The organism is Stenotrophomonas sp. YJH_SMC_48-3 (assembly GCF_059369375.1).
Genome location: NZ_JCAFSQ010000001.1, coordinates 169,350 through 282,508, shown reverse-complemented (window position 1 = coordinate 282,508; position 113,159 = coordinate 169,350). Strand labels below are relative to the sequence as shown.

The following is a 113,159-nucleotide window of genomic DNA, read 5'->3' as shown; positions in this document are numbered from 1 at the left end:
CACGTTCGACAGCAAATCCATCGCGCTGCAGCGCACCGGCAAGCTCGGCACCTATGCCGCCTGCCTGGGCCATGAAGCCGCGCACGTGGGTATCGGCGCGGCGATGCAGAAGGACGACGTGTTCGCGCCTTCGTACCGCGAGTATGGCGCGATGTTCATGCGTGGCGTGCGCCCGCACGACGTGCTGATGTACTGGGGCGGCGACGAACGCGGCAACGATTACGGCGGCAACGCGGCCAGGGACTTCCCGTTCTGCGTGCCGATTTCCACCCAGTGCCTGCATGCGGCAGGTGCCGCGCTGAAGTTCAAGCTCAACAAGGAACCGCAGATCGCCGTGGCCGTGTGCGGCGACGGTGGCAGCTCCAAGACCGACTTCTACGCGGCACTGAACTCGGCCGGCGCCTACAAGCTGCCGCTGATCCTGTGCATCGTCAACAACGGCTGGGCCATCTCGGTGCCGCGTTCGGCCCAGACCGGTGCCGAAACGCTGGCGCAGAAGGGCCTGGCGGGCGGCCTGCACTGCCTGCAGGTGGACGGCAACGACCTGATCGCGGTGCTGGCGGCAATGGAACAGGCGCGCGAACGTGCGCTGGCCGGCGACGGTGGCACCGTGCTGGAACTGATGACCTACCGCCTGTCCGACCACACCACCGCTGATGACGCGCGCCGCTACCGCGACGATGCCGAAGTGAAGGATGCCTGGCAGCGCGAGCCGATGCTGCGCCTGCGCAAGTACCTGATCAACGCCGGGGTGTGGAGCGAGGAAGAAGAAGCCGCCTGGACCGCCGAGTGCGGCGCGCGCGTGGACGAGGAAGTGAACCTGTACCTCAACACGCCGGTGCAGCCGGTCGAGGCGATGTTCGACTTCCTGTATGCCGATCCGCCGCCGGACCTGCTGGCCCAGCGTGCCCAGGCGATCGCCCTGGAGAAGCGCCATGGATGAGATCAAGAACGGCGCGCCCGGCGCGCACACCAACGCCGCCGACAGCGCTGCAGTCGCGCGCGGAGATGACAGCATGACCACCACCCCGATCACCCTCATCGAAGCCATCACCCAGGCGCTGGCCTGGGAGCTGGAACACGATCCGTCGGTGCTGGTGCTGGGCGAGGACGTGGGCGTCAACGGCGGCGTGTTCCGTGCCACTGCCGGTCTGCAGCAGCGCTTCGGCTCGGACCGCATCCTCGACACCCCGCTGGATGAAACCACCATCGCCGGCCTGACGATTGGTCTTGCCGCGCAGGGCATGAAGCCGGTGGCAGAAGCCCAGTTCGATGGCTTCATGTACCCGATGGTCGACCATATCGTCTGCCACGCCGCACGCCTGCGTTACCGTACCCGTGGCCGCCTGCACTGCCCGATGGTGCTGCGCGTGCCGTGGGGCGGTGGCATCCGCGCGCCGGAACACCACAGCGAAGCCAACGAGGCGATCTTCACCAACGTGCCGGGCCTGCGCGTGGTGCTGCCGTCGTCGCCGCAGCGTGCGTACGGCCTCCTGCTGGCCGCGATCCGCGAGCCGGATCCGGTGATCTACATGGAGCCCAAGCGCATCTACCGCCAGTACAAGGAAGTGGTCGTCAACGACGGCGAAGCCTTGCCGCTGGACGTCTGCTTCGTGCTGCGCGACGGCACCGACGTGACCCTGGTGACCTGGGGTGCGCAGGTGAAGGAAGCGCTGGAAGCGGCCGACAAGCTGGCCGGCGAAGGCATCAGTGCCGAAGTCATCGACGTGGCCACGCTGCGTCCGCTGGACTTCGCCACCATCGCCGAATCGGTGGCCAAGACTGGCCGCTGCGTGATCGTGCAGGAGGCCCCGAAAACCGCGGGCTTCGGCGCCGAGATCGCCGCGCGCCTGGCCGAGGAATCGATCTACGACCTGCTGGCCCCGGTCGAGCGCGTTACTGGCTACGACACCCACATTCCGCTGTTCCGCCTGGAAATGAAGTACCTGCCGAGCGTTGAGCGGATCGTGGCTGCGGCCAAGCGCGCGGTGGCGGCCGGCTGACATGCGGGCCCGCCTTCTGGGGGCTTACCGCAGCCAGTATCCCAACCCGCTCCGGTTCCACACCGGCCAGATCGTCGAAGTAGGTGTGCGTGACGAGGAATGGCCGGCGTTTGCTTGGGTACGCACCAACGATGGGCGCGCTGGCTGGGCGCCCATCGCCTGGTTGCAGCTGCTGGACGAGGGTCGCGCCGAAGCGCTGTGCGACTACGACGCCCGCGAGCTGGATGTGGAAAGCGGCGAGATGGTGAAGCTTCATCACGAACACGGTGGGTGGTGGTGGTCCGAGCGCGCCAATGGCGCGACGGGCTGGCTGCCGGCCCGCGAACTGGAACTGCTGGAAGAGAACTGCAAATGAGCCAGACCAAGAACTTCAACCTGCCCGACCTGGGCGAAGGCCTGCCGGACGCGACCATCGTCGAGTGGTTCGTCAAGGAAGGCGATGTGATCAAGCTGGACGAGCCGCTGGTGTCGATGGAGACCGCCAAGGCCGTGGTGGAAGTGCCCTCGCCGTTCTCCGGCAAGGTGCTGAAGCTGTCCGGCGGCGCCGGCGACATCATCCCGACCGGCTCGGTGCTGGCCAGCTTCGAACTGGACCCGAACCTGCCGCAGCGCGCCGATGGCCAGGACACCGGCCACAGCCATGGCCACGCCGCACCGGCCGCGCCGGCGGCCGCACCGACCCCGCCGCCGCTGCCGGCTGCGCCGGTCGCCGCGGAACAAGCCAAGCCCGCCGCAGCCGAGCGCGATGACGCCGGTACCGTGGTCGGCGCCATGCAGAGCTCCAATGCTGTGCATGCCGAACAGGCGCTGGCCGTCGGTGGCGTCAAGGCCGTGCCGGCCGTGCGTGCGATGGCGCGCAAGCTGGGCGTGGACCTGAGCCGCGTGGCCGCTACCGGCACCGATGGCGCGGTCACCATGGCCGACGTCAAGCAGGCCGCCGCCAACGGCACCGCCAAGCTCGGCGCCGCTCCGGCACCGGTCGCTGCCGCCGCGTATGCCGCGCCGGCCCCGGCGCAGGTGTCTGCCCCGGTGCAGAGCGAAGCCCGCACCCCGCTGTCCGCCGCCGGCAAGCCGATGCGTACCCAGCCGCCGGGCGTGGTCGCCAAGGGCCAGCCGGAACCGCTGAAGGGCGTGCGCCGCAACATGGCCCGCGTCATGGCCGACGCGCACAGCAAGGTCGTGCCGACCACGCTGAACGACGACGCCGACATCCACGCCTGGCTGCCGGGCAACGACGTCACCGCCCGCCTGGTTCGCGCCATCGTCGTTGCCGCACAGAAGGTGCCGGCCATGAACGCCTGGTTCGACGGTGAAGCGCTGACCCGCACCCTGCACGCCCAGGTGGACATCGGCATCGCCGTGGACACCGACGACGGCCTGTTCGTGCCGGCCCTGCGCAATGCCGACATGCTCGATGCACGCGGCATCCGCGAAGGCGTCAACCGCCTGCGCGAGCAGGTGGAATCGCGTTCGATCGCGGCGTCGGAACTGAGTGGTTACACCATCTCGCTATCCAACTTCGGTATGTTCGCCGGTCGTTACGCAACCCCGGTCGTGGTGCCGCCGTGCGTGGCCATCGTCGGTGCCGGCCGTGCCCGCCACCAGATGACCCCGGTGATGGGCGGCGTGGAAGCGCACAAGGTGATCCCGCTGTCGGTCACCTTCGACCACCGCGCAGCCACCGGCGGTGAAGCCGCCCGCTTCCTGCGCGCGATGATGGACGACCTGGCACTGGCCAGCTGATCGGCCACCTGACCGGTGGGTGCCAACCGTTGGTTGGCACCTGACTTGGAAAGAACGCCGGGCATTGCCCGGCGTTTTTTGTGCCTGCTCCGTCGCGCTCCATCCACGCATGGCGTGGATCTACACAATGCGGGCGATCAATCGCGCGCGACCAAGCCCTCGGCACGGCTGTAGACCCGCAGGCGGTGGCCATCAGGATCTGCCCCGACAAAGGTATGGCCGAATTCCAGCGTCACCGGCGCCTGCAGGATCTGCACGCCGAGGGCGCGCCACGCATCGTGCATCTGCTGCACGGCGTCGGGGTTGGCGACCACCATCGCCAGTTCGGCGGCACCGGCCTGCGCGGACACCGGCGGTTGCACATCGTCGCGCTGCCACAGGCCCAGTGCAGCGCCATCGCCGAGCAGGAACAGGGCAAAGCCGGGCGACTGCTCGACCGGCGGCTTGCCGAGGATGCCGCTGTAGAAGGCGGCGCTGGCGGCGACGTCGCGCACGTACTGCAGCAGGGTGCTGGGCTTGAACATGGGGAAGCTCCGTTGTTGGGAGCGATCATGGTGGTACGGCCCTGCTGACAGATTCTGTCAGTAGAGTCGACTGCCGGTAGAGTCGACCGTCGGTAGAGTCGACTGTTAGTCGACTGCTCTTCCTTCAACGCGCTTGAAACCCCGCGCTGCGCGCGATAGTCGACTAACAGTCGACTCTACCCCGCCGCCCGCTCCCCGCTGTTGCTGTGGCTACGAACGGTCCAGCCAGTCCGGCGCGATGCCCTGCGCCTTCTGCCAGCGCCGCAGCAGGGTGGCGCGCGGCACGAGGTAGCGGTCCTCCAGCACACGCACCTGACGGATGCGATCCAGCCGGAAGTGGCGGAAATCCTCGCGGTGCTCGCACCACGCCGCCAGCATCGGCACCTCATCGAAGTAGCCCAGCGCGAACGGCCAGACGACGCGCACGCTGCGCTGGCCGTGCGCATCCTCGTAAGCGAACTTCAGGCGCTGCTGCGATCCCACGGCTTCGCGCACGGCCTGCAGGCGTGCAGCCGGCACCTTGGCCGCAGCACGCGACGGGCCAACGCGCAGGCCGCTGTCACGCAGGGCCTCGCGGCGCGCCACGGGCAATACGTGCGCGATGCGCGCCAGGGCGTCACGTGCAGCCTCGGCCAGCGCCGGCTCGGTGCGCGCGGCGACCCAGCGCAGGCCGAGCACCAGCGCATCGATCTCGGCCGGTGGCAGGGTCATCGGCGGCAGGGTATCGCTCGGCGCCAGCTGGTAGCCGACGCCGGCCTCGCCACGCAGGTCGGCGCCCTGCTCGCGCAGGGTCTCGATATCGCGGTACAGCGTGCGCAGACTGATGCCCAGCGCGTCGGCCAGCGTCTGCCCGGCCACGGGTCGCCGATGGCGGCGCAGCAGCTGCAGCAGCTGGGTCAGGCGCAGCGCACGCGACATCAGCCGACCAGCGCGCGCGATGCCACCACGTGCTCGCCCGGTTGCGGGGCCAGCGCGGCCTCGACCAGTGCCTTGGCGATCTCGCTGGCCGGGTTGATCCGCCACGCCCGCGGCAGTACCGGCCCCAACGCGCCGAGTACCGTCAGTGCGAAACGCTCGCCGCGACGCACCTCGTTGCGCTCGCCACCGATCAGCCCTGGGCGGACCAGGGTCAACGAGTTGAAGCCCAGCGCGCGCAGATCGCGCTCCAATGCACCCTTCACCCGGCTGTAGAAGATCGACGACTGTGGGTTGGCGCCGGCTGCGGAGTTCAGCACAAAGGTCCGCGCCCCCTCTGCCTGTGCCAGGCGGGCGAACGCCAGCGGATAGTCGTGGTCGATGCGATGGAAGGCCTCGCGGCTGCCGGCCTGGGCGATGGTGCTGCCCAGTGCGCAGATGACCGCGTCCACGCGCGCCCATTCTGGCGAAGTGGGCAGCGCGTCGAAGGCCAGCACCGGGTTCTCGAGCTTCCCGTGAGTTACACCCAACGGACGGCGAGTGGGCGCCACCACGGCGCTGCAGCGCGGGTCGTCCAGCAGCCTGGGCAGGGTCAGCCCACCGACCAGGCCGGTCGCCCCCAGCAACATCACGCGCATCAGCACCTCCACTGCGGCATCCTGTCGCCCATCCTAGCCGTTCAAGCCGTCGGCGGCCGCGCCGATATGCTGGAACCAGTCCCTGCCAGCCCCAGGATTCGCTCCATGACGGACCAGCCCGACCACCGCCCTGCCTCCGGTACCGCCCTTGGGCCGCCGGCACGCGTGCGCGCGGTGGTGGACGATGGGCTGGGTGACCGCGTGGTGCTGCAGGGCGGCGGTGGCGTGGCCCTGCAGCAGCTGTTCTCAGGCGCCGACGCGCCGGAACCGCTGCTGGCGGCGTTCGCCAACGGCATGGCCACCCTGCCGGGCGAGCTGGGCGACATGGGCGACCGCCTGCAGTCGGCACAGGCCAGCGCCGATTGGCCGCGCTATGGGCGCGCGATGCGGCAGCTGATCGACAAGTACATCCGCACCATCGAACAGCATTCCCCAGACGGGCAGCCGGAAAGCCTGCGCTTGTCCGAGCAGCTGCGGCTGCTGCTGGGCGGTGCGGTGGTGGCCCTGCTGCAGCACGACCCGGACCTGCGCGAACAGGCGCAGGCCCTGGCCACGCGCCTCCGCCAGTGGCAGCCGGGTACCGCACTGGAGCCGATCGAACAAGGAGTGCGCGAACTCGGCCACCAGGTCGGTGTGCGTGCCGAGAGCTGGCAGGAGCAGCAGGCGCTGCTGCTGGAGCTGTTCGCGCTGCTGCTGGAGAACGTCAGCGAGCTGCTGGATGACCGCAGCTGGCTGCAGGGCCAGATCGCGGCAGTACGCCAGCTGCTGGACGGGCCGTTGGAAGCGGAAGCGGTCGAGCGCACCCGCGCCGAGTTGCGCGAAGTGATCTACAAGCAGGGCCTGCTGCGCCAGGGCATCGACGATTCGAAGGCGGCGATGCGCGGGTTGATGGGCGAGTTCATCGAGCGCATGGATGGCATGGCCACCAGCACCGGCGAATACCACGACCGCATCGGCAGCTACGCACTGCAGCTGCGCGAGGCGCGTAGCATCGCCGACCTCAACCAGTTGCTACAAGACGTGATGCGCGACACCGGCAAGGTGCAGCAGCAGGCCGCGCAGGCCCGCGATCACCTGGCCAGCGCGCGGCAGGAAGTGGAACGCGCAGAGCAGCGCATTGCCGAGCTGGAGCAGGAACTGCGTGCTGCCGGTGACCTGGCGCGTATCGATCCGCTGACCCAGGCACTGAATCGCCGCGGCCTGGACGAACTGCTGGAGCGCGAGCTGGCCCGCGCCGCACGCAACAACTCACCCCTGGGCGTGGCCGTGGTCGACCTGGATGATTTCCACCAGACCAACGACGCGCATGGGCATGCCGGTGGCGATGCGTTGCTGCAGCACCTGGTGGCCGTGTGCAAGCTGCTGCTGCGCGCCACCGACGGCATCGCACGGTTGGGCGGCGACGAGTTCGTTCTGGTACTGCCGGAAACCCAGGGCGCCGACAGCATGGCCACCGTGCAGCGCCTGCAACGTTCACTGGCGCACCGCGTGCTGACCGTGCAGGACCGGCGCGTGCCGGTGCATTTCAGCGCCGGGCTGGCGCAATGGCAGCCCGGTGACGATACCGAGACCCTGCTGCGCCGCGCCGATGACGCGCTGTATGCGGCCAAGCGGCAAGGCAAGAACCGGGTGCAGGCGGGCTGATGATCCAGCGTGCAGACGCTGTAGCGCCCGAGCCCATGCTCGGGCGGCGGCGCGCAGCGCCGTAGAGCAGCCGAGCGTGGGCTCGGTTCTACAGATCATTTCCCGCGCAGCTTCTGGAACCCGGTCACCGCCGCCAGCACGATGGCGCCGGCGATGATGCCGACCACCATGTTGGCCGCAGCACTGATCAGCCAGCCCCACTGCCCTTCACCGCCCAGCGCCTGCACCGCGTGGTGCAGCGCCGGCACGTTGTGCACCAGGATGCCGCCGCCGACCAGGAACATGGCGATGGTGCCAGCCACCGACAGGAACTTCATCAGCCACGGCGCCGAGGCCACCAGGCCGCGACCGAAGGCGGCCAAAGCCCCACCCTTGCGCGACAGGTACAGGCCGACGTCATCAAGCTTCACGATGCCCGCCACCAGCCCATAGACGAAGACCGTCATTGCCAGTGCAACCACGGCCAGCGTGACCAGCTGGTTGGTGAACGGTGCGGTGGCGACCACCCCCAGCGTCAGCACGATGATCTCGGCCGAAAGGATGAAGTCGGTGCGGATCGCGCCCTTCACCTTGTCCTTCTCCCACGCCACCATGTCCACCTGCGTATCGGCCAGCGCCTTGCGCCGTTCGGCCTGATGCTCGGCGTCGTCCTCAGCTGAGTGCAGGAAGCGGTGCGCCAGCTTCTCCACGCCTTCAAAACAGAGGAAGGCACCACCGATCATCATCAGCGGCACGATCAGCGGCACGTTCCAGCCGCGGCTGCGCAGCCAGGCCTCCAGGGCGCTGATCGCCAGTGCTGCCGGTACCAGGATCACCTTGTTGACCAGCGAGCCCTTGGCCACCGCCCACACCACCGGCAGTTCACGGTTGGCGTTGACTCCGGTCACCTGCTGCGCGTTCAGCGCCAGGTCGTCGCCCAGCACGCCGGCGGTTTTCTTCGCCGCGACCTTGGTCAGGACCGAGACATCGTCGAGGAGGGTGGCGATATCGTCGAGCAGGGCGAACAGGCTGGCACCGGCCATGGGAAGTCCAGAGAGGGAATGAGCGGATTCTGACCGATCCGGTGTGGACTGCGGAAGACGTCGGATTCACCGCGTGCCCACCGCCCCCCGGCGACACTGCGGAATCCGGACATCGCCGGCCCGTGGCCGGCGCTACCTGTCTTCGTCGCATGGGAGTTCCGCTTGAGCAATCCGCCCACCGCCAATGGCAATCCTCCGCTGGTCAAAGGCATGAACCGGCGCAGCCAGATCCTGCGCCTGCTGATGCGCTATCGCCATTCAGGGGTGTTCTCGGGCATGAACCTGGATGCCGCGGGCAATCCGGCCGACGTACCGGCAGATGGCAACCCGGAACAGTTCGTCAGCGATCTGGAAGCGCTGGGCCCGACCTTCGTCAAGCTGGGCCAGATGCTGTCCACGCGCCCGGACATGGTGCCGGTAGAGTTCGCCACGGCGCTGGAGCGCATGCAGGAAAAGGTAGCGCCGATTCCCGTCGAGCGCATCCACGCCATCATCGAGCAGGAGCTGGGCGTAGGGGTGAACAAGCTGTTTGCCGCGTTCGACCCCGAGCCGCTGGGCTGCGCATCGATCGCGCAGGTGCATCGGGCCGTGCTGCACGACGGACGCCAGGTGGCGGTGAAGGTGCAGAAGCCTGAAGTGGCCGCACAACTTCGCTCGGACCTGGAGGCGCTGCGCAGCTTCGCGCTGGCCGCCGACCACCTGACCCAGGTGGGCCGCCGCGTGCGTCTGCGCGACTGGCTCAACGAATTCGCCAAGACCCTGATGCAGGAGCTGGACTACCACGCCGAGGCCGAGAACCTGGCCCGTTTCGGCCGACACCTGAAGCCGTTCCGCCGCCTGTGGGTACCGCAGCCGCTGTGGGACTACAGCAGCCAGCGCGTGCTGACCATGGAACTGGCCACCGGCGTGCGCGTGGATGCGATTCCCGATGTGCGCCGTACCGAACAATCGATGGACCCGCTGGCGGCGGCGCTGATCCGCGGCTACCTGGACCAGATCTTCGTGCACGGCGAGATCCACGCCGACCCGCACCCCGGCAACCTGCGGGTGATGCCCGATGGACGGCTGGCGATCTTCGACCTGGGCATGGTTGCGCACATGCCGCCGCGCCTGCGCGAGCGCTTGCTGAAGATCCTGTTCGCAGCGGTCGATGGCCGTGGCGAGGAAGTGGCTGACGACCTGATCAGCATCAGCACGCGGCTGGAGGCGTTCGACGAGGAACGTTATCTGCGCGAGACCGGCCAGTTGATCGCGCGTTACGCCGCCAGCGGCACGTTCTCCGAAGGCCGCGTGGTGCTGGACATGGTGCGCATCGCCACCGCCTGCGGACTGCGCACGCCGCCGGAACTGAGCCTGCTGGGCAAGGCACTGCTCAACCTGGAAACCGTATGCCGCTTGCTGGCACCCGAACTGGATACCCGCCGCATCGTCGAGCGCCAGCTGCAGCATGTGATGCGTGCGCGCCTGAAAAAATCACTGTCCGCAGCCAACATCGCCAGCGAGGCGATGGAGCTGCAGCAGCTGCTGCGTGATGGGCCGCGCAAGCTGTCGGACATCATGGCGCTGCTGGCCGAGAACCGCCTGCAGATGAAGGTCACCGGCCTGGAAGAATCGCGGCTGATGGAGAACCTGCAGAAGATCGCCAACCGCGTGGCGGCCGGCATCATCAGCGCGGCATTGATCATGGCCGCCGCGATGATGATGAAGATCGACACCGGCTGGCACCTGTTCGGCTATCCGCTCATCGCCCTGATTCTGTTGTTCATCGGCGTGGTGCTCGGCCTTGGCATCGTAACCAGTGCATTGCTGTTCGACCGTCGTGCGCGGGCACGCGAAGAACGCGGGCATCGCTAGCGAATCGGGGAAAAACACGTATTCATGCGGTTTTTAATGTAATCCAACGAAGCCTTTCACGCTTGTTTTACCTTCTGAGCGCGATTGCGCGCGCGTCATTTCAACAAACATTTCAGTCAGGTTCGTGCATGCACTATCGGGTCATCGGCCTGTCACATGCATGTGCTTGCGGCAGCGCCGGTCGGATGGACACGCGTCGGTACGACGTCCATCACCACCACCCCGTCACTGCCGAAGCTGCCTATGCTCTGGATACTGCTGCTGTCGTTGTTGCTGCTGTGCTGGTTGTTCCTCGCGTCCGAGAAATGGATGTGGTGGAAGGCCAGTGCGTTCTCGCTGCTGCTGCTCATGCTCAGCGCATGGTGGCTGATCGACAAGCTGTCCGGTGATGGGCTCAACGCTGCCACCCTTTACCACCTCGGCGCCGACATGGAAGGCGCCGGTGTCTCCGACTTCAAGGGCTACATCGCCGGCTTCATCGTGCTGGCGCTGGTCTCGCTGCTGCCGCTGTTCGCCACGCGGGTGAAGCGCTGGCGCCGGCCCGGCCACGGTGGCGCGCTGTTCGCGGGCTTCGCGGCCGTGTGGGTGGCCACGATCATGATCAGCCCGCTGGCCCGCGACGGCCAACGCCTGTACCAGCAGCTGCGCCCGGTCGACTTCTCCCGCATCGCCCCCGAGTATCAAGTGCCGACGCAGCCCTTGCAGCGCCCACGCAACATCGTCTGGATCTACGGCGAGAGCCTGGAGCGCACCTACCTGGACGAGAACGTGTTCCCGGGCCTGATGCCCAATCTCAACCGCCTGGCCACGAAGTCGCTGGACGTGCGCGGCCTTGCCTCGGCCGAAGGCAGCGGCTGGACCATCGCCGGTCTGGTGTCGTCGATGTGCGGCGTGCCGCTGACCACCTCGCAGGGCGATGAAAACAGCATGGACCGGATGGGTAGCTTCCTGCCCAAGGCAGTGTGCCTGGGCGACTACCTGAAGCAGCAGGGCTATACCAACCATTACCTGGGCGGAGCCAACGGCCAGTTCGCCGGCAAGGGCCAGTTCCTGGCCAGCCACGGTTTTGACGAAGTGCATGACCTCGCCTGGTTCAAGCAGCAGAAAAAGATCGGTCGCATCCACTACTCGGCCTGGGGCGTGCACGACGACGTGCTGCTGGATACCGCCTACCAGCGCTTCGAACAGCTCTCGCGCGCCGGCTCGCCGTTCATGCTCACCACGCTCACCATGGACACCCACCACCCGGCGGGCCACCTGCCGGTGTCGTGCAAGGGCGAGCGCTACCAGAGCCAGTACGGCAACATCAACATGCTCAACGCGCTCAAATGCAGTGACCGGCTGATCTCGCAGCTGGTCGAACGCATCCAGGCCAGCCCGTACGGCAAGGACACGCTGATCGTGATCGCCTCCGACCACCTGGCGATGCCCAACGATCTGACCCACATCCTGACCCGGCAGAAGCGCGAGAACCTGCTGCTGTTCCTGGGCGATGGCATTGCGCCGCAGCAGCTCAGCGCCGACGCCGGCACCACGCTGGATTCGGGTGCGACTCTGCTCAGCCTGCTGGACCCGAACCTGAAGGCGATGGGCTTCGGCCGTTCACTGATCGACCCGCAACGCGCGCCCAGCGCCAGTGTGGCCGCGCGACGCGACCAGGGTCGCGACTACCCGCAGTATCTGGCGTTCGCCCGTTCGCTGTGGCTGGGTGAACCTACGCGTGAACTGAAGATCGACGGCGACGACCAGGTGGTGGTCGGCCTGCAGCACGTGCAGCCACCGGTGCTGCTCGAGTACGACAAGGACTGGGGTTTGAAGTCGGTCTACCTGGAGAACACCTCGCGCCAGTTCGATGACGCGGATCCGGACAACACGCTGGCCTATGTTGATCGCTGCACCGCGTTCGAGGACGGCTCGGCCGACGGTGACTGGTGCGCGCTGCTGGTCAACCGCGACAACGGCATCAAGCTGTACCGCGACAACGACCTGCGTGCCGGCATCGCCGTGGATGCGCCGCTGGATGCGTTCCAGGGACCGCGACCGAGCGTGCGCCAGGCGCACATGATCACCCAGAAGGGCCGCCGTACCCGTGCCGGCCAGTACATGCTGCAGCTGGTGGCGAGCACGCGCCCGGATCGCGGTTTCTGGATCGAAGCAGTGTCGTCGCAGCGCAAGGTGGTGCTGGCCCAGCAGTGGGTGCAGCCCGATGCCGACGGCAAGATCAACGTGACGTTCGGGCTGGACCACGAAGTGGATGATCTGGAGATCCGCGCGTGGTTGAACCATGCCGAGAAGTTGGCGGTGGATACGTTCGCACTGGTGCCGTCGCGCAGCCGACCGCGAGGGTAGGGTTCTTTGCAGGGCTGCGCCCTGCACCCGCTACAAACCGGGGCAACGGCAACAGCAACAGCGTGCATTCCGTGGGATGGCGGGCGGTGTCGGAGTGCGGGGACGCCGTAAATCCGTCCCTGGAGGCTTGGCAGCCGCATCCATGCGGCTGACACCCCGCACTCCGACACCGCCCCACCTCTGACAGATTCCTGCGGCTGTCGGTAGGTGTCGACCTTGGTCGACACAATCTGTCAGATATCGAAAATCAAAATGGGGTCAGATCCGTTTTCCTACGGAAAACGGATCTGACCCCAATAGTATTTCCAACAGATCGCGGAAAACTGTCGAAGGCGGGGTGGGTCCGGTTGCGGGGGCGTGAGCCGCATGGATGCGGCGACCGAGCTTACATGGACGTACTTGCAGCGTCCCCCGCAACCGGACCCACCCCGCCATCCCTCAGGAAACCAGCCTTTGCTGTTGCTGTTGAAGTTGCCGGCCAGCGGCCGGCACTACCGCGGGTGCAGGGCGCAGCCCTGCAGAACACCCCCTACTCCTGCGGGTCGCGGGTGATGTGGATGTCGGTCGGGGTCGACAGCGGGATGTTCCGCTCCGCCAGGATCTGCAGCAGGCTGAAGTACAGATCGCTGCGGGTGGCATAGACCTGACGCGGGCTGGCCACGTACGCGAAACTGTTGATGGTGATCTGGCCACCGCCAATGCTGTCGATGTAGACCGTCGGTGCCGGCTGCTGCAACACGTTGACGTGCGCGGTATACGCATCCAGCAGCGCCTGGCGCAGGGAGCCGACGTCGGTACTGGGCGGCACCGCGAACTGGATCTGGATGCGGCCCTGGTTGTTGCCCATCGTCATGTTGCGCACGGTCTTGGTGACCAGCTCGGAGTTGGGCACGATCAACGTCGACTTGTCGCCCACCTGAATCTCGGTCGATCGCAGGCTGATGCGGCGGATGTCGCCCTCCTGGTCACCCAGCTTCACCCAGTCGCCGATCTTCACCGGCCGCTCGGCCAGCAGGATCAGGCCGGAGACGAAGTTCTGGGTGATCACCTGCAGGCCGAAACCGATACCCACCGACAGCGCGCTGACCAGCAATGCCAGCTTGCTCAGCTGCAGGCCCATCGCCGACAGCGCCCAGATCACCGCGATGATGATGCCCACATAGCGGGCTACCGTACTGACCGAATTGCGTGCGCCCAGGTCCAGTTCGGTCTTGGGCAGATAGGTGTCGGTCAGCCAGCGCTGTACCAGCTGGGTAACGGCCAGGCCAGCCAGCAGCACCAGCACCGCCAGCACGATGCGCACCGGCTCCAGCTTGGTTCCGCCAATGTCGAATCCAGAGGTGAACAGCGAGGAGAAGCGCTCCACCACCGCGCCGATGTTGCCGAACGGTGCCACCAGCGCCAGCAGCGCGATCAGTACGACGATGGTGCGCAACGCCGCCGACAGCAGCACGCCCGCCTGTTCCAGCCGCGATACGCTCAGGCCGGTGCTGAGCAGGATGGTCTGGCCGACCTTGCTGTCGGCGTTTAGCATCCAGGTGCTCAGGTCATCGACGAACTTGAACAGCAGGGTCGCCGCCAGCACCACGATGCTGCCGCCAATCAGCTGCTGGTTCACGAACTTGGCGAAATTCAGGTAGCCCATCAACGTCGCGGCGATGGCGGCCACCACCGCGACGTTGCCCGCTACGCGTGCCAGTACCAGCCAGCTGCTGCGGCGCACCGGCGTTGCCGCACCCACGCCATCGGCCTGTGCCTCCAGCTTGGCCTCGGCTTCGGCGGTCTGCCGCCGATGCAGGCGCGCCAGGGTCACCAGCATGGCCATGATCAGGCCGAGGTAGGTCAGGGCAATCAGGCCGTCCAACGCCACCGTGGTGACGTCGCTGGTGCGCGTAGCCTGGTCGAGGGCCACCAGCACCGTGCTCAGCCAGGCCAGCGCCGCCGCGCCCCAGGCGTATTTGCGCAGCTTCAGCGCGGCGGTGTCGTCCAGGTTCAACAGCCGCCATGACGGGCGCTTGGGCACCAGCAGGCAGGCGCTGAGCGCGGCAATGAAGGCGGCGCGGAACGTGGCCGTCTCCAGGCCGTCGGCCACCACCTGCAGGCGCGGCGCGATGGCATCGATGGCATCCAGCGCCGCCATCAGTACCACCACGGCATAACCGGGCAGCAGCGTGCCCACCAGCAGCAGCCACATCGCCAGTCCGGATCGACGCAGGCGACCGTCCGGCGCGCGCTCGGACGCGGCGAACTGCCGCCCCAGCCTACGCAGCCACAACCGCAGCGGGAACATCATCACCAGCGCGGCCAGCAGGCCCAGCAGCGGCGTACCCCAGCCATTGGTGCGGATGCCGGCGACCAGCGCGTCACGCCCCTGCTCGGCCAACGGCGCAACGCGCGCGATATCGATCGGCAGGCGCTCGGCCACCTTGCTCCACAACGCAGGCGACAGCGGCGAGGCGACCTTCTGGCCCAGTTCTTCCGTACGTTGTGCGGTGCGCTGCTGCTCGATGTCCGCCGCCAGCTGCTGTGCACGCACGGCACTGGCCTTGGCCTGCGCCACCGATGCGGCCAGCCCATCGCGCTGCTTGTTGAGGGTGCGCCGTTGCGCCGCCAGTTCGGGCGGCTCGGTGGCGCCCTCGGCAGGCGTGCCCAACTGCGCCAGCTGTTCGTCGAGGCGGTCCAGCTGCGGCTGCAGCGACTTCTCCAGCGCCTCGGCGTCACGCCGGGCCTTCGAAGCATCCTCGGACAGCATGGCCAATGTTTCGATGGCCGCGGCATCACCACGCTTGCGGTCGACTTCCTTCAGCTTCGCATCGATATCCGCCAGCTGCTGCTTCGGCGTGGGGTCCTCATCCTGTGCCAGCACCGGTGCGGACAGCAGGAAGGCAGTGCACAGCAGCAGGACCAGCCAGGGCCCCCGTGCACGGATCGATCGCAGGAAAGAAGACACGCCAGACATACCAGTTCGCGCGGACCACCGCGCCTGCGCGCGACTATACGGCACAGGCGGTCAACAGCGGATGGGCGGCCCCGTCAGCGTCGCGCGTCAGTACTTCAGGCGCAACTCTTCCACCGTCGGCTGTTGCAGGGCATACCAGTCCTGGAACTCTTCCTCGGTAATCTCATCGGGCGCATACACCGCCACCGGGTACCAGTCGTGGTCGGTCGGCAGCGGCTGGCGCGGGCCGGCACGCAGGCTGTAGCTGACGCCCTCGTAGTCGACCAGGTCATCGACCTGCGGCCACTGTTCGCGTGCGAACGCGGATTCACTCTTCAACAGGATCACCTGGTACATCGGCACCTCCACTTCGGTTGGATCAGGAAAACACGGCGCTGGCGGCAGCATACCGCCGCACCGGCGACAACGGGCACGCCGCAGCGGCGACGGAACGTTCTGGACACGGCCATCGCCCCGGCTTCACCCGCCCATGGCGAGCCCATCGGCATCGTGGAGACCCACCCCTGCCACCACTGCCGATGACCGACCACCCACCGCTGAAGACCGTCGCCGACCTCAAGCTGCCCCGTTACCTGGGCACCTGGTACGAGATCGCCCGTCTGCCGATGCGCCACGAGCCGGAAGGCTGCACCGACGTGTCGGCGCACTACACCCTGCTCGACAACGGCAACGTCGGTGTCACCAACCGCTGCCGCATGGACGGCGAGATCGAAGAGGCCACCGGCGAGGCCTGCGCGATCGACAACGACAGCGCGCGCCTGGAGGTCAGTTTCCTGCCCAAGGGCCTGCGCTGGCTGCCGTTCGCCAAGGGCGACTACTGGGTGATCCAGATCGCCCCGGACTACAGCGTTTCGCTGGTGGGCAGCCCGGATCGCAAGTACCTGTGGCTGCTGGCACGCGAGCCGCAGCTGGACGCCACCGTGCAGGAACATTATCTGGCCGCAGCGCGCCTGCAGGGCTTCGATCTGTCCGAACTGATCCAGACCCCGCATACCGGCCACCCGACCGCCTGAGCAGCACACTCCATGGACCTGAAAAGTGGCTACCCGTGGTGGGCCATACGCAACGGACTGATCCAGGCGTTCCCGCCGCTGGAAAAGGACCTGCGCTGCGACGTGCTGGTGGTCGGTGGCGGCATCACCGGTTCACTCATCGCCGACGAGCTGTCCCGGCATGGCCATGACGTGGCCTTGATCGAGCAGCGCGACATCGGCTGGGGCAGCACGGCCGCGAGCACCGCGCTGCTGCAGTACGAGATCGACACCCACCTGCTGGAGCTGGCCCAGCGCTATGGCAACGATGCGGCCGCCCTGGCCTACCGTGCCTGTGCCGATGCGATCCCGGCATTGGGCGAAGTGGCACGTGGGCTGAAGGACGTGGATTTCCGGCAGATGGACAGCCTGTATCTGGCCAGCCGGCGGCGCGACGTGCCGCGCTTGATGGCCGAAGGTGCTGCGCGCCGCGGCATTGGACTGGACGCCCGCTGGCTGGACCGCGAAGCCCTTCGCGAACGCTTCGACGTGGACGCCGGTGGCGCCCTGCTGACCCGCCAGGCGGCCCGGGTTGACCCCTACTGCCTTACCTACGGCCTGCTCAAACGGGTGCGCCGGCGCGGTGGCCATGTGCACGACCGCACGGTGCTGCACACGCTCAAGCCCGGCGCGCAGGGCGTAACCGCAATGACCGAGGCCGGCGCCACGGTCCGCGCCCGCCATGTGGTCCTGGCGATGGGCTACGCCAGCCAGCGCTGGCTCGAGCAGCGGGTCGCACGCAACCGCAGCAGCTATGCCTTCATCACTGATCCCATTGATGCGGGCGCGCTCGGCCGGCTGCGTAACACCATGGTGTGGGAGAGCGCACGCCCGTACCTGTACCTGCGCGCCACCGGCGACCGCCGCCTGCTGGTGGGCGGGCTGGATGACGCCATCGACATTCCGGCTCGCCGCGACCGGCGCGTGCAGCACAAGGCCGACAAGCTGATGGATCAGCTGCTGCACTGGTTCCCGCGTCTGGATCCGGTACCAGCGTTCTCCTGGGCCGGCACCTTCGCTGAAACCGCCGACGGCCTGCCGTTCTTTGGCCCGCACGACCAGTGGGGGGCGCGGGTGCATTTCGCCATGGCCTACGGCGGCAACGGCATCACCTATTCGATGATCGGCGCGCAGCTGCTGCGGGCCCGGATCGAGCGGCGCAGGCATGCGCTGGAGGGATTGTTCGGATTCGGGCGGTTGTGACCTGCGGCCAGGCACGGCCTGGCTCTACCCCAATCCGGTGCCGACAGGCATCATTCAAGCAACCCCTGCTAGCGTCGGCCTGTACCGCCGCGTGTTGCGTGGCCACCTGTCCGCTGGAGCGCCGTCATGATCCGCCCCCTGACCCTGCTGCTGTGCCTGGCCCTGCCGGGAACCGTGCTGGCCCAGTCCGCCGCTGGCGCCACTGCGCCGCAGGCCGCTGGCCTGGACCTGACGCTGCCGCAGGCGCCAATGCGCTACCTCAACGACCCGGCCCTGCAGCAGGACCCGCCCGGCACTTATTACGGTGACACGAGCGGCCCGCGCGTGCACGACGACGCGAAGATCGCCGACGTCACCGACGACAAGGTCAAGGTGTCCGGCAGCTTCACCACCGGTATCGGCTATTCGAAGAACGGTGGCAACAGCCACTACAACGCGGCCACGCTGAACCTGAGCAAGAACTACACCACCGATGAGGGCAAGACCCACGGGGTCAACGTCAACATCCACGTGAGCGAAGGCAAGGGCCCGGGATTCTTCGGTCCGTATGGCGGCTACTACGGCCGCGGCCCGGGCTATTGGGACTACCCGCCGCCGTACGGCTGGTAAGCCAGCTCCTGTAGAGCCGAGCCCATGCTCGGCTACGGTTGGCCGCAAAGCCGAGCATGGGCTCGGCTCTACATGGGCAAACGTCAATCCAGCCAGCCATCGCGCTCGCTGTGCAGGATGCGGCCGTCATAACCGCTCAGGCGCACATCCACCTTCTGGTTGCGTGCATTGCGGGCCTCCAGCGACCAGGTCGCACCATCGCGTTCCAGCGAATGGATCTCGCGCAGGCCATGCGCCTGTGCCCGTGCCAGCACCTGCTCGGTGGTCAGCAGCGCGCGGCCGCTGTGCTCGTCGAAGATCTCGCCGGTCTTCGGGTCCACATAGACCTCGCTGAAGCGGCCATCAGCGCGGCTCACGTCGGCCTCCCACAGGCCGTCATCGCGCTCGATCTCGTGGATCTGGGTGTAGCCGGCCTTGCGCAGGGTCTGTTCAACCTGGGCCATGCCCAGCGGCGCGGCCTGTACGGCCGGCGCGACGGTCAGCAGGGCAACAGTGGCGAGGGTGAGCGACTTCAACATGGGGGTTCTCCTGTTCGTGTTCGTGACCGGACCATCCCGGCAACGCCACAATGCACCCCGTGGTTAACAGCGCCTTAGCCGGCACTGTTAGCCAGCTGTTAGTCACCCCCGGCACACTCACGCCTGTTCCTACAGCCCTCCCTGCGCCCCGATGCTCTCCACCCTGCCCCTGCTGCTGGCCCTGGCCAACGCCCCGACCGCCGCCGCGCCCGTCCAGGACCCGGCGCAGCAGGTCGCGCGCCGTGCCGTGCAGCAGGGCCGCTACGTGCCATTGGAAAGCGTGGTGCGCGATGCACTCAAGCGCTACCCGGGCCAGCTGCTGGAAGTGGAGCTGGACGATGGTGTCTACGAAGTGGAGATCCTGCGCGGCGACGGCGTGGTGGTGGAGCTGGACTATGATGCGCGCAGCGGAAAGCTGCTGAAGACGGAGCTCGACGACTGATGCGCATCCTGTTGGCCGAAGACGATGCCGCACTGGCACAGCGCCTGGTGCCCCTGCTGGAACAGGCCGGCTATGTGGTGGAGTTGGTTGCCGATGGTCGCCAGGCCGAGGAGATCGGCCAGATCGAAGACCTGCAGGCCGCCATCGTCGACCTCGGCCTGCCCGGGCTGGACGGACTGAGCGTGATCGAGCGCTGGCGCGGCAATGGCCGCAGCTTTCCGGTGCTGGTACTGACAGCGCGCGGGCGCTGGCACGACAAACTGGCCGGCTTCGACGCCGGTGCCGACGACTACCTGACCAAACCGTTCCAGGCCGACGAACTGGTGCTGCGCATGCGCGCCCTGATCCGCCGCAGCCATGGCCATGCCAGCCCGCGCCTGCACTGCGGGCCGCTGCAGCTGGACGTCAACGCCGGCCGCTTCGAACTGGACGGACAGCCGCTGGCGCTGAGCCCGCAGGAGTTCCGCCTGCTCAGTTACTTCATCCACCACAGCGGCCAGGTGATCGGCCGTGATCGTCTGGGCGAGCAGGTGTTCGAAGGCGGCCACGACCCGGACTCCAACGCGCTGGACATGCTGCTGGGTCGGGTCCGCCGCAAGCTCGGCATCGAACTGATCCAGACCGTGCGCGGCCAGGGCTGGCGGCTGGCGGCGCCGTGAGCCGGCAATCCTCGCTGCGGCGGCGCCTGCTGCTGGCTGGCGGCGTCGGCCTGCTGCTGGTTTCGCTGCTGGCCAGCGCGCTGCTGGGCGAACTGTTCAAGCGCAGCGCGCGCGACCGCCTCGATCACGAACTGCAGCAGGACATGCTGACGCTGGTCGCGCAGATGGAAGTTGCTTCCGACGGCCAGCTGCAGCTGCGCCAGGAACCCAACGACGCGCGTTTCCAGCGCGTGTTCTCCGGTGCCTACTGGCAGATAGCCGGTGCCGATGGCCGCGTTCTGCTGCAGTCGCGCTCGCTGTGGGATGAAACCCTGCCAACCACGACCACAGGTGCGGCCACCCGCAATCTGGCCGGCCCCCTGCAGCAATCGCTGCGCGCACGCGTGCAGCAGGTGCGCCTGCCGCGCGCCAGCGAACCGTTCGTGGCGGTGGTTGCCGCCGATCGCAGTGCGCTGGATGCGGATGTTGCCGCGTTCCGCAAGCGCAGCGCCATCGCCCTGGGCGTACTGGTTGCGGCGTGGCTGGCGGTGCTGGCAAGCCAGGTGCACTTCGGCTTGCGCCCGCTGCATCGCCTCGGTGCACAGCTGGAACGGGTACGTCGCGGCGATGCGCAGCGCATCGACACGCAGGGGCTGGGCGCGGAAGTCGCACCACTGGGTGAAGAACTCAACGCGCTGCTGGACCACCAGCAACGCATGGTCGCGCGTGCGCGCACCAGTGCACAGGATCTGGCGCACGCGCTGAAGACTCCACTTAGCGTATTGGCCACCGAGGCCGACGGCGACGGTACGCGCTGGCGTGCCACCGTGCGCGAGCAGAGTGCGCGCATGCAGGCCAGTGTCGACCGTTACCTGGCTGCAGGGTTGGCCGCCGACCATCGCCAGCGCAGCGACGTTGCGACTGTCGCGCAGGCGCTATGCCGGTTGATGGCACGCGTGCATGGCGAACGCGGCATTGCGTTCACGGCCGCAGGTATCGATCCAGCGTTGCAGTTCGCCGGTGCCAGTGCGGATCTGGAGGAGATGCTGGGCAACCTGCTGGACAACGCCGGGCGGTGGGCACAACGGCAGGTCCAGGTCAGCGCGGAAGCCGACGACGGCCAGTTGCGCATTGAGGTCCGCGACGACGGCCCCGGCCTGGCGGCAGACGCGCTGGAACGGGTCACCCAGCGTGGCGTGCGGCTGGATGAGCGCGTGGGCAGCAGTGGATTGGGGCTGGCGATCGTGGGCGATATCGCCGCCAGTTATGGCGGGCGCGTGGTGCTGGAGAATGCGCAGCCCGGCCTGCGTGCGACGGTGTGGTTGCCGCTGGGGTGAAACGACCAACCTGACGGTGGGTAGTGCCGGCCGCTGGCCGGCAACCACGTGGTCACCAGGAACACCCTGCGGAAGCCGGCCAGCGGCCGGCTCTACCAAGCGCCAATCCGTCCGCCATCGTGCGCCCGGTAGGTGTCGACCTTGGTCGACACGCAGCAAACATCAACGGTGGTGCATCCACCAGCAATCAATTGCGTCCAGCACGATGTGGATGATCAGACCGATGCCGAACAACCGCGTTTTCTTCGGCACGCACAGCCCGGCATAGACCGCGATGGCCGGTGCGGTGTGCAGCGGGTGGAACCCGATGCTGCAGCGGTTTGGTGCATAGATCGGGTCGGCCAGCAGATGGTCCAGGTCGATGATCCAGCCCAGCAGCATCAGCAGCCACGCCGAGGCAAAGCGCTTGCGCCAGAACAGCCATGCCAGCAGGGCTGGCACGGCGGCATGCAGGAACAGGTGGAAGGTCGCGCGCGCGCTCATCGGCAACGGTGGCACCGGGCGGGCCCGGCGCCGTCCATCACACCAGCGGTTCGTCGGACAGGTAGGTATAACCGGTCAGGCCGGCTTCCAGCGCGTCCGACAGTTCCTGCGCGCGTTCCGGCGACAGCTGGGCCTCAGCCACGCGCTGCGCATAGGCCGCACGCAGTTCGTCCAGGCGGTAACCCACGTAGTCCAGCATCACGTCGGTGGTGTCGCCGCGGCGCTGCTGGGTAATGGCATAGCCATCGGCATCGGCCAGCACTTCCACCGCGTCGGTATCGCCGAACAGGTTGTGGATGTCGCCCAGGATTTCCTGGTACGCGCCGACCATGAAGAAGCCGATGCGGTAGCTCTCGCCCGGCTTCATCTTGTGCAGCGGCAGCGAGCTGTCCAGGCTCTCGTTCTCGACGTAGGTTTCCACCATGCCATCCGAGTCGCAGGTCATGTCGGCGATGATGCCGCGGCGGTCCGGGGTTTCGTCCAGGCGCTCGATCGGCACGATCGGGAACACCTGGTCGATCGCCCACACATCCGGGATCGATTCGAACACGCTGAAGTTGACGAAGTACTTGTCGACCAGGCGCTCGTTCAGTTCGTCCAGCACCGGGCGGTGGCTCTTCTCGTCGTAGCTCAGGCGCGCACGCACGCCGTGGGCGATGGCGTAGAACAGGTCGTCGATGCGCGCACGCTGCGGCAGGTCGATCTGGCCCAGCGCGTAGCTGGCCAGGCCTTCGGCATGGAAATGCTGGGCTTCCTGGAACAGTTCCACCGCCGGGCGCACGTCCAGTTCGTCGTGGATCTCGCGCAGGTGGCGGATCGCCGCCGGCTCGTCGTCGTGCTGGTCCGGCACGCGGCCTTCCTGCGCCTCTTCCACTTCCGAGACGTTGGCGATCAGCACCGCGTGGTGCGCGGTCATCGCGCGGCCGCACTCGGTAACGATGCGCGGCGGGGTCAGGCCGAACTCTTCGCAGGCATTGGCCAGCGGCTGCACGATGTTGCTGGCGTAGGAATGCAGGCCGTAGTTGATCGAGCAGAAGCTGCGCGAACGGGTGCCTTCATAATCCACGCCCAGGCCACCGCCCACATCGACGTGGGTGATCTTCGCGCCCAGGCGCGACAGCTCCACGAAGTAGCGGGTGGCTTCGCGCATGCCGTTGGCGATGTCGCGCACGTTGGAGATCTGCGAGCCCATGTGGAAGTGCAGCAGGTTCAGGCAGTCGGCGTACTCGGTGTCACGCAGCGACTTCCACAGGTCCAGCAACTGGCGTGGCGACAGGCCGAACTTGGCCTTGTCGCCACCGCTGTTCTGCCATTTGCCGGCGCCCAGCGAGGCCAGGCGCATGCGCACGCCCAGGCCCGGCTTCACGTCCAGCGCCTTGGACTCTTCCAGCACCAGCTTCAGCTCGGACGGCTTCTCGATGACGATGAAGGTCTGCAGGCCCAGCTTGCGGCCGATCAGGGCCAGGCGGATGTACTCGCGGTCCTTGTAGCCGTTGCAGACGATCAGGCCACCCGGGCGCGACAGCGCCAGCACGGCCATCAGTTCGGGCTTGCTGCCCGCTTCCAGGCCGAAGCCTTCGCCGTGGTGGCTGGCCAGGGTGCCGGCCACGCCGCGGGTCTGGTTGACCTTGATCGGGTACACGGCGGTGTAGCCGCCGCTGTACTCCCAGTCCTGCTGGGCCTGGGCGAAGGCCGCCTGCAGCTTGCCCAGGCGCTGGCCGAGGATGTCCGGGAAGCGCACCAGCAGCGGCAGCTTGGCACCGGCCGCGCGCGCCGCATCGACCACCTTGGGCAGCGACACCACCGGGCCGTCCGCCCCGGTCGGTCTCACCACCATGTGCCCGGCCTGATCCACGTCGAAGTAACCGTCCGCCCAATGCGGGATCGAGTAGGTCTTGCGGGCTTGGTCGAGGGACCAATCGGTCATTTCAGTCGGCCTTGTTGGCAATAAAAGGGGGGGCATGATAACGCCTATGTGCCCACAGGTTCGTTATCATGCGCGCCCGCGCCCGTGACAGGTTCCAACCTGAACGGGCCGATCCGTCCGGATGTGGCATCTGTGCCACGCGGCCCCGCCCGCCAGCCCGGCTCCACCCCTCCGAACAGGACTGTTTTCCAATGACTGACAGCAACAACTGGTACATCGAACACTTCGAGCGCACCGGCTCGGCCATCGGCTACCGCATCACCGGCAAGCTGGACGAGGTCCAGTCGCCGTTCCAGAAGATCGAGATCTTCCAGACCACCGACTGGGGCAACCTGATGACCATCGACGGGGCCATCATGCTGACCAGCAAGGACAACTTCTTCTACCACGAGATGATCAGCCACCCGGTGCTGTTCACCCACGCCGCGCCCAAGCGCGTGGTGATCATCGGTGGCGGCGACTGCGGCACCCTGCGCGAAGTGCTCAAGCACACCGGCGTGGAGAGCGTGACCCAGTGCGATATCGACGAGCAGGTCACGGTGATGGCGCGCAAGCACTTCCCGGAACTGTGCGACTCCAACGACGACCCGCGCGCCGAGCTGCTGTTCGACGACGGCGTGGCCTACATGGCCAACTGCCCGGCGGGCAGCGTGGACGTGGTGATCGTCGATTCGACCGACCCGGTCGGCCCGGGCGAAGGCCTGTTCAACAAAGCCTTCTACGAGAGCTGCTTCAAGGCCCTGAAGGACGACGGCATTCTGGTGCAGCAGTCCGAGTCGCCGCTGATGCAGCTGGAGCTGATCAACGAAATGCGCACCGAGATGGGCAAGGCCGGCTTCGGTTCGTTCAAGACCCTGCCGTTCCCGCAGCCGTGCTACCCCACCGGCTGGTGGAGCGTGACCATGGCGCGCAAGGGCGACAGCAGCTTCGACTTCCGCCAGGCCGACTCGGCCGCCAAGACCTTCAACACCCTGTACTACACCGCCGCGCTGCACACCGGCGTGCTGGTGACCCCGCCGTTCGTGCAGGCGGCATTGAAGGGTTGATCCAAACAAAAACCCGCGCTGGCGACAGCGCGGGTTTTTGCTTTCTGTAGAGCCGAGCCATGCTCGGCTGCTCTTCGGACAGGTTGCGATAAATCAAGCCGAGCATAGGCTCGGCTCTACAGTCACAGCGCCCAGATACCCGCGATCACCGCCACCACCAGGCCCCACTTGATCAGCTGGTAGGCCACCACGCTGCGCTCGCGCAGCGCCTTGGCCTTCAGGCGCACCTTGTAGACGCTGCCGAATGCCTTGTTGACGCCACCGGTCGGGTCACCCGGCAGGTTCGGCGAGGCGCCGCCGGCCAGCAGCGTGGCCGCCACCGCGCGGTTGAACAGCCCCGGCAGGCCGAAGCGCAGCGGGCGGGCGATGTCGCAGAACAGGATCACGCGGTCCTGCTGCGTCTCGTTGTGTGCATGGTGGATGTAGGTCTCGTCGAACATCATCCACTCGCCGTCGCGCCAGCTCTTCTTGATGCCGTCCACCTCGATGTAGCAGGCATCGTCGTTAGGCGTGCTCAGGCCCAGGTGCAGGCGCAGCGAGCCGGCGAACGGGTCGCGGTGCGGGCGCAGCTCGCTGCCCGGCGGCAGCTGCGCGAACATCGCCGCACGCACATCCGGGATCGACTCGATCAGCGCCGTGGTCTTCGGGCACAGCGTCTTCGCCGACGGGTGAGACGGGCCGTACCACTTCAGGTAGAAGCGCTTCCAGCCTCGGCGGAAGAACGAATTGAAGCCGGCATCGTTGAACGTGCTGGAGGCGGCGATCTTCTGCGCGTCGCGCAGCGCCAGCGCCTCGTCGCGGATCATCTGCCAGTTCTGGCGCAGCGGCTCCAGCTGCGGGAACTCCTTGCCCGGGTCCAGGAACGGCGTGGTCGGCACCTTCGAGAACATGTACATGACCACGTTGATCGGGGCCATGAAACTGGAGTGGTCCAGCAGCTGGCGCGACCAGCGCGCGCGGACCTTGCCACGGAAGTGGATGTACAGCACGCAGGCCACGAACAGCGCTGCAATGACGATTTTGATGATCAAAGCACTTTCCTCCAGCCGCGGCCGGAACGGGAAACGGGGCGATGCACGGCCAGGCGGCCAGCACCGGTGGGGAACGCGGCAGGGGACGGGGACGTGCCGGAGGGGGCGGCCGCCGATGTCGCGGATTAACAGCTTATGGTCGGCAGGGCGTGCGCCGGGGTCAAGTTGCCCGTGCGCCGTGTTCATCCGGTTGCGAAGAAGGCGCAGCGCTGGGCGCGCAAGCTGTTGATGCTAAAGGCCAACTGGAATAAATGAGACAGAATTGTCCGATTCTGCGCGACGAACTGTTCCAGCCACGACCCCGACATTTCTCCGACAAATCGTGGAATAGCGAACTGGCGAGTACTAAAATTAACGAAAACTTAGTAACTCCCTGTAACACCGGTTCGCTTGACGCATTGCGCCACCCACCGGGTCGTCCGAGACCCCGACATGCATTTTCCTGCCCTGCCATCCTCCTCCTGCGGCGATGACGCCGCCTCCCCGCTGCTGCTCAAGCGCGGCGAGCGTTTCCTGGCCCCGGATGTCTACCGCACCTGCCTGGACGGGCGCGAGGCGGTCATCAAGGACTATTCCCGCTACCGCGGCACCCCCGTTTCGCTGATCGCGCGGCTGATGGTGCGCCGTGAAGCACGCATGCTGCAGCGCCTCGGCGGCTGGAAGCATGCCCCCGCACTGCTCGGCACCCTGGGCGGCCTGGCGCTGGGCATGGAGTTCATCCCGGGCCAGACGCTCAGCACCGCGCAGGCGGTGGGCAATGAAGTGTTCGAGCAGCTGCAGCACGCGCTCAGCCGTTTGCACGCCGCCGGCATCACCCACAACGACCTGCATGGCACCAACGTGGTGGTCAGCGGCGGCGTGCCGGTGCTGCTGGACTTCACCTCGGCCTGGCGCGCCCCGCGCTGGCTGCGCCGCAACCCGCTGAGCCGGCAGATGCGCCGCAGCGACATGAAGAACCTGCTGAAGATCCGCCAGCGCGTGACCGGCCAGGCGCCGAGTGCCGCGCAGGCCGCGCTGGTCGCCGACCCGGGCTGGGTGGCTGCAGTGCGGCAGGGCTGGAAGCGGTTCTACAAGTGGGCGAAGCGGCGGTAAGCGCTGTTCGCCCTGCATTGCTTGCGCGACTGCGGTTTGCCCCTGCATTTGCCCCGGGCCACACGCCCGATGTGCTCTGCGATACTCGTCGGCACGCCACTCGCAAGGATGCTGGGGATGCCGACACCTGAACACACCCGCCTGCTGACTGCAGCCGCAAGATCCATACTGCGCCCCTTGGGCTGCGTGCAGAAAGGCCGTTCGCGCACCTGGCTTGACGACCAGGGCTGGTGGGTCGGGGTGGTCGAGTTCCAGCCTTCGGCATGGGACAGGGGCAGCTATCTCAATGTCGGCGCCTGCTGGCTCTGGGAAGAAAAGGACTACCTGTCCTTCGACGTGGGCGGCCGCGTTGCCGGATTCCAACCCTTCACCGAGACCGCCGAGTTTGCCTCGGCCGCACAGACACTGGCCGAGCAGGCCGCAGCCGAGGTAATGGCCCTGCGTGACCGCTTTCCCACCCCGGGGCACGTGCGTACATTGATGAGTCATCACCCCAAACCGGGCATCCGCGAACACATCCATGCGGGCATCACTGCCGGGCTGGCGGGCGCTTACGACGAGGGTCGCAGGCACTTGGCACTGGCCGCTACGGAGACCCACCCAGCGCCATGGGTCGATGTGCTGAAGCAACGCTGTGCCGAACTCACGCCGCTGCTGCAACCTGATGGCGGCTTCGAGGCAGAGATCGGCGCCATCGTGACGCGCACCCGCCGCGCGCTCGGTCTGCCGGAGTGGCGGTCGTCACCCCTCATTCCGCCCGGTTGATCACACCGGGAGGGCACTTCGTCGCACACGGGTATTCGCGCCTCCCGATCCCGGCTAGGGTCATCGCCTTCCACGCACAGGACTGCACCGAACCATGCGCCGCTGGCTCCTTCTCGCCTGGGCTACCCTGCCCTTCTCCGCCGACGCCATTGTCATCCGCAGCGATGTGGATGACAGCGCCTACCGCGTACCGGCATCCGCGTTCCCGGCCTTGGCCGACCTGCCCGGGGAGGGCCACGGCGTCCTGATCGCGCCGCGCTGGGTGGTGACCGCCGCACACGCCGCGCCCATGGAAGGCATGGACACCGAGGTGCAGATTAGCGGTCGCCCGTACCGTGTCGAGCGCGTGTTCGTGCATCCCGGTTACCGGCGCATGCCCGAAGCGCTTGGCCAGGCAGCGCTGGCGTCAGGGAACCCAGGCCCCATCCACGCCTTCCTCGCCGCCTCCGATGACATCGCCCTGATTCAGCTGGCCGCACCGGTCAGCGACGTTGCGCCGGTTCGCCTCTATCGCGGGCAGGCCGAAGCGGGAAAGATCGCTACTCTGGTCGGCAAGGGGGCCACGGGCACCGGCATGACCGGGCTGGCGCCGGGTGGATCGCACCGCGGCGTACTGCGCCGCGCCGAAAACGCAGTGACAGGTGGCAATGGCCGCTATCTCTGGTATCGATTCGACGGGCCCGACGGCGGCCTGCCACTGGAGGGCGTGCTCGGCAGCGGTGACAGCGGCGGCCCATTGATGATCCACGGCGCTCATGGTTGGGAGCTGATCGGCCTGGGCTCGTGGATTACCGCAGTGCCGGAGCATGCGCTTGAAGCCGGCTACTACGGGCAGGTGGTGCACAACGTGCGCATCTCGCGCTATGCCGACTGGATCGACACCATGATACGCACCGCGCCGTAGAGTCGAGCCTGCTCGACTCAAGCAACCCGCCGGCCAAGCGACAGAGCCGTATAGCCTGGTGGCATTGAATGCCTGACGGGGTACAGCCGACTGCTAGTCGACTGCTCTTCCCGTCCGTGACCGAAATGCCCGCGCTGTGCGCGATAGTCGACTAACAGTCGACTCTACCCAGAAGTGTTCCCGGGACCAGTCGCGTTCGCGCATCCTGCGTTGCACTTACAACGCGTCCGCGTCCAGTTCACCGGTACGGATACGCACCACGCTGCCCAGGTCGTACACGAACACCTTGCCGTCACCGATCTTGCCGGTGCCGGCGGCCTTCACGATGGCCTCAACCACCGCCTCCACCTGGTCATCGGTCACCGCCACTTCCAGCTTCACCTTCGGCAGGAAATCGACCACATACTCCGCGCCGCGGTACAGCTCGGTATGGCCCTTCTGGCGACCAAAGCCCTTCACTTCCGTCACCGTGATCCCGGTAACCCCACGCTCGGCCAGCGCTTCGCGCACGTCGTCGAGCTTGAACGGCTTGATCACCGCCATGACCATCTTCATCGTCTATCTCCTGTCTTCCGGCGTGGAGGATAGCGCCTGAACGTGGTCCGTGCGAAGCCGCTGCGGCCTGTCCGGGCAGTGGGTGCCAGCAGTATCCTTGTGCCCGAATGGCCTGCCCGCGCCGGATGCACGGGCCCACCCCCACGGAGCACCCCATGATCGACCTGAACCAAATCGATGACCTCGCCCGTCGCCTCAGCGACCTGGTGCCGCCGGGCCTGCGCGAATCGCGCGAGGAACTGCAGGCCACCTTCAAGAGCGCGCTGCAGGCCGGCCTGGCCAAGCTGGACCTGGTCACCCGCGAGGAGTTCGAAGTGCAGCGCGCCGTGCTGCTGAAGACCCGCCAGAAGCTGGATGCGCTGGAAACGGCCGTGCGCGAGCTGGAAGGGCGCTCGACATCAGATTGAGTTGACGCCACTTTCGCCAGACAGCGGGGCGAAAAGCAGACTACCGCTCATCGTCAAACGCGAAGTGCCTCACGTCCTCGAGATCGAACACGGCACGGTCCTGCGTCAGCCGAATCCGCCCGGACACCTGCACGCTGGCAGAGATATTGCACAGGCCAGGACTGTTACGCTCCAGGCATATACGCTTCTGTTCGGCGTAAAAACGTGCGACCGAACTGGCGGCCCCATGCTTGCCGATATCGAGGATTCGTGCGCCATCGCTGCAGCGGGAGTTGCGCAGAACCTCTTCGTGGCGATTATCCGTTACATATCGAGCTGACAACACGACCTCGTCCCGATCATATTCGCCGGGATTCTTAGCGATGGCACACAGCACTTCATCATGAGGATCGTCGTTCATGGTTGTCGCCCCCCCACTGGCACATGCAGATAGCAGCAGGCTCAGCATGGGCACTAATGACGCTGATTTCATAGTCATTTGTCCTTCTCGGTCTTGGGCTGACGCGCTTCCCAGTTTGCAACAGAACCCTCCACCCCCTTGGCCTGTTCACTCTTGCTGATGTTGATCCCAAGGCCTTTGGCAACAACCGCCTCCGTGCCGTAAGCACTCCGCTCTGTGGCACGAACCTCATCACTGGTGGCCGCGGGGCGTCCACGCTCCGCCGTATCAATATCGTGCTGATCTTCATGGGCTATCACCTGCGCGCCCGTCTTCGGGCTGTCGACCTTGCTGAGATCGACAGTGACTGTCCCCTTCTGATTGGTATTGGCGATTGTCTTGCCGTCCAGCTCACCGGACACATAATGCGGTCCAGCGGAACCTTCGGTTCCTATGCTGCGCAGTATCTTGTCGACGATGCGCTGCTCCCGGCGATCCGTGAGGTTAGCCCGTGACTCCCTGAGTTGTCCAACATAAGCCTTGATAGGCGCGCACATCGCGGCTTCACAGGTGTAACGGCCATCAGGATCAACGAATCGATAAGGATTACTGCTCGCATACCAGTATCGATTGAATGCATTCGTAGGACTGGCATGAGCCGTAACTGGATCGACAGAGAGGAAGCGTCCGACGACCGGATCATAGTAGCGCTGCTGCATGTACGAGATGCCATTCTGGCTGTCACTTACATGGCCTGAAAATCCGACTTCGTCTCTCAGCCCACGATTCAACAACTCGCCGTAGGGATCATAAAAACTCCGTTCAATCACACCTCCGGAGGCATCGGTGGCTGCAATGGGTGAACCCAGAACATCTGCGTGCGCATATTTCGGGTGAACTACCCCGTCAGCCCCAGCCTCCAGGGTTGCAACCAGCATCGACCCCATATAGACGTACTCCCGAACCTTCCCATCACGTTCACTCTGCTGCCTGCGGAGCTTTCCCTCACTGTCGTACATGGAAAGAATCGAGCCACTGCCCTGCAACCACGCCAGAACGCGACGCCCATGGCCGTCATAGCGATAATTCTCTGGTCCTGGCGCAGAGCGCAGCCGATTTCCGAAGTCGAATACGAATGGCTGGCCATTGCGCATCGAAAGGTTCCCTTGCACGTCGTACGCCAAACCCGTCGTCGTCGCGCCGTCGCTTGACATGATGTTGGTCAACCGATTACGTGCATCGTACGCATAGGTATGATCTTTGCGTCCAGACAACTTGGCGCTCAGCGTGTTGTCGAGAACGTCATACGCGTAGCGAATCACTCCATCCCCACCGAAGGCAGCCGACGTAGCTTGCGTCAGACGTCCGATGCCGTCGTAGATCATCTGCCGGTCACGGCCTGCATCCATTGAATCGAGGATGGCGCTGACATTTCCGCTGGCGTCGTATGCATAGGTCAGGTCAACCACGCTGGGTGACGCAGTGATCCGGGAAGGCAGGTTCCGTACATTCAACTCCTGCACGAACTGAACGCCGTTACCGTAAGCAAATCGCCGTGGGCTTCCGTTGGAATGGTACTCAGCGCCACTCACATAGCTACCGACGCGACTCGGCTGGCCCAGGGCATTCGGATCCAGAGCAATGAACATGCCGCTCGGGTACTGGATACCCGATCGCGAGGCGTTGGCGTCGTAGGAGTAGCCCAGCCCCCACGTGAACCAACCGGGCTGTGACGTGGATTCGCCCGTCATCAGCCTCCGCTTGTTGTAGCTGTAGGCATTGGTCGTCTGGCTCGCTCCACCATCGTTGAGCGTGACTATCTGTGTTGGAAGCCCATCTGCGGCGTAGAACCAAGTCTGGTTTCCGTTTCCATCGGGGAACGTCAGCGTCGAAATCCTGTTGCGCGCATCGTACGCCCGGTCAATACGTCGCCCGGATCCTTGGGCCGCCGCCAGATCACAGTTGGCGGCATCCGGAAGGTTCAAACCACTGGCAGTCCAGAGAGTGTTGCCAGCGCCATCCTGGGCGATGACAGTAGCCCCAGACTCTGGCTCTATGGTCTTGCACAATTCCCCGCCAGCGCCGTACACAAGCGTGCGTTGCAAGCGCACGCTGCCGTCTGCATTGCGACGTACGATCGCCGCCGGCCGCCCATAGCGATCCCGGGGAATATCGGTAAATCCCCCTTCGGGCGCGCTGATGGAAATTGCATCAGACTGCGCCGGTGTACCGAACGCAAGGTACTGCACCCGGGTGGTATAGCCTCGCGGATCCACCGTGGTGCGTCGATTGCCCGCCTCGTAGTTGATGACGCTGGTTGCCACTCCGGACTCGGTATCCTGGGAAACCGATGTGGGGCGTCCCAGTGCATCGTACTCGGTCCAGGTACCCTTCAGAGGCGGAAGCGTTACGCGGGTATTGGTATTGGCTGTGGCATCTCCAAATCGGCCCACACCTTCCTGATTCATCCGCCACTGCAACGGGTATTGCCCGGCTGCGGAAGGTGCGGTGATCGTGAATAGAAATTCAACGATGCCATTGGGGGGCACATCATGCGGCAGGGGAATGCGTGCGGCGCTCCACACGGTGTTGTCGGCAGGATTCTCGGTTGCCAGTGCGTAGCCCGCTCCGTTGCTCCACGTCGTCTCGCCTGTGTTGCGGAAGCGCAGCCGCATCTGCATCGAGCTACCCGTCTCCATACTGATCGGGAAGCCGCCGCCCTCCTCGGTTCGCGCGTTGTTCACAGGCGCGGTTACGTTGACCGCCACATTCGGCGTGGCGGGCCCGAACCAGCCCTTTCCATCAGCCCACATCTGCCGCTGAAAGTTGTAGACACCTGGACTTGTCGGTGCTTGCATCGGCACTGGAATATCAACTGTCTCCCCAGGCGCCACCGCACGAGGGAGCGCAATGCGCGCACTGCCCCAAAGTGTTGAATCGGTGGGATTCTGGGCGCCTAGCCAATGGCTGCCAGGTTGCCACGTGGTGTCTCCAGTGTTCTTCATCCTTACTACGGCGGATTGGCTTCCCGCTGTCTTCATTTCACTGGCTACGGACTGACTGTGGTACTCAGCGCCGTTGACCGGTTGCCATATGAAGAAGCCGATCTGGCCTGTAGCAAGCCCAAACCAGTTCCCATTCCTGTGCATCTGGAATGACACGCCATACCAGCCTCCATTGGCCGCGCCCGTGTTGGGAACCAGAGTGATGTTGAAGGTCGCGATTGCCCCCGGCGGCACCGGCCCTGGGACGGGTAGGCTGGATGATTGCCAGTACGCCGGATTGTTGTTAGGCATGCTGAGTGCATATCCGCCTTCCGGCGTCCATGTGGTTTCCCCGGTATTCCTCATCGTGACCGTCGCCACGAACGGCTGGCCGGCCACCACACGATTGGTTGACAGCGAGGCAGACACCAACTCGCCTGAATTGACGGGCTCTGGTGGTGCATTGACAGTGATGACCACTGGTCCGCTCTGCAGCGACCGGACGATCTCCTCTCCGTTGAGGTTGCGGATACCCTGCGCCGTCAGCATGTACTGATACGTTCCTGGAGGCAGACCATGCACCGTGTAAGCGCCATACGCGAAATTGGTAACCAGCGCGCCGTTCTGCGTCAGCCGGACATTGTCGATGTACTCCGACTTTGGGCCCCCATTGGTACTTCCGAACTCAACCGTCATGGTCACAGTTGCTGGAGCTGTGTAGACGGTCTGCGCAGGGCCAGTCAGTCTGACCCACGCCTGGGCGTGCACTGCTGGACTAAGCGCAAGCGCCATGATCATCAGCAGCAATGCGCTGAGCCAGCGCGACTGAACGCCACATTCCATCATTGTCGGAACTCGCATCAGGGCCCCTCCACGCGATAGCGACCGGGATAGGACTGGAAGATCGTCCTGCCGGCGTGGTCATAGGATGTGATGACCTGCCGCAACGTTGAACTGCGGGTGGCCGCGTCGTATTCCTCGGTGAGTACCGGGCGCATCAACGCGTCATGCCAAGTGATACGCCGGGCATTTCCGGTTGATTCCGTGCGACGCCAGTGTCCCGCTGCCAACCCTCGTTCAGACCCGGTCGTCCGCTGATAGCTGATGATCGAATCATTCCACGCCACGCTATCGCCGCCGGGATACTGGATGAGCGCCAAGCGGCCGGCCGCGTCGTAGCCGTAGCTAGTGGTCGCCGCGGTTTCGTCGGTTCTGCTCAACAGCCAGCCGTTGTCGTCCACCGTGGCGGAGATGCTGGTGCCATCGGCGTACAGGATGCGCCGAGGCGTGCCCCGCTTGTAATCCTGCAGTTGTGTTGTGTTGCCGTTGCCATCAACCACCTGCGTGAGGTTCCCCAGTGAGTCATAGGCCCGCGTTTGCTTCAGCTTGCCGAACACCCATATGGAATGCGGGAGGGACTGTGCATTGAACTCCGTGCGATTTCGCTCGACACCAGTGTCGGCATCTTCCACGCGTTCTTTCTGGCCTAAGGTCCAGCTGGCGAGATTGTCATGGAATACAACCCTGTCCTTGGCCACGGCCAGGTCGCTTCCACTGTAGGTCTGGACCGGCCTCGCAAAGAGGTCGAATCGGTCCACCCGCTCGGTATACGCCGTGGCCTCACGCGTGGTGACGACCTGCTTCTGCGGCTCGATGAGTCCTTCGGTTGGGGTCATGATGCTCAGCGATTGCCCCACAAGAGGAATGAACTGACCAGCAGCCTCTTCCTTGCTCAGATACTGGTATTTCACGCCTTGAAGCGTCACACCTGCAGCATTGGCGGTTCGGGTCTCCAGCACCTTGCCTTCATCGACACGCGGCCGCACGCCGAACAGATAGCTGGTGACGCTTCCGTCAGGCTCGGTCACCGTCGTCCATCGCCCCCCGGCTGAAAAGCCATCCTGGAAGCCGTAGGTGGTTGTCATTGATGGCAGGCCCGGCCCACTGATGGTCCGCTGCTGCAGGTTCCAGACACCGACATAGGGCGTCTGCTCAGGCGACGAGCACGGGCTGATGTCGGCAGCGCGGTAGAAGTAGCGATAGGCCAGTGAGTAGGTAGACACCGCACCCGCCGGATGACCCACCGCGTAGCTGTAGGGGCCGTAGACGGTTCCCATACGGGGATCGCACTCGGAGCCCTCCTGTGTAGGTCCAAAATTGGGTGGGCGCAGGGTGCCGCTCACGGTGTAGGTCCACCGCGTGCCGTCGGGAAGCACGACGGCAGCCAGTCCACCATCAATACGTGAACCCAGTACGCCGGGTTCGCGGTACTGGTAGGTCCATGTTCGGCCGTTGGCCGAGGCACGTGTAATGCGGTCGCCGGAGTACTCAAGGGTGATGGCACGTCCGTCACTGCTGGTGATGGACGTCAGCTTGTCGCCGTTGTATCCGTAATTGACCCAGTTGCCGAAACGATCCTCCACGCGCGTCGCCATGAAAAAGACATGGGTTCGCGGCAGCGACCGGGTGGGTGCCAGCGGATTATCCCTGTAGTTCATACGGGTCATTTCGCGCGTCACGACCCAGTTGAGGTAGTACTTCGTCCCATCCGGCGTGACCGCCAGGAACGCCTCACCAGGCACTCCGTTCTGGGTCTGCGGCAAGCACCGGACGCGCACGTTGCCGGTTGTCACCCAAGGGTAGCTCTGCCCATCGGCGGGCATAGGGACATTGGCCGATGCCACCAGCAGCTGCGAGCCCCCGTCGCCCGGCAGGTTCAGACCGTAGCCGTTCCAGAACACGGTTTCCGGGTAATAGGAAATGCCGCCATCGCCGATGTAGGGCCGCTTCTGTTGTGAGCAGCGCTGGAAGCGGTTCGCATCGTTGTCAGGCCCGACCACCCATCCGCGGGCACTGAAGACGCCCTCAAGATGGGGCACATCAATATCCCAATCGTAGAAGCCTGCAAGGTCGCCCGGCTTACTATCCTGATACAGGTAGCGCTCACTGATGCTGCGCTTTCGACTCAGCGCCACAGGCGGCCCCGCGTTGCCCGGGATGGCGATGTCTGTGACCGAAAAGCTCAACTGCCCGTTGAACAGAGAAATGCTCTCGCCGAAGGCACCTGCATCAAGCTTCCCAAGCTGCTGGGCCTTGCCAATGCGATTGGCGTACTCGGACTCGGCCTCCACGAATTCCTGCGCCGAAGCCGATGTTGCAGCGAAGCACAGCAACACTGGAGCGAGCCGCCACCCATTGCATCCCATGATGTCCCCCTGGCGAGAATGAACAACCTGTTCATACAGCGCTGCCGATTCTGCACGGTCCAACGGCCTCACACTCGTAGGAAAAACCCGCATTGACCTGTAGGCCTTTTCCTAACGAGCCCGGCCAGCCACCGCGTTTGTGCTCGAAAAGTGCGACGGAATGGTCTGAGGAGGCCATCACAAGGTTTCGCGCATGGTTTAACTCGGCGGGCTGAAGATCGAACCGGCTGTTACCCCACGGCTCCCTCCCCATGATCGACCTGGACCAGATCGATGACCTCGCCCGTCGCCTCAGCGACCTGGTGCCGCCAGGCCTGCGCGAATCGCGCGAGGAACTGCAGGCCACCTTCAAGAGCCAACTGCAGGCCGGCCTGGCCAAGCTCGACCTGGTCACCCGCGAGGAGTTCGAAGTGCAGCGCGCCGTGCTGCTGAAGACCCGCCAGAAGCTGGACGCGCTGGAAACCGCCGTGCGCGAGCTGGAAGGGCGCGGCGCCGCAGAATGAAAAAAGGAGGCGCACCGCGCCTCCCGTTTACAGATTATTTCCCGGATGGGGCCTTGCAGCAAGGCCCACCGGGCGCCCTAGACTCGCCGGCCTGTCGATCCGGCAGGACACGCAGGGGCAGTGCCGATGGCGCAGGACACCGAATGGACACCCGTTTCGCATGACACCTGCGACCAGGTGGCTGGGCCGTTCTATCACGGCACCCGCGCTGACCTGGCGGTGGGCGAGTTGCTGAGCGCGGGCTTCCGCTCCAACTATCGCGACAGCGTGGTGATGAACCACATCTACTTCACCACCATTGCCAAGGGCGCCGGGCTGGCTGCGGAGATGGCCCGAGGTGAGGGGCGGCCGCGCGTGTATGTGGTGGAGCCGACCGGGCCGTTCGAGGACGACCCGAACGTGACCAACAAGAAGTTTCCCGGGAACCCGACGCGGTCGTATCGGAGTGCGCAGCCGTTGCGGGTGGTGGGGGAGATTGTGGAGTGGGAGCTCTACGGCGCGGAGTTCGTTCGGCAGTTGAAGGCGTTTGTTGCTTCGGGGAGTGGGGAGATCATCAACTGACACTGATAAGGAGGAAGATCAGCGCTTCCCTGCGGCCGCTATTTGCAGGGTGTGCTACCCGGTAGCTCGCCCTTCAGCCGTCGCATCGTGGAGTCGAGCGCTCCAAGGAACGACGCATCGTCGTCTGTCACAAGCGCGCGCGCCCGCACCAGCATCACCTCAGCCCGGCGGCAATTCTCCCTCCCCCCCAACGAAATGAGATGGGAAGCGAGGCGCTGCATCGCCGCAGGATCTCCTCTCGAAACCCCCTCCTCCATCCATTGCCTATAGAGGGCTGCATTGCCTATCTCGCGGTAGTGATTCTCCACCAACGCCTGAGCGTGCCCATCGCCAGAGCGGGCCCTGGCTTCCATCTGTGCTGCGGATTCGGGGCCGTAGCTTTCGCTTCTGCTCCCTGCGATCACATCGCCTGTGGCTTTCTCGGAAGAGGCTCCTCCGGAATTGCCACATGCCGAAAAAAGCAACATCAGCCAAGCTGGCAACGAAGCCTTAAGGCTTGTCATTTTGGTTTTCCGATGGTCTGAGTAAGAGGAAGCCTACTTCCAGTCTGTGATCCAGCAAATGTTATGGTCGTCGAGCCGTTTGCATTGAATCGAATCGTCTTGATGGCTGGGCCTGAACTTCCAGTACCGCCTGGAGTCAATCGATTCCAGACACCTGGCGCGCCCTTGCCGTCCTGCTGCATGTTAACACGCAGGGTAACAGGGCCACCTGAGTAGTTTGTGGGATACATGACAAAACCACTCGGCGCATAGACGGTGGAATCGTTCAGATCGGCCCATAGCTGGCCAATTGACTTGTTCAATCCTGTTGGGGCCACGCCTAAATGACACGCAGCCATGAATACGGTTTGCCCACGTTTCAAGCCGACGTCACTTCGAGCGCGATCAAGGGACTCCGACGATTTGAAGTCCGTGTAGCGCGTTGAGTTGCGCTGGTCCTGTACCAGATCTGGATTTGCGTGAGCGGTGAGCGTAAACATTGAGCGTGAATCTACCGCGTCTCCAGCCCTCCTTAATCCCGCCGGATCGTGGTCGCCGAACAGATTCATGCTGGAACGGCCATCAGGATCAATATATCTGTACGGATTGTTGTCGGCGTACCAGTAACGATTGAACGATCCCGCTGGCGTTCTATGGGGTGACGTCCTTCGAAATCCGCTGCAAGGGCGTTCTGGTGCTGGACGTGGAGAACGCGCCCTCGCGCGTGCTGATCCGCATGCCTGCCGATGCACGGTGGCGGGCGCCGGACATCGAGCGTCTGCGCATCAGCTTCGAGCGGTGGCTGGATCTGCATCAGAGCCAGGGGCGGTTGCTGGTGGAGAGAGTGCGGGGCCTTCGTGGGTTGAGGCGCGGTTTGGGCGCTTCAATGGGGCGATGCCTGATGAGCAGCGGTGTCTACCTGGGGCGCCGCACCGCGATTGACGAGAATCCCCCCGACCGGCCATCCATAACACGAAGGCACCGAAAGCTCTCTCGACAGCAAAGGCGACTCCTGGTCCCGCGCCACAGGCGGTGCCCCTGCCATCCTGCCGCAGCCCCGAGGCTCTTCACTCGAACTTCGTTCGTCAGGCCAGCCGCGAGATGGGCATCGACACGTTCACGCCAATCCTTGGAATCAGCGGTTGTCGCTTCCAGAAGTTTGCGAAGCAGGAGCAACAGAAAGAAGGAGCGGTTCGGCGCATACGGTGCCTCATGTTCAGACCATCCCGCCGACCGAGGACGAACCGCCGAAACGCCGAGCTCCTTGTTCCAAAGCCTGCTGTGGTGTGCAACGACGTTTCGCGCCACGCTGGTTACATGCAGCCAGTTCGCGAAGACGGGGGCTGCCAGGCCCATCTCACCCGCAACAGCTTTCTGCTCACGGGTACGAAGCGCTTTGTAGAGGCGGGAGAGCGACCCCAGCGACATGACTTCCGTTGCCATCCAAACCGGTACTTTGGGAAACGCCGGTGAGGTGTACTTGTCCCGGTAGTGCCAAATGAACGTCTCCCTGGAGCGCACCACTTCACTTTCGACGCCATCCAGCCAATCTGCATGCTCCTGTCCAGCGAAGGTCAGATTACTCGCTTCCAGATGGCCGAAGGCGCCGCTCGCATGCGCAAAGTGGTACGTGAGCACGGTCCGCGTTGCAACCTCGATATGGCCGACGGCCTCCATCACTAGGTCTCTAAGCGCTCTATCGAACTCATAGAGGCTTATCGCTTCTTCGAATGTCGCTTGATCGCGGAAACTGTCGCTACCGGGCATACGCTGTGTGTAGAGATAGCCCATAAGACGATAGTAGCCGACACGCTGCAGGTATCGATTGGCATTGGCGGTATCGCCAATGGCAAGCCCGCGCTGCTGGAGCAGATCCAACTGTTCCTGAATCGACAGGGGTGGTTTGCGGTAGTGAGTCATCCTGACTCCAATCAGCAGGCAAAAAAAACCCGCCAATTTGAGCATGTCGCGAACTAGCGCGTCAGAGGCTTGGCGGGTGTGTTGGGTGAATTTTAGCGTCTCCCGGGCGCAGATCCAGTGAGGTGAAAGGCCGGCCCGGGCGAGCGGCAACGGCCTATTCCCCGGCGTTGTTCCATGTCATACCGGTTGAGTTCCGACACTCGATCGCGAACACCGGCCGCTGCGAAGCGCGCAGGCGCACTCCAACGGTCTGCAGGAATCCCCCTAGCCGCTTCACCGGCAATTCCCGATAGTCCCTGCAGAGCACCTGCCGCACCATCAAGCGTCTTTCTGCAGGAATCCACACATGAGCCTGGCGCTGGTCCACAGCCGTGCCCGCGCCGGGGTCGATGCCCCACTGGTGCGGGTGGAAGTGCACCTCTCTGGCGGCCTGCCTGCCACCCAGATTGTCGGCCTGGCCGAGACCAGCGTCCGCGAATCACGCGAGCGCGTGCGTGCCGCCCTGCTCTGCGCGCGCTTCGACTTTCCGCAGCGACGCATCACTCTGAATCTCGCGCCCGCCGACCTGCCCAAGGAAGGTGGACGTTACGACCTGGCGATTGCGCTGGGCATTCTTGCCGCGAGTGGTCAAGTCGATCCGCAGTCACTGCTGCAGTACGAATTCCTGGGCGAGCTTGGCCTGACCGGTGAGCTGCGGCCAGTGGCGGGTGCACTGCCCGCCGCAATTGCCGCCGCCGAGGCTGGGCGCATTCTGGTGGTGCCTCCGGGGAATGCCGCAGAGGCTGCGTTGGCCGAGCACGCCGATGTGCGTGTAGCGCGTACGTTGCTGGAATGCTGCGCCGGGCTGGGCAATCCGCGCCTGTTGCCACCCGTGGAGCGCGTGGACTCGACACCGTTGCCACTGCCCGATCTGGCCGACGTGCGCGGGCAGGCGCATGCACGGCGCGCGTTGGAAGTGGCCGCAGCAGGTGGTCACCATCTGTTGTTGATCGGTAGCCCTGGCTGCGGCAAGACGCTGTTGGCCTCGCGCCTGCCCAGCCTGTTGCCGGATACCGAAGAGACTGAGGCGCTGCAGCTTGCCGCGATTGCGTCGGTGAGTGGCGAAGGGCTGGACCCAAGACGTTGGCGGCAGCGGCCCTTTAGAGCGCCCCATCACAGCGCGAGCGCGGCGGCGCTGGTGGGTGGGGGCAACCCGCCCTGCCCCGGTGAAATATCACTGGCCCACCATGGAGTCCTCTTCCTTGATGAGCTCCCAGAATGGAACCGCAGCGCGCTGGAAACCCTGCGCGAGCCACTGGAATCCGGCCACATCCGCATCGCCCGCGCGGCACGCAGCGTGCAGTATCCGGCGCGCTTTCAACTGGTGGCGGCGATGAATCCCTGCCCCTGTGGCTGGGCCGGCGACCGCAGCAACCGCTGCCTGTGCAGCGACGAACGCATCAACCGCTACCGTGCGCGCGTGTCCGGTCCGTTGCTGGACCGCATCGATCTGCATATCAGCGTGGCGCGTATGGACGCGGTGGAGCTGCGGGAGAGCACGCCACTGGGTGAGCCCAGTGCTGCGGTACGTGCACGGGTGGAAGCCGCCCATGCCCGGCAGCAGGCACGTGGCGGGCTCAATGCACGTCTTCCGCCGGCGGCGCTGCGGGCGTGCACGAAGCTGAGCGAGGCCGATCAGGATCTACTTGAGCAGGCGATTGAACGTCTGCAGCTTTCCGCACGGGCGATGCACCGGATTCTGCGCGTGGCGCGCACGATTGCGGATCTGGCGGGTTGCGAGGGTATCCAGACCGCGCATCTGGCTGAGGCGATTGGCTATCGGCAGTTGGATCGGGGAAATGCATGAGCCTGATTGCCGGGAGCCCTCGTCCGCACGGGAGCAGCAACAATCAAAAAAATACCCCGGCCGCGTGCCCAGAAGGACAGAGACGGTACCGGGGTGTACCTGACCACCGTACCCCACACGGCGGCACACTGCAATCGGCATCAGTGGAGGCGTCCAGGCAGCGATGAGCCATGACAGATTCGAAGAAGCCCTTTCCCTGGAGCGCTTTGGCCGCTACCTGGATTGGGCGGGGGGCGACCGTAGCCGAGCCATCGCCCTGTATGGATGCAATACCCACTTGTCTGAAAGCCTCTACGCACCACTGCAGACGTTGGAAGTGGCACTGCGAAACCGCATCCACACCGTTCTGACCCAGGCCAAGGGCGAGGCGTGGTACGGCCGAGGCGCTGGCGCCCTGAAGGTTGCTCATCAACTCGAGCAGGTCGCCAAAGCCGTCAACGAATTGGTCAGAGCGGGAAAGACGGTAACAGCAGGCGGTGTGGTCGCCAGTCTCACCTTCAGTTTCTGGACAACAATGTTCAACAAGGACTACGAGGCCCTTTGGCAGCAGATCCTTCACCGGATTGCGGACCCCAGTGCGCCCAGGGGACTGAAGAGGAGGAGCTTTTCGGGACCGCTGACTCGCATACGCGTGCTACGCAACCGCATCGCCCATCACGAACCGATCCTCGGCTGGAACCTACGCGGGCACCACGATGAGATTCTGACGCTGATCGAATGGCTATCGCCGCCCGCCGCGACATGGTGTCGTGAGAATAACCGCTTTCCTCAGGCATACCCGGAAGACGGAATCACCTTGGTATGTTCGCCCGAGTCGAATAGACGCTGACTGCGCGTGTCCTCCTGCGGCCGGGTGCGAAGAGCGGTCGACTAACAGTCGACCCCACCAAGGGCAGGCATCAGGCTGCCGAATGCAACCATCCCCGCTTCGCCAGCGACGCCACCCGACGGCTGACCAGCGCGTGCAGCTCCGCCAGTTCCGACGCCCGGCCAGCCGTCATGTTGTCGCCGAACAGCACCCGTGACAACGCCGCCTCGTCGCTGTCGTCCGGGTGCTGCCACCGGTCCCGGTACACCTTCTGGCACACCAGCCAGGCCTGCCGCAGCCCCCCACCGGGCAACGGACGGACCACGCGCTCGTAGACGTGCCAGAACTGGTACTCGGCCTGCAGGTCGATCACAGGCGTCACGGACGGCGCCTGCCGGGGCCGTCCCGGGCCCCGGATGTCGAACAACGGTGATCGCGGGTTGTACTGAGCCATGCCGACAGCATGACCCAGCAACATTGTGGGAACCTTGCGTCGCCGCCAGAAAATCCCTGTTGATTGCCCAAGGGGGGCCAGGTGGGTTTGGGGGGCCGCCAAGTGCATCCACGCATGGCGTGGATCTACCTAGAAGGTCATCGAGGTACTGAACATCAGCTGCCGTGGCGCGCTGCGCTGCAGGGTCTGGTAATCCCCAGAGAACGACGAGCCGGCAATAGTGGCGGTGCCGATGTTGTGGCGGTTGAACAGGTTGCTCACGTCCAGCCGCAGCTCCAGCCCCGGCACGGCGCTGTCGGCACCGAAGCGGTAGGCGGCATAGGTGTTGACCTGCCAGAACGTCGGTACGCGGATGTCGTTCTCGTAGGTGAAGGGCTGGCGCAGGTAGGAGGTGCTGGTGGCGCCAAAGCGCCAGTCACCGAAGTGGGCGGACAGGTCGCTGACCAGCGAGATCTGCGGGTAGCCCGGCTGGGCATTGCCCTTGATCGGGTACACCGTGTCGCCCACCACGAAATCGCTGTCGTAGTACGAACGGGCCACGGCCACACCCTGGTAGAACTGCAGGTGGTCGGTCAGGTCGGCGGTGATGCCGAGGTCGGCACCGATCACATGCATCTTCGGCATCAGCCGAACCGTGTTGATCTGCGTGAACTGGGTACCGATGGCGGCCGACAGCAGGCGGTTGCGGATGTCGTTGTAGAACACGTCGCCGGTGATCGTCAGCCGATCGAAGCGATGCGACGCACCCACGGTGAGGTTCCAGTTCTTCTCCGGGCGCAGCGTGCCGGCCACGCGGTCGAACTCTTCCTGGTCGGTGATGGTCCACGCCGAGGCGGTGTAGCCGATGTTGCCGCGCTGGGCCACGCGGTAGCCGTTCATGGTGTTGGCCAGGTCGATGAAGGCATCGGTGGATTCGGTCGGGCTCCAGAACAGCGAGACGTGCGGCAGGAAGTTGCTCTTCGCGCGCAGCGTGCCATTCACCGGCCGGTCCTTGGCATCACCCAGGCCACCACCGCGGGTGCGGAAGTCCACGGCCTTGAAGCCGACACCCAGCTTCAGCGTGTCATTCAACACGATGTCGTCCTGCAGGTAGAACTGGCGCGAGCGGGTCACCCAGCTCGATGCGTTGTCGGTCTTGAACGCGGGACCGTACACATCGAACGGACCGGTGGCCTTCAGCGGCGGGCCCTCGCCCAGCAACGGCTGCTGGTACCACTCGGTCTTGGCCGCGGCCTTGCTCTTCTCCTGCCAGAAGCCGGCAGTGAAGGTATGCGCGCCGGTCTCGAACTGCAGGTTGAGCATGCCGCCCAGGCGGTTGAGGCGCGGGGTCTGTACCTGTTCGGAGAACGGTGCGCCGTTGGGCGACGGTACGGTCGGGTCGGTCAGCGTGGCCTGGGTGTGGCTGTTGGCGTTGTACAGCTGCACGTTGCCACTCAGCGCCGGGGTGATCTGGAAGCGATGGTTGATCGATGACACGCGGTCGCGGGTGGTCTGGCCGGTGTCGTACGGAATCAGTTCGGACAGCTCACCGCACGTGTAGGCGCCGCAGGATTTGTCCGCGTTTTCCGGCGAAGCCACGTACCAGGCCCAAGCGTAGTCCGGATAGAAGATGTCGGCCTTCCAGCCCAGCTTGCGGATCATGTCGAAGGAGATGTTGTTGTAGCCCCAGACCTTGGCCTTGCTGTCGGACAGGAACACGGTGACATCGCCCCAGGCGACGTCCTGCTGCAGCTTCAGGTCGCCGCGCAGGAAGTTCTGCGTGCCCTCGCCCTGGTACTTGTCGGCGGACACGCGCTGCAGGTCGACCAGCACTTTCGGGCCATGCTCACCGAGCTGGCCGCTCTGCCCGGACACGGTGGTGACCAGCGTGTTGTTGCTGCCCACGCCCTGCTTCACGCGCAGGCTGGGCGTGTCCTGCAGCTCGCGCAGGCGGTATTCCAGGCTGCCGCCGTTGATGCTGCTGGAGAACACGCTGACCGGTGCGCCGCCAGGGCTGACCGTGATCGCGCCGATACCATCGGGCACGCCCACGTTCACCACGCTGGTGCCGGTGAGCGAGAGGAAGCCGTTGTCGTTCAGCGGCACGCCCTCGAAGGTGATGCCCATTTCATTCATGCGGAAGCCGCGCACGAACAGGCTGGTGGCCGAGATATCCAGGCCCAGCCCATCGGTGGCGGTGTAGCTGGCACCGGGCACCTGCTTGAGCATGGCCAAGCCGTTGTTGCCGGTGACCATCGCGTCGAGGTCTTCGGCCTTGATGATGTAGCGGTTGGGGCCGATCACCTGGGTCGGTGCCACGGCCGCACCGCGCGGTGTGGCGATGACCTGCAGGGCGTTGAGTGTAGTGGGCGTGTCGAGCGCGGCGTCGTGCGTGTCTGCGGCGTACGCAGGTGCAGTGATGGCCGCGATGATGGCCAGGGCGAGGCGCGTCGTGGGTGGGGTGTTCATGGCAGCAGATCCAGGTGCAGGGAGAGAGCGGCGCAGGCGCACGCCCAGCGCGTTGCAGCACCGGTGTCGGCGCCCTGGCTGGCGGTGCGGTTGCGTTGAAGGCGTGACGGCGCGGTGCGTGCCGGTCAGTGGCAGACGAAGACGATCATCTGCCGTGAGATTCGGTGGGGTGATTTCGACGTGCGGAATTCTTGCATCGCACTGCCGCATCCGCCATTGCACCGTGGTACAGCGCCAATGGCGGTGGGGATGGGTGGGCTATACGTGGGTATAGCCCCGGCGTGGTGGGGGCCGACCTTGGTCGGCGCTCGTGTGCCAACCAAGGTTGGCACCCACCGAGGCGGATGAGGTGGGCACCTACCAGGGCATAGAGACGCGCGGTTACTGCAGGACGAAACGCTCAATGGCGCGCGCCACGCCTTCGTCGGCATTGCTGCTGGTCTCAAACCGCGCCACCGCCTTCACCGCGTCGATGGCATTGCCCATCGCCACGCTGGTACCGGCGTATTGCAGCATGGTCAGGTCGTTCTCCTGGTCACCGATGGCCATCACGTTGGCGCGGTCGATGCCCAGGTGCGCGGCCAGCTTCTGCAGGCTCGGGCCCTTGCCGGCGCGGTGGTCGAACACTTCCAGGAAGAACGGCGCGCTCTTCAGTACCGCGAAGCGCTCGGTCAGTTCGCTCGGCAGGCGCGCGATGGCGGCATCCAGGACGTCCGGCGCGTCGATCATCATCAGCTTGATGAAGGACATCGATGGATCCATGTCCTCCACGCGACGATACGACAGCGGCATCCGCGAGAGATGCGAGTCGGCCACGGTGTAGTAGCTGATGTCCTGGTTGGGCGTGTACATGCGCCGGCTGTCCAGCGCCTGGAAGTGCACGCCCAGGTCGCGGGCCACCTGCTCGCAGAACAGGAAGTCGTCGAAGCTGAGCGGATATTCGACCACGGTTTCGCGCGTGCCGATGCGCTGCACCAGGCCGCCATTGCAGGCGATGCAGTAGTCGTCGTTGCCGGTGATGCCCAGCTCGTGCAGGTACGGCGCCAGGCCCGGAACCGGGCGGCCACTGGTCAGCACGATGTGCACGCCCAGCGCCCGCGCCTGCGCGATGGCCTTCCTGGCGCGGGAGGTGAGCTGGTGCGACGGGTCCAGCAGCGTGCCATCCATGTCGATGGCGACCAGTTCGATGGTCGATTGCCGGCGGCCCATGTCCATTGCGTTCAACTCGTGCGGGGCACGCCAGTTTACCCCCTCATGCCCGGTTCACCTCTTTGCCCACGTTGGCCGGGATACTGGGGGAGCCTGTGCGTCCCCCACCGCAGGACGGCCCGTTGACCGCCCTTCCCTGGAGAACCTTGCGACGCATGACCTACCGTGCCCCCGAAACCAATGACAGCGCGCCCCTGGCCCAGCAGATCGAGCAGATGATCGACGAGCTGCCCGGCGACCAGGTGCGCGTCGGCACCCTGCTCAGCGCGCTGGGCGATGAGGGCCTGCTGCTGATCGTGATCCTGCTCTCGGCCATCTTCATCATCCCGGTGTCGATTCCAGGGCTGAGCACCGTCTTTGGCGCCTCGATCCTGCTCATCGGCCTGAGCCGTGTGCGCGACCGCCCGCTGTGGGTGCCGCAGAAGCTGGCGCGTCGCGAGATCGCCACCGACAAGCTGAAGGCCAACCTCGGCCGTGCGCTGAAGTGGGTGCACCGCATGGAGCGGCTGTCGCGGCCGATGCGGCTGGCGGTGATGGTGCGCTCGAAGAAGATGATGCGCCTGAACAACCTGATGCTGGTGTTCGCGACCCTGCTGCTGATGGCGCCGGCCGGGCCGATTCCTTTCAGCAACACGCTGCCGGCACTGGCGCTGATGTCGTTTGCGATTGGCTTCATCCAGCGCGATGGCGCGGCGGTGGCGGCCGGTTATGGTTTCGTGGTGGCAACGGTGGTGTATTTCGGCGTGCTGCTGGGCGGCGTGGGGTTTGCCGCCGAGTCGGTGTTCAGCGGGTTCCGCAGCAGTACCGCCGAACTGTAGAGCCGAGCCCACGCTCGGCTGCTGTTCGCTCGGTGCACGGAAACCCGCGCGCTGCGCGCGTAAGCCGAGCATGGGCTCGGCTCTACAAAGGCCGGATCCACAGCAGTCGAGCGTGGCTCGACGCTACACAGCTATTTGGCCGACACCCGCCACACCACGTCGCCCACGTCGTCGGCCACCAGCAGCGCGACTTCGGCGTCCATCGCCATGCCCACCGGTGCACCCATCAGCGTCTTCTCGTCCTTCGAGGTGAAGCCGCTGACCACGGTCTGCGGCCGCCCGGTCGGCTTGCCATCCTTGAATGGTACGTACACCACTTCGTAGCCGCTCAGCGGTGAACGGTCCCAGCTGCCGTGTTCGCCGATGAAGGCACCGCCGTGGTACTGCGCCGGCAGTGCCTGGCCGGTGTAGAACAGCAACCCCAGCGGCGCCACGTGCGAGCCGATCGCGTAGTCCGGTGTGATCGCCTTGGCCACCAGGTCCGGCCGCTGCGGCTGCACGCGTTCGTCCGCGTGCTGGCCGTAGTAGCTGTAGGGCCAGCCGTAGAAGCCATCCTCCTTCACCGAAGTAAGGTAATCCGGCACCAGGTCGGCACCGATCTCATCGCGTTCGTTCGCAACAGCCCACAGCTTCCCGGTGCTCGGCTCCCAGTCCAGCCCGGTCGGATTGCGGATGCCCGAGGCGTAGATGCGGCTGCCGCGGGTGGCCACATCCACTTCCAGCACCACCGCACGGCGGTATTCGACGGCCAGGCCGTTCTCGGTGATGTTGCTGTTGGAGCCCACGCCCACATACAGCTTGCGGCCATCACGGCTGGCCAGCAGTTCCTTGGTCCAGTGGTGGTTGATGGTGCTGGGCAGGTCGGTGAACTCGCGGCCCTTGTCCGACATGCGGGTTTCGCCGGGCACGTAGTGGTACTGCATGATGTTGCCGGTGTTGGCCACGTACAGCGTGTCGCCGATCAGCTGGATGCCGAACGGCGAATGCAGGCCCTCGATGTAGACATGCTGGGTCCACGTGTTCGTTCCCGGCGTGCGGCGCAGCAGGGTGACCCGGTTCCCGCCCTTGCCGGCCTTGCCCGAGCGCGCTTTGACCTTGCCGGCAATCCACTGCTTGGGCGTGGTGACCGGTTCTTCGCCGGGGCCGTTGCCTTCCACCACCAGTACATCGCCATTGGGCAGGGTCAGCAGGCGCCGCGGATGCTGCAGGTTGGCGGCGATGCGCTCGATCTTCAGGCCCTCGGCCACCGTGGGGGTCTGTCCATCAGCCCAGCCGACGCCCTTGGGCACCTGCATCGGCGGCATCAGGAAGTTGGCCGGCTTGGGCAGCGGCGGCTGCGGGCCCGACTGGTCGGCGGGATGGTATTCAGCCTTGCCGGCGCAGGCCGACAGCATCACGGCCAGCGCCAGGGCGCCCATGGTGGGCAGGATGTGCTTAGCCATGACGACCTCCCTGCAGCACCGGCGGCTGCAGTGACAGCAGGATCAGGCCCAGGGCAATCAGGGCCACGGTCAGCGCCGACAGGATCGTGCCCGGCACCGCAACGGCGTACGCATCGCGGCTGTGCACGAAGGCGTTCCAGATGGCCAGCACCACCGCGACCAGGTTGAGCAAGAAGTCGATGCGGTCGATGCGGGTGGCCGTGCCGTTGCAGCGCCAGACCGCGAACAGGTTGATCAGGCGCGGCACGATGGCGATCAGCAGGCCGAAGGTGATCAGCCAGGCGGCTGCCTTGCCCCACATCACCTCGGCGCTGTTGAGGTAGATCGCGTCGAAGATCAGTGCGCCGACGAAGAAACCGAAGGGTATCGGGTTCAACAGGCTGAACAGCGTGGTGCCGAGGCCGCGATGGGCCTGGGCGAGCGGATTGACCATCATCGTGCTCCGTGCGGAAGGGTGCACGGGCTGTAGTAGCACAGCGCGATGTGAGGGCGCGCGATGACACATGGTAGATCCACGCCATGCGTGGATATGCGGGCCAACCAAGGTTGGCGTCCACCAGATGCGGGGCTCGGCAGTCGTCATTACCCCGCGGCATAAGCGTTTGTGACGCAATCGGCACATCTGCAGATTGGGTGTGTGAAGAGGTAGGGGGTTCTTCGTTGTGTCGCGTTTGGCTCGTTGCGATGGGGCAGATCCGCCCCGCCGTCCTGCCATGCCGATTCACAACAGAAGGATTCGTGTATGAAGCGACACACGCAACGCTCCGCGCCACCGCGCTCCGCGCGCCTGGCCCTCGCCACTGCCCTGGTGCTGGGCAGCCTGGCCGTCACCGCCCAGGCCCAACAGGCCGATCCACTGGCGGGGATACAGTGGCACCTGCTCAACACCGGGCAGACGGTCCCGGCTGACACACTGCCGGTGGCCGGCAACGACCTGAACGTGGATGGCCTGTTCCGCAATGGCATCCGTGGCCAGGGCGTCACCATCGCCATCGTCGATGACGGCCTGCAGATCGCGCACCCGGACCTGGCCGCCAACGTGGCGGCGGTGGCCGGCAAGAACTTCACCAATGGCTCGAACAACCCCACCCCGACCAACCCGGATGTCGACAACCACGGCACCATGGTCGGCGGCATTGCGGGCGCGGTGGGCGCCAACAACCTGGGCGTGCGCGGTGTGGCGCCGGCGGCGACGCTGAAGGGCTTCAACCCGATTTCGCGCTCGGCCCTGGGCAACCAGCAGAGCAACATCGAGTACGCCTGGTGGGACGGCGCGGAGTCGGCCGACGTGCAGGTGTTCAACAACAGCTGGGGCGCCGGCCCGGGCAATCCGAACCTGCCGCTGGCGTACAGCGAAAACACGATTCGTTCGTATGAGCAGGCACTGTCGGGCACGCGCGGTGGCCGTGGCGGCATCTACGTGAAGTCGGCCGGCAACAACTTCAACAATGCCTCGATCAGCCAGACCCAGGATGTCTGCACCACCGACACCAAGAACCGCAACACCGGCTGCGTGCCGGCCGGACGCGATCCGCGCAACAACCTGTTCAACGTCATCACCGTAGGCGCGGTGCGTGCCGATGGCGTGCGCTCGTCCTACTCCTCCACCGGCTCGGCGCTGTGGGTCTCGGCCTTTGGCGGTGAGTACGGCCTGCAGGCGCAGTACGCGCCCGGCCTGGTGGCACGCGCCTACGACCCGGCCATCGTCACCACCGACGTGACCGGGTGCGCGCAGGGCAGCAACAAGAACACCAACCGCCAGAACACCCTGGACAGCAACCTGTCGGCCATCGACAGCACCTGCAACTACACCGCCAAGATGAACGGCACCTCGGCGTCGGCGCCGATGGTATCGGGCGTAGCGGCACTGGTGCTGGAGGCCAATCCGAACCTGTCCTATCGCGACGTGAAGTACATCCTGGCCACCACCGCCACCCGCAACCACCCGAATCAGCCGGCGGTGACGTTGGCCGACGGGCGCACGCTGGTGCCGGGCTGGACAGTGAATGCTGCCGGCCGTGCCTACAGCAACTGGTATGGCTTCGGCGTGGTCAACGCTGCACGCGCGGTGCAGGTGGCCGAGAACTTCCAGTCGCTCGGTGCGCTGGTCGACAGCGGCTGGCGCAACACCACGCGTACCGTGGCCATCGGCAACACCTCGGCCGCCGCCGCACGCCTGACCTTCCAGCTGGCCAACGGCGCGCGCAACATCGAGAGCGTGCAGCTGGGCTTCCGGGTCAACCACCGCAACACGCGCCAGCTGCAGTTCGTGCTGGTGTCGCCCAGCGGCACCCGCAGCGTGGTGCAGCCGGCGTTCACCGCGATCGGTTCGGGCACGGGTGGCGCGCAGAGCAACTTCACCAGCTGGGACCTGCTGTCCAGCAATGCCTTCCTGGATGAGAACGCCACAGGCACCTGGACGCTGGAAGTGACCGACATGGGGCAGGCCGCGACCGCTGCATCGCGTGGCAACCTCGAATTCTTCAAGATCCGCGTTCTGGGGCACTGATGATGAAGACGACCATTCTGTTGAGCACGCTCACCTTCGCGGTGATGACCTCCCCTGCCTGGGCACAGAGCTCGGGGCAGACCCCTCCGGCCAGGACCCTGTCGACCGTGGATGCGCAGGAACTGAAGGCATCCGCTACCGGCCGCACATTCGACGTGGGCGGCACGCGTTTCCAGCTGTCGCCCTCGGCAACGGTAAAGCAGGCCAGCGGCGGCCAGTTCACGATCACCCCGCAGGCGGCGGCGACCACCAGCGCGCGTACCAAGCGTTCGCTGGATGGCGCCACCGCCGCGTCTGCTGATGCCGGTGCCGGCAAGTTCGCGGCGGCGGTGTCCCGTGACGGCGCGCCGGTGGTGGCGACCTCGCGGGTCAAGGTGTTCTTCACCGATGCAGCCTCGGCCCAGCGCGCAGCCGCCGCCACTGGCGGTACCGTGGTGAAGGTGTCGAAGGCTTCAGGTCAGGCCATCGTGGAGTACCCGTCGGTGAACGCGGCGCTGGATGCGACCACCAGGCTGCTGTCCACCGCCGGTATCCGCGCCACCGAGCCGGACGTGGTGCAGTGGGAAGAGACCAAGTAGGGCGTTGAGCGGTGCCCCGGCCGGTTGGCTCTCCTGGCCGGCCGGGGATGGGTGTGTGGGGAAGTGCCGACCAACGGTCGGTACCCACCGCGGTGGAGGTGACGTCAGCGCGCGGCGAGTGTGTCGCTTTGCTTGAGACTGCAGCTGGCCAGTGCGTCGTTGCCGGCGGCGGGATGAGCGGGCTCCAGCAGCAGGCGCTGCACGTCGGAAAACAGCTTGTCCACCGGCATGCCATAGGGCGCGAACAGGCGCAGTCGACCCTGGCGGTCGAACACGTAGCCGCCGGCAATGTGGCTCATCGTGTAGGTATCCGGTACCTGACCGGGTTCCTTTTCGTAGAACGCCTTGAAGTCGCTGGCCATCGCCGCCAGCTGCGCTTCGTTGCCGACCAGCGCGATTGCCTTGGGGTCGAACGCTTCCACGTAGGTCCGCGCAACCTCCGGGGTGTCGCGGGCCGGGTCAACGCTGACGAACACCACCTGCAGCTGGTCGGCATCCTTGCCCATCAGGTGCTTGACCTGGCTGAGCTCGACCATGGTGGTCGGGCACACGTCCGGGCAGCTGGTGAAGCCGAAGAACAGATAGGTCACCTGCCCCTCCAGATCCTTGGGCCCGCGCAAGGCGCCGCGGCTGTCGGGCATCGACCAGTGCTGGCCGAGCTCTTCGCAGGCGATGTCCTTGGAGTAGAAGTCCATGCGCGACTGCGCACTGCAACCGGCCAGCAGGCCGAGCAGCAGGCCTGCGGCCAGCCGCAGGCCACGTTGGGGGAACGCGATGCCTTTCACGGTTCGCAGGCTCAGTTGATCATCATGTGGTAGTGCATGCTCCAGATGATCCACACCGACAGCGCGACGATGATGAACAGGATCACCAGGGTGAACACGAAGCTGGCCAGGTTCCAGCCACCTTCGGACTTGCGGTCCATGTGCAGGAAATAGACCAGCTGTACCAGGATCTGCGCCACCGCGAAGCCAACCAGCAGGAACAGCGTGAGCGGCCGCGACAGCACCGGGTTCATCACCAGTGCGAACGGCACCACGGTCAGCAGCGCGCACAGCACGAAGCCGATCAGGTAGGACTTGGTGGAGCCGTGCGCATTGCCTGCGCGCGAGGTTTCGACGTGGGCCATGTCAGAAGGCTCCGATCAGATAGACGAAGGTGAAGACGCAGATCCACACCAGGTCCAGGAAGTGCCAGAACAGGCTCAGGCACGACACACGGGTGATGTTGGTCGGGGTCAGGCCACGGCGGTAGACCTGGTGCATGACCACCGCCATCCAGATCAGGCCGCTGGCCACGTGCAGGCCGTGGGTGGCGACCAGCGCGAAGAACGCCGATAGGTAGGCACTGGTGCTGGGGCCCGCGCCTTCGTGGATCAGGTGCGAGAACTCGTAGATCTCCATGCCGATGAACGAGGCACCGAGCACGAAGGTCACGCCCAGCCAGCGCAGCACCGCCGAGGTGTCGTGGCGATGCATCGCCAGTACGGCCTGGCCGTAGGTGATGCTGGAGACCAGCAGCAGGAAGGTCTCGGCCATCACGAACGGCAGCGAGAACAGCTCCTTGCCGGTGGGGCCGCCGGCGTAGGCGGTGCTGAGCACCGCGTACGAGGCGAACAGCGAACCGAACAGCACCAGGTCGGACATGAGGTAGACCCACATGCCGAACACCTTCATGCCGCCCTGTTCGTGGCCGTGGTCGTGCTCGTGGTGGTCCTCGTGCGCCTGCGTGTCGCTGGCCAGCTCGGGGCGGGTCAACAGGTTCATGCGCGTACCTCCTTCAGCTTGGCAAGGTTGGCCGCTTCAGTGCGCGCCACCTCTTCGGAACTGACGTAGTAGTCCACGTCCTCGTCGTAGGACCGCACGATCAGGGTCACGATCATCGCGATGAAGCTGGCCGCGGCCATCCACCAGATGTGCCAGACCAGGGCGAAGCACAGCACCAGGATCCAGATGTTGAGGATCAGCGGCACGCCGGTGTTCTTCGGCATGTGGATCGGTGCGTACTTCTTCGGCGGCGGCGGCAGGCCGCGCTTCTTCGCTTCGTGGAAGGCGTCCAGCTCATCGGCCTTGGGCACCACGGCGAAGTTGTAGAACGGCGGCGGCGACGGCGTGGCCCATTCCAGCGTGCGTGCGTTCCACGGGTCGCCGGTCAGGTCCAGGTTGCGCTTGCGGTCGCGCACGCTCACGTAGATCTGCACCAGCATCAGGATGATGCCCGCGAACACGAACAGCGCACCGATGAAGGCGGCGATCAGGTACGGCGTCCACGCCGGGTTGTCGTACTGGTTCATGCGGCGGGTCATGCCCATGAAGCCCAGCATGTACAGCGGCATGAAGGCCAGGTAGAAGCCGATCACCCAGCACGCGAACGACCACTTGCCCAGGCGCTCGTTGAGGGTGAAGCCGAACACCTTCGGGAACCAGTAGGCGAAGCCGGCCAGGTAGCCGAACAGCGCGCCGCCGATGATGGTGTTGTGGAAGTGCGCGACCAGGAACAGGCTGTTGTGCAGCAGGAAGTCCGCGCCCGGAATGGCCAGCAGCACGCCGGTCATGCCACCGATGGTGAAGGTGACCAGGAAGGCGATGGTCCACAGCATCGGCACGCTGAACTCGACGCGGCCGCCGTACATGGTGAACAGCCAGGTGAAGATCTTCACGCCGGTGGGGATGGCGATGATCATCGTCATGATGCCGAAGAAGGCATTGACGCTGGCACCGGAGCCCATGGTGAAGAAGTGGTGCAGCCAGACGATGAACGACAGGATGCCGATCGCCAGCGTGGCGCCGACCATCGACTTGTAGCCGAACAGCTTCTTGCGCGCGAACGTGGCGGTCACTTCGGAGAAGATGCCGAACGCCGGCAGCACCAGGATGTACACCTCCGGATGGCCCCAGGCCCACACCAGGTTCACGTACATCATCGGGTTGCCACCCAATGTGTTGGTGTAGAAGTTGAAGTCCAGGTAGCGATCCAGGGTGAGCGCGCCCAGCGCCACGGTCAGGATCGGGAAGGCGGCGATGATGATCACGCTGGTGACCAGCACGGTCCAGGTGAACACCGGCATCTTCATCAGGGTCATGCCCGGCGCACGCATGCGCAGGATGGTGATGAACAGGTTGACGCCGGTCAGCAAGGTGCCGATACCGGATGCCTGCAACGCCCAGATGTAGTAATCAACACCCACGCCTGGGCTGAACTCGATGCCGGACAGCGGCGGATAGGCCACCCAGCCGGTCATGGCGAATTCGCCAACGCCCAGCGAGATCATCATCAGCGCTGCGCCGACCACGAAGATCCAGAAGCTGAAGGCGTTGAGGAACGGGAACGCCATGTCGCGCGCACCGATCTGCAGCGGCACGATGATATTCATCAGGCCGACCACGAACGGGGTGGCCACGAAGAAGATCATGATCACGCCGTGCGCGGTGAAGATCTGGTCGTAGTGCTCCGGTGGCAGGAAGCCGTCACTGCCTGGCCCGGCCGCGGCCAGCTGTGCGCGCATCATCAGCGCGTCGGCGAAGCCGCGCACCAGCATGACCAGCGCCACCACCACGTACATGATGCCGATCTTCTTGTGGTCCACGGTGGTGAACCAGTCGCGCCACAGCGGGCCCCACAGCTTGAAGTACGTCACTGCGCCAAGCAGCGCGAGGCCACCCAGCACCATGGCCGCCAATGTGACCACGACGATCGGCTCGTGCAGCGGCACGGCCTCCCACGTCAATTTACCCAACATGTTCGTTACTCCTGGGAAACCTGGGCACCACCGGCAGCGCCGGCCGGGGTAGCCGCAGCGGTGTTCTCACCGACGCCGATGAACTGGTCGATGACCTTCTTGAACAGCAGCGGTTCAACACTGGAGAAGTGCTGCACCGGTGCGTTCTTCGACGGCGCGGCCAGCGCCTTGAACTGCGTGAAGCTGAGCGCGTCGGGCGCGCTGCGCACTTCGGCCACCCAGCGCTCGAAGTCTTCGTTGCTGCTGGCAGTGGCGATGAACTTCATGTTCGAGAAGCCATGCCCGCTGTAGTTGCCGGACATGCCGCGGAACTGGCCGGGTTCGTTGGCGATCAGGTGCAGCTGCGTGCGCATGCCGGCCATCGCGTAGATCTGCCCACCCAGCTGCGGGATGAAGAAGGTATTCATCGTCGAGTTGGAGGTGATGTTGAATGCCAGCGGGCGGTTGGCCGGGAAGTTGAGCTGGTTGACCGTGGCGATGCCCAGGTCCGGGTACACGAACACCCACTTCCAGTCGGTGGCGATCACGTCCACGTGCAGCGGTTCGCCAGCCACGTCCAGCGGCTTGTAGGGGTCCAGCTCGTGGGTCGACTTCCACACGATCACCGCCAGCACCGCGATGATGATCAGCGGCACGCCCCAGACCACGATCTCCACCTTGGTGGAGTGCGACCAGTCCGGCGTGTATTTCGCTTTGGTGTTGCCGGCGCGGTAGCGCCACGCGAACACGAAGGTCAGCACGATGGCCGGTATCACCACGATCAGCATCAGGCCGATGCAGATCAGGATCAGGTCGCGCTGGGCGAGCCCGACCATGCCCTTCGAATCCAGCAGCACCCAGTCACAGCCCGACAGGCCGACGCAGGCCAGGGCGACCAGCGCCAGGCGGATGCGGTTCCAGCAGATATTCATTGGAGGTCAACCCTGTTGAAGAAGCGCGCTTGACCGGCTCGCCTGCGCGCAGCGCCCGGGCGTGGAGCGGCTACACTGTGGGTACGAGGTCGCCTACAAGCAGGCGAACCACTCCAATCAAGCCCATACAAGATACAACATTGTATGGACTTGTGCATCTGCACGTATGGAAAAATCTGACCGATGACGCCACCTGCCGCCGGCCGCCGCCTGAAACATCCCAATCGCACCTGGGTCCGCCCCTTCCGCGAGGGTGCCGGCCCGCTGTACCTGCAGATTGCCCAGCAGGTGCGCGAAGCGGTGGATGACGGCGTGCTGCGCCCGGGCGACCGCCTGCCGCCGCAGCGCGACCTGGCCCAGCAGGTGGGCGTGGACCTGACCACGGTCACCCGTGCCTTTGCCGAGCTGCGCCAGGCCGGCCTGCTCGATGCGCAGGGCGCCGGCGGCACCTTCATTGCGCTGTCGGCCGGCAACCGCAGCACCTCGGTCGACCTGAGCATGAACATCCCGCCGCTGCTGGGCAGCGCGCCGTTCGCACAGGGCATGGAGGCCGGCTTCCAGCACGTGGGCCAGCAGCTGGGCCAGGGCGAACTGATGAGCTACCACGTCGGCGCCGGCACCCGCGAGGACCGCGCCGCCGCTGTGCAGTGGCTGGCGCCGATGCTGGGGACAGTCGGTGCCAACCAGGTGGTGATCTGTCCCGGCGCGCAGACCGCGCTGTGCGCATTGATCCTGGCCCGCACCCAGCCGGGCGAGCTGATCGCCGCCGAACAGCTGACCTACCCGGGCCTGCTGGCCGCCGCGCGCGTGCTGCAGCGGGGCGTGGTGCCGGTGGCGATGGACGCTGAAGGCATGCTGCCCGAGGCGCTGGAAGAAGCCTGCCAGCTGCGCCGGCCGCGCCTGCTGTACTTGGTGCCGACCATCCAGAACCCCACCACGGCAACGATGTCGGCGCAGCGCCGGCAGGCCCTGCTGGCGGTGGCGAAGCGCCACGATCTGACCGTGATCGAAGACGATCCCTACTGGTTGCTGGCCGGTGATGCCGCGCCGCCGCTGGCCGCCCACCGCGACGCCGGCTGCCCGGTCTACTACATCTCCACCCTTTCCAAGTGCCTGGCACCGGGCCTGCGCACCGCCTACCTGGTGGTGCCGGCCGGCGAACCGATGGAACCGGTGCTGGACGCCCTGCGTGCGATCGCGCTGATGCCGACCCAGTCGATGGTGGCGGTGGCCTCACAGTGGATCCGCAGCGGCCAGGCCGAGGACATGGTACGGCGCTTCCAGCAGGAGCTGCGCGAGCGCCAGGCGATTGCGGCGCGGTACCTGCCGTCCCGCGCGCGGGCGCACCCGGCCGGCCTGCACGTATGGCTGCCGCTGCCGCCACGGCTGGACCAGTACCGGCTGATCCAGGCCGCGCAGGAACAGGGGCTGGGCATCGCCAGCTCGGACGCCTTCAGCGTGGAAGAGCCGCCGCCGGGCAACGCCATCCGCCTGTCGCTGGGCGGCGCGGTCGACCAGGGCGCTTTGGCCGGGGCGCTGGCCAAGCTGAACGAGATCCTGTCCGAAGTTCCCGAGGCCCGGCACAACGCCATTGTCTGAACCGAACGCATGGCGCCCAATCCATACAAAATGATACTTTGTATGCAATGTATGGATGAAGGGACGTGCATCGATGCGCGCCGAGAAACTGAAGTTCCACCTGGTGATGGCCGGGTGCGGTGGCTTTGTGGTGCTGATGCTGGCCGCGCTGGCCTGGGTCTGCCTGCAGCCGCAGACCGTGGACGTAAAGGCCGCCGAGCGCCACGCCATCGACCAGTGCGTGCAGCGCAGCGAGGATCCGTCGCGTAGCGAGATCCAGCGCCGCGCGCAGGCCGACTCCTGCCGCGAGATGCGCAAGCAGTACGTGCACAAGTTCGGCGGGGACGCGTCCTGATGGGCGCAGCCGCGCCGCGTCGCCGCTGGCTGCTGCCGACGATGATCGCCCTCGCCTGCCTGTTCATGGCCGGCGTGGCGGCTGCGCTGTGGCAGTACTTCGGCTACAGCGCGCAGTCCACCTTCACCGAACAGGCCATCGTCTTCGACGACTCGCAGCTGCGCCTGCCGGCCGATCTGGCCGGAGATACCGGCCGCATCCGCGTGGTGCATTTCTGGGACCCGGCCTGCGGCGTGTGCAACCGCGAGACCGGTGCGCACCTGAGCTACCTGATCAGCATGTACCGCCGTGCCGGCATCGACTTCTACGCGATCCGCCGCCCTGGCACGCAGGGCGCGCTGCCCGAGCCGCTGCGCAACAAGGTGATCAACCTGCCGACCATCGACGGTATCGAACACATCCCGGCCAGCCCTGCCGTGGCGATCTGGGACCGGCACGGCCATCTGGCGTATGCCGGCCCGTACAGCATCGGCATGGTCTGCAACTCGGCCAACAGCTTCGTCGAACCGCTGCTGGACAGACTGGTGCGCGGCGAAACCGTGCGCCCGAAAGGACTGCTTGCCGTGGGCTGCTACTGCCCCTGGCAGGCCAAGCGCTGAGGACGCGCAATGACATCACCGACGCGGGCCGGTTCGGCCGCCGCAAACAACAACGGCGGTCACCTGTCCGAACCGACCGATGGTTATGGACAGGCTCCCGCCGTCGGAAGCAACGATACGCCCCGACATGCTCCGTACATGCCGCGACCGGATGTCGCAGCCCGCGAATGGGTGCAGGACGTGCTCGCGCACAACGGGCCGATCTACCTGCGCATCGTCAATTCGCTGGAGCGCACGGTGCGCCGCGGCGGTCTTGCACCGGGGCAACGCCTGCCCTCGCAGCGCGCGTTGGCGCAGCAGCTCGGCGTCGACCTGACCACGGTAACGCGGGCATTCGATGAAGCACGCAAACGCGGCCTGATCGAAGCGCGCGGGCCACAGGGCAGTTTCATCGCACCGCCCAAGGCCGGCTTCGACCAGGTGGTGGACCTGAGCATGAACGTGCCGCCGGTGCCCGACGCCGACGCGCTGGCAGAGACGCTGCGCCGTGGTGCCGCCGCCGTGCTTGCACGCAGCAACGCGCCGAACCTGATGACGTATCACCTGGGTGGCGGCAACCCCACTGATCGCCATGCTGCGGCGCGTTGGCTGCAGCCGATGCTGGGCGCCGTGGATGACGACTGCCTGCTGCTGACCGAAGGCGCGCAGGTGGCGTTGGCCGCGATCCTGGTCAGCCAGGGCCGCGATGGCGATACGATCCTGTGCGATGCGCTGGTCTATCCGGGCCTGTTGCAGGCCGCAGCGGCGCTGGGGCGTCGGCTGATGCCGGTGGACAGCGACGAACACGGCATGTGCCCTGAAGCGCTGCTGCGGCAGGCACGCGAAAGCGGCGCGCGCCTGGTCTATCTCAACCCCACCTGCCAGAACCCGACCGCGCTGACCCTGCCGCTGCAGCGGCGCGAGGCGCTGGCGCGTGTACTGGAGAGCGAAGGCCTGCTGGCGATCGAGGATGATCCGTACTGGCACCTTGCCGAAGATGCACCGATACCCCTGGCAACGCTGGCACCGCGCCATGTGTTCTATGTGGCGACGCTGTCGAAGGTGATCAGCCCCGGCCTGCGCACCGCATTCGTGCAATGCCCGAGCGCTGTGCACGCCGAGGCGATGACGGCGGCGTTGCGGGCGACGCGACTGATGGGGCATCCGCTGGTGTCGGCGCTGGCCAGCCAGCTGCTGCTGGATGGCTCGGCGCAATCACTATTGGCCCAGGTACGCACCGAGGCACGCGAACGAATGCGCATGGCGCGTTACCTGCTGGCACCGTCGCTGCTGCAGCGCGCGGAAGGGCTGCATGCGTGGTGCCGGATACCGGCGCCGTGGACCGATGCCACGCTGGTGCGTACCGCCCAGTTGCAGGGGCTGGCGATTGCGCCGTCATCGGCGTTTTGTCCGCCGGGGGTCTCGCACCAGTATGGCGTGCGTCTGTCGCTGGGGCTGGCAGCGGACCGAGGGCAGCTGGAGAGTGCGTTGCATCGGATTGACCGGTTGTTGTCGTCCGATGCGTTGCCGGCGATCGAGCGGTAGGCGTGGAATGGGATGTGCCGACCAACGGTCGGCACCCACCCGATCGGTAGTGCCGGCCGCTGGCCGGCAGCTGCTCGTGGGCGACGATCATGAGGTTGCCGGCCAGCGGCCGGCACTACCGTTCATGATCAGGCCAGGGCGGAGAGCGCCTGCACCAGCGCATCCATCTGCTGCGGCCGGGTGAACACCGACGGCGTCACCCGCACGCAGGCGCCGGAGTCCAACCCGTCGCGATGGGTGGTGAACACGCGATGCTCGTCCAGCAGGCGCTTCTGCAGCGCCATGTTGTCTGCCACGCTGGTGCGCCCGCGCAGGCGGAAGCTGGCCAATGCGCTGGCCAACGCCGGGTCCGGTGAAGACAGCACTTCGATATGCGCCATCTGCCGCGCAGGCACCGTCCAGCGCTCGCGCAGGTAGCGCAGGCGCGCCTGCTTGTTGGCCGCGCCGATACGCTGGTGCAGCGCGATCGCTTCTGGCAGCGCCAGGTAAGCGGCGAAGTTGACCGTGCCGGTGTGCACACGGCTGCCCACGCGGCCATCGTCGGTCTCGCCCATGTACGGGTCGAGGTCCGCAACGCGGCCCTTGCGCACATACATCGCGCCGACGCCGACCGGTGCGCCGATCCACTTGTGCAGGTTGATGCCAACGAAATCGGCCTTGAGCTGCGGCACCGCGTAGTCGATCTGGCCGAACCCGTGCGCCGCATCAACGATCACGTCGATGCCGCGTGCCCGCGCACGTTCGGCGATTTCGGCCACCGGCAGCACCAGCCCATGGCGATGGCTGACCTGGGTCAGCAGCACCAGCTTCAGGCGTGGCAGCCGCGCGAACGCGGCCTCGTAGGCCTGCAGGATCTGCACATGGTCGGGCACCACCGGCAGCGCGATGCGCTCGACCTGCACGCCACGGCGCTGCTGCAGCCAACGCATCGCACCGATCATGCTGTCGTAGTCGATGTCGGCGTACAGCACCTGGTCGCCGGGCCGCAGGCGGTTGTAGCCACCGATCAGCGCCAGCATCGCCTCGGTGGCGCCTCGGGTCAGTGCGATCTCATCCGCGCCCACGCCCAGCAGTTCGGCCACCTGCCGCTGCACCGCCATGTACTGCGCCGGGAACGCATGACGGCCATACCAGGCGTTGCCACGGTTCACTTCAGCGGTATGGCGCTGGTAACTGGCCAGCGTTTCGCGGCCCATCGCGCCCCAGTAGCCATTCTCCAGGTGGTTCACTTCGTCGGTGATGTCGAAGTGGCTGGCCACGGCGGCCCAGTAGTTTTCATCGCGGGCCAGCACGTCCGGCGCCACGGTCGTTGCGGGAATCTGCATGGACGCAGCGTAACGCGTGGCAGCCATGGCGGGCAGTGAAGAAAGTGCGGCTGCGGCCGGCAGCAAGGAGCCGGCACGCAACAGGAAGCGGCGGGTCGGGTCCATCAGAAGCTCAGCCGGTACTGCGCGTACAGGTTGGCGCCGTCGGTGTCGTACGGCGCGTTGCGCGAGTAGACCAGGCCGCGACTGGCCTGGAAAGTGGCCTCATCCGGGTAGCGGTCGAATACATTGTCGGCGCCGACGCGCAGGCTGTGATGCTCATTGATGCGATACCCCACAGCCAGGTCGAGGAAGCTCATCGCGCCGAAGCGCTGGTAGATATCGCCCACCGCATTGCCGCTGGAATCGGTCCAGGCGCCGTAGTAGCGCATGCGTGCCATCAGCGACCAGGCGCCGATGTCCCAGCTGCCGGTCAGGCTGCCCTTGTGCTCGGGCAGGCGGTCTTCGAACAGCACGCGCTGGGTCTCATTGGTTGCCACCGAGGTGCTGCCGTTGTCCACGCGGGTGCGGTTGTAGTTGTAGGCAAGGGTCAGCGTCATGCGGCCCGCGCCGAGGTCGCGCAGGTAGTTGCCGACCACGTCCACGCCGGTGGTGGTGGTATCGAAGTCGTTGGTGAAATAGTTCACCGAGGTATAGCCCAGCGGATTGGGCGTACCGGCCGGAATGGCGAAACTGGCCGACTGGCTGAAGCGGTCGGTGAGCTTGATCTGGTAGACATCCACCGAGCCGGACAGACCCAGGTCGGTGCGCCAGGTCAGGCCGAGCGAGGCGGTGCGCGATTCTTCGGGCTTCAACGGCTTGGCCCCAAGCAGCTGCGCCAGCGGATCGTTCGGCGACAGGCGGCCACTGGTGAAGATCTGCAGCGTGCGCGTGTCCAGGCCCTGGCTGGTGCTGGTGGTGTTGAGCTGCGCCGGCGTCGGTGCGCGGAAGCCGGTCGACACGGTGCCGCGCAGGGCCACGTCCGGGGTAATCGCAAAGCGCGCCGACAGCTTGCCATCCAGCGTGCTGCCGAAGCTGGAGAAGTCCTCGTAGCGGCTGGCCGCGCCGATGCTCCAGCGCTCGCCCAGCGGCACCTCCATGTCCACGTAGGCAGCCTTGCTGCGCTGGCTCCACTGCCCGGCCTGGCTGGCCGAGAAACCGGGCGCACCATTGGAATTGGCCTCCAGGCCTGCAGCCGCGCCCGGCCCCACCGCGTATGACGCCGGGTCACCGGCGCGCACCTGGTAGGTCTCCTGGCGGAACTCGCCACCGAAGGCGACGTTGATCGGCCTGGTCAGCGCGGCCACGTCCCACTCATAGTTGAAGTCGGCGTTGGCGTTCTTCTCGGTCTGGGTCAGGCGGCCGAGATCGAAGTCGGTCGGGCTGGCCGGGCCGAGCGAGGCATTGATCGAGTTCTTCAGGCTGTAGTCGATGGCGTTGCGGCCATACGAGGCGCTCACGTCCCAGCGCAGCTTCGGTGTGATCTCGCCGCGCAGGCCGCCGACCAGCTGCAGGTCGTTCTGGACGTTGCCGTACTGCGGGCTGAAGCCGACCGGATACAGCGAGCGCAGGTTCCAGCCCGGGAAGATGGCGGTGGTGCGGTACGCGCCAGTGGTGGTATCCGGGTTGCGCCAATTGAAATCGCTGACACCATCGCTGTGGCTGTACAGGCCGAACGCATACAGCTCCAGCGCGTCGCTGGCGTTGGCCTTCATGTTGAAGCCGACGCGGCGGCTTTCCAGTTCCGGCTGGCCCCAGCGCTGCACCGGGTTGGGCACCTCCAGCTCCGGATGTACAGCCTGGAAGGCGATCGCATCCGGGCGCTGGCGGGTACGCGAGGTGGCGTCTGAATTGGACGACTCGGCGAACAGCACCAGGCTGCCATAGTCGCCCAGCGACCAGCCGGTGCGCGCACTGAAGTCGCGCGAGGCACCGTCGCCCTGCGCGTACTGCGAATAGCCGGCGGTGATCCCGGTGCCGGGGCCGTCCTCAAGAATGATGTTGATGACACCGGCGATGGCGTCCGAGCCGTACTGCGCCGATGCGCCGTCGCGCAGCACTTCGATGCGCTTGATCGCGCTGGTCGGAATCTGTGCAAGGTCGGCCGCCTGTGCACCACGGTTGCCGAGCAGCGCGCTGCGGTGGAAGCGACGCCCGTTGACCAGCACCAGGGTCTGGTCCGGCGACAGGCCACGCAGGGTGGCCGGACGCACGAACACCTGCCCGTCGGCCATCGGCAGGCGCTGCACCACGAATGATGGCACCAGCTGGGCAAGCACGTCCTTCAGGTCGGTGGATTCAACGGAGCTGATGTCTTCCTTGCTGAACACGTCCACCGGCGCCAGTGTTTCGAACTGGGTGCGGTTGGAGGCACGGGTACCGGTGACCAGCATTGCATCAAGCTGGGTGGGCGCGGCGCGGCTGCCGCCTGCGGCATCGACCGCATCGGCCTCCGCTGCGATCGCGCCTCCTGCGCTGGCCATGGAAAGGGCGAGGAGGATGGAACGCGAAAGCTTCGAACGATGCACGGCAGGACTCCGGGAGGACGCGACAGGGCCAGCACCTGCGGGGATATCCCAGGCCTGGACAAGGCGCGCAGTCTCGGCGCGATCTGTGAAGGAGGCATGACGTCAGTGCGACAGCTTGAGTCCGCGCAGGCGCAAGAACTGCTAAACGCCGCGCCTGCCGATCCGCTACTGTGTCCAGCATCGGATTCATGGAACGACAGGATGAGTGCGGCAGGCAAGGCGGTGTGGTACATCGAAACCCATGCGGAGCAGCCGCTGGCCTTGGCCGATATCGCCGCTGCGGTGGGACTGTCGCCATTCCATCTGTCGCGCCTGTTCCAGGCCCGCACCGGCACGTCGGTGGTCCGTTACCTGCGTGGGCGCCGCTTGACAACGGCCGCGCAGCGGCTGGCCAACGGCGCATGCGACATCCTGCAGGTGGCGATTGGCGCGGGCTACACCACTCATGCCGCGTTTACCCGTGCCTTCAGCGAACAGTTCGGGCAGACACCGGAACGGGTACGCGAACAGGGCACCGATGGGCTGGCGCTGGTGCAGGCGATCCGCGTGGACGAGGCGCCGGCTGCCTGCGCTGAGGCGCCACAGCTGCTCGACACCCCGGCCTTCCAGCTGGCCGGCATCGGCATGCGCCATACCCGCAACAGCGGCGGTGCCATTCCCGGGCAGTGGGCCCAGCTCAACCGGGAATGGCCGGCGCCGGCCCCGGTCAGTTTTGGGGTGTGCTGCAACAACGACGACGACGGCGGCTTCGACTATATCGCCGCGCTGCCGATTGGTTCACTTGGCCCTGTACCCGCGCACTGGCAGCGCGTGGATGTGCCCGCACGGCGCTACTTGGTGGCCTGGCACGGCGGGCACATCTCGGCCATCCGCTCGACCTGGTTCTGGTTGCTGGATCACTACCTGCCCAGCGCCGGCCTCAGCCTGGCCGACGCGCCGGACCTGGAGCGCTACGACGCCCGGTTCAACGAGCACACTGGCAACGGCGGCGTGGAGATCTGGCTGCCGGTAGACGAAGGTCCCTGCTGACATGGAGCTGAAGATGCGCGTGAACATCACAATTGTCGGGCTGCTGCTGATGGCAGCGGCGCTCTCCGCCCACGCAGGCGACACCTGGAAAGCCGGCGAGCGCCATGGCACCACGACGGTGGCCAGTGCCGCCGTGCGCGATGCGCAGCACCGCAACACCCTGCGCTACACGGTGTGGTATCCGGCACCAGCCGATAGCAGCGAAGTCGAGGTGACCATCGGGCCGCCTGGCACGCCCCTGTTCGATGTTGGTCGCTCGGCGATGGATGCGCCGCCCGCAGGCGCTCGCCTGCCGACACTGCTGCTGTCGCATGGCAACGGCGGCAGCGCGCGCATGATGGGCTGGCTGGGCACCGCGCTGGCACGGAAAGGTTATCTGGTGATCGCGGTCGATCATCCCGGCAACAATGGTGCCGACCAGATGACCCTCCATGGCAGCATGTTGACCTGGCTGCGCGCGGATGATCTGCGCGCGGCACTGGCGGCCGTGCAGGCCGATCCAGTGCTGGGCCCGCACGTCGATCCTGAACGCCTGGGTGTTGCCGGTTTCTCGGCCGGTGGCTACACCGCGCTGTTGGCGGCTGGGGCGCAACCGGACCTGCAGCGACTGCTGGCGTTCTGCACGGCGCATCCGGATGACGGCGTCTGCCGGCCTCAACAGGAAGCGGCAACGCACACGATGGAGGCGCGTGTTGCCGCTGCGGCGTCGGCCGAGCTGTCGCCGTGGATGTCCCACGCCAACGACGCACGCGCCATTCCCGGCGTGCGCGCGGTGTTCCTGTTGGCACCGGCGATCATCCAGGCCTTCGCGCCCGAGCAGCTGGCCTCGTTGCGGCTGCCCGTGTCGATTGTGCTTGGCGAGGCTGACACGGTTGCGCCGCCACAGACCAATGGCGCGGCCGCGCGTGCGGTGATTGCGGGCGCTGCACTGCAGCTGCTGCCAGGTGTCGGCCATTACGATTTCCTCGCCGCATGCACCCCGACCGGGCAGCAGCGGCTGCAGGACCTCTGCAGCACGTCAGTGCCAAAGGCAAAGACCCACGCGCAGACAGTGGACGCAGCAGTGCGGTTCTTCGACCATTCACTGCGCTAGTGGCCGCCGGGCGTGGCCCGGCGCTACAGTGGGCGCGTCCACGGAGAATCGATCATGCGCCTGCTGCACCTCACCCTGCCGGTATCCGACGTCGCTTCCGTGGCCGCGTATTTCCATGATGTGCTGCAGCAGCGCGTGGTCGGCAACCATGTGCACATCGGCTGGAGCACCATCGAACTGCAGCCGGCGGGTGATTACCCCGTCGGTGGCGTGCACCTGGCCTTCAACGTACCGGACAACCGCTTCGGCGAGGCGATGGCCTGGTTGCGTGAACGTACCCCGCTGCAACGTAATCCTGAGGGCCTGGATTACTTTGCGCTGGAGAGCAGCTGGCAGTCGCAGTCGGTGTACTTCACCGGCCCGGACGGCCTGATCCTCGAGTTGATCGGCCGGCGCCGTCTTCCAGTCAGCACGCGCGCAGGCGCCTTCCATGGCAGCGAGCTGACCTGCCTGAGCGAGGTTGGCCTGCCCAGCCACGATGTCGATGCGGTGCGCGAACAGTCCAGCCAGCGCTTCGGCCTGCAGCCGATCAGCCCGCCGTCGCCGCAGTTCGCGCCGGTGGGCGACGACGAGGGCCTGCTGATCGTGGTTGCTGCGGACCGGCGCTGGTTCCCCGAGCAGAAAGACCTGCCCAATGCGCAGGGCGTGCAGCTGCAGGTGGGTGATGTGAACGGTAGCGGCGAACTGCGCGATGCCGCGCTGGGCTGGCGGGTGTGGGCGGCCTGAGCTACCAGCTGCCCGAAGCGCCGCCGCCGCCGCTGCGACCACCACCACCGGACCAGCCGCCGGAACTGCTCGAGGACGAACTCGACGACGAGGTGCTGGACGAGGAACGGTAGCCTTGGGACGACCTTCGTCCGCTGCGCGCTTTTTCGCCGGGCAGCAGGGTGAACAGCCAGATGAAGTACAGGAACAGCGTGCCTACGCTGGACACGATCATCGCCAACACGCGTGCGTTCTCGTCGCTGGCCCGGTCGATGGCCAGCAGCGCGCCCAGCGCATAGGCGCCGGTCAACAGCACCAGTACCACCAGCCGCACGGCGAAGCTGTTGCGGTTCCTGCGCCAGCGCGCGCGGCCGGCCTGCACCAGGAAGAACACCAGCATGGCGGCAAGGGCGACCGCCAGGTTCAGCAACGTGTGCAGGGCAAGGCTGGGCGGCAACTGGCCACGGACCAGCATCACCGCGAAGAAAACGATACTGACGGCCAACATGCCGCACAGCACGATGCGCACACCACGGCTGCGACGCCAGCACCACCCCACCAGCGCCGCCACCGGTACAGCAGGTAACAGCACAAAGAACAGCGCAGGCAGCACATGCCGCGGCAGCAGCAGCGTCGCCGAAACCAACCCAGCGGCCATCACTGCCGTTACCAGCAGCGGTCTACCCCAGGCAGGCAATGTCGGCCAATTCGGCCTGGGCATTGCCGCATTGGCTGCCAATGCCTTGCGCCGCCGCTCACGGCGTTTAAAGCTGAACTCGGCCTCGGTCCTGGTGGCCAGCAGGCGCGGCGGTGATCGCCACAGACCGGCCAGGAACCCCACCAGCAACGTCAGGGCAACGACCGAATCCCCTGTGCGCCAATCCGCTGGCAACAGGTTGCGTGCGGATGCATCTTCCTGGGGCGGCAGCGGCTCGCCATCGATCAACGCCACCAGCACCTTGCTGCCGTCCAGCAGGCCCTGGTCCAGGTCTCCCTCACGCAGGCGCGGCACGATCGCCTTGTCGATGATGCGCGCGGCATAGGCATCGGGAATGGTGCCTTCCAGGCCATAGCCGGTCTGGATGCGTACGCGCCTGTCCTGCACTGCCACCAGCAGCAACACCCCGTCATCGACACCGGCGCGGCCCAGCTGCCACTGTTCGAAGACGCGCTGTGCATAGGCTTCGATGCCGTCATCGCCAACACTGGGCACCACCAGCACCTGCAGTTGCGCGCCTTTGCGTGCCTGCAGCTGCAATGCCTGCTCGCGCAGCGTGGCGCGGGTGCTGGCGGACAGCGCGTTGGCGGTGTCCACCACCGGATCATCCAGTGCCGGGATCGCGGCCGCCGCCAGCACTGGCAGCGGCAACAGGCAGAGCAGCAGTGCCAGCCCTACCCGCTGCCATGCGTTGCGCCACCGCAGCACCCGGCTCATGTGGACGCCATGCTTTGCAATGGCGGCGTGCTGTGCATCATGCGAAACGGCATCCGTGTATGTCCTTGCCCCATGAACGGAAAAGCCGGCCGGATTACCCCGGCCGGCCTCCTTTACCACACACCTCTTCACACGCAGCGGTCAGCGGCCCATGGCCACGCGCTGCTGCTCGTCCTGCACGTGTTGCTGCGAAGGCTCATGCTTGGCCAGCATTGCAGCGCTGGTCTCCTGCAGGCTCGGTGCCGTCTGGGTCATGTCCACCGCAGTACGGAAGCCGGGAACGGTGCCGATGACGAAGGCCTTGCCATCCTGCACGGTGACGCCCTGCAGCTTCTCCGGTGAATCGATGCCGGCGGCCTTGGCCTGGGCGGTCACATACGCGCTCATCTCGTTGCAGATCATGCCCGGCATGTGGCCACGGATCGCATTGTGCAGCGGCGTATCCGGATGCGCCTTGTCGCCCAGTTGCGGCCCCTTCGGCGCCGCCTCGGCATGGCTGCGGCCTTCGGCCAGCTTGCCCAGCGTCGCCGGACCCGCCACGCCATCGGCGGTGAGCCCGTGCTGCTTCTGGTAGGCGATCAGTGCGTCCCTGGTATTGGCACCGAACTTGCCATCCTCGCTCAGCGGATTGCCTTGGCCGTCGCGCACGCCCAGGCGGTTGAGTTCCTTCTGCAGCGCAGTCACTTCCTCGCCCTTGGCCCCCTGGCGCAGCACACCGTTGTGGTCGGCGTCATGCGAATGGCCACCCTTGCCGGTTTCCTTCAGCTTGCCGTGGTCCCAGAAGTCCTGCGGGCTGAGCAGCTTGCCGTGCGGATCCTTCAACTGGTAATGCACGTGCTGGGCATACTGCCCCGCACCGCCCGGGCCCCGCCCGCCCATGGTGCCGATCGGCTCGCCCGCCTTGATCGGCTGGCCTTCCTTCACTTGGGTCGAGTGCAGGTGCAGGATCTCGTGCGAGTTGCCCTGTGCATCCCTGATCTTCACCGTGCCGTAGTCGCCACCGACGAACGTCACCGTTCCGGAGATCGGCGCGTGGACGGTCGGGTGCTGCAGATTACGGCCGTGCTGGCCGCCGACATAGTTGAAGTCGGTGCCACCGTGCGGCTTGTGCGCGCGGTGTTCGCCGAACTCACCGGTAATGTGCGGCTTGACCCCGTTCTGCGGGGGCAGCATCACCTGCATCGTCTGCTCGAAGGTGCGGGTCTGGCCTTCGGCATGCGCCGCTGCCGGCTTGGCCTGCGCGTGGGTGGCCGCAGCTGCGGCGGGGGCCGCGTGGCTGCCATGGGACTGGCCGTGGGTCAGGCCCAGGCGCTGCTCCACGAACCGCTCGTACTTGTCCACGTACGGCATCACCTTCTTTTCAGACAGGGTGAGGCCGCCGTAATCGCGGGTCGGGCCGTCGTGGTGGTACTTGTAGATGTACTCCTCACCCTGGCCGCGCTTGTGCGCCAGCGTGCGGTTATCGATGTAATGGTCAACCAGTGCGTCGGACTGTGCGCCGACGTCGAAGCGGTTGCGGCTGTTGAGGTGGTAGTGATTGCCGGTCTTGTCGATGAACTGGCCCAGGCCCGAGGCCGAGGTGGTGCCAGCGGCGGCATCGGGGTTGAAACCCGATTCAACGCGGGCGATGGCCAGTACGTGCGCCGTTTCGCGTGGGGTCAGGCCCTTCTCGCGCGCCGACTCGATGATCGTGTCGATCACCCGTGACTGTACTTCCGGGGTCGCATCGCCCCACCGGCGGGAATTGCCATGCAGGCGGCCGTCGCTCTGGTCGATCGGCTCCCGGTAGTGGCTCCACGGTTTGATGCGGTCACTGCTGTAGGCCGCCCCGCGGGGCTGGACCATGTCCTGGTAGATGTCTGCCATGTCTGTGCTATCCATTCTATGAAAAAGGGGATTTCCTTAAGGGGTACTGCTCCTGGTACTTCTGGTACTGCGGTACTGCGGTGCTGCGTTCACAGCGCGCGTGCGACGTCCTGCCGCTGCGCTCAGTCTTCGATGTAGTTCACCTCCGGGTGCTTGATGCCGAGCGAGTCGATCAACGTCTCGTACTCGTCGTTGTTGGGCTCCTGCTCCTCGCCTTCCGCGCCGCGCAGCGGGGGGGTGCTGTGGGTCAACTGGCGGCCACTGGCGTCGTACAGGTAGTACCACTCGCAGAAGCTGCAGCCGAACGGCAGTTCACCGTACTGCACGACGAAGTACGGCGTACCGCTGCGGTCCTGCACGCAGGCCAGGCCAACGGCGGTATAGCCGTCCATCTCCTTGGGCGCAGCAATGGCCTGGCGTGCGCCGTCCTTTTCGATTTCCAGCGTGGTCAGCCGGGAAGCGTCCGTGTCTTGGGTGGGCTGGGCCGCCAGGTGCAGGCGGGTGCCTTGGCAATCGATATGCATGCCGGTCTCGTCGCGCGTAAGAGAGGTGGGAAGGTCCGCAACGGCAGCCGCTGGTGCGGCCGGCGTCGCTGCCGGGTCAGTAGAAGCGGGGGCCGCCGCCGGTGCAGCCGCCTCAGGGCCGCTGCAGGCAGCAAGCATCAGGGCCAGCACGGGGGCAACGGGAGACAGACGCATGCGGTGCTCCTTGGGTGAATCACACGACCGCCCGCAGGCGGTCGCTCAGGGGTCAGATCGATTCGTCCTCACGCTTGACCAGTTGCCAGCACGGCTTCTGGGCAAAGGTGTAGATCTGCTGGTCGCTGGTATCGGGGGTGCGCATCTGCACCTGTACCTGGCCGTCGGGCAGGCGGGTGACCTGCATCTCGCGGCCCTGGCGTTGCAGCGTGGCCGGGTCCGGCATCACCGGCCATTCGACCTTGGCAAGCGGCACCTTCTCCTCCACCTTGCGTGGCTCCGGCTCGGCGTCGCCATCGATGTGGCTGTCCAGCAGCGGATCGGCAGTGGACGTTTCCTGCAGCGCGATCTCGTTGCCGAAATGCTTGAGGAAGTCGTCGAAGACCGGATGGGGGCAGCTGGCAGACGCGTCTGCCGGGGCCGCGGCAACCGGCGTGGCCGGCGTCGTGGCGGCGGCCGTGCTGCTCGGAGCCGGTGCGGCGGCGTCAGTGATGGCAGCCTGGGGCGCAGGCTTGCAGCCCGACAGCGCAAGCCCCAGGGCAAGCGCAAGCAGGGCAACGGGGCGGAGCTGGTTCAAGGGATCCTCCTGATTCCGGGCGGTCGCGCGCGGTTCCGGCGCGGTAGGGAGGCAAGGATAGCCATGCCTCTGTCGATTCAGTTTCAACATCCGCTGTCAGGAATATCCCGACATGCTGAATTGAGACTCATATCACACTTGGGCTGAAATCAACGTCATCGCAGCAGCCGTTAGACTACGCCGCACACGCTTCGACCCTGGCCCCCATGCGCGCATTCCTGCTTGCCCTCTCCCTGCTGGCGCCAACGCTGTGGCCTGGTGTTGTGGCCGCACTGGAGGTCCGGGAAGGCGACCTGCTGTTCGTCACCGCCGGCCGCAGCGGCCTCAGCGCGGCCATCGACGATGCCACCGGCAAGCAGCACGGCCCCAGCTTCGACCACGTGGCCCTTGTCGCCTTGGCGTCGCAGGGGTGGGAGGTACTGCACGCCGACGAGAAGGGATCGCGCCGGCAATCCCTGGTCGAGTTCCGCCAGGACGCCCGCGCCAGGCAGCGGCAGATCGTGGTCTACCGCCTGCAGGCACCGCAGCAGGCCGCCATCAAGGATGCGATCGCGACCGCACGCACGATGCTGGGCAAACCGTACAACACGTCATACGTGTTGAACGAGGACAGCTACTACTGCTCGGACTTCATCGAGCGCGCATTCCGTGCGCACCATGTGTTCGCGTTGCAGCCGATGAACTTCCGCAACCCTCAGACCGGGCAGATCGCCCGGCACTGGGTGGATCTGTACCGCGGCATGGGCATGGACGTGCCGCAGGACCAGCCCGGCACCAATCCCAATGACATGTCGGCGGCGCCGGTGCTGCAGCGCATCGGCGTGCTGGAATAAGCGAAGCCCCGCACAGGGCGGGGCTTCGCGGGTTGCCCAGGCTGGGGCATCGAAGTCACTCTTCCTCGTCCTGCCCACCCTGCTGCTGGTTGCGCTGGTTGCGCTGCTGCTGTTCCTGCTGCTGTTGCTGCTGCTGGTCGCGGCCGCGCCCCTGCTGCTGATCCTGCTGGTTCTGCTGGCCCTGCTGCTTCTGGTTCGGGTTCTGGTTCTGCTGTGCCATGTCCGATCTCCAAAGCCACGCGCGGAATGCGGTGGACGGGACCATCGTCTGCAGCGATTGGTTAATCACACGTGGGTGGCCAGCTACATTCGTGTGTACGCCTGTGAATGAACGCGCGGAACCTCTTGCGGGACAAGCGCCTGAAGGATTCATGCGGGTTCGGCATGTGCTCATGCCGTCATCGGCGTTGCACGCATTCATGGCGCTCGCAGCCGGAGACACGCGCTGAACGAGGCTGGCTTTCCCGGCTCACACAGGGAAGCCAACGCTGCATTCATGGCATCACCGGCGGCACGTACGCCAGCGTCATCCCCAGCAGCCACAGCAGGCCCAGCACCAGCGGGATATGCACCAGCAGCTGGATGAAGGTGAAGCCCACGATGTCGCGTGCCTTCAGGCCCAGCACACCCAGCAGCGGCAGCATCCAGAACGGGTTGATCAGGTTCGGCAGCGCTTCGGCCGCGTTGTAGACCTGCACGGCCCAGCCCAGGTGCGCCTTCAGTTCGTTGGCGGCCTGCATCACGTAGGGCGCCTCGATGATCCACTTGCCGCCACCAGACGGCACGAAGAAGCCCAGCACCGCCGAATAGACGCCCATCACCAGCGCGAAGGTATCGGTGCTGGCCACGTGCACGAACAGGCTCGACAGCCGGTGCGCCAAGGTCTGCCCGTCACCGCCGGCGGCGTGGGTGAGGATCATCGCGATACCGCCGTACAGCGGGAACTGGATCAGTACGCCGGTGGTGCTCGGCACCGCCTTGGCCACCGCGTTGAGGAAGCTGCGCGGGCGCCAGTGCAGCAGCAGGCCCAGCGAAATGAACAGGAAGTTGTAGGTGTTGAGGTTGGCGATGGCGGTGACCACCGGCTTGTTGGCGAACTCGTTGAACAGCCAACCGAACGCCAGCAACGAGAGCAGCACGGTCAGCAGCGGGCTGTACTCCAGCCACTCGCCCGGGCGCGTGCGGCGCTGCAGCGGCTCCGGCTCGGCCTGCGCGGCGCCGGGGAACTCCTCGGCGGTACGCGCACTGCCGGCCGCAGGCGCGGTCAGCCAGGCGATCAGCAGCGAGACCAGGATCAGCACTGCGGTCAGGGCGATCGACTGCCACAGGAAGATGGTTTCGGTGAACGGCAGGACGCCGGTGATCTCCACCAGGCCCGGCGGCATGCTGGCCGGGTTGGCCTGCAGCTGTGCGGCCGAGGAACTCAGTCCCATCGCCCACACCGCACCCAGACCGAGATAGGCCGAAGCACCGGCCGCGCGGTAGTCCATGTGCAGTTCGGTACGGCGGGCCAACGCGCGGACCAGCAGGCCGCCGAACACCAGCGAGAAGCCCCAGCTGAGCAGCGAGGCGAGCATGCTGACCAGGCCCACGTACACCACCGCGCCGCGACCGGTGCGCGGCACACGGGCGAGGAAATCGATGAAGCGTGCGACCACCGGCGCGGTGGCCACGGCGTAGCCACCGATGACCACGAAGGCCATCTGCATGGTGAAGGGAATCAGGCTCCAGAAGCCGTCACCGAAGGCGCTGGCGGTGGCCTGCGGGGTCGAGCCGAAGCCCATCGCGGCCAGCGCGACGATGACCACGCCCAGCACCGCGAACACATACGCGTCGGGGAACCACTTTTCCGCCCAGGCGGCCGAGCGCAGCGCTGCGCGCGCCATCCAGCCATCCTGTACTGCTGCCTTCGAGGCCATCGCCTACCCTCCCAGGTTCGATGGACCGATTCTGGGCGGTGGGGTGCAGGCTGTCAGCCACCTATTGGTCGTAGGCGGCGGAAGGCCCGGCGCTGTGCGCCGCCGCCCGAGCATGGGCTCGGGCGCTACGGATATCCGGTTTCGGGGGGGGCCACCTGTAGAGCCGAGCCCACGCTCGGCTGCGCTTCTCAATGCAGCGCCAGGTCCACGGCGATGCCGGCAAACAGCGCGGCACCCACCCAGTTGTTGTGCAGGAACGCCTTGAAGCACGGACCGCGTTCGCGGTTGCGGCAGATCCAGAACTCGTACACCACCAGCACCGTGGCCACGGCCACACCGGCCAGGTAGTAGCCGCCCAGCCCGCCGCGCACGCCAACCAGCGCCATGGTGGCCAGGAACAGCGCGTACAGCACGCCCTGGATGACCAGATCGAGATCACCGAACAGGATCGCGGTGGAGTGCGAGCCCATCTTCAGGTCGTCCTCGCGGTCGACCATGGCGTACCAGGTGTCGTAGGCGGTGGACCACAGGATGTTGCCGGCATACAGCAGCCAGCCCAGCATCGGCACCTCGCCCTGCACGGCGGCGAACGCCATCGGGATGCCCCAGCCGAAGGACATTCCCAGATAGACCTGTGGCAGATGGGTGTAGCGCTTCAGGTAGGGGTAGCTGGCGGCCAGGAACACGCCGATGAGGCTCAGGCCGATGGTCAGGCCATTCAGGGTCAGCACCAGGCCGAACGCCACGAGCATCAGCACGGCGAACAACGCCAGCGCAGCACGGCCGCTGATTGCGCCGGTGGCCAGCGGACGCGACTTGGTACGCTCCACATGCGGGTCGAGCCAGCGGTCGGCGTAGTCGTTGATGACGCAACCGGCCGAGCGGGTCAGCCACACGCCGGCGGTGAACACGAACAGGGTCCACAGCGGCGGCAGGCCGCCCGCGGCCAGCCACAGCGCCCACCAGGTGGGCCACAGCAGCAGCAGCGTGCCGATCGGGCGATCAGCGCGCATCAGACTCCAGTAATGCCGCCAACGCGGCGTCGCCGGCGACTGCGGCGAAATGAGGGGGGTATCAGCCATGGCGATAGGATACTCCTGTCCAGTGGCGTGCCGACGTAGAAACTGCTTACGATTGCCTTCGAGACAAAGATATCGATCAAGACAACCACAGGCTCAATCGTTAGGGGAAAACACGTTGACCGCCCAGCCCAAACCACCATCATCATTCTTGAACGTTCGCTTTCTGGGCTTTGCGGCGGCTCTTGCCTTGATGATTACATTCAGGTGTGGCGCGTCAGATTTTGTTCACCCGGGAATTCTTGTCGATCGCCAATCAATTATCGACACACAGACTCTTCTAAAGCGGAATGACCTAGTTCGGACCCAAGCGATTGAGGTCATGAAAAAGTCTCCACTGGCTAGACTTACTTACAAATCCCAGCCGCATGCGCAGGTATTGTGCGGCCCATACTCACGGCCCGACATTGGCTGCTCGGATGAAGTGCGCGATGCCCAAGCAGCGTACACCCATGCACTGCTGGGCGCCTACCTGAGTGATTCGCGTCACTTCATGGTCGCCGCAGAAATCATGGATTCCTGGTCTGAGACTCTCACCGGCGGCCATCTGGGAACCAATAGATCATTGCAGGCTTCATGGGCAGCTGAACTGTGGACGCGTTCGGCTGAAATCCTGAGATATACCAGTCGGGCCTGGCCAGAAGATAGAGCAAAGCTATTTGGAGAATGGCTGCTTGAGCAGTACCTGGGCGACATCGACGCGATGCCCGAATGCGTCAATGGCAATTGGTACGCGAGCGGCATTGAGGCTCGCATGAATATTGGCGTGTATACAAATCGGAGAGACGTCTATAACAGTGCTGTGATGGATTGGAAATCACAGTTCCCCGCGTACGTGTACATGAAGTCCGATGGCGCCAAGCCAAAACCCCAACCAAATTGCAACAAACCATCACCATCGAACTGGTTCAACCAGAAGCAGATGGCGTCTGGACTCGCACAGGAAACCTGCCGCGACCTGCCACACACTGCTTTTGGCTTGGCCGCATTTATAAATGCTGCAGAGACAAACAGGATCCAAGGCGGCACGCTGTATCAGGACTACGCCGATCGACTCCAACAAGCCATGGAGTTCCAGACGAGCATGGCATTGGCTCCTACGCCACCCAAATGGCTCTGCAGCGGCCAGCTGAAGGGCTCACTGGCCGGCACTCTGGAAATCGGCTACGCCCAACTTCACGGCCGCATGGAGCGCCCGATGACAAATACGGGAAAGTGGCTTTCTTTGAATCGACCAAGCCGCGGCCAACTACACTTCATCTGGGAGACCGCGACGCACGGCATGGAAATCACCGGTACAGCTGTCACTTCCACTCCCTGATTGGCAGACATCCAAGGGGCAGAGCTGCGAAGACGGGCAAGTCTTCGCAGCTCAAATATCAACATCCGCTATTCCTTACCATCCGACTGGTACTCGTAATACCCGTAGCTGTAGTAGCCAGTTGCGCGCCTTTCCACTGCATTGAAGATCGCGCCCTTGATCTGAACCCCATTCTGCTCAAATCGCTGCAATGTAAGCTCGATCTCCTTGACCTGGTTCACGCCAAATCGAGTGACCAAGAGGCTGGACCCGGCGTGCGCTGCCACCAACGCCGGATCAGTGACCGCTAGAATTGGAGGGGTATCTACAAGAATCAGATCGTAGCGGCTCGACATATCTTGAAGCAGCTGCGCAAATCGGGGATGCATCAGCAACTCTGCCGGATTAGGCGGAACGTCTCCTCGCACCATGTAGTGCATATTGTCCAGGCCGGGAACTGGGTGGATGACGTCATCTGCAGCCAACTTTCCACTGATCACATCAGACAGGCCGGACTGCGCTGATACGCCCAGGATCTTGTGCAACGTGCCCTTGCGCATATCGGCGTCGATGACCAAGACACGCTGTCCAGCCTGCGCGATAACTGCAGCCAAGTTGGTGGAGACGAAAGTCTTGCCTACGCCCGGGCGAGGGCCGGAGATCGCCAGTATGTTGTTCTTTGCCTCCAGCATTGCAAAATGCAGGCTGGTGCGAAGGCTCCGCAACGCTTCCACGGTTGGATCAGCGGGAGCCGTGAGAGCAAGAAGGTGCTGGCGACCGTCTGCGATTACGCGCGTACCGTGCCTGCTTTTACGCAGCCTTGGCAGCGTAGTTGACACACTGAGAGGAATCGCGGCGTAAACAGGCAGTCCCAGAGCTTCAATATCCGCAGGATCTTCGATTCCTGGATTCAGCATACGCTGGAGCAGTGCTACACCGGCAGCCAGAAACGCACCAAGCAAGGTCGAAATGATAACAACCAGACCCTTGCGCGGGCGAACCGGATTCGCCGTATCGACCACAGCGGCGTCAACAATCCGAACATTGCCAACCGCACCAGCACGGGCGACATCCAATTGCTGAGCCTGGTTAAGCAATGCAGTGTAGAGCTCATTGCTGACCTGAAGATCACGGGTCAGACGGAGAAGCTCCTGCTGCGTGTTTGGAAGAGTACCTACTTCGCGCTGGAATCCAGATTTCCTAGACTCCAATTCGCCGATCTGCCGAAGCAGCGCACGATATGCTGGATGCTCACGGGTAAAGCTGCGATCCATTTCCGCCTGCCGCAACCGAAGCTGCTGGATGCTGGCCTCGACCGCAACTTCCTGTTCAAGCAAACCTTTGGTCTGCATCGTGATATCAACCGCGTTGGAACGGGATTGATATGCACTCATTGCAGCCTGTGCCTGCTCGACCTGCAGCCGAATGGTGGGCAACTGCTCCTTGACGAACTGCAGCTGCGAGGCAGCCTCCGCCGAACTGCGGTCCACGTTCTGCCTGACATAGGATTCGACAACACGCTGGACGACTGCCTGCGCGCGATCAGCATCCACGTCTTCATACGTCAACTGGAGAATCCCGGAATCCTTGCCGTCCTCGCTGGCCTGTAGATTCTCCCGGACCTCGCCCACTACATCCAAGCGACGCATTTTGGTGATACGGAAGTGCGTCCCAGGGTTTGCACGAAGAGCGGCAACGTCTATCTTCAGGTCCTTGACCTGAGCGGTCGTGCCTGCCTTTCCTTTCAGCAGCTCCGTACCATCTTCGTCCAGAAGACTAAAGCTGCCGGCCTCCTCCCCTGCAATCAGAGTCAATGCCGAGCCCACTTTCGACTGGGGAACAACAAGGCTTGAGACGCGAAGCTCTTCGCCGCCCCAGCCATATCGAGCAATGCCGAGCCAAGGACTAGAAACCTCATTGGGAAGCTCCGGACTGAACCGACGGGCCATGAAGCCACCGATGAGCGGGAAACGGTAGGGCTCCACGGTCACGTCAAGCTGCAGGTCATCCACGGCCGTGCCAACAACAGTCCTGGACGTCAGGAGCGCCACCTCCGTGGTAGAAGCAGTGCTCCCGCTTCCTCCAAGCGAAGCCAGATCGGCCAAGCCCGGGATGGTAGGAACCTTGGATTCGACCTGCACCATGGCCTGCGCCTGGAACACGGGGGGCGCAAGCAGCGCGTATGAAACACCCACAAGGAAGAAGAGCCCCGTAGTGCCGACGATCCACCACTTGCGATCAAGGAAGATGCCCGCAAGTTCGCGCAGATCAAAGTCGTCTTCCCTAGAAGAATTCCGCGATTCCATTTTGTTGTTCATTGCTTCCACTTAGGTTTTAAATCGACGTCATAGCCCATCAATACGCGATACGGGCCGAGCGCTCCCGCCCACTATTGCAATCGAACCAGCGGCATACGACATCATGGCCCGCCTACCCCCTCCCCAAGGGGGGGGAACTCCCGCGCTGTCCAGGGCCAATGCGGCATTGACCATGCTATTTTTTCAGGCTAGAACCTTACAGTGTACCTGATCTTGATGCAGACAGCCTGCCCGCCATGCGAACCGATACGCCATCGGCGCAGCACGCAGACAGCCCTGCCCGGCACCCTCCCACACCGCCGCATGTGATCAGGAGGCCGAACGCCCGGAAATCCCTACCTGCTATGATGGGGCGTTAGGCCCTATGCACCGAACCGCCGGGCATCCAGAAGGCCTCTCGTTGGGCCAAAGACAGCAAAGAAGCTGCTTACGAGGACTCCTCATGTGCACGATGCACAAGAAGACCGGCCCGCAGTTCCAACAGCTACCGCAGACTACCTCAAGGACGAAGGACCGCTAATCGCGCAGCAAATTGATCAGGCCCAAGGCATAACAAGGCGCATCAGCATGCTCGCACCCACATCGACGTCGCAGGGGGAGCCTGGACGAGCGCCTTCTCGTCGACCTTCCGTGCAACTACAACCCCACGCCGATAGATGGCATTACGGCGGGCCAGACTGCATGCCCTGCCGCACAAGGCACAGGCACCGTACGGCGCCGGCCCCCTTAAGCACAGAAGAACAGCAACCGAAGAACTGGCGCAGCACTCTTGATGATTGACCTTATTCGCAACAAGCTCAAAGGCGGAAGCGGAAAAACTGCAAAGGCGGCGATAACGGTCGTTTTGGCTAATGTCGCACGTCTAGCGGCACAAGCTCTCTACTTTGTCGCATTTGCGAGATCCGTGGGCCCTGACACCTTTGCCCATTTTTCGGCCGCGATAGCGCTCTCGATCATCATGTCTCCATTTATTGGACTGGGCAGCGGTGCGCTGATCGTAAAACGGTGTTCGCGCGATCCAAGCACACTCTCTTCCTACTATGGAAGTGCACTTGCGTTCGCGCTTGGCACGCTGTTCATCGCCAGCCCCGCTTATCTACTCATTTTAAATGGAAGCCTCGGACCGGGAGGGTGGGCAATTGCGGCAGCGGTGCTTCTCTCGGAGCTCCTTGCAACCAAACTGCAGGAGATCACGGTTCAGGCATTCCAGTCACAAAGCCGGATCAACGCCGTGGCAGGTGCCACAATCCTGACGTCCCTCTTCAGGATCGCGGCAGCTGCTCTTGGCTTCATGATTGCCGAAGACAGCCTTGGGATCTGGCTTTCGCTGTACATGGCGAGCGCAATCATCCCATGCGCGATCTACGTATCTGTATTCATAAAAAATTACGGCATCAAAAGACGCCTGCACACCGCTGAAATTCTCGACGGACTCAAGTTCTCACTTGGAATTTCGTCCCAGGGAATCTACAACGATGCAGACAAACTGATCATGCCAAGGCTCGCATCAGCCGACATATCTGGAAACTATGCTGCAGCCTATAAGATCGTCGACGTTGCCTTCTCGCCAGTTCGCGCTCTTCTGACGGTTACATATCCGGGCTTTTTTAAGGCCGGAGCCAATGGCATTTCCGAGTCTCTCGCCTATTCCAGAAAGTATCTCCCAGCCACAGTCGGCCTGGGACTGATTGGCAGCATGGGAATATTTGCGTGCTCCGGAATGGCAACATGGATACTTGGGCAGGATTATGAGCAGACGGCCACGATCCTGAAGTACCTTGCAGTAATTCCGCTGCTTCGATCATTCCACTTCCTCATGGCAGATGCAATGACGGGAGCCGACTATCAGGGAATTCGCAGCGTCATACAGATCATCGTCGCCGGCGCAAACATCGTCGGAAATATAATTCTGATTCCGCAACTAGGTTGGAAGGGTGCAGCGTTCGTTTCGATCGCCTGCGATACCGCGCTTTGCCTGTTGCTCTACGTAACGGCCGTTGGACTGCGCAATCGGGAGAGCAACGCCCATGGTTAAAACCTTCAGGAACGTCATTGCAGCAACTGCCCTTGCGGCAGGCTTTGCCGGCATACTCACACTCTTTTCCGCAGGCCAACAGGATACCGCCTCACTGGTCGGATCGATAGTAGGCTTGGTGCCTGTTTTCCTACTTTCCTTCATCCTGTACCCAGCAGTAGTAGATGTAGCACGCAAGCCAGACGTTGCCTTCCTAGCGGCACTGGTGGCCTATTACGGCTTCGGAATTGTTTCCTTCACGACATATCGCGGATACATAAATCAATACATGTGGGCGGGCATTCTGCTGCTGGCAGTAGCCGCGTATCTAATAGGCCGCCAGATCGGACGCCGTACCAGCCAATTGCCAACCGACGCCCCAAGCTATCGCCTCAAGAGTTGGGCCTGCTACGGAATTCTTATTGCCTCAACCGGCGCAGCCCTCTCGATTGTGGCAACGCACGGGCTGGTTCTGCTGAATCCGGAGGCTCGGTTCGGAATATCTGCCAAGGCATCCTACCTGGTTGAACTTTCAATTCCCGTTGTGCTTTCAAAATTCTGCATCGACATGATCCGTCAACAGCGTTTCCGCTGGTCCATGCTCGGACTTCCGACTCTCGCATTGCTCATGTTGCTTTGCCTGGGCTATAGAAACCAGCCGATTCTACTTGTACTGGGAATCGGGCTGATTGTCCTGATGTCTTTGAAGGATGACGCGAAGGTCAAGCGCTTTCGCCTGGCGTTCGCTGCAATCGCGCCAGTTGCGATGTTTTCCTTTGGTCTTTCATATCTGATTCGAACCAACAACTCTATCGGTCGGACTCTGAGCTGGCAGGGGATGATTCGCGAGTTTGACGTCAAATTGCCAGAGTTCAGCCTGCCGTACATTCCACTTCATCTTGCCTCCAGAGAGGGCATGGGCGTTGCCGAGGCATCGATGGACAGGGCCGATGACATGAGCTCATATATCGAGCGGTCGTGGTTCTTCTTCTCTGACTTTCTGACGATGCTCCCAGGCTACTCGCTTACATCTGGGCGCATTCTTGGCATGGTCGTGAACGGCAGAGAAGACTCGTCGCTGACACCTTCAATCCTTGGGGGCTTGATGATCGGCTACGGATATATTGGCGTAGTGGTCTATTTCTTGCTGTCAGGCTGGCTGCTTGGAAAGCTCACAGCACGTTTCAACGTCACGCGCGATCCGAAAACACTGGCGTTGCTAACCATCTGCTTCCTTTACACCCTGGAGCTGATGAACCGCGGAATCTTCAAGCCCATGTACCTGATAGCACCACTCGTTACTGTTTTCATGTTCCGAAGAATTGAAAAAAAATAAATAGAGCCCGGCTCACAGCGACCCGAAAGGGAATTTTAAAACCTTGCAATGGAGGCAAAAATTGAGCGCCCGACTGACCATCAAGAAGCTTGCCGTCGAACTTGCAAATGTCGTGCTCAGCGCAGCCTTCTTTTTCCCTGCTCGACGATTTATTGCTTCCCTGGCTTTCGGCCCCATCGGAAGCGGGACGACCATTCATGGGTTCGTGAGATTCTTTGACCTCAGGAAGTGCCGCATCGGAAGCAACACAACCATCAACAGGTGGTGTTTCATTGATAATCGAGGCAGCGTGACGATAGGATCCAACGTGAACATCTCCCATGACTGCAGGATATACACCATGGGCCATGATATGAAGGATCCTCATGCACGGGTCTTCTGTAGCGAAGTCACCATTGGTGATGATGCATGGTTGTTTCCGGGAGTCCGAATCATGCCAGGGGCCAGCATCGGGCGCGGAGCAATTGTTTATCCTGGCAGCATCGTGACCAAGCCGGTGGAAGATTTTGCCATCGTCGCCGGCTCACCCGCGCGTAGAATTGGAAGCAGATCACCCGACATTCAGTACACCGCCTCATTCCCCGTGCATTTCTCGATATGAAAAAAAACAGCTCAATGATCGCCTGGGTCGGCTTCCAGCGTCGCGCAGAGACAATGAAGGCGCACTGGGGTTATGACATCGCATACTTCCCAAGAGTATTCAAGAGCCGAAAGCTCATGCTCTTTGACTATGTGGCGCGGATACTCAAAACCATGCGACACCTGGTCCTTGGAGCGCCGAAAACAGTCTGGATTCAGGCTCCACCGAGCTTTCTTGTCTACTTGGCTGCTCTTTACAAGATTCTTCACGGAGAAAAAGTCAAAGTAGCAATCGACGTGCACAACAGCTATTTTCGACAGAAATGGCTCGCCTTCCCTGCCTTGAATTTCTGCATGTCGAAGGCGGATGCGGTGATTGTTCACAACGAACAAGTGCGCCATGAGTGTCAAGCGATTTTCCCGAATCTGCGCAACATCCTCGTACTCGAGGATCGCGCGGCCGATGAGGCCGTGCCAACTGGAAGAGAGGGTTTCAGCCGATCCGTTCTGTTCCCTTGCTCGTTTGACGAGGATGAACCGATAGAAGTTGTGCTTGAGGCTGCCAGGTTGACCCCGGATGTTGAATTCCATGTGACTGGGCGTTTTGATGGCAAGATTTCAAACGACACCGTTGCGATGGCACCGAGCAATGTAAGATTCACTGGATTCATGCCGCTGGAGGATTTCGACAGCCTTCTGGCCAATTGCGGCGCGGTCCTTGGCCTTACTACCCGATCAAATGTCCAGCTCAGCGTTGCCAACGAGGCCATCAGCTTTCAGAAGGCCATGATTCTTTCCGACACACCGACACTTCGGGAACTTTTTCTTGGTGCAAAGTTCGTGGATACACTTGACGCACGATCGATATCAGAAGGAATCTTGGAGGTACTCTCTGATATCCGCGCATTTGAGGAGGCATCCAGGCGGGGCCTGCAGCTAAAGAATGAGCGATGGCGTTCCCAAGCGAGCGCACTTTCCGGAGTGCTCAATGGATAAGCGGGTACTGCTCATCTGTTCAGGCGGAGGCCACTTGGTGCAGATGCAGCGCATCGCCGTTGCGGCAAGGACCACTGGCACGCTGACTCTTGCCACGGTAGCTGCCGAGCAGGAATTGAAGGGCGACGTCTACGACGCCGTGGTGTCTCTTCCTGATTTCAATCGGCAATCCCCGTTCGCGGCACTCTTGGGGATCCCGAAGGTTTTCTTCAAGGTCCTCTTCCTTCGGCCGACGCACATCATATCCACCGGGGCGGCCCCTGGCATCATCGGGATTATTGCCGGTCGATTCGTTGGCGCTAGGACGCTGTGGATTGACAGTATAGCCAACACCCGAAGATTGTCGGTGTCGGGAAGAATTGCCCTTCGAGTATCTCATCAGGTGTTCACGCAATGGCCAAGCCTTGCTGATGACCACAAGGTGCTCTACTGCGGAAAAATAATATGATCCAGATCTTTGCTTCCGTGGGTACTCAAGCGCCTTTCCCGAGGCTCATCGACTACGTTTCCCAGTGGCTTTCCGTGAACAGCGAAGCTGTTGGATATGCGCAATCTGGGCCGTCCTCGACTGCTCCGTCTTTCGGCGGCGCAGCCATGATCAGCATGCCCGAGTTTTCTAGGAGGATTTCGGAGTGTGATGTGCTGGTTACGCATGCAGGAATGGGAAACATCATTCGTGCGCTTGAGGAAGGCGTACCTGCGGTGATCATCCCTCGGCAGCACAGGCTCGGCGAACACGTCAATGATCATCAGGTTGATACTGCCGCTGAATTTTCGATGGTTCCGGGTATTTTTGTATGCTCCTCCGCTGATGAATTTGAAGTAGCGATGAGGAAGGCGCTAGCCCACGACCGTGGTCCCGCAAAGGCGGGATCTTTGGAAAAGGAAAAGCTTCTTCAATCGATCAGGGACTTTCTTTCCGCTGGCTAGTTAATCCGACCAGGGAATCCGGATGAATTCTTGATCCTCAGCTTTCAATTTCTCTGAATGCGCAGTTCACCTGGCGCCATGGTATCTGGGAAACTCAATTGAAAATTTCCGTCGTCGGCACCGGCTACGTTGGCCTCTCCAATGCCGTTCTGCTTGCGCAGAATCACGAGGTAGTGGCGCTCGACATTGATGCGGGGCGCGTCCAGCTGCTCAACTCCCGCAAGGCTCCCATCGAAGATCGCGAGATCGAGGAGTATCTGGCGCAGCGGTCTCTGAATCTCCGGGCGACGCTCGATCCGCAGGATGCTTATGCCGGTGCCGCGTTCGTGATCATCGCCACGCCCACGGACTATGATCCGCAGAGCAACTATTTCAATACCGGGTCGGTGGAATCGGTTGTCCGCGATGTCGTGGCAATCAACCCTGATGCGGTGATGGTCATCAAGTCGACCATCCCGGTGGGCTGCACGGACGAGCTTCGCGAACGCTTCGGCACCGGCAACATCATCTTCTCCCCAGAGTTCCTGCGCGAAGGCAAGGCGCTGTACGATAACCTGCACCCCAGCCGGATCATCGTGGGTGAGCGCTCGGAGCGCGCGGAGGCGTTTGCCGGGATGCTTCAGGAAGGCGCAGTGAGCAAGAACGTACCCACGTTGTTCACCGATTCCACCGAGGCCGAGGCGATCAAGCTGTTCGCCAACACCTACCTCGCCATGCGCGTTGCCTATTTCAACGAACTGGACACCTACGCCGCCTCGCACGGACTGGACACGCGCCAGATCATCGATGGCGTAAGCCTGGATCCGCGCATCGGCAGCCATTACAACAACCCTTCGTTCGGCTATGGCGGTTACTGCCTGCCGAAAGACACGAAGCAGTTGCTGGCCAACTACAGCGATGTGCCCCAGAACCTGATTCACGCCATCGTGGAAGCCAACCGCACCCGCAAGGACTTCATCGCCGACGAGGTGATCAAGCGAGCACCCAAGGTGGTCGGCATCTATCGCCTGGTGATGAAATCCGGCTCGGACAACTTCCGCGCCTCGGCCATCCAGGGCGTGATGAAGCGCATCAAGGCCAAGGGCATCGAGGTGGTCGTCCACGAGCCGGTCCTGCAGGTTCCGCACTTCTACAATTCCCGGGTAAGCAATGACCTGGAGCGCTTCAAGGCCGAGTGCGACGTGATCCTGGCCAATCGGTTGTCGCCGGAGATTTCGGACGTTTCAGAGAAGGTCTATACCCGGGATCTGTTCGGAAACGACTGACACCAGGGCCTCTGGCGACGAAGCCCCCTCCCCTGGCAGGCCACGCCCTAGCCGTCAGGGCAGATTTTTCCCGCGGAGTTCGCTAGAATCCCCGGCTACCACCGGGTAACCGGTAGTGGCAGTACAACGCGCCCGTAGCTCAGCCGGATAGAGTAGTGGCTTCCGAAGCCATTGGTCGGGGGTTCGAATCCCTCCGGGCGCGCCATCTTCCCCTGCTCGTTCCCGTCACCCCGGGCCTCTCGCTTGCGCTTCCACGTCAACGTGGCTCAGGAGCGAACGGCATCGAGCGATGTGTGCAACCTTGAAGATCGCGCACGACGATGGAAAGCGCCTGCCCCTTCTGCACGGCACCGGGCAGGAAGGCGCCCTTGCCGTCGTACAGGAAGGTTTCAATCTCACCACGTGCAACCACCAGGTCCGCAGCCGGCGGCTTGAGCTCTTCCCGAACAACACTGAAGGGACGCCAGGCCAGACCGTGTTCGTCGCGGATATCGGTCGATACCGCGTGTGCATGCGCCTGCCGATCCACGCTGGCCAGTGGCAGCCGTAGTGCCTGCGATCCCTCCGTAGCGATCTGGAACCTGCCAAGGACCACGGTATCCACAGTTTCACTGCCGATGTAGGTGATCGTGGCCTCGGGACACTGCACGGCATCGGCCGGGTGCGATGCACACGCGGCCATGCTTGCGGTCAGGAGCAGAATGATCGGCCGGATCATTGGCTGGCACCTGGCACATCGCTACCCTGCCCGGGGTTTGCAGCGGCGCGCGTAGTGGTAGCGCCCGGCCTGCGCGCATAGCTGTAATCGGGATCGCGCCAGGCGCGCACGATCGGACTTCGTGCGTGCCTGATCGCGCCGGGGACCCAGGACAACATCAACACCACGGCCCAGATCGCAGCCAGCCAGAACCATCGGCCCGAGGCATAGGCCCAGATCATGGGTAATGCAGCCAGCATTACGATGATCTGTGTATACAACAGGTAGAGCGTATACAGGCCCAAGCGAGGATCCGAGCGCAGCACCACGCCACATCCCCTGCATGCCGTCTTCGCCTGCCGTCTCGATGCGGAAAGCAGTGGAAACCGCTGCCCCGCGGCGCCGCAAAGTGGACAGGTGAAGGTCAGCAGGCGCATCAGGCAGCTCCTCTCTGTCGTTTGACATCAACTGTCCGGCACGAAGCCGAGCCTAGCATGGGCTTGGTAGGGGGACGCCACAAACAACAACGCCGGGCTATGCCCGGCGTTGTGTTCAAAGCAGTCGAGCATGGCTCGACTCTACACAGAGCAGATCAGTACTTACCATCGAACGCGAAGATCGGCTTGCGCGTCTTCCACGCACCAGCAGTAAAATCCGGGAACTCCAGCGTCTGGAAGCTGTTGGCGATCGACTGCTCGCTCAACGGCGTGATCGCACTCCAGGTCACCGCGTCGTAGATGTCGATCGGCATCGGTGCCTTGGCCTTCAGCGCCTCGACAAACGCGTGGATGACGAACCAGTCCATGCCACCGTGGCCGGCGCTGGCGGCGGTATCGGCATTCTGCTTCCACAGCGGGTGCTCGTACTCGTCCTGGTACTTCTTGAACTCCTCCCACTGGTGCGGCGGGCTGCGGCCTTCGATGTGGATCGAATGGTTCACGTCCATCCACAGACCCTTGGTGCCCTGCACGCGGAAGCCCATCGAGTACGGGCGCGGCAGCGAGGTGTCGTGCTGCAGCAGAATGGTCTCGCCGTTCTCGCACGCCAGCGTGGTGGTGACGATGTCGCCCAGCTTGAACTTCACCTGGGTGCTGGGGTGGGTGGTGCCGCCACTCTTGGCCACGGTGTATTCGTGCAGGCCGCGTGCCTTGGTCGCGAAGGCGTTGATGTGGGTGAAGCGGTTGCCACGGTTGATGCCGGTATACATCGCGCAAGGGCCGATACTGTGGCTGGGATACAGCTCGCCGTTGCGCTGCACCGAATGCTCGGTGCGCCAGCGTGCTTCGCTCCAGCCCTTGGGACCGAACTCCACGCCGCTGTCGTACGGCTGGTTGGGATCGCCGGAATTGAACTTCACCCCACGCAGATCGTGCTGGTAGCCCGCCTGCAGATGCACCAGCTCGCCGAACAGGCCCTGGCGCACCATCTGCAACGCCGCCATCACGTCGCGGCGGTAGCAGACGTTCTCCAGCAGCATGTACGGGGTACCGGTGCTCAGCTGGGTCTTCAACACGTCCCAGTGGTCCTGCAGGGTGATGCCGGCCACTACTTCGCAGCCCACGGCCACGCCGGCCTGCATCGCGGCAATCGCCATCGGCGCGTGGTACTCCCACGGCGTGGCGATGATCACGCCATCGATGCCCTTCTGATCCAACAGGCGCTTCCAGGCATTGGTGTCGCGATCCTGGCCGTAGGTCTTCGGGGCCGGCTTGCCGGCCTTGGCCACCATGTCCATGGCGCGGCCGAGCATGATCGGCTCGATGTCGCACAACGCGACCACCTCGACATCGTCGCGGCGCACCAGCTCCTTCAGCAGCACCAGCCCACGCATCCCGGTGCCGATCATGGCCAGGCGCACCTTGCGCCCGCGTGCCCATGCCGGGGTCTGCGGCAGCAGGCTGCTGGCGGCGACAGCGGCACTGGCCGCGATGAATTCCCTACGCTTCATGGCAGACATCTCTCCTCTTGGCAGCGAGCCGGCCGTAGCCGGCCCGCCGGGTCACGCAAACGGAATTACTTGAATCGGTAGCCGATGGTCACACTGTAACCACGACCGAAGATGGTGGCGTAGTCACTGGAGTCACCCAGGAAGCTGTTCGGATCGTAGAACGGCAGGCGGTTGAACAGGTTCTTGACGGTGAAGCTCAGGTTCCACGCGTCATCCGGGCGCCAGGTGACGCTCATGTTGGCGGTCCACCACGACGGTGCACCATCGCACTTGCTCTTCTGCAGGGCCAGGTAGCCGCCGGTGCAGGTTTCCTTGTTGTTGCTCTCTTCGTCGATCTGGTCGGTGGCCCACTTGGTGCCGCCCACGTAGTTGACGAACATGCTGGTGGTCACCTGCTTGTAGGTCCAGTCTGCATTGAGCGTGGCACGCAGGCGCGGGTTGTTGTAGTAGCCCACCACGTCGCCGTAGTACCAGCCGTTCTCCGCGTCCATGTAGAAGCGGTTGCGGTTGGCGATGGTGGCGGCCAGGCCGATGTTCAGGTTGCCCCAGTCGCCCAGCGAGAAGCGGCTGCGCGCGTCGATGTCGAATCCGTCGATCAGCGTCTTGCCGCGGTTCTTGTACTGGCCGACCACGCTGGCCACGTTGCCGGCGGAGTAGCCCGGCAGGGTGGCCGGGCAGCTCACGCCGCTGGCCGGGTCGGCGCACATCGCCGCCAACTGGGCAAGATTGGCACGGTCGCTGTCGGTGATCGGCGAGCGCGACATCGAGATGATGTCTTCCATGCGGCGGTAGTCCGGCGCGACGATTTCATTGTCACGGTAGATGAACCAGTAGTCGGCCGACACCGACAGCCAGGTTGCTGGCTCGTATACGAAGCCGAGGGTGGCGATCTTGGCCTTTTCCGGCTTCAGGTCCTTGTTCGGCTGGGTCATGCGCGCCACGGTGCGGCTGCAGTCGACGTTCAGCAGGTTCTTGCCGAGGTCGACGTCACCGGGCCGCTGCGACTTCAGCAGCAGGTTGGCGATGGCGTTGGTCTCGCCGCAGCGCAGCTCGTCACGGAAGCCACCGAGCTGTGCGAACACGCCGCCATTGCCGGACTCGGCCAGGCTCGGTGCGCGGAAGCCGGTGGAATAGGTGCCGCGCAGCATCAGCTGGTCGAAGGCCTGGTACTTGAAGCCGATCTTCGGCGCCACGTTGGCACTGAAGTTCGGGTACTTGTCCACGCGCACCGCCGCATCCACTTCCAGCTTGTCGGTGATCGGCGCCACGGTCTCGGCGAACAGCGCGTAAGTGTTGCGCTTGCCATCGAACCACGAGCCACCCTGCTGGGTGATCAGGCCGTTGGCCGCATCCGCATTACCCGGGGTGTAGAAGGTCTCGCGGCTGGCGTTGAAGCCGAACGCGGCGCGCATCTCACCGGCCGGCAGCTGGAACAGCGGTCCTTCGATCTTGCCGTCCAGGGTATGCAGGCGGGTCCACGACTGGATGTCGAAGGTCGGGAACGCCTCACGGATCAGCGCGGCGTTGGCTTCGCTGATCTCGCCGAACTTGTACGCCGGGTGGTCGGAAATGATCACCCGACCGGTACCCGGATCGATCGTGTACGGCCCGAACGCCTTCTCGAAGCCCTTGGTGTTGACGTTGATCGTCTGGTAGGTGGTGGAGTGGGTACCGGCGCTGGCGAAGGCGGTCTCCCAGTTCCAGTCACCTCGGTTGCCACGCGCACCGGCCAGCACGCGGTAGCTCTTGTCGGTGTTGCGCTGGCCGAAGTAGTTCGGGCCGGCATCCTGCAGCAGGTAGTTCAGGCCGACCACCCCGCCCATCATCGCCTTCAACTGCGGACTGGCATGGTTGTATTCGTTGTTGGGGCCCAGGAACGGGTACAGGAACTGGTTGACGGTGTTGCCGGTATTGCGCGAGAACCAGCTGGTCGGGTTGCCGGTGGTGGTGCCGTAGGTGCGCGGCGTGCCGCCGTTGGCGCGCAGGTCGATGTCGGTGTAGGTCGCCTCGGCGAAGATCTCGGTGCTGTCACCCACCAGGAAAGTGCCGTTGAGGTAGGCGGTGTTGCGCTCGGACTTGGCACCGGCGTCGATCTCGTTGTTCATCCAGGTTTCCCAGACGCAACGCGGGCCGGCCGCTTCACTGGTCAGCACGTTCCTGCAGCCCGGCGCGGCTTCCTGCACGCGGCGGCCGGTGACCGGATCGAAGGCGAAGTAAGTGCCCGGATTGAATTCACCCGGCTTGCTGCCCACGCCCAGGCGCAGGTTGTTGAGGTAGTTCGGATTGTTGACGTAGTACTGGTCGGGCCGCTTGTCGTAGAAATCGCTCAGCGGAATCGCGTCGCGGCGGTACATGTTGACCGCACCGTAGATGTTGAAGCGGTTCTCGGCCAGGTCACCGAAGCCGGCGGTGATGCTGGCCTGGCGCTCGCCGTAGGAGTCGATGCGCGAGGAGGTGTCGTTGGTGAAGCTGACCTCGGCGCCCTGGAAGTTGCGCTTGGTGATCACGTTGATCACGCCGGCCACCGCGTCGGTGCCGTACACCGCCGAAGCGCCGTCGGTCAGCACTTCCATGCGCTCGATGGCCGCAGCCGGGATCGCGTCGATGTTGACGAACTGGGTCTGGAAGCCGGCCGGTGCACCGTAGTACGACAGGCGACGACCATTCAGCAGCACCAGGGTGCCCTGCGCGCCCAAGCCACGCAGGTTGGCCTGCGAAGCACCGTCGGAACCGGTGAACAGCGAACGCGCGTCCTGCTGCGCCGGGCGGGCGGCCGGCAGGTTGTCGAGCACCTGCAGCAGCGTGCGCGCACCCATGTTCTGGATGTCCTGCTTGCTGATCACCTGCACCGGCGAGGCGGTTTCAACGTCGGTGCGGCGGATGTTGGAGCCGGTGACCTCGATGCGGGCCAGGTCGGTGGCCTTGTCCTTGCTCTCCTGGGCGAAGGCAGGAACGGCGACCGACAGCAGCACGCCGGCGATGGCCAGCGACAGCGGAGCGATCGAACGACAGGGGGGGCGGTGGTGGCGGGCGGGCAACATCGGGGTTCTCTCCTGGCAGGGGTGCAGCGCAATAAGTGAGCGCGTGGGCGTTCGGCGGGCAAAACGCTCCCGGGCCACGGCCACGAGGGCCGTAGTCGGAATGGGCGGGGGGAGGAGCGGTGTTACGAGGGGGTCATGGGGCGACGATGCTGGCGGAGTCGCCCTCCTGGCCGATCAGTACGGCGTTGGCCCAGTTGGCACAGACCTGGGCGGGTTGGCTGCCCTGCGCACCCAGCGTGCGCAGGCTCAGGGTGGAAAGGCCACGGATGTCCAGCTCCGGCTTGACCACGCCGGGTGCCTTCACCAGGCCGCTGTCGTACAGCAGGCGGTTGTCACCCCAGACCTGGAACTGCAGGCCACCGGCGCTGCGGCAGGCGTCGTCGATGCCGAGGTCGGCACGCAGCAGGTGCCAGCCGCCCTGCAGGCGCAGGTCGATGCGGCTGTTGGCGCCGACGCCCAGGCCACGGCGGAACTGCAGGCCGTTCATGCGCATGCCGGCGTCGCCACGGAACGACTGGTCGGCGCGCACCTGGCTGGCCAGCGCGGCCGGCACCGGCAGCTCGGAGAGATAGCGCTGCCGGGCCGGTCGCTCCGGTTCCTGGTGTTCGAGGATGTGGAAGGTGGACAGTGCGATCGGGCCGACGTCGCGCGGCTGCAGCGCATCGAAGGCGCGGGCACTGCCCTGTGCGGCGGTAACCATCGGATCGGTGCTGCTGGCGCCATCGCCTTCCGGGTTCTGCACGCTCAGCACGCGGAAGCGCAGCAGGCGGCCGGCATGGGCCGGGAACGCGATGCGCTGCACGCCTTCCTTCAGCTGCAGGCGGCCACGTGCGATCGGCTCACCCCATTCGCCATTGCTGTCGCCCAGGTACACCTCGTAGTCGCGTACCTGGCCGTGCTTCCAGTTCTTGTCGTTGCGCGGCGCGATGTCGATGCCATCGATCATCCTGCGCTCGCCGAACCCGATCACCCACTCATGCGCACCGGTGCGCACGGCTTGGTTGCGCACACTGCGGAACCAGGTGGCCGGATCGTCGTCGAAGGCATTTTCCAGCGCATGGCCAGGCTCTTCGGCCGGGCGGTTGACCACCAGCAGGCTGTCGGCCGGCAGTTCGCGGCCCAGCACCGGCGCGGCCGGATAGGCATCGTCGGCGGCCGCAGCGGCCACCGCGAAGTCCAGCTGCAGCTGCAGCGGCTGGCGGATGTCCTGGGTAGCGGTACGCACGTGCAGCGTGCCACGGCGCTCCTTGGCATCGAAGTACCAGCCTTCAGCCGCACCGTTGAACGCCGCCGCATCGGCCAGCGCCGGCAACGCGCGGCCACCGGCCTGCACCGCACGCGGCGCCTGCCGGCTGAGCACGCGCAGGCCATAACGGCGCTGCGCCAGCTGGCCGTTGTACTGGCCCTGCACCGGATCGATCTGCACCTGCACCGGGCCACTGCCCTGCACCGGCGCCTGCACTCGGATCTGCTGCGTGCTCGACTCACCCTGCTGGTAGCGGCGCGTGTTGCCATCGTCTTCGTACAGCGTGTACTGCGACTCGCCCTGCGGATACAGATCGAAGGTCACTTCATCGAGCGGCTTCTCACCGTCGAACAGCATCGACGGGTACATCGGCAGGATCGCTCCGGCACGCACGAACACCGGCAGCGTGGCCAGGTCCACCTGGCGGTCGAGCTGGCGACCGTCGGCGCCGGCCTGCACGCGGCGGCCGTCCCAGTAGTCGATCCAGCCGCCGGCCGGCAGGTGGATATCGCGGCGCCAGCCACGGCTGGCCGCCTGGCTGCGGTACACCGGCGCCACCAGCAGATCGCGGCCAAGCAGGAACTGGTACTTGTAGGTTTCATCCTGCGCATGCGGGTCGCGCGGGTTGTCCCACATCAGGCCGCGCACCGGCGGTGCACCGGTCTGCGCGGCCTCGTGCACGAGCCCGTACATGTACGGGGTCAGGCGCATCTTCAACTTCAGGTAATCGCGGTTGATGCTGCGATAGGGCTCGTCGTACCACCAGGGGTGCTTGCGTGCGTTCGACGACCAGCCGCTCATGCCCATCAGCACCGGGGTGAAGGCTTTCCACTGCAGGTCGCGGGTGAAGGTCTCGGCGCTGCCGCCGAAGATCGCATCGACGTCGCCACTGGCGTAGGCCATGCCGGACAGGCCCGAACCGACCAGGGTCGGCACGTGCCAGCGGATGTAATCCCAGCTGCTGCTCTGGTCGCCGGTCCATGCCACCGCGTAGCGCTGGATGCCGGCCCATCCCATCACCGTCCACAGGAACGGGCGCGAATCGGAGTTGTCGAGGATGCCGTTGAACGCCTGACGGTTGGCGTCCATCGCGAACTGGTAGCCCTTGCCGGTCCAGGCCACGTCCAGCTTCTGCACGCGGCTGCCGGCCTTGCCCACTTCCCAGGCGATCTTGTCGACGCCGTTCTCGGTCCACAGACCGGTGCGGAAGCCGTACTTGGCCAAGCCCTGCACGGTTTCCGGCAGCTTCTTGTAACCGCAGCCGTAGCCATCGTTGGGCAGGATCCAGCCACCGGGCATGTCGTGGGCGCGGTACTGCTTGGCCACCGAGTCGATCACATCCGGCGTGGTGCCGGTCGGGCCGTCACTCCAGCCTTCGGGCACGGTGCCGGGCTTCTTGCTGTTGTCGCCATCGTTGTAGCAATCGGCGTCGCCGTAGGACAGCGCCCAGCGCGCGACCATGTTCGGGCGGCCAGTCAGCTGGGTGTAGCGCTCGATCAGTTTCGGCAGGTCGGCGCCGACGAAGTAATAGGCATCGAAGCGGTCTTCGCGATGCAGCAGCGTGGACTGGTCGGCCTCGCGCAGATCGTAGCTGCCATCGCTCCAGGTATTGCGCAGCATGCCCCAGCCACGGCTGCTCAGCAGCATCGGTGCAGGGCTGGGGCGGTCGCCCTCTTCCCAGCCGCCGGAATAGGACACCTCCAGCTCGCGGCCCTTGAACTGGTAGCGGCCGTTCTGCTGGCCGCCACCGAAGTAGCCCTCATCGGCCTGCGAGGACAGCACCTGCACGCTCTGCGTGGCATCCAGGTCCAGCGGCTGCAGTTCCTGCCACAGCGCGGTGGGTTGGCCGTTGTCCAGCCGTTCCAGGCGCATGCGCAGCGGCTGCCGCTGTACATGCAACACCAGTGACTCGGTGCGCACGCGGATTTCCTGCGCGTCTTCTTCCAGCTTCGCCTGCACGTTGGCCTTGGGCTGCGGCAGCACGATCGGTGCGGCCTTGTCGCCGGCACCGGTCAGCGTGCCATTGCGGCCTGCCTGCACGCGGATGATGTCGGTGGCCGGCAGTTCGATGCGGAGGCGCGCGCCCTTGTCGGTGTACAGGTCCCAGCCCTGCACGCCGTCGCGGCTGGCGCTGGCGGCAACCGAACGCAGGTTGCCGACCGGCTCGGCGCGGGCCGTCATGGACGCCAGCATCAAGGCCGGCACCAGGGCCAGCATCAGCGGCGAGCGACGAACGCAGATTTCCACACGGACTCCCAACCCGTTTACCGGGCGTTTCGAAAGCGGTTGGGCCGACTCTAGGGCAGCGATTCGAAAGATGTCAACAAATTGAAAGGAAAAAGGAAGATATATTCCTTTGAAACGAAAGTTGTTGCGTTGCAATACTTTGTGTAAACGCTTGCAGCCGCCTGTTAAGCGTTGTGCGATACGGCATTTGCCCCGTTCTTTCGTTTTCCCGAGCACTCGGCAGCGAGAAAAGTCATCGCGCTATTTTCTTTCTTTTTACTTTCGATGTTTGACATTTCGAAAGAAAACGCAGATGGTGCGCTGGCCCAACTGGAACCTCCGAATGGACGTCACCCTGCTTTCCGATGTGTCCGCCTGGCAGCGCCTGGGCGGAGCCGATACCGCTACCGAAATCGCCCAGCAGCCCGCGCTGTGGGAAGCCCTCGCCCAGGACCTGGCGCGTGCCCGCGACCGCCTGCAGGCCTTTCTTGGCAACAGCCTCAACGATCCCAACCAGCGCGTGCTGTTCACCGGCGCCGGCAGTTCGGGCTTCATCGCCGAGATGGTGGCCGACGCGATCAATGCGCAGTGGCCGGCCGAGGTGCGCGTGGTGCACACCACCAGCCTGCTGACCCATCCTGCGCTGTACCTGCAGCGCGACCGCCCCACCCTGCTGGTGTCGTTCGGCCGCAGTGGTTCCAGCCCGGAAAGCGTGGCCGCGGTGGACCGCGTGCGCGCCGATGTGGATGAGGCACGCTTCCTCGACATCACCTGCAACGCCGATGGCGAACTCGCCCGTCGTGGTGCCGGCCGTGCCGATACCTGCACGCTGCTGATGCCGTCGGCCAGCTGCGACCGCGCCTTCGCCATGACCAGCAGCCTGACCTGCATGCTGCTGGCCGCACTGACCGTGTTCGATCGTTCGCCGTGGGATGCGCGCGTGGCGCGCCTGAAGCAGATCGCCGCGCTGGCCCGCGAAGGCCAGGCGCAGTGGGATGCACCGGTGGCGGCGCTGGCGCAGCGCCCGTTCAACCGCATCATCTACCTCGGCAGCGGCCCGCTGGAAGCGCTGGCGCGCGAGTGCGCGCTGAAGGTGCTGGAGCTGACCGCCGGCCGCGTGCTGGCGTTGGCCAACACGCCCCTGGGGTTCCGCCATGGCCCGAAGTCGACGCTGGACGGCAACACCCTGGTGGTGGTGCTGCGCAGCGTGCAGCCGCTGGCGCGCCGCTACGAACAGGACCTGCTGGAAGAGCTGCGCCGCGACGGCGTGGCCGGCCAGGTGCTGGCGATCGGCCCGCATTCGGACATCGGCGCCGATGACGAATACACCCTCACCGTACCGGCACTGGACGATCCGTGGCTGGCACCGGTGTGGCTGGGCTTCGCGCAGTTGTTCGCGCTGCAGCGCTCGGCCGCGCTGGGCCTGACCCCGGACAACCCGTTCCCGGACGGCACCGTCAACCGCGTCGTCAAGGGCGTCACCATCCACCATGGCTGAGCTGATCGCCCACGCCTGCTATGGCATCGACATCGGCGGCACCAAGATCGAGCTGGTGGCGTGCGATGCGGCGATGCAGGTCACCTGGCGCCGCCGCGTGGCCACCCCACAGGGTGACTACGACGGCTTCCTGCAGGCGGTGGTGGCGCTGGTCGCCGAGGCGGACGCTGCCCTCGGCCGCAGCGATGCGGCCATCGGCATCGCCCTGCCCGGCGTGCGCGACCGCCGCAGCGGCCGCCAACTCAGCGCGAACGTGCCTGCACTGACCGGCCAATGCGTGGCGCAGGATCTGCAGGCACGCCTGCAGCGCCCGCTGCACTTCGGCAACGATCTGCAGTGCTTTGCCCTGTCTGAAGCGCACGGCGGCGCGGCTGACGGCTACCCCAGCATGTTCGGCGCCATTCTCGGCACTGGTGCCGGTGGTGGCTTCTGCCTGCAGGGCCGCCTGCTGACGGGTTTCAACGGGCTGGCCGGCGAATGGGGCCACTGGAGCGTGCCCGGTCATCTGCTGCAGCGCCACGGCCTGCCGCTGATCGACTGCGCCTGCGGCCTGCAGGGCTGCGTGGAGCGTTATGTGTCCGGCAGTGGCGTGGCGATGATCGAGCGCCACCTTGGTGGCAGCGCCGCCGACGCCAGCGCCGTGATCGCCCTGGCCGAAGCCGGTGATGCCCGCGCGCGCAAGGCGCTGGACATCCACCGCGACCTGCTCGGCCACAGCCTGGCCGCGCTGGTGCTGGCGCTGGACCCGCACGTGATCGTGCTCGGCGGCGGCCTTTCGCAGTACGCGCCGCTGTACCAGCGACTGCCCGCCGCCATCGCCACCCACCTGTTCAAGGGTGTGCAGGTGCCACCGATCGTGCCGCCACGCTTCGGCGATGCCGGTGGCGCACGTGGTGCCGCCCTGCTCGCCTGCCAACCCTCGTTTTCCTGATGTCCGGAGCCTGACCATGTCCCCGTTGCAGACCCTGCTTGCTTCCCACCGCGCCGGCGCCAACGTCGGCCTGTACAGCGTCTGCTGCAGCAACCAGCAGGTGCTGCGCGCGGCCATGCACGTCGCCCTGGCGCATGGCACCGTGCTGCTGATCGAGGCCACCTCCAACCAGGTCGACCAGTTCGGCGGCTACACCGGGATGACCCCGCCGCAGTACCGCGACTACGTGGGCACGCTGGCCGATGAAGAAGGCTTCCCGCGCGAGCGGCTGATCCTGGGTGGCGACCACCTCGGACCGAATGCCTGGCAGAAGCGCCCGGCGGCCGAAGCGATGACCCACGCGCGCGTGCTGATCGAAGCCTACGTCGCCGCCGGTTTCCACAAGATCCACCTCGATTGCAGCATGTCCTGCGCCGATGACCCGGTGCCGCTGCCCGACGCCATCGTCGCCGCGCGTTCGGCCGAGCTGGCCGAGATTGCCGAACGCACCGCCGCCGAACACGGCCTGCCGCCGCCGGTCTACGTGATCGGTACCGAGGTGCCGATTCCCGGGGGTGAAGCCTCGCTGGCCGAGGGCCTGCAGGTGACCACGCCCGCTGCTGCCGCGCAGACCCTGGCGATTCATCAGCAGGCGTTCGATACGCCGCAGCTGCGCGATGCGTGGCAGCGCGTGATCGCCATGGTGGTGCAACCGGGCGTGGACTTCGACCACAGCAGTGTGCACGAGTACGACCCGGCCGCCGCCAGCACGCTGGCCGACTTCCTCGAACAGCAGCCGCGCATCGTGTTCGAAGCGCATTCCACCGACTACCAGCGCGAAAGTGGCCTGCACGCCTTGGTGCGCGACCACTTCGCCATCCTCAAGGTCGGCCCGGCGGCGACCTTCGCCTACCGCGAAGCGCTGTTCGCGCTGGCCGCGATCGAGGCCGAACTGCTGCCGGCCGCACAGTGCTCGCGCCTGCCGCAGGTGCTGGATGAAGTGATGGTGGCGCAGCCGAAGTACTGGCAGTCCTACTACCAGGGCGATGAGGCAGCGCTGCGCCTGCTGCGCAGCTATTCCTTCAGCGACCGCTGCCGCTACTACTGGGGCGAGCCCGCGCTGGTGCAGGCGGTGCAGACCCTGTTCGCCAACCTGGAACAGCACGCGCCGCCACTGGTACTGCTCAGCCAGTACCTGCCGGAGCAGTACCGGGCCGTGCGCGAGGGCACGCTGGCCAATACGCCTACCGCGCTGGCACGGCATCGCGTCGGCCTGTGCCTGGGCGAGTACGCCCGTGCCTGCAGCGCCAACCAGGCCGGAACCCGCACGCATCACGCAGACGCGGCTGCCGCCATTGCTGCGAACGGCTAATCTTTACCTTTCCCCGCGACACCGAGAATGGCCATGCGCAACACCCGCTCCCGCCGGCAACAGATCCTGCAGCTGCTGATCGAGCACGGCTCGGTGCAGGTGGCCGATCTGGTCGAGCGCTTCGGCGTGTCGGCGGTGACCATCCGTGCCGACCTGACCCACTTCGAATCGCAAGGCCTGGCCAATCGTACTCACGGCGGCGCCACGCTGGTGCGCACGCCGCCACAGGAACAGGACATCCACGAAAAGGACGCACTGAACCTGCCGCTGAAGGAATCGATCGGCGCGTGTGCCGCGCGCCTGGTGCGGCCCGGTGACAACATCATCATCGACTCCGGCTCGACCACGATGACCCTGGCCCGCCACTTGCGCACCCAGCGCGACGTGACGGTGATGACCAATGGGTTGAACATCGCCTGGGAACTGGCCAACGCGCCGGGCATCAACGTGCTGCTGACCGGTGGACTGCTGCGCCAGCAGTCGTTGTCGCTGCAGGGCAGCCAGGCCGAAGCCAGCCTCAACTCCTACAGCTTCGACACCCTGTTTCTGGGCGTGGACGGCCTGGACCTGCAGTTCGGGCTGACCACCCACGATGAAGCCGAAGCCCGCCTCAACCACCGCATGGTCGAGCGCGCGCGCCGCATCGTGGTGCTGACCGACGCCTCCAAGTTCGGCCGCGTCAGCCTGCACCGCATCGCACTTCTCGATCAGATCCACGCCATCATCACCGACGCCGGCATCGACGACGCAACCCGTGAAGGGCTGCAGCGGGTGGGCATCGAAGTGATCATCGCCGAGCCCACTGCATGACCGACACCCGCACCCTGCATGGCCGCATCCTCACCCCGCTGGGCTGGCGGCGTGGCCAGGTCCACTTCGATTCGCACGTGCGCCAGCTGCAGGTGGACGACCACAGCGGCGCCGACGACCTGCAGCTGCCGGTGATCCTGCCCGGCTTCGTCGACCTGCATGTGCATGGCGCGGCCGGCGTGGACCTGATGCAGGGCGGCGACGTGGCACGCACCATCGCCCGCACCCATCTGCGCTTCGGCACCACCACGCTGCTGGCGACCACCATGACCGCCGGGCTGGACGAGATCGAGCACGCGCTGCACGGCGTCGCTGCGGCGATGGCGGCGCCCGATGCCGACGCCGCCAGCATCGTCGGCGTACATCTGGAAGGACCGTTCATCAGCCCGCAGCGGCTGGGCGCACAGCCCAATCGTACGATCGAGGCGACGGTGGCACTGGTGCAGCAGCTGCACGCGCTGGCGCCGATTCGGGTGATGACACTGGCGCCGGAAATCGGCGAGCACACCGCGCTGATTCCCGCGCTTTCGGCAATGGGCATCCGTGTGCAGCTTGGCCACAGCGCTGGCACTTACGAAGAAGGTGTTGCTGCGCTGCAGGCCGGGGCTTCCGGCTTCACCCATCTGTTCAACGGCATGACCGGCGTCGACCACTACCGGCCTGGCATCGCCGCGGCGGCGCTGGCACATGCGCAGTACGCCGAGATCATTCCCGACCTGCAGCACATCCATCCCGGCGTGATCCGCCTGGCCGCGCGCGCGATTCCGCGCCTGTACGCGGTGACCGACGCGACTGCCGCCACCGGCATGCCCGACGGCGAGTACGCGCTGGGCGAGCAGCGCGTGCACAAGTGCGGCGGCTGCGTGCGCCTGGCGACGGGTTCGCTGGCCGGCAGCGCACTGACCATGGACCAGGCGCTGCGCAACCTGGTGCGCGTCGGCCTGGACCTGGCCGACGCCTCGCAGCGGGTTTCCACCTTCCCGGCCGACTATCTGGGCCTGGGCGATCGCGGCCGCATCGCGCCCGACGCCCGCGCCGACCTGGTGGTGCTGGACGCCGAACTGCGCCTGCAGCAGGTGGTCATTGGTGGGCGCGTGGTCGATCTGACCTGACGCAAGCGATGCGGCCCGGATGCCGCGCGGGCTCCCTGTAGAGCCGAGCCATGCTCGGCTCACCGCGCGAAGCGCGGCATGGGGAACCTCGATATCGGAATGGAAAGCAGCCGAGCATGGCTCGGCTCTACAGAATGCACTCTGCGACGAACCGCCGCCGGGCCTGGCCCGGCGCTACCACAGGAACTGCCGATGACTGCAAGCACCGCTCCGCGCTGGCCCGTACGCTACCTGCTCTTCATCGGCGGCCTGGGGGGCCTGCTGTACGGCATCGACATCGGCATCATCGCCGGTGCCCTGCCCTATCTTGAAGCGACCGCCAGTCACGCCTGGCAGCTCAGCAGCCAGCAGCTCGGCTTCGTGGTGGCGGCGGTACTGCTGGGCAGCGTGCTGTCCTCGCTGTTCGCCGGCATGGTCGCCGACCTGATTGGCCGCCGCGGCGCGATGCTGCTGGCCGGCCTGCTGTTCACCGCTTCGATTCCGATCATGGCACTGGCCTCCGGCTACACGCCGCTGCTGCTCGGGCGGCTGCTGCAGGGCATCAGTGGTGGTTTGATCGGCGTCGTGATTCCACTGTACCTGGCCGAAGTGCTCAGCCCCGAGCGGCGTGGACGCGGTGCGGCGATGTTCCAGCTGCTGCTGACCATCGGCCTGGTGCTGGCGGCACTGATCGGGCTGTACCACGCCCATGCGGTGGATGCCGCCGCCGAAGCCGTGCGCTCGCTGCCGGTCGCGCAGCAGGCGCAGGAACTGTTCACGGTGAAGGACCACGCCTGGCGCACCATCTTCTGGAGTTGTCTGGCGCCTGGCCTGCTGTTCTGCGCCGGTATCTTCTTGCTGTCCGAATCGCCACGCTGGCTGGTGCGCCGCGGCCGCATCGCTGAAGCCCGGCGCAGCCTTCAGCGCGTCCTCCCCGCCGCAGAGGTTGAGCCCACGCTGGCCCAGATCCAGGCGCCGGAATCGAGCAGCAGCGACGGCAAGCGAGACCCACTGCTCAGCCGCCGCTACGTGGTGCCGTTCGCGCTGGCCTGCGTGGTGCTGGCCTGCACCCAGGCCACCGGCATCAATTCGGTGCTGGCCTACGCGGTGAACATCCTCAACCAGGCCGGCCTGTCCGGCTCGGTGGCCAACGGCGCCGACGTGGCGATCAAGCTGCTGAATGCGGTGATGACCGTGGTCGCGCTGCTGCTGGTCGATCGCAAGGGCCGCAAATTCCTGCTGATGCTCGGCAGCGGCGGCATCTGCGTGGCCCTGCTGGGCGCGGCCACGCTGTTCTTCCAGGCCGAACGCGGCCGTACCGACGTGCAGCCGCAACTGCAGGCAGCGGTCAGCGGCGACGGCCTGCGGCTGGTGCTGGATGATGCGCAGTGGCAGCGCCTCGGCGCTGGCATCGACAGCGAAGGCCGGCCGCTGCAACTGACCGTGTCGTATGCCTACGGCGACTTCACCAATGTGCGCGCCCTCCGCAGCGACAACCTGACCGACCGCGAGCTGCGCATCGAGCGTGCCGGCACCGTGCAGCCGGACAGCGTGATCGGTGCGTTCTTCCGCAAGCTGCATCTGAACCCGTTCGCCGACCCGGCCAGTGCCAGCCAGGCGCCATTGCGCATCGAGCAGGCCCGCATCGGCCCGGTGCCGCCGCCGGCCCATGGCTGGGCCGTGGCCGCCTGCATCCTGGTGTTCGTGGCGTTCTTCGCGGTCGGCCCCGGCGTCTGCGTGTGGCTGGCACTGTCGGAACTGATGCCGAACCGCATCCGTTCCAACGGCATGAGCATCGCGCTGCTGATCAACCAGTTCGTGTCCACCACCATCGCCGCGATCTTCCTGCCCACCGTGGGCCACTACGGCTATGCGAGCATGTTCGTGTTCTGGGCGGCGTGTACCTTCGTGTTCTTCCTGGTGGCCGCATTCTGGCTGCCGGAGACCAAGGGCAAGTCGCTGGAAGAGATCGAGGCGCGGTTCGCCCGGTAGCGGTCGACCTTGGTCGACCTCCCCGCGCGGCGCGGGTTCATGGCGCGTCCGTCAGTCGCCAGTGATGTGCTTCGCCAGCTCCTGCGCCTCGGCAACGCTGGGCAGCCCGCTCAGCATCATCGATTCGCCGAACGGCCCCTGCACCGTCGCCACCATCAGCACACGGCCATCCACGCTGATCGCTGCCCGCTGGCCCACCAGTGCTGCCGTGTCATCGTGGATGCGCTGGTGCGCTTCGGGCCGGTAGCGGATCTGCAGGCCGGGCTGCTTGGCATCGTCCAGTACGTAGCGCACATCAGCAATGTCCGCACTGCCGGCAATCGGCGGCTCGCGCAGGGCCAGGGTTTCGCCTTGCCATTGCGCCGGCCGGCCTTTGCCGGAGGCGTCCACCGCGCTCAGGCGCACATCCACGCCGGGGCGTGGCGCATGATCCTTGCCTGCCAAGGCATCGGGTGTGGCGCCAGGCATGCATCCGGTCAGGGCCAACGCCACGCCCAGCAACAGGGAAAGCGCAGCCCTCACTTCAGCTTCCGCAGCTTGAATGCCACCAGTACCTGCAGCAGCCCATACAGCAGGCTGCCGATGCCGATCCACAGCGTGGTCACCGCCACGCCTGCGTACGGGTTGGCCGCAAACAGCAGGCCCAGCACCACCGCAAGCACACCACTGAGTATCAGCAACCACTCGCCCTGGATCTGCTTGCGCACGCGGATCGCGAACACGATGCGATAGATGCCCGCCACCAGCAGCCACGCTGCGAGGAACAACACCAGCACGCTGGCGGTGGCCAGCGGGTTGATCACCGCCAGGATGCCGAAGCCCAGCGAGGCGATGGCATACAGCGCCAGCCACCCACGCGAGGCACCACTGCCGCCGCTGATCAGTGCGAACAGGCTGATGACACCTTCAACGATGGCCATCACGCCCAGTGTCCACGCCAGCGCCATCGCTGCGGACAAGGGCCAGCCGATGGCAACGATGCCGAAACCCAGTGCAACAAGCCCGTACAGCAGCAGGATCCACCAGCTGCGCCCAACCGCCGACAGCAAGGGAGACAAGGGGGAATTCATGACCACTCCTTCGATCCGGAACCGGCCTCATCCTAGCCCCTGTGGATGAAGAGGGCGATCACGGCGCCCGCGCGCAGACCCACACGCGCACCTCCGCAGCGCCCACCAGGCGCAGCGTCTCGGCAACCTCCATCACCGTGCTGCCGGTGGTCATCACATCATCGACCACGGTCAGCCGCGTTGGCACCAAGCCACGCACATCGAACGCATCGAACAGATTTTCCCTGCGCTGTTCGGCCGTGCGCTCGGACTGCGGCGCGGTGTGGCGCCGCCGGTACAGCCCCTGCCAGACCGGCATCGGCAGCAGCCGGCACAGCTCGCCCGCCTGGTTGTAGCCGCGCTGGCGCAGCCGGCGATTGTGCAGCGGCACCGGCACCAGCGGTGGACACCACCACGGCGGCGGTGCGCGCTGCATCAGCTGCGCGAGCAGGCGTCCGGCTGCGAGATCCTGACGGAACTTGTAGCGGACCACCAACTGGTCGACCGGTGGCAGGTACAGCAGGCTGGCGTGGGTAGCCGTCTGTGGCGGTACCTCCTCGCGGCAGCTGCCACAGACGATCAACGCGGTGTCGGGCAACGGCAACGCGCAGCGCAGGCAGGCACGGCCTGCCCAGGGCAGATCGGCCAGGCAAGCGCAGCACAGATCAAGATCATCGTGGCCCGGGTCGCCGCAGACCAGGCAGCGGAGCGGTAGCAGCACACCAAGCAGTGCGCGCGAGACACGGGTTGCCGAACGCAGGAGATAAGTACGCATCACCCAATACTTGATGGCGCACGCCGCGTGCGGCCATCGGCGAAGCACCGATTGCAGTGTCGGAACTGCCCTCAACTGCGACGGGGGCCGCCGCCCGTCAGGAAAGGCGTTCACCCTGTCCGGTCGCCGGTGGCGTAGCGGCGGGCCCGATCAACAACTCCGCCAGCCCGCGATAGATCGGCACCCTGCACACCAGCCCGGACACGCCACGCGCGATCAGCACCGTGGCCAGTATCGGCAGCAGCAGATCACCACTGTCGGTCAGTTCCAGCGAGATCACCGCCGACGTCAGCGGGGCCTGGGTAACGCCGGTCAGGTAAGCACACATGCCCAGCAGCACGAACGCGCGCGGGTCCACGCCCGGCATCAGCACTGCCAGGTTGTGGCCGAGTCCAGCGCCGACCGCCAACGCCGGCGAGAACAGGCCGCCGGGAATGCCCGCCACGTACGAGGCCAGATTGGCCAGCAGCTTCATCAACCCGAACTCGTGGCCGACCAGCGCCTGCCCCTGCACCAGGCTGCGCGCCTGCTCGTAGCCGGTGCCGAACGCGCCTTCACCGAAGACCAGGGCGAGCAGTACCACCGCCATGCCGCAGCCTGCGGCCAGCAGCACCGGATGCCGCTGCCGCAGTTGCCCGAGCCAACGCGGGCGGCCCGCCGCACTGGCCAGCACCGCACGCGCGAACAGGCCGCCCAGCAGCCCTGCCACCACGCCGCAAAGCAGGATGGCCAGCCAGCCCTGGCCGAGCGGCAGGCGTGCACTCACATGGCCGAAGTAGGTGTAGTTGCCGAGCAGGCCCAGCGACACCACGCCGCCGACGATCACTGCGGTCAGCAGGGTGCCTGAGAAACGATGCTCGAAGCGGCCGCTGAGCTCCTCGATGGCGAAGACGATGCCGGCCAGCGGTGTGTTGAACGCCGCCGCGATGCCGGCCGCGCCCCCGGCCAGCAGGAAGTGCGAGAGTTCGCGCGGGTCCTTGAAGCCGAACCAGCGGCCGAACAGGTACATCAGGCTCGCGCCCACATGCACGGTCGGGCCCTCGCGACCAACGGACGCGCCACCGAGCAGGGACAGCGAGGTCAGCAGCAGCTTGCCCGCCGAGACCGCGGGCGACAGGTTGGTCTTGCGGAAGGACTCGTCCGGCCTGTCCAGTGCGGCAATGACCTGCGGAATGCCACTGCCGCGGGTGGGTTTGAGCGCACCCGCAGTCAGCCAGGCCAGCAACGCGAAGATGCCGGGCGTGAGCAGCAGGGCCCACCACGGCGAGTGCGCGGTGATGCGCTGGAACAGATGGAAGGCCGCGTCGCTGGCCTTGGCAAACAGGATGGCCACCAGCGCTACGGCCACAGCCCCGCCCCAGAGCGCGGCACGGCGGCGCCAGGCCTCGCTTAGGACCAGCGCGGTGATGCGGCCGCGAAGGCGATGGAGATCGGTCATGAGTCAAAGTCTGCGCGCCAGCGCTTTGGTTAGACAGCGGCCACTGTGGCCGAAGGTCTTGCAGGATGCGGTGAAATGCACGTATGCCGCCAGAAGAGCGTCCTGAACTCGGGCAGATGCAGCGATCTGCGAGATCTGATGCTCAGATCACCAAACGATGGAGAATGTGGGTCAGCGTCAGCTGAGAACAACCTTGGTTCGGCAACACACCATCCTCTCCCGGCGTGCCCACCTCGAAGCCTTCCTCAACGTCCTCGTAGTACAGCAACCCTTCGGGCAGTTGTGCGACCGCCCAGACCCACTCAATCATGCCCAGCCTGTGCAACCGAACCGCATGGAATGGCACGCGCAGGGATTCGAAGGTGGCTCGTTGGACAGGTGAGCAATCCTGCAACTGCCGTGCGACCAGGGTTTCCAGTTCTTCCAGGGTGATCGGCTGCCAGTTGTCCGGATTGTCCATTGCAGCGCTGCCCGATTGAACGTGTGTGCTTGAGGTTACGTCCAACGCGCTGCGCGGGTCGATCCTGACGATGTTCGGGCCAAGCTCACCGCGCAGGCTGCCCCCGCTCCCGGCCCGACGACGGGGTTCGCCGCGGCAGCAGCGATGCCCGCAATCGATGCAGCGCCATGGCCATCGCTTGTATGGAATTCCATTCCAGTCACGGCAAAGTAAACCAAAACATCAAACTAAAAGTTGACAGCCCGTGCCCCCCCACCCACACTGCCGCCCTCGCTCCATTCGTACCCAAGGCCCCGCCATGGCTGCTGCCATCCGCCACGACTGGCATCACGACGAACTGCAGGCGCTGTTCGATCTGCCGTTCCCCGAGCTGCTGTTCCGCGCCGCCGCGGTGCACCGCGAGCACTTCGATCCGGCGCAGGTGCAGGTGTCCACGCTGTTGTCGGTGAAGACCGGAGGCTGCCCGGAAGACTGCGCGTACTGCCCTCAGGCGCAGCGCTACAGCACCGGGGTGAACGCGCAGAAGCTGATGGAGACCGACGCGGTGCTGGCCAAGGCACGCCAGGCCAAGGCCGCCGGTGCATCGCGCTTCTGCATGGGTGCCGCATGGCGTTCACCGAAGGATCGCGACATTCCGAAGGTGGCGGCGATGATCGCCGGGGTGAAGGCACTGGGCCTGGAGACCTGCGCCACGCTGGGCATGCTCAGCGGCGAGCAGGCACGTGCGCTGAAGGACGCCGGCCTGGACTACTACAACCACAACCTCGACACCGCGCCGGACTACTACGATTCGATCATCCACACGCGCCAGTACCAGGACCGTCTGGATACGCTGGAGCACGTGCGCGATGCCGGCCTGAAGACCTGCTGCGGTGGCATCGTCGGCATGGGCGAGACGCGCGCGCAGCGCGTTGGCCTGCTGCTGGCACTGGCCACGCTGCCGGCGCATCCGGATTCGGTGCCGATCAACAAGCTGGTGCAGGTGGCGGGCACGCCGCTGCATGGCAGTGCCGAACTGGACCCGTTCGAGTTCGTGCGCATGATTGCGGTGGCCCGCATCGCCATGCCGCGCGCGATGGTGCGGCTGTCGGCCGGGCGCGAGGCGATGAGCGACGAGCTTCAGGCGCTGTGTTTCCTGGCCGGTGCCAATTCGATCTTCTACGGCGACAAGCTGCTGACCACCGGCAACCCGGAGAGCGAGCGCGACCTGGCTCTGTTCGCGCGGCTGGGGTTGCAGCCGATGGCCGTGCAGGTGGATGCCGAAGGCCACGACCACGGCGGCACCGTGCACGCCGATATCAGCGCCGATGCACCCGGCTGCGGCTGCGCTCACGCGGCCTGAGACGGGCCGCAAGCAGGCGCCGCGGCAACGCGCTACCCTAGCCGCTCCGTCGACGCATTCAGCCACCATGGCCCGCCCCGACCTGACCGCCCGCCTCCACGCCCAGCGCGCTCTGCGCGATGCCCAAGGCCGTCGCCGCCCGCGACGCACGGTCACCCGACGTGATGGCGTGCGCCTGGAAGTGGACGGCCAGTGGCTGACCGGCTTCTGCAGCAACGACTACCTGGGCCTGGCCCAGCAGTTCAGCGTGGTCAACGCGCTGCAGGACGCCGCCGCACGCGAAGGCGCTGGCGCCGGTGCCTCGCACCTGGTCTGCGGCCACCACGCCCTGCATGAGGCGCTGGAACGCGAGGTGGCCGAGTGGCTGGGCTATCCGCGTGCGCTGCTGTTCGGCAGTGGCTTCGCCGCCAATCTGGCGGTGCAGCAGGCACTGCTGAGCGAAGAGGACGATGTCTGCGTACAGGACAAGCTCAACCACGCCAGCCTCCTTGATGCCACCCGGCTGGCCGGTGCGCGCCTGCGCCGCTACCCGCACCTGGATGCGGAAGGCGCGATGCGCCAGCTCAAGCACGCGCCCGACGGCGCGGCAATGCTGGCCACCGATGGTGTCTTCAGCATGGACGGCGACATCGCACCGCTGCGTGCATTGTCGCTTGTGGCACGCCTGCAACAGGCGCTGTTCTATGTGGATGATGCGCACGGTGTAGGCGTCGTCGGTGATGGCCGTGGTGCCGTGGCCGCCGCCGGACTGGGCGTGGACGATGTGCCGCTGCAGCTGGTCACGCTGGGCAAGGCACTGGGTGGTTCCGGCGCCTTGGTGCTCGGCCGCGACGACCTGATCGAGCATCTGGCCGAAACCGCGCGCCCGTACATCTACACCACCGCCGTGCCACCGGCGATGGCCGCTGCTGCGCTTGAAGCAGTGCGCCTGGCGCGCCGCGACCACTGGCGTCGCACCAAGCTGACCGACCTGATCGCGCTGTTCCGCAGCGAAGCACGTCGCCATGGGCTGGACCTGATGGCTTCGGAGACGCCGATACAACCGCTGCTGTGTGGTGACGATCACCGCGCCGTGGCGATGTCCAAGGCGCTGGAACAGGCCGGTTGGCTGGTCGGCGCGATCCGTCCGCCCACGGTGCCCGAAGGCAAGGCGCGCCTGCGCATCACACTATCCGCGCTGCATACGCCGGAACAGGTGCGCGGCCTGGTGGAGGCTCTCGCCAGCGCGCGCGATCGCGTGACCCTGGCGGTGCGTGACGCCGCGCCACCGCCGTTGCCTGTCTTTGCCTGAGCCTGCTGTCGTTTTCCCATGCATATCGACGTCACCGGCCAAGGGCCGGACCTGGTACTGATCCATGGCTGGGCCCTGCAGGGCGGTGTGTTCGCGCCGCTGGTGCAGCGCTTGGCCGATCGGTTCACCCTGCATCTGGTTGATCTGCCTGGCCATGGCCACAGCCGCGAGGACAGCACGCCGCTGCGCCTGCCGTTCGTGGTCAACGCCATTGCCGCGGCCACGCCGCCGGCGGTGTGGTGCGGCTGGTCGCTGGGCGGTCTGTTCGCGCTGCACGCGGCGGCGACGCTGCCCAAGGTACGCGGGCTGGCGATGATCGCGGCCACGCCACGCTTCGTGCGTGGCGAAGACTGGCCGCATGCAGTGGAACCGGCGGTGTTCGAGCAGTTCGGGCGCGAGCTGGCCACCGACTTCGGCGGCACCCTGGAACGCTTCCTCGCGCTGGACGTGATGGGCTCGGCACACGCCCGCGAGGAGCTGCGCATCCTGCGGCAGCGCCTGGTCGAGCGCGGTGCGCCCACCGAACGCGCCCTGCTGGAAGGCCTGCGCCTGCTCGAAAGCACCGATCTGCGCGGCGCGCTGCCGACGCTGGGCAAGCCCAGCCTGTGGATCGCCGGCCAGCGAGACCGGTTGGTGTCTCCGGTGGCGATGCAGGCCGCCGCGGCGCTGGCCCCGGGCGCGCAGGCGCTGACGATCGCCCATGGTGGACATGCGCCTTTCCTCGGCCATGCCGATGAGGTGGCCGCCGCCCTGCAACACTTCGTTGCCGGCCTGTCACCGGCCGATGGCGGACAATGAGCCCCCTCCGAATTCCGCAGGATTGACGCATGGATCTGGGTATCAACGGCCGCTGGGCACTGGTCTGCGGCGCAAGCAAGGGGCTGGGCCTGGGCTGCGCGCGTGCGCTGGTGCGCGAGGGCGTCAACGTGGTGGTCGTGGCTCGTGGCGAGGAGGCACTGCAGGTTGCCGCCGCAGGGCTGAGCGCCCTGCCCGGTGCCGCTGAGGTCCGCGCGGTCGCCGCCGACGTCACCACCGAGGCCGGCCGTGCTGCGGCGCTGGCCGCATGCCCGCAGGTGGACATCCTGGTCACCAATGCCGGTGGCCCGCCACCGGGCGACTTCCGCAATTTCGAGCGCGACGACTGGATCGCCGCGCTGGACGCCAACATGCTGGCGCCGATCGCGCTGATCCGCGCCACCGTCGACGCGATGATCGCGCGTGGCTTCGGCCGCATCGTCAACATCACCTCGTCGGCGGTGAAAGCCCCGATCGACATCCTGGCGTTGTCCAACGGCGCGCGCAGTGGTCTGACCGGTTTCGTCGCCGGCCTGGCGCGCCGCACCGTGGCCCACAACGTCACCATCAACAACCTGCTGCCCGGCCAGTTCGACACCGACCGCCTGCGCGCCAACTTCGCCCACAGTGCGGGCAAGGACGGCGATGCCGGCGAAGTCGCCGAACGCCGCCGCCAGCAGATTCCCGCCGGCCGCTTCGGCACGCCTGACGAATTCGGCGCCGCCTGCGCCTTCCTGTGCAGTGCACAGGCCGGTTACCTCACCGGGCAGAATCTGCTGATCGACGGCGGCGCCTACCCCGGTACGTTCTAAGAGAGTTCGCAATGCCGTCCCACTTCGATGCCCGCCATGTCCGTCGCGCGTTCGCGCGTGCCGCCACCAGTTACGACGCTGCCGCCGCCCTGCAGCGCGAGGTGCAGTCGCGGCTGATCGAATCGCTGGACTACCTGGAGGCACGCAAGCCCGAGGTGGTGCTGGACATCGGCGCCGGCACCGGCCATGCAAGTGCGTTGATGAAGAAGCGCTGGCCGAAGGCGCAGGTGATCGCGCTGGACGTGGCGCTGCCGATGCTGGACCAGGCCAAGCGCCAGGCCGGCTGGTGGAAGCCGTTCCAGCGCCTGTGCGGCGACGCCGCTGCGCTGCCGCTGGCCGACAACAGCGTGGACGTGATCTTCAGCAACCTGTGCCTGCAGTGGGTGGACGACCTGCCGGCGGTGTTCGCCGGGTTCCGCCGTGTGCTCAAGCCCGGTGGCCTTCTGGTGTGCTCCACCTTCGGCCCGGAAACGCTGATCGAACTCAACGAAGCCTTCGCCGCCGCCGATGACCGCCCGCACGTCAGCCGCTTTGCACAGATCGCCCAGTTCGGTGATGCGCTGATGATGGCCGGCTTCCGTGACCCGGTGCTGGACCGCGATCTGTTCACCCTGACCTACGACGACCTGCCCTCGTTGATGCGCGAACTGCGCGCGATGGGCGCAACCAACGCACGGGTGGACCGCCGCCATACGCTGACCGGGCGTAGCCGTTTCGCGGCGGCGGCAGCGGCGTATGAACCGATGCGGCGCAGCGACGGCAAGCTGCCCAGCAGCTGGGAAGTGATCTATGCCCATGCCTGGGCACCGGACCCGGGCGCACCGATCCGCGAAGGCGGGCATGACGTGGCCTCGGTACCGGTGTCGGCGATTCCAATCCGGCGCAAGCAGACCTGATCGTCTGGTAGTGCCGGCCGCTGGCCGGCAACCTCACGATTCCATGGTGGGCATCTGCCGGCCAGCGGCCGGCACTACCCAATGCGACGCCGCGCCCAACGCAGGCTTCCGCCCTCAGGTATTGGCCGGCGAACTCAGCGGCGGGCGCACCAGGTCGCGGTGGAAGAAGTAGATCTCCTGCACCAGGAAGCGCCAGCTGGTGTGGAAGCTGCGGAAGCGCGTGCTGGGCGTGGACGAGGCCAGCGCATCGATGCCCAGTGCCTTGCTCAGTCGCAGCGCGCGCGCCATGTGCAGCGGGTCGCTGACGATGATCACCCGGTGCAGGTCGCGCTGGTCCATCAGTCGCTTGGCTTCGACCAGGTTCTGCACGGTGTTGCGCGAAGCGGTCTCGATCAGGATAGCGTCGTCCGGCACGCCATGCTTGAGCGCATAACGCCGCGCCACCTGCGATTCGGAGAAGCGCGCACCGGTGCCGCCATAGCCACCGGTGAAGATCAGCAGCGGCGCATAGCGTGCTTCATACAGATCCAGCCCATGGCGGATGCGTTCTTGGAACACTGGTGACGGCTTGGCGTCGTAGGCGGCGGCACCCAGCACGATGATGGCGTCGGCCTTGGCGGCCTGGTCGCGCTCGCCGACCCAGACGATCCAGGCAGTCACACCCAGCAGCCAGATCACCAGCAGGACAAACAGCCGCCACAGCCAGCCCAGCAGGCCGGTGCGAGGCCGATGCCGGTCGCGGCTCATGGCGCCCCCCAGCGCAACGCGGGCAGGTCGACGTTGCCGCCGGACAGCACCAGGCCCACGCGCAGGCCGGCAAAACGTTGCGGCTGTGCCAGCACCGCGGCCAGTACGGTGGCCGAGGATGGCTCGACCACCTGCTTGAGCACCTCCCACAGCAGGCGCATCGCCGCCATCGTCGCGGTGTCATCAACCACGATCACCTCGGCACCTGCCGCGCGCAGCAATTCGAAATTCGGCGCGCCGATCAGGGTACGCAGTCCATCGCAGATCGTGTCCGGGGCGAACGCGCCCTGGCGCTCGCCAGCGGCCAGCGAGCGCGCGGTATCGTCGGCTCCGGCTGGCTCGGCCAGCACCAGGCGGGTCTGCGGGCTGGCGTGCTGCAGGGCCAGCGCGGTGCCGCTGGCCAGGCCACCGCCGCCCACCGGCACCA

100 protein-coding genes, 1 tRNA gene and 2 pseudogenes (2 of these 103 cut by a window edge) are annotated in these 113,159 nt (G+C 65.3%); 54 read left to right on the top strand and 49 right to left on the bottom strand.

Annotation, left to right across the window (positions count from 1 at the left end):
• The 4 genes in view from pdhA to AC5P65_RS01250 are tightly spaced (at most 1 nt apart) and all read left to right on the top strand, a layout consistent with a single transcriptional unit that may run on beyond the window.
• Positions 1-943 carry the 3' portion of a pyruvate dehydrogenase (acetyl-transferring) E1 component subunit alpha gene (pdhA, locus tag AC5P65_RS01265; RefSeq protein ID WP_065186527.1) on the top strand. 140 nt of this gene lie to the left of the window's left edge, so 943 of the gene's 1,083 nt are visible here — the last part of the coding sequence; the start codon falls outside the window, past its left edge; the stop codon is at positions 941-943.
• Positions 936-2,003, top strand: coding sequence for an alpha-ketoacid dehydrogenase subunit beta (locus AC5P65_RS01260; protein WP_005419896.1), 1,068 nt, complete (start codon positions 936-938; stop codon positions 2,001-2,003). The genes pdhA and AC5P65_RS01260 overlap by 8 nt, the downstream gene beginning before the upstream one ends.
• A 1-nt stretch (position 2,004) precedes the next feature.
• A complete protein-coding gene (locus AC5P65_RS01255) occupies positions 2,005-2,358 on the top strand; it encodes an SH3 domain-containing protein (protein WP_005411349.1) in 354 nt (117 codons plus the stop codon).
• The gene (locus AC5P65_RS01250) at positions 2,355-3,746 is read left to right on the top strand and encodes a dihydrolipoamide acetyltransferase family protein (RefSeq protein ID WP_111104597.1); all 1,392 of its coding nucleotides are present in this window, start codon (positions 2,355-2,357) and stop codon (positions 3,744-3,746) included. The genes AC5P65_RS01255 and AC5P65_RS01250 overlap by 4 nt, the downstream gene beginning before the upstream one ends.
• Positions 3,747-3,883: 137 nt before the next feature.
• Here AC5P65_RS01250 and AC5P65_RS01245 read toward each other — a convergent pair whose 3' ends face one another.
• From AC5P65_RS01245 to AC5P65_RS01235, 3 genes are all read right to left on the bottom strand, one after another.
• Positions 3,884-4,270, bottom strand: a complete 387-nt coding sequence (locus tag AC5P65_RS01245) for a VOC family protein (RefSeq protein ID WP_111104600.1) — start codon at positions 4,268-4,270, stop codon at positions 3,884-3,886.
• Positions 4,271-4,480: 210 nt separating this feature from the next.
• Positions 4,481-5,188, bottom strand: a complete 708-nt coding sequence (locus tag AC5P65_RS01240; protein ID WP_111104603.1) for a helix-turn-helix transcriptional regulator — start codon at positions 5,186-5,188, stop codon at positions 4,481-4,483.
• Positions 5,188-5,823 carry a Rossmann-fold NAD(P)-binding domain-containing protein gene (locus tag AC5P65_RS01235; RefSeq protein ID WP_180832758.1) on the bottom strand — a complete coding sequence of 212 codons (636 nt, stop codon included), beginning with the start codon at positions 5,821-5,823 and terminating at the stop codon, positions 5,188-5,190. Before AC5P65_RS01235 ends, AC5P65_RS01240 begins: the two co-directional genes overlap by 1 nt.
• A 105-nt stretch (positions 5,824-5,928) precedes the next feature.
• Between AC5P65_RS01235 and AC5P65_RS01230 the strand changes: the two genes are divergently transcribed.
• Positions 5,929-7,467 carry a GGDEF domain-containing protein gene (locus AC5P65_RS01230; RefSeq protein WP_180832757.1) on the top strand — a complete coding sequence of 513 codons (1,539 nt, stop codon included), beginning with the start codon at positions 5,929-5,931 and terminating at the stop codon, positions 7,465-7,467.
• A 95-nt stretch (positions 7,468-7,562) separates the two neighbouring features.
• On the opposite strand, the gene AC5P65_RS01225 is transcribed toward AC5P65_RS01230, so the two are convergent.
• Entirely contained in the window at positions 7,563-8,489 is a 927-nt protein-coding gene (locus tag AC5P65_RS01225) for a DUF808 domain-containing protein (RefSeq protein WP_021202649.1), read from the bottom strand.
• 207 nt (positions 8,490-8,696) lie between these two features.
• Here AC5P65_RS01225 and AC5P65_RS01220 point away from each other — a divergent pair.
• A pseudogene (locus tag AC5P65_RS01220) lies at positions 8,697-10,343 on the top strand (ABC1 kinase family protein); the annotation flags it as partial.
• A 243-nt stretch (positions 10,344-10,586) separates the two neighbouring features.
• The gene (locus tag AC5P65_RS01215) at positions 10,587-12,692 is read left to right on the top strand and encodes a phosphoglycerol transferase I (protein ID WP_495215382.1); all 2,106 of its coding nucleotides are present in this window, start codon (positions 10,587-10,589) and stop codon (positions 12,690-12,692) included.
• A 529-nt stretch (positions 12,693-13,221) separates the two neighbouring features.
• On the opposite strand, the gene AC5P65_RS01210 is transcribed toward AC5P65_RS01215, so the two are convergent.
• Positions 13,222-15,651 (bottom strand): DUF3772 domain-containing protein, encoded by a 2,430-nt coding sequence (locus tag AC5P65_RS01210; RefSeq protein WP_495215381.1) that lies wholly within the window; start codon positions 15,649-15,651, stop codon positions 13,222-13,224.
• Positions 15,652-15,738: 87 nt separating this feature from the next.
• Entirely contained in the window at positions 15,739-15,987 is a 249-nt protein-coding gene (locus AC5P65_RS01205; RefSeq protein ID WP_021201923.1) for a hypothetical protein, read from the bottom strand.
• A gap of 182 nt (positions 15,988-16,169) precedes the next feature.
• Here AC5P65_RS01205 and AC5P65_RS01200 point away from each other — a divergent pair, with 182 nt between their 5' ends.
• The 3 genes from AC5P65_RS01200 (at position 16,170) to AC5P65_RS01190 (ending at position 18,494) form a co-directional block, all read left to right on the top strand.
• Positions 16,170-16,664 (top strand): lipocalin family protein, encoded by a 495-nt coding sequence (locus AC5P65_RS01200; protein ID WP_188249685.1) that lies wholly within the window; start codon positions 16,170-16,172, stop codon positions 16,662-16,664.
• Between the two features lie 12 nt (positions 16,665-16,676).
• Positions 16,677-17,885, top strand: coding sequence for an NAD(P)/FAD-dependent oxidoreductase (locus tag AC5P65_RS01195; RefSeq protein ID WP_111098670.1), 1,209 nt, complete (start codon positions 16,677-16,679; stop codon positions 17,883-17,885).
• 126 nt (positions 17,886-18,011) lie between these two features.
• Positions 18,012-18,494: a hypothetical protein gene (locus tag AC5P65_RS01190; RefSeq protein WP_180832753.1), complete on the top strand. Its 483-nt coding sequence runs from the start codon at positions 18,012-18,014 to the stop codon at positions 18,492-18,494.
• Positions 18,495-18,577: 83 nt separating this feature from the next.
• On the opposite strand, the gene AC5P65_RS01185 is transcribed toward AC5P65_RS01190, so the two are convergent.
• Positions 18,578-19,012 (bottom strand): PepSY domain-containing protein, encoded by a 435-nt coding sequence (locus AC5P65_RS01185; RefSeq protein WP_043401290.1) that lies wholly within the window; start codon positions 19,010-19,012, stop codon positions 18,578-18,580.
• A gap of 151 nt (positions 19,013-19,163) precedes the next feature.
• Between AC5P65_RS01185 and AC5P65_RS01180 the strand changes: the two genes are divergently transcribed.
• The 3 genes from AC5P65_RS01180 to AC5P65_RS01170 are packed head-to-tail and all read left to right on the top strand — an operon-like array spanning position 19,164 to position 21,429.
• Positions 19,164-19,454, top strand: a complete 291-nt coding sequence (locus tag AC5P65_RS01180) for a PepSY domain-containing protein (protein ID WP_061480249.1) — start codon at positions 19,164-19,166, stop codon at positions 19,452-19,454.
• Positions 19,454-20,113: a response regulator transcription factor gene (locus tag AC5P65_RS01175; RefSeq protein WP_111098669.1), complete on the top strand. Its 660-nt coding sequence runs from the start codon at positions 19,454-19,456 to the stop codon at positions 20,111-20,113. The genes AC5P65_RS01180 and AC5P65_RS01175 overlap by 1 nt, the downstream gene beginning before the upstream one ends.
• On the top strand, positions 20,110-21,429 hold the full coding sequence (locus tag AC5P65_RS01170) for a sensor histidine kinase (RefSeq protein ID WP_111098668.1): 1,320 nt from the start codon (positions 20,110-20,112) through the stop codon (positions 21,427-21,429). Before AC5P65_RS01175 ends, AC5P65_RS01170 begins: the two co-directional genes overlap by 4 nt.
• Before the next feature lie 162 nt (positions 21,430-21,591).
• Here the strand turns inward: AC5P65_RS01170 and AC5P65_RS01165 are convergent, their stop codons facing one another.
• Together AC5P65_RS01165 and speA are read right to left on the bottom strand one after the other, a co-directional pair.
• A complete protein-coding gene (locus AC5P65_RS01165) occupies positions 21,592-21,912 on the bottom strand; it encodes a DUF6122 family protein (protein ID WP_021201930.1) in 321 nt (106 codons plus the stop codon).
• A gap of 37 nt (positions 21,913-21,949) precedes the next feature.
• Positions 21,950-23,839: an arginine decarboxylase gene (speA, locus tag AC5P65_RS01160; RefSeq protein ID WP_111098667.1), complete on the bottom strand. Its 1,890-nt coding sequence runs from the start codon at positions 23,837-23,839 to the stop codon at positions 21,950-21,952.
• Positions 23,840-24,030: 191 nt separating this feature from the next.
• Between speA and speE the strand changes: the two genes are divergently transcribed.
• The gene (gene speE / locus AC5P65_RS01155) at positions 24,031-24,885 is read left to right on the top strand and encodes a polyamine aminopropyltransferase (RefSeq protein WP_111104454.1); all 855 of its coding nucleotides are present in this window, start codon (positions 24,031-24,033) and stop codon (positions 24,883-24,885) included.
• Between the two features lie 122 nt (positions 24,886-25,007).
• On the opposite strand, the gene AC5P65_RS01150 is transcribed toward speE, so the two are convergent.
• Positions 25,008-25,913, bottom strand: coding sequence for an aspartyl/asparaginyl beta-hydroxylase domain-containing protein (locus AC5P65_RS01150; protein ID WP_032954620.1), 906 nt, complete (start codon positions 25,911-25,913; stop codon positions 25,008-25,010).
• 435 nt (positions 25,914-26,348) lie between these two features.
• Between AC5P65_RS01150 and AC5P65_RS01145 the strand changes: the two genes are divergently transcribed.
• From AC5P65_RS01145 to AC5P65_RS01135, 3 genes are all read left to right on the top strand, one after another.
• A complete protein-coding gene (locus tag AC5P65_RS01145) occupies positions 26,349-27,008 on the top strand; it encodes an RIO1 family regulatory kinase/ATPase domain-containing protein (protein ID WP_021201933.1) in 660 nt (219 codons plus the stop codon).
• Positions 27,009-27,125: 117 nt separating this feature from the next.
• Complete coding sequence (locus tag AC5P65_RS01140; protein ID WP_227844576.1) at positions 27,126-27,773, top strand: hypothetical protein; 648 nt, start codon at positions 27,126-27,128, stop codon at positions 27,771-27,773.
• 94 nt (positions 27,774-27,867) lie between these two features.
• Positions 27,868-28,677: a S1 family peptidase gene (locus AC5P65_RS01135; protein ID WP_197576033.1), complete on the top strand. Its 810-nt coding sequence runs from the start codon at positions 27,868-27,870 to the stop codon at positions 28,675-28,677.
• Between the two features lie 216 nt (positions 28,678-28,893).
• Here the strand turns inward: AC5P65_RS01135 and AC5P65_RS01130 are convergent, their stop codons facing one another.
• Entirely contained in the window at positions 28,894-29,232 is a 339-nt protein-coding gene (locus AC5P65_RS01130; RefSeq protein ID WP_005411374.1) for a P-II family nitrogen regulator, read from the bottom strand.
• A gap of 155 nt (positions 29,233-29,387) precedes the next feature.
• Here AC5P65_RS01130 and ubiK (AC5P65_RS01125) point away from each other — a divergent pair, with 155 nt between their 5' ends.
• Positions 29,388-29,639 carry a ubiquinone biosynthesis accessory factor UbiK gene (gene ubiK, locus AC5P65_RS01125; protein ID WP_111098666.1) on the top strand — a complete coding sequence of 84 codons (252 nt, stop codon included), beginning with the start codon at positions 29,388-29,390 and terminating at the stop codon, positions 29,637-29,639.
• Between the two features lie 40 nt (positions 29,640-29,679).
• Here ubiK (AC5P65_RS01125) and AC5P65_RS01120 read toward each other — a convergent pair whose 3' ends face one another.
• The 3 genes from AC5P65_RS01120 to AC5P65_RS01110 form a co-directional block, all read right to left on the bottom strand.
• Entirely contained in the window at positions 29,680-30,039 is a 360-nt protein-coding gene (locus tag AC5P65_RS01120; RefSeq protein WP_146256808.1) for a hypothetical protein, read from the bottom strand.
• A gap of 74 nt (positions 30,040-30,113) precedes the next feature.
• Positions 30,114-33,863: an RHS repeat-associated core domain-containing protein gene (locus AC5P65_RS01115; RefSeq protein ID WP_111098664.1), complete on the bottom strand. Its 3,750-nt coding sequence runs from the start codon at positions 33,861-33,863 to the stop codon at positions 30,114-30,116.
• Positions 33,863-36,271: an RHS repeat protein gene (locus AC5P65_RS01110; RefSeq protein ID WP_180832751.1), complete on the bottom strand. Its 2,409-nt coding sequence runs from the start codon at positions 36,269-36,271 to the stop codon at positions 33,863-33,865. The genes AC5P65_RS01115 and AC5P65_RS01110 overlap by 1 nt, the downstream gene beginning before the upstream one ends.
• Before the next feature lie 188 nt (positions 36,272-36,459).
• Between AC5P65_RS01110 and ubiK (AC5P65_RS01105) the strand changes: the two genes are divergently transcribed.
• Positions 36,460-36,711, top strand: a complete 252-nt coding sequence (ubiK, locus tag AC5P65_RS01105; protein WP_111098662.1) for a ubiquinone biosynthesis accessory factor UbiK — start codon at positions 36,460-36,462, stop codon at positions 36,709-36,711.
• Between the two features lie 126 nt (positions 36,712-36,837).
• A complete protein-coding gene (arr, locus tag AC5P65_RS01100) occupies positions 36,838-37,272 on the top strand; it encodes an NAD(+)--rifampin ADP-ribosyltransferase (protein WP_111098661.1) in 435 nt (144 codons plus the stop codon).
• 499 nt (positions 37,273-37,771) lie between these two features.
• Here the strand turns inward: arr and AC5P65_RS01095 are convergent, their stop codons facing one another.
• Positions 37,772-38,323: a DUF8616 domain-containing protein gene (locus AC5P65_RS01095; RefSeq protein WP_146256807.1), complete on the bottom strand. Its 552-nt coding sequence runs from the start codon at positions 38,321-38,323 to the stop codon at positions 37,772-37,774.
• 86 nt (positions 38,324-38,409) lie between these two features.
• Here AC5P65_RS01095 and AC5P65_RS01090 point away from each other — a divergent pair.
• Positions 38,410-38,696 (top strand): annotated as a pseudogene (locus AC5P65_RS01090) (cold-shock protein); the annotation flags it as partial.
• On the opposite strand, the gene AC5P65_RS01085 reads toward AC5P65_RS01090, so the two are convergent.
• A complete protein-coding gene (locus AC5P65_RS01085; RefSeq protein ID WP_111098674.1) occupies positions 38,670-39,674 on the bottom strand; it encodes an Abi family protein in 1,005 nt (334 codons plus the stop codon). The pseudogene AC5P65_RS01090 and the gene AC5P65_RS01085 sit on opposite strands and share 27 nt — an antisense overlap.
• Before the next feature lie 346 nt (positions 39,675-40,020).
• Between AC5P65_RS01085 and AC5P65_RS01080 the strand changes: the two genes are divergently transcribed.
• Positions 40,021-41,520: a YifB family Mg chelatase-like AAA ATPase gene (locus AC5P65_RS01080; protein WP_111098660.1), complete on the top strand. Its 1,500-nt coding sequence runs from the start codon at positions 40,021-40,023 to the stop codon at positions 41,518-41,520.
• Positions 41,521-41,683: 163 nt separating this feature from the next.
• Complete coding sequence (locus AC5P65_RS01075) at positions 41,684-42,349, top strand: Abi family protein (RefSeq protein WP_076739462.1); 666 nt, start codon at positions 41,684-41,686, stop codon at positions 42,347-42,349.
• A 70-nt stretch (positions 42,350-42,419) separates the two neighbouring features.
• On the opposite strand, the gene AC5P65_RS01070 is transcribed toward AC5P65_RS01075, so the two are convergent.
• The 3 genes from AC5P65_RS01070 to yidA all read right to left on the bottom strand — a co-directional run bounded on the left by AC5P65_RS01070 (position 42,420) and on the right by yidA (position 46,445).
• Positions 42,420-42,806: a hypothetical protein gene (locus AC5P65_RS01070; protein WP_111098658.1), complete on the bottom strand. Its 387-nt coding sequence runs from the start codon at positions 42,804-42,806 to the stop codon at positions 42,420-42,422.
• 105 nt (positions 42,807-42,911) lie between these two features.
• A complete protein-coding gene (locus tag AC5P65_RS01065; protein ID WP_111098657.1) occupies positions 42,912-45,230 on the bottom strand; it encodes a TonB-dependent receptor in 2,319 nt (772 codons plus the stop codon).
• Positions 45,231-45,611: 381 nt separating this feature from the next.
• Entirely contained in the window at positions 45,612-46,445 is an 834-nt protein-coding gene (gene yidA, locus AC5P65_RS01060; RefSeq protein ID WP_111098656.1) for a sugar-phosphatase, read from the bottom strand.
• 149 nt (positions 46,446-46,594) lie between these two features.
• Between yidA and AC5P65_RS01055 the strand changes: the two genes are divergently transcribed.
• Positions 46,595-47,257 carry an exopolysaccharide biosynthesis protein gene (locus AC5P65_RS01055; protein ID WP_111098655.1) on the top strand — a complete coding sequence of 221 codons (663 nt, stop codon included), beginning with the start codon at positions 46,595-46,597 and terminating at the stop codon, positions 47,255-47,257.
• A 131-nt stretch (positions 47,258-47,388) separates the two neighbouring features.
• Here the strand turns inward: AC5P65_RS01055 and AC5P65_RS01050 are convergent, their stop codons facing one another.
• Both AC5P65_RS01050 and AC5P65_RS01045 read right to left on the bottom strand, forming a co-directional pair.
• Positions 47,389-48,699, bottom strand: a complete 1,311-nt coding sequence (locus tag AC5P65_RS01050; RefSeq protein WP_495215379.1) for a PQQ-dependent sugar dehydrogenase — start codon at positions 48,697-48,699, stop codon at positions 47,389-47,391.
• Positions 48,692-49,132 carry a DUF2231 domain-containing protein gene (locus AC5P65_RS01045; protein WP_111098653.1) on the bottom strand — a complete coding sequence of 147 codons (441 nt, stop codon included), beginning with the start codon at positions 49,130-49,132 and terminating at the stop codon, positions 48,692-48,694. The genes AC5P65_RS01050 and AC5P65_RS01045 overlap by 8 nt, the downstream gene beginning before the upstream one ends.
• 309 nt (positions 49,133-49,441) lie before the next feature.
• On the opposite strand from AC5P65_RS01045, the gene AC5P65_RS01040 reads away from it, so the two are divergent.
• Entirely contained in the window at positions 49,442-51,208 is a 1,767-nt protein-coding gene (locus AC5P65_RS01040) for a S8 family serine peptidase (RefSeq protein ID WP_049441989.1), read from the top strand.
• Entirely contained in the window at positions 51,208-51,786 is a 579-nt protein-coding gene (locus AC5P65_RS01035; RefSeq protein ID WP_495215378.1) for a DNA breaking-rejoining protein, read from the top strand. The genes AC5P65_RS01040 and AC5P65_RS01035 overlap by 1 nt, the downstream gene beginning before the upstream one ends.
• A 104-nt stretch (positions 51,787-51,890) precedes the next feature.
• Here the strand turns inward: AC5P65_RS01035 and AC5P65_RS01030 are convergent, their stop codons facing one another.
• The 5 genes from AC5P65_RS01030 to cyoA are packed head-to-tail and all read right to left on the bottom strand — an operon-like array spanning position 51,891 to position 56,436.
• Positions 51,891-52,571, bottom strand: coding sequence for an SCO family protein (locus AC5P65_RS01030; RefSeq protein WP_058978982.1), 681 nt, complete (start codon positions 52,569-52,571; stop codon positions 51,891-51,893).
• Between the two features lie 11 nt (positions 52,572-52,582).
• Positions 52,583-52,915: a cytochrome o ubiquinol oxidase subunit IV gene (gene cyoD / locus AC5P65_RS01025; protein ID WP_005411473.1), complete on the bottom strand. Its 333-nt coding sequence runs from the start codon at positions 52,913-52,915 to the stop codon at positions 52,583-52,585.
• Between the two features lies 1 nt (position 52,916).
• Positions 52,917-53,552 carry a cytochrome o ubiquinol oxidase subunit III gene (gene cyoC, locus AC5P65_RS01020; protein WP_005414759.1) on the bottom strand — a complete coding sequence of 212 codons (636 nt, stop codon included), beginning with the start codon at positions 53,550-53,552 and terminating at the stop codon, positions 52,917-52,919.
• The gene (cyoB, locus tag AC5P65_RS01015; RefSeq protein ID WP_006474876.1) at positions 53,549-55,525 is read right to left on the bottom strand and encodes a cytochrome o ubiquinol oxidase subunit I; all 1,977 of its coding nucleotides are present in this window, start codon (positions 55,523-55,525) and stop codon (positions 53,549-53,551) included. Before cyoB ends, cyoC begins: the two co-directional genes overlap by 4 nt.
• Positions 55,526-55,530: 5 nt before the next feature.
• Positions 55,531-56,436: a ubiquinol oxidase subunit II gene (cyoA, locus tag AC5P65_RS01010; RefSeq protein WP_010482114.1), complete on the bottom strand. Its 906-nt coding sequence runs from the start codon at positions 56,434-56,436 to the stop codon at positions 55,531-55,533.
• Positions 56,437-56,619: 183 nt separating this feature from the next.
• Between cyoA and AC5P65_RS01005 the strand changes: the two genes are divergently transcribed.
• From AC5P65_RS01005 to AC5P65_RS00990, 4 genes are read left to right on the top strand one after another with little or no spacing between them, the layout of a single operon-like run.
• Complete coding sequence (locus AC5P65_RS01005; protein ID WP_495215377.1) at positions 56,620-58,035, top strand: aminotransferase-like domain-containing protein; 1,416 nt, start codon at positions 56,620-56,622, stop codon at positions 58,033-58,035.
• A 55-nt stretch (positions 58,036-58,090) separates the two neighbouring features.
• On the top strand, positions 58,091-58,369 hold the full coding sequence (locus AC5P65_RS01000) for a hypothetical protein (protein WP_021201962.1): 279 nt from the start codon (positions 58,091-58,093) through the stop codon (positions 58,367-58,369).
• A complete protein-coding gene (locus AC5P65_RS00995; RefSeq protein ID WP_021201963.1) occupies positions 58,369-58,968 on the top strand; it encodes a DUF6436 domain-containing protein in 600 nt (199 codons plus the stop codon). Before AC5P65_RS01000 ends, AC5P65_RS00995 begins: the two co-directional genes overlap by 1 nt.
• Positions 58,969-58,977: 9 nt before the next feature.
• Complete coding sequence (locus AC5P65_RS00990; RefSeq protein WP_495215376.1) at positions 58,978-60,492, top strand: aminotransferase-like domain-containing protein; 1,515 nt, start codon at positions 58,978-58,980, stop codon at positions 60,490-60,492.
• Positions 60,493-60,620: 128 nt separating this feature from the next.
• Here the strand turns inward: AC5P65_RS00990 and AC5P65_RS00985 are convergent, their stop codons facing one another.
• Both AC5P65_RS00985 and AC5P65_RS00980 read right to left on the bottom strand, forming a co-directional pair.
• Entirely contained in the window at positions 60,621-61,922 is a 1,302-nt protein-coding gene (locus AC5P65_RS00985) for an aminotransferase class V-fold PLP-dependent enzyme (protein ID WP_188249706.1), read from the bottom strand.
• The gene (locus tag AC5P65_RS00980; protein WP_495215375.1) at positions 61,922-64,324 is read right to left on the bottom strand and encodes a TonB-dependent receptor plug domain-containing protein; all 2,403 of its coding nucleotides are present in this window, start codon (positions 64,322-64,324) and stop codon (positions 61,922-61,924) included. Before AC5P65_RS00980 ends, AC5P65_RS00985 begins: the two co-directional genes overlap by 1 nt.
• A 201-nt stretch (positions 64,325-64,525) precedes the next feature.
• Between AC5P65_RS00980 and AC5P65_RS00975 the strand changes: the two genes are divergently transcribed.
• From AC5P65_RS00975 to AC5P65_RS00965, 3 genes are read left to right on the top strand one after another with little or no spacing between them, the layout of a single operon-like run.
• Entirely contained in the window at positions 64,526-65,353 is an 828-nt protein-coding gene (locus AC5P65_RS00975) for an AraC family transcriptional regulator (protein WP_021201967.1), read from the top strand.
• A 49-nt stretch (positions 65,354-65,402) separates the two neighbouring features.
• Positions 65,403-66,446: an alpha/beta hydrolase family protein gene (locus AC5P65_RS00970; RefSeq protein WP_425605105.1), complete on the top strand. Its 1,044-nt coding sequence runs from the start codon at positions 65,403-65,405 to the stop codon at positions 66,444-66,446.
• Positions 66,447-66,500: 54 nt separating this feature from the next.
• Positions 66,501-67,172: a VOC family protein gene (locus AC5P65_RS00965; RefSeq protein WP_180832735.1), complete on the top strand. Its 672-nt coding sequence runs from the start codon at positions 66,501-66,503 to the stop codon at positions 67,170-67,172.
• 1 nt (position 67,173) lies between these two features.
• On the opposite strand, the gene AC5P65_RS00960 is transcribed toward AC5P65_RS00965, so the two are convergent.
• The 4 genes from AC5P65_RS00960 to AC5P65_RS00945 form a co-directional block, all read right to left on the bottom strand.
• Positions 67,174-68,586 (bottom strand): TPM domain-containing protein, encoded by a 1,413-nt coding sequence (locus tag AC5P65_RS00960; RefSeq protein ID WP_180832734.1) that lies wholly within the window; start codon positions 68,584-68,586, stop codon positions 67,174-67,176.
• A 141-nt stretch (positions 68,587-68,727) separates the two neighbouring features.
• Positions 68,728-70,452, bottom strand: a complete 1,725-nt coding sequence (locus tag AC5P65_RS00955) for a peptidoglycan-binding protein (protein WP_188249710.1) — start codon at positions 70,450-70,452, stop codon at positions 68,728-68,730.
• A 122-nt stretch (positions 70,453-70,574) separates the two neighbouring features.
• Positions 70,575-71,150 (bottom strand): hypothetical protein, encoded by a 576-nt coding sequence (locus AC5P65_RS00950; RefSeq protein WP_227852309.1) that lies wholly within the window; start codon positions 71,148-71,150, stop codon positions 70,575-70,577.
• Between the two features lie 52 nt (positions 71,151-71,202).
• Positions 71,203-71,727: a hypothetical protein gene (locus AC5P65_RS00945; protein WP_019661618.1), complete on the bottom strand. Its 525-nt coding sequence runs from the start codon at positions 71,725-71,727 to the stop codon at positions 71,203-71,205.
• 206 nt (positions 71,728-71,933) lie between these two features.
• Between AC5P65_RS00945 and AC5P65_RS00940 the strand changes: the two genes are divergently transcribed.
• Entirely contained in the window at positions 71,934-72,560 is a 627-nt protein-coding gene (locus tag AC5P65_RS00940; RefSeq protein ID WP_019661619.1) for a YiiX/YebB-like N1pC/P60 family cysteine hydrolase, read from the top strand.
• Between the two features lie 55 nt (positions 72,561-72,615).
• On the opposite strand, the gene AC5P65_RS00935 is transcribed toward AC5P65_RS00940, so the two are convergent.
• The 3 genes from AC5P65_RS00935 to ubiA form a co-directional block, all read right to left on the bottom strand.
• A complete protein-coding gene (locus tag AC5P65_RS00935; protein ID WP_005414774.1) occupies positions 72,616-72,780 on the bottom strand; it encodes a hypothetical protein in 165 nt (54 codons plus the stop codon).
• A gap of 274 nt (positions 72,781-73,054) precedes the next feature.
• Positions 73,055-74,479, bottom strand: a complete 1,425-nt coding sequence (locus AC5P65_RS00930; protein WP_495215374.1) for a short-chain fatty acid transporter — start codon at positions 74,477-74,479, stop codon at positions 73,055-73,057.
• 188 nt (positions 74,480-74,667) lie between these two features.
• A complete protein-coding gene (ubiA, locus tag AC5P65_RS00925) occupies positions 74,668-75,561 on the bottom strand; it encodes a 4-hydroxybenzoate octaprenyltransferase (protein WP_495215373.1) in 894 nt (297 codons plus the stop codon).
• A gap of 115 nt (positions 75,562-75,676) precedes the next feature.
• Between ubiA and AC5P65_RS00920 the strand changes: the two genes are divergently transcribed.
• Entirely contained in the window at positions 75,677-76,879 is a 1,203-nt protein-coding gene (locus tag AC5P65_RS00920) for an alginate lyase family protein (protein WP_197575421.1), read from the top strand.
• A 68-nt stretch (positions 76,880-76,947) separates the two neighbouring features.
• On the opposite strand, the gene AC5P65_RS00915 is transcribed toward AC5P65_RS00920, so the two are convergent.
• Positions 76,948-79,176: a polysaccharide biosynthesis tyrosine autokinase gene (locus AC5P65_RS00915; protein ID WP_197575419.1), complete on the bottom strand. Its 2,229-nt coding sequence runs from the start codon at positions 79,174-79,176 to the stop codon at positions 76,948-76,950.
• A gap of 772 nt (positions 79,177-79,948) precedes the next feature.
• Here AC5P65_RS00915 and AC5P65_RS00910 point away from each other — a divergent pair.
• Together AC5P65_RS00910 and AC5P65_RS00905 are read left to right on the top strand one after the other, a co-directional pair.
• Entirely contained in the window at positions 79,949-81,211 is a 1,263-nt protein-coding gene (locus AC5P65_RS00910) for an oligosaccharide flippase family protein (RefSeq protein ID WP_197575417.1), read from the top strand.
• Complete coding sequence (locus AC5P65_RS00905) at positions 81,204-82,526, top strand: hypothetical protein (RefSeq protein ID WP_495215372.1); 1,323 nt, start codon at positions 81,204-81,206, stop codon at positions 82,524-82,526. The genes AC5P65_RS00910 and AC5P65_RS00905 overlap by 8 nt, the downstream gene beginning before the upstream one ends.
• Here AC5P65_RS00905 and AC5P65_RS00900 read toward each other — a convergent pair.
• The gene (locus AC5P65_RS00900) at positions 82,498-82,875 is read right to left on the bottom strand and encodes a hypothetical protein (protein WP_148563105.1); all 378 of its coding nucleotides are present in this window, start codon (positions 82,873-82,875) and stop codon (positions 82,498-82,500) included. The two genes, AC5P65_RS00905 and AC5P65_RS00900, sit on opposite strands and share 29 nt — an antisense overlap.
• On the opposite strand from AC5P65_RS00900, the gene AC5P65_RS00895 reads away from it, so the two are divergent.
• The 6 genes from AC5P65_RS00895 to AC5P65_RS00870 all read left to right on the top strand — a co-directional run bounded on the left by AC5P65_RS00895 (position 82,867) and on the right by AC5P65_RS00870 (position 86,501).
• Positions 82,867-83,127: an acyltransferase gene (locus tag AC5P65_RS00895; protein WP_197575406.1), complete on the top strand. Its 261-nt coding sequence runs from the start codon at positions 82,867-82,869 to the stop codon at positions 83,125-83,127. The two genes, AC5P65_RS00900 and AC5P65_RS00895, sit on opposite strands and share 9 nt — an antisense overlap.
• 14 nt (positions 83,128-83,141) lie before the next feature.
• Complete coding sequence (locus tag AC5P65_RS00890; RefSeq protein ID WP_197575404.1) at positions 83,142-84,101, top strand: hypothetical protein; 960 nt, start codon at positions 83,142-83,144, stop codon at positions 84,099-84,101.
• Positions 84,094-84,549 (top strand): glycosyltransferase family protein, encoded by a 456-nt coding sequence (locus AC5P65_RS00885; protein WP_053443668.1) that lies wholly within the window; start codon positions 84,094-84,096, stop codon positions 84,547-84,549. The genes AC5P65_RS00890 and AC5P65_RS00885 overlap by 8 nt, the downstream gene beginning before the upstream one ends.
• Positions 84,546-85,031, top strand: coding sequence for a glycosyltransferase (locus AC5P65_RS00880; RefSeq protein WP_053443669.1), 486 nt, complete (start codon positions 84,546-84,548; stop codon positions 85,029-85,031). Before AC5P65_RS00885 ends, AC5P65_RS00880 begins: the two co-directional genes overlap by 4 nt.
• Before the next feature lie 98 nt (positions 85,032-85,129).
• Positions 85,130-86,296, top strand: a complete 1,167-nt coding sequence (locus AC5P65_RS00875; RefSeq protein WP_197575400.1) for a nucleotide sugar dehydrogenase — start codon at positions 85,130-85,132, stop codon at positions 86,294-86,296.
• Positions 86,297-86,424: 128 nt separating this feature from the next.
• Positions 86,425-86,501 (top strand) — tRNA-Arg (locus AC5P65_RS00870).
• A gap of 51 nt (positions 86,502-86,552) precedes the next feature.
• Here the strand turns inward: AC5P65_RS00870 and AC5P65_RS00865 are convergent.
• The 5 genes from AC5P65_RS00865 to AC5P65_RS00845 all read right to left on the bottom strand — a co-directional run bounded on the left by AC5P65_RS00865 (position 86,553) and on the right by AC5P65_RS00845 (position 95,475).
• A complete protein-coding gene (locus AC5P65_RS00865) occupies positions 86,553-87,014 on the bottom strand; it encodes an adhesin (protein ID WP_495215371.1) in 462 nt (153 codons plus the stop codon).
• The gene (locus AC5P65_RS00860; RefSeq protein WP_019661622.1) at positions 87,011-87,430 is read right to left on the bottom strand and encodes a hypothetical protein; all 420 of its coding nucleotides are present in this window, start codon (positions 87,428-87,430) and stop codon (positions 87,011-87,013) included. Before AC5P65_RS00860 ends, AC5P65_RS00865 begins: the two co-directional genes overlap by 4 nt.
• 155 nt (positions 87,431-87,585) lie before the next feature.
• Positions 87,586-88,941, bottom strand: a complete 1,356-nt coding sequence (locus AC5P65_RS00855) for a Gfo/Idh/MocA family protein (protein WP_495215370.1) — start codon at positions 88,939-88,941, stop codon at positions 87,586-87,588.
• 65 nt (positions 88,942-89,006) lie between these two features.
• The gene (locus tag AC5P65_RS00850) at positions 89,007-91,982 is read right to left on the bottom strand and encodes a TonB-dependent receptor (RefSeq protein WP_456115714.1); all 2,976 of its coding nucleotides are present in this window, start codon (positions 91,980-91,982) and stop codon (positions 89,007-89,009) included.
• A gap of 133 nt (positions 91,983-92,115) precedes the next feature.
• Positions 92,116-95,475, bottom strand: coding sequence for a TIM-barrel domain-containing protein (locus AC5P65_RS00845; protein ID WP_495215369.1), 3,360 nt, complete (start codon positions 95,473-95,475; stop codon positions 92,116-92,118).
• Positions 95,476-95,797: 322 nt separating this feature from the next.
• On the opposite strand from AC5P65_RS00845, the gene AC5P65_RS00840 reads away from it, so the two are divergent.
• The 6 genes from AC5P65_RS00840 (at position 95,798) to AC5P65_RS00815 (ending at position 103,127) form a co-directional block, all read left to right on the top strand.
• Complete coding sequence (locus AC5P65_RS00840; protein ID WP_227852315.1) at positions 95,798-96,952, top strand: SIS domain-containing protein; 1,155 nt, start codon at positions 95,798-95,800, stop codon at positions 96,950-96,952.
• Positions 96,945-97,883 (top strand): ROK family protein, encoded by a 939-nt coding sequence (locus AC5P65_RS00835; protein WP_134730957.1) that lies wholly within the window; start codon positions 96,945-96,947, stop codon positions 97,881-97,883. Before AC5P65_RS00840 ends, AC5P65_RS00835 begins: the two co-directional genes overlap by 8 nt.
• Positions 97,884-97,899: 16 nt before the next feature.
• The gene (locus tag AC5P65_RS00830) at positions 97,900-99,234 is read left to right on the top strand and encodes a D-tagatose-bisphosphate aldolase, class II, non-catalytic subunit (protein ID WP_495215367.1); all 1,335 of its coding nucleotides are present in this window, start codon (positions 97,900-97,902) and stop codon (positions 99,232-99,234) included.
• Positions 99,235-99,267: 33 nt separating this feature from the next.
• Positions 99,268-100,044 (top strand): DeoR family transcriptional regulator, encoded by a 777-nt coding sequence (locus AC5P65_RS00825; protein WP_031270180.1) that lies wholly within the window; start codon positions 99,268-99,270, stop codon positions 100,042-100,044.
• Positions 100,041-101,156 (top strand): N-acetylglucosamine-6-phosphate deacetylase, encoded by a 1,116-nt coding sequence (gene nagA, locus AC5P65_RS00820; protein ID WP_021203357.1) that lies wholly within the window; start codon positions 100,041-100,043, stop codon positions 101,154-101,156. The genes AC5P65_RS00825 and nagA overlap by 4 nt, the downstream gene beginning before the upstream one ends.
• 192 nt (positions 101,157-101,348) lie before the next feature.
• Positions 101,349-103,127 (top strand): MFS transporter, encoded by a 1,779-nt coding sequence (locus AC5P65_RS00815; protein WP_021203356.1) that lies wholly within the window; start codon positions 101,349-101,351, stop codon positions 103,125-103,127.
• A gap of 51 nt (positions 103,128-103,178) precedes the next feature.
• Here AC5P65_RS00815 and AC5P65_RS00810 read toward each other — a convergent pair whose 3' ends face one another.
• The 5 genes from AC5P65_RS00810 to AC5P65_RS00790 all read right to left on the bottom strand — a co-directional run bounded on the left by AC5P65_RS00810 (position 103,179) and on the right by AC5P65_RS00790 (position 106,849).
• Positions 103,179-103,595, bottom strand: a complete 417-nt coding sequence (locus AC5P65_RS00810; RefSeq protein ID WP_111098672.1) for a SecDF P1 head subdomain-containing protein — start codon at positions 103,593-103,595, stop codon at positions 103,179-103,181.
• Positions 103,596-103,645: 50 nt separating this feature from the next.
• Complete coding sequence (locus AC5P65_RS00805) at positions 103,646-104,197, bottom strand: HdeD family acid-resistance protein (RefSeq protein WP_021203354.1); 552 nt, start codon at positions 104,195-104,197, stop codon at positions 103,646-103,648.
• A 58-nt stretch (positions 104,198-104,255) separates the two neighbouring features.
• Positions 104,256-104,951 (bottom strand): ComF family protein, encoded by a 696-nt coding sequence (locus AC5P65_RS00800; protein ID WP_021203353.1) that lies wholly within the window; start codon positions 104,949-104,951, stop codon positions 104,256-104,258.
• Positions 104,952-105,048: 97 nt separating this feature from the next.
• Positions 105,049-106,389, bottom strand: a complete 1,341-nt coding sequence (locus AC5P65_RS00795) for a chloride channel protein (protein WP_329858776.1) — start codon at positions 106,387-106,389, stop codon at positions 105,049-105,051.
• Positions 106,390-106,531: 142 nt separating this feature from the next.
• On the bottom strand, positions 106,532-106,849 hold the full coding sequence (locus AC5P65_RS00790) for a hypothetical protein (protein ID WP_111103908.1): 318 nt from the start codon (positions 106,847-106,849) through the stop codon (positions 106,532-106,534).
• 298 nt (positions 106,850-107,147) lie between these two features.
• On the opposite strand from AC5P65_RS00790, the gene bioB reads away from it, so the two are divergent.
• The 5 genes from bioB (at position 107,148) to bioC (ending at position 111,985) form a co-directional block, all read left to right on the top strand.
• A complete protein-coding gene (bioB, locus tag AC5P65_RS00785; protein WP_134730943.1) occupies positions 107,148-108,191 on the top strand; it encodes a biotin synthase BioB in 1,044 nt (347 codons plus the stop codon).
• Between the two features lie 67 nt (positions 108,192-108,258).
• Positions 108,259-109,482, top strand: coding sequence for an 8-amino-7-oxononanoate synthase (bioF, locus tag AC5P65_RS00780; RefSeq protein WP_134730941.1), 1,224 nt, complete (start codon positions 108,259-108,261; stop codon positions 109,480-109,482).
• A gap of 18 nt (positions 109,483-109,500) precedes the next feature.
• Positions 109,501-110,280, top strand: coding sequence for a pimeloyl-ACP methyl ester esterase BioH (gene bioH, locus AC5P65_RS00775; protein WP_111103912.1), 780 nt, complete (start codon positions 109,501-109,503; stop codon positions 110,278-110,280).
• A gap of 29 nt (positions 110,281-110,309) precedes the next feature.
• Positions 110,310-111,089: an SDR family oxidoreductase gene (locus tag AC5P65_RS00770; protein ID WP_111103914.1), complete on the top strand. Its 780-nt coding sequence runs from the start codon at positions 110,310-110,312 to the stop codon at positions 111,087-111,089.
• Positions 111,090-111,100: 11 nt separating this feature from the next.
• On the top strand, positions 111,101-111,985 hold the full coding sequence (gene bioC / locus AC5P65_RS00765) for a malonyl-ACP O-methyltransferase BioC (RefSeq protein WP_111098626.1): 885 nt from the start codon (positions 111,101-111,103) through the stop codon (positions 111,983-111,985).
• A 114-nt stretch (positions 111,986-112,099) separates the two neighbouring features.
• Here bioC and AC5P65_RS00760 read toward each other — a convergent pair whose 3' ends face one another.
• Together AC5P65_RS00760 and AC5P65_RS00755 are read right to left on the bottom strand one after the other, a co-directional pair.
• A complete protein-coding gene (locus AC5P65_RS00760; protein ID WP_495215414.1) occupies positions 112,100-112,744 on the bottom strand; it encodes a YdcF family protein in 645 nt (214 codons plus the stop codon).
• A protein-coding gene (locus AC5P65_RS00755) for a pyridoxal-phosphate dependent enzyme (protein WP_058979056.1) crosses the window boundary here: on the bottom strand, positions 112,729-113,159 show its end. 532 nt of this gene lie beyond the right edge of the window; 431 of the gene's 963 nt are visible here — the last part of the coding sequence; its start codon lies off the right edge, out of view; it ends in the stop codon at positions 112,729-112,731. The genes AC5P65_RS00760 and AC5P65_RS00755 overlap by 16 nt, the downstream gene beginning before the upstream one ends.

Coding starts and splice junctions, on each gene's coding strand:
- AC5P65_RS01260 (WP_005419896.1), top strand. CDS start 936: ATGGATGAGATCAAGAACGGCGCGCCCGGCGCGCACACCAACGCCGCC.
- AC5P65_RS01255 (WP_005411349.1), top strand. CDS start 2,005: ATGCGGGCCCGCCTTCTGGGGGCTTACCGCAGCCAGTATCCCAACCCG.
- AC5P65_RS01250 (WP_111104597.1), top strand. CDS start 2,355: ATGAGCCAGACCAAGAACTTCAACCTGCCCGACCTGGGCGAAGGCCTG.
- AC5P65_RS01245 (WP_111104600.1), bottom strand. CDS start 4,270: ATGTTCAAGCCCAGCACCCTGCTGCAGTACGTGCGCGACGTCGCCGCC.
- AC5P65_RS01240 (WP_111104603.1), bottom strand. CDS start 5,188: ATGTCGCGTGCGCTGCGCCTGACCCAGCTGCTGCAGCTGCTGCGCCGC.
- AC5P65_RS01235 (WP_180832758.1), bottom strand. CDS start 5,823: ATGCGCGTGATGTTGCTGGGGGCGACCGGCCTGGTCGGTGGGCTGACC.
- AC5P65_RS01230 (WP_180832757.1), top strand. CDS start 5,929: ATGACGGACCAGCCCGACCACCGCCCTGCCTCCGGTACCGCCCTTGGG.
- AC5P65_RS01225 (WP_021202649.1), bottom strand. CDS start 8,489: ATGGCCGGTGCCAGCCTGTTCGCCCTGCTCGACGATATCGCCACCCTC.
- AC5P65_RS01215 (WP_495215382.1), top strand. CDS start 10,587: ATGCTCTGGATACTGCTGCTGTCGTTGTTGCTGCTGTGCTGGTTGTTC.
- AC5P65_RS01210 (WP_495215381.1), bottom strand. CDS start 15,651: ATGTCTGGCGTGTCTTCTTTCCTGCGATCGATCCGTGCACGGGGGCCC.
- AC5P65_RS01205 (WP_021201923.1), bottom strand. CDS start 15,987: ATGTACCAGGTGATCCTGTTGAAGAGTGAATCCGCGTTCGCACGCGAA.
- AC5P65_RS01200 (WP_188249685.1), top strand. CDS start 16,170: ATGACCGACCACCCACCGCTGAAGACCGTCGCCGACCTCAAGCTGCCC.
- AC5P65_RS01195 (WP_111098670.1), top strand. CDS start 16,677: ATGGACCTGAAAAGTGGCTACCCGTGGTGGGCCATACGCAACGGACTG.
- AC5P65_RS01190 (WP_180832753.1), top strand. CDS start 18,012: ATGATCCGCCCCCTGACCCTGCTGCTGTGCCTGGCCCTGCCGGGAACC.
- AC5P65_RS01185 (WP_043401290.1), bottom strand. CDS start 19,012: ATGTTGAAGTCGCTCACCCTCGCCACTGTTGCCCTGCTGACCGTCGCG.
- AC5P65_RS01180 (WP_061480249.1), top strand. CDS start 19,164: ATGCTCTCCACCCTGCCCCTGCTGCTGGCCCTGGCCAACGCCCCGACC.
- AC5P65_RS01175 (WP_111098669.1), top strand. CDS start 19,454: ATGCGCATCCTGTTGGCCGAAGACGATGCCGCACTGGCACAGCGCCTG.
- AC5P65_RS01165 (WP_021201930.1), bottom strand. CDS start 21,912: ATGAGCGCGCGCGCGACCTTCCACCTGTTCCTGCATGCCGCCGTGCCA.
- speA (WP_111098667.1), bottom strand. CDS start 23,839: ATGACCGATTGGTCCCTCGACCAAGCCCGCAAGACCTACTCGATCCCG.
- speE (WP_111104454.1), top strand. CDS start 24,031: ATGACTGACAGCAACAACTGGTACATCGAACACTTCGAGCGCACCGGC.
- AC5P65_RS01145 (WP_021201933.1), top strand. CDS start 26,349: ATGCATTTTCCTGCCCTGCCATCCTCCTCCTGCGGCGATGACGCCGCC.
- AC5P65_RS01140 (WP_227844576.1), top strand. CDS start 27,126: ATGCCGACACCTGAACACACCCGCCTGCTGACTGCAGCCGCAAGATCC.
- AC5P65_RS01135 (WP_197576033.1), top strand. CDS start 27,868: ATGCGCCGCTGGCTCCTTCTCGCCTGGGCTACCCTGCCCTTCTCCGCC.
- AC5P65_RS01130 (WP_005411374.1), bottom strand. CDS start 29,232: ATGAAGATGGTCATGGCGGTGATCAAGCCGTTCAAGCTCGACGACGTG.
- ubiK (WP_111098666.1), top strand. CDS start 29,388: ATGATCGACCTGAACCAAATCGATGACCTCGCCCGTCGCCTCAGCGAC.
- AC5P65_RS01120 (WP_146256808.1), bottom strand. CDS start 30,039: ATGAACGACGATCCTCATGATGAAGTGCTGTGTGCCATCGCTAAGAAT.
- AC5P65_RS01115 (WP_111098664.1), bottom strand. CDS start 33,863: ATGCGAGTTCCGACAATGATGGAATGTGGCGTTCAGTCGCGCTGGCTC.
- ubiK (WP_111098662.1), top strand. CDS start 36,460: ATGATCGACCTGGACCAGATCGATGACCTCGCCCGTCGCCTCAGCGAC.
- arr (WP_111098661.1), top strand. CDS start 36,838: ATGGCGCAGGACACCGAATGGACACCCGTTTCGCATGACACCTGCGAC.
- AC5P65_RS01095 (WP_146256807.1), bottom strand. CDS start 38,323: ATGAATCTGTTCGGCGACCACGATCCGGCGGGATTAAGGAGGGCTGGA.
- AC5P65_RS01085 (WP_111098674.1), bottom strand. CDS start 39,674: ATGACTCACTACCGCAAACCACCCCTGTCGATTCAGGAACAGTTGGAT.
- AC5P65_RS01080 (WP_111098660.1), top strand. CDS start 40,021: ATGAGCCTGGCGCTGGTCCACAGCCGTGCCCGCGCCGGGGTCGATGCC.
- AC5P65_RS01075 (WP_076739462.1), top strand. CDS start 41,684: ATGAGCCATGACAGATTCGAAGAAGCCCTTTCCCTGGAGCGCTTTGGC.
- AC5P65_RS01070 (WP_111098658.1), bottom strand. CDS start 42,806: ATGTTGCTGGGTCATGCTGTCGGCATGGCTCAGTACAACCCGCGATCA.
- AC5P65_RS01065 (WP_111098657.1), bottom strand. CDS start 45,230: ATGAACACCCCACCCACGACGCGCCTCGCCCTGGCCATCATCGCGGCC.
- yidA (WP_111098656.1), bottom strand. CDS start 46,445: ATGGACATGGGCCGCCGGCAATCGACCATCGAACTGGTCGCCATCGAC.
- AC5P65_RS01055 (WP_111098655.1), top strand. CDS start 46,595: ATGACCTACCGTGCCCCCGAAACCAATGACAGCGCGCCCCTGGCCCAG.
- AC5P65_RS01050 (WP_495215379.1), bottom strand. CDS start 48,699: ATGGCTAAGCACATCCTGCCCACCATGGGCGCCCTGGCGCTGGCCGTG.
- AC5P65_RS01045 (WP_111098653.1), bottom strand. CDS start 49,132: ATGGTCAATCCGCTCGCCCAGGCCCATCGCGGCCTCGGCACCACGCTG.
- AC5P65_RS01040 (WP_049441989.1), top strand. CDS start 49,442: ATGAAGCGACACACGCAACGCTCCGCGCCACCGCGCTCCGCGCGCCTG.
- AC5P65_RS01035 (WP_495215378.1), top strand. CDS start 51,208: ATGATGAAGACGACCATTCTGTTGAGCACGCTCACCTTCGCGGTGATG.
- cyoD (WP_005411473.1), bottom strand. CDS start 52,915: ATGGCCCACGTCGAAACCTCGCGCGCAGGCAATGCGCACGGCTCCACC.
- cyoC (WP_005414759.1), bottom strand. CDS start 53,552: ATGAACCTGTTGACCCGCCCCGAGCTGGCCAGCGACACGCAGGCGCAC.
- cyoB (WP_006474876.1), bottom strand. CDS start 55,525: ATGTTGGGTAAATTGACGTGGGAGGCCGTGCCGCTGCACGAGCCGATC.
- cyoA (WP_010482114.1), bottom strand. CDS start 56,436: ATGAATATCTGCTGGAACCGCATCCGCCTGGCGCTGGTCGCCCTGGCC.
- AC5P65_RS01005 (WP_495215377.1), top strand. CDS start 56,620: ATGACGCCACCTGCCGCCGGCCGCCGCCTGAAACATCCCAATCGCACC.
- AC5P65_RS01000 (WP_021201962.1), top strand. CDS start 58,091: ATGAAGGGACGTGCATCGATGCGCGCCGAGAAACTGAAGTTCCACCTG.
- AC5P65_RS00995 (WP_021201963.1), top strand. CDS start 58,369: ATGGGCGCAGCCGCGCCGCGTCGCCGCTGGCTGCTGCCGACGATGATC.
- AC5P65_RS00990 (WP_495215376.1), top strand. CDS start 58,978: ATGACATCACCGACGCGGGCCGGTTCGGCCGCCGCAAACAACAACGGC.
- AC5P65_RS00985 (WP_188249706.1), bottom strand. CDS start 61,922: ATGGACCCGACCCGCCGCTTCCTGTTGCGTGCCGGCTCCTTGCTGCCG.
- AC5P65_RS00975 (WP_021201967.1), top strand. CDS start 64,526: ATGAGTGCGGCAGGCAAGGCGGTGTGGTACATCGAAACCCATGCGGAG.
- AC5P65_RS00970 (WP_425605105.1), top strand. CDS start 65,403: ATGGCAGCGGCGCTCTCCGCCCACGCAGGCGACACCTGGAAAGCCGGC.
- AC5P65_RS00965 (WP_180832735.1), top strand. CDS start 66,501: ATGCGCCTGCTGCACCTCACCCTGCCGGTATCCGACGTCGCTTCCGTG.
- AC5P65_RS00960 (WP_180832734.1), bottom strand. CDS start 68,586: ATGAGCCGGGTGCTGCGGTGGCGCAACGCATGGCAGCGGGTAGGGCTG.
- AC5P65_RS00955 (WP_188249710.1), bottom strand. CDS start 70,452: ATGGCAGACATCTACCAGGACATGGTCCAGCCCCGCGGGGCGGCCTAC.
- AC5P65_RS00950 (WP_227852309.1), bottom strand. CDS start 71,150: ATGCGTCTGTCTCCCGTTGCCCCCGTGCTGGCCCTGATGCTTGCTGCC.
- AC5P65_RS00940 (WP_019661619.1), top strand. CDS start 71,934: ATGCGCGCATTCCTGCTTGCCCTCTCCCTGCTGGCGCCAACGCTGTGG.
- AC5P65_RS00935 (WP_005414774.1), bottom strand. CDS start 72,780: ATGGCACAGCAGAACCAGAACCCGAACCAGAAGCAGCAGGGCCAGCAG.
- AC5P65_RS00930 (WP_495215374.1), bottom strand. CDS start 74,479: ATGGCCTCGAAGGCAGCAGTACAGGATGGCTGGATGGCGCGCGCAGCG.
- ubiA (WP_495215373.1), bottom strand. CDS start 75,561: ATGGCTGATACCCCCCTCATTTCGCCGCAGTCGCCGGCGACGCCGCGT.
- AC5P65_RS00915 (WP_197575419.1), bottom strand. CDS start 79,176: ATGAACAACAAAATGGAATCGCGGAATTCTTCTAGGGAAGACGACTTT.
- AC5P65_RS00910 (WP_197575417.1), top strand. CDS start 79,949: ATGATTGACCTTATTCGCAACAAGCTCAAAGGCGGAAGCGGAAAAACT.
- AC5P65_RS00905 (WP_495215372.1), top strand. CDS start 81,204: ATGGTTAAAACCTTCAGGAACGTCATTGCAGCAACTGCCCTTGCGGCA.
- AC5P65_RS00895 (WP_197575406.1), top strand. CDS start 82,867: ATGGGCCATGATATGAAGGATCCTCATGCACGGGTCTTCTGTAGCGAA.
- AC5P65_RS00900 (WP_148563105.1), bottom strand. CDS start 82,875: ATGGCCCATGGTGTATATCCTGCAGTCATGGGAGATGTTCACGTTGGA.
- AC5P65_RS00890 (WP_197575404.1), top strand. CDS start 83,142: ATGATCGCCTGGGTCGGCTTCCAGCGTCGCGCAGAGACAATGAAGGCG.
- AC5P65_RS00885 (WP_053443668.1), top strand. CDS start 84,094: ATGGATAAGCGGGTACTGCTCATCTGTTCAGGCGGAGGCCACTTGGTG.
- AC5P65_RS00880 (WP_053443669.1), top strand. CDS start 84,546: ATGATCCAGATCTTTGCTTCCGTGGGTACTCAAGCGCCTTTCCCGAGG.
- AC5P65_RS00865 (WP_495215371.1), bottom strand. CDS start 87,014: ATGATCCGGCCGATCATTCTGCTCCTGACCGCAAGCATGGCCGCGTGT.
- AC5P65_RS00860 (WP_019661622.1), bottom strand. CDS start 87,430: ATGCGCCTGCTGACCTTCACCTGTCCACTTTGCGGCGCCGCGGGGCAG.
- AC5P65_RS00855 (WP_495215370.1), bottom strand. CDS start 88,941: ATGAAGCGTAGGGAATTCATCGCGGCCAGTGCCGCTGTCGCCGCCAGC.
- AC5P65_RS00850 (WP_456115714.1), bottom strand. CDS start 91,982: ATGTTGCCCGCCCGCCACCACCGCCCCCCCTGTCGTTCGATCGCTCCG.
- AC5P65_RS00840 (WP_227852315.1), top strand. CDS start 95,798: ATGGACGTCACCCTGCTTTCCGATGTGTCCGCCTGGCAGCGCCTGGGC.
- AC5P65_RS00835 (WP_134730957.1), top strand. CDS start 96,945: ATGGCTGAGCTGATCGCCCACGCCTGCTATGGCATCGACATCGGCGGC.
- AC5P65_RS00830 (WP_495215367.1), top strand. CDS start 97,900: ATGTCCCCGTTGCAGACCCTGCTTGCTTCCCACCGCGCCGGCGCCAAC.
- AC5P65_RS00825 (WP_031270180.1), top strand. CDS start 99,268: ATGCGCAACACCCGCTCCCGCCGGCAACAGATCCTGCAGCTGCTGATC.
- nagA (WP_021203357.1), top strand. CDS start 100,041: ATGACCGACACCCGCACCCTGCATGGCCGCATCCTCACCCCGCTGGGC.
- AC5P65_RS00815 (WP_021203356.1), top strand. CDS start 101,349: ATGACTGCAAGCACCGCTCCGCGCTGGCCCGTACGCTACCTGCTCTTC.
- AC5P65_RS00810 (WP_111098672.1), bottom strand. CDS start 103,595: ATGCCTGGCGCCACACCCGATGCCTTGGCAGGCAAGGATCATGCGCCA.
- AC5P65_RS00805 (WP_021203354.1), bottom strand. CDS start 104,197: ATGAATTCCCCCTTGTCTCCCTTGCTGTCGGCGGTTGGGCGCAGCTGG.
- AC5P65_RS00800 (WP_021203353.1), bottom strand. CDS start 104,951: ATGCGTACTTATCTCCTGCGTTCGGCAACCCGTGTCTCGCGCGCACTG.
- AC5P65_RS00795 (WP_329858776.1), bottom strand. CDS start 106,389: ATGACCGATCTCCATCGCCTTCGCGGCCGCATCACCGCGCTGGTCCTA.
- AC5P65_RS00790 (WP_111103908.1), bottom strand. CDS start 106,849: ATGGACAATCCGGACAACTGGCAGCCGATCACCCTGGAAGAACTGGAA.
- bioB (WP_134730943.1), top strand. CDS start 107,148: ATGGCTGCTGCCATCCGCCACGACTGGCATCACGACGAACTGCAGGCG.
- bioF (WP_134730941.1), top strand. CDS start 108,259: ATGGCCCGCCCCGACCTGACCGCCCGCCTCCACGCCCAGCGCGCTCTG.
- bioH (WP_111103912.1), top strand. CDS start 109,501: ATGCATATCGACGTCACCGGCCAAGGGCCGGACCTGGTACTGATCCAT.
- AC5P65_RS00770 (WP_111103914.1), top strand. CDS start 110,310: ATGGATCTGGGTATCAACGGCCGCTGGGCACTGGTCTGCGGCGCAAGC.
- bioC (WP_111098626.1), top strand. CDS start 111,101: ATGCCGTCCCACTTCGATGCCCGCCATGTCCGTCGCGCGTTCGCGCGT.